Here is a 112,840-nt window from a genome sequence, read left to right as displayed (position 1 = left end):
CTGTATGCCCTGTTTTTCGGCACGGCCGGCACGCCGGGCATGACCCACCCCTTCGAGTTCTCACTCGCTCCGTCGGATGGAGCGGCGAACATCTACCTCGAGGTGGGCGCCGGCGTGACGATGTTCATCCTCGCCGGGCGTTATTTCGAGAAGCGGTCGAAGAAGCAGGCGGGTGCTGCACTGCGCGCGCTGCTCGAGCTCGGCGCGAAGGATGTCGCCGTGCTGCGCGGCGGGGTGGAGACCAAGATCCCGGTCGAAGACCTGCGTGTGGGAGACGAGTTCGTCGTTCGGCCCGGCGAGAAGATCGCGACCGACGGCATCGTCGTCTCGGGCACATCGGCCGTCGACGCGTCGATGCTCACGGGCGAGGCCGTGCCGGTCGAGGTCGCCGAGCGCGACGCGGTCACGGGCGCCACGACGAACGTCGGCGGACGGCTCGTGGTTCGTGCCACCCGTATCGGCTCCGACACGCAGCTGGCGCAGATGGCCCGGCTCGTCGAGGACGCTCAGACGGGGAAGGCGGAGGTGCAGCGCCTCGCCGACAGGATCTCGGGGGTCTTCGTGCCGATCGTGATCGTGATCGCGGTCGTCACCCTGGGCGGTTGGCTCGGCGCGGGATTCCCGGCGACGGCTGCCTTCACCGCGGCGGTCGCCGTGCTCGTGATCGCGTGCCCTTGCGCGCTCGGACTCGCCACTCCCACGGCGCTACTCGTCGGCACCGGTCGAGGTGCGCAGATGGGGGTGCTCATCAAGGGGCCGGAGGTCTTGGAGTCCACGCGCACGGTCGACACCGTCGTGCTCGACAAGACGGGCACCGTGACCACCGGAAAGATGACTCTCGTCGACGTGGTCGTCGAGCCCGGCACCGACCGCGCGGAGCTCCTGCGACTGGCCGGCGCGTTGGAGGATGCCTCGGAACACCCGATCGCCCAGGCCATCGCCACGGGTGCGACGCAGGAGGTCGGGGTGCTCCCGGCGCCCGAGGACTTCGCGAACATCGAAGGCAAGGGCGTGCAGGGCGTGGTCGACGGACACTCCGTCGTCGTCGGCCGGGAATCGCTCCTCGCCGAGTGGGCGCAGAGCCTGAGCCCCGAGCTCGCGTCGACGAAGGTCCGCGCCGAGGGAGAGGGCAAGACTGTCGTCGCGGTGGGCTGGGACGGCCGGGCACGCGGCATCCTCATCGTGGCCGACACGGTGAAGCCCGGCAGCGCCGAGGCGATCGCCCGGTTCCGGCAGGTCGGGCTGACGCCGATCCTGCTCACCGGCGACAACGAGGCCGTCGCCCGGAGGATCGCGGCAGAGGTCGGCATCGACGAGGTCATCGCCGAAGTCCTGCCCAAGGACAAGGTCGACGTCATCGCCCGGCTGCAGGGTGAGGGAAAGACCGTCGCGATGGTCGGCGACGGCGTGAACGACGCCCCCGCGCTGGCTCAGGCCGATCTCGGCCTGGCCATGGGCACCGGAGCGGATGTCGCGATCGAAGCGTCGGACATCACCCTGGTGCGCGGAGATCTGCGCAGCGCGGTCGACGCGATCCGGCTCTCTCGGGCGACCCTCTCGACCATCAAGACGAACCTGTTCTGGGCCTTCGCCTACAACGTCGCGGCCATTCCCGTCGCGGCACTCGGAATGCTCAACCCGATGCTGGCCGGCGCGGCGATGGCCCTGTCGAGCGTGTTCGTCGTCGGCAACAGCCTGCGCCTGCGCGGGTTCCGCAGTGTCGTCGCATCCGCCTGACGAGCGGAGCAGACGCCGGTGCTCGGGTGATCGGGGCGCCGTGCGGTCGACATCCGACCGCACGGCGCACTCTGTCACGGGACGATGACTGCGCGACCGCGGATGCTGTTCGAGGCGAGGTCCTCGTAGGCCTTCGGGCCGTCATCGAGCGAGTACGTCTCGGTCTGGACGTGGATCTTGCCGGCGCGGGCGAGGTCGAGGACCTCGATCAGCTCGGAGCGGGATCCCCAGTAGGGGATGCGCACGGCGGCGTCGAAGGCGATCGTTCCGAAGCCGAGACTCATCATCCCGCCGCCGATGCCGACGATCGTGACGTCGGAATCCAGCGCCGCCACGCTCTGCGCCAGGGCCATGGTCGGGTTCGCGCCGACGAAGTCGAACACGGCGTTCGCGCCGAGGCCGCCGGTGATCTCGCGGATCTTCTCGGCCGCCGAGGCATCGCTGATGAGCGCGTGATCGGCGCCCACCTCGGTGGCCAGTTCGAGCTTCGCGTCGTTGACGTCGAGAGCGATCACCGTGGCGCCTGAGATCGCCTTCAGGATCTGAATGCCGACATGACCGAGGCCGCCGGTGCCGATGACCACGGCGAAGGTGCCGGCGCCGAGCTTCGGAAGCGAGCGCTTGATCGCGTGGTACGGCGTGAGACCCGCGTCGGTGAGCGAGACGTTCTGCACGGGGTCGAGGTCGCCGAGCGGCACGAGGTGGCGGGCGTCGTCGACGATCATGTACTCGGCCATCGAACCCTGGCTGCCGAGCCCGGGAGGGCGGATGCCCTCGGCGGCGGCGTTCGTGCAGTAGTTCTCCGCGCCCTGCGAGCAGTTGTGGCAGCGTCCGCAGCCCCACGGCCCGTAGACCGCCACGGCGTCGCCTACCTTCAGCGTGGAGTCGACGCCCTCGCCGATCTCATGCACGATGCCCGCGCCCTCATGACCGAGCGTCAGCGGCAGCGGATAGCTCTGCTCGAGGTAGTCCTTCTCGGGAAGGCCCATGACGTAGTCGTCGGAGTGGCAGACGCCACCGGCCGTGACCTTGAGCAGCACCTGGCCGGGTCCGGGCTTCGGAATCGGGATGTCGACGACGACGGGCGGCTTGCCGATCTCGACGTAACGGAGAGCTTTCATGTGGATCTTCTTCCTGGCGCCCGAGCGGTCTGCCGCGCGGTGCGGAGGCGTGGGCGCTCGGCGCCGTCTCTTCCATTATCGAGGCGGCGCTGAGGGGCGAGGTCGCTCGCCGGCACGGTGATCGGTCAGGAGGCGCGGATGCGCCCATCCACCAGGGTGACGCTGTGCTCGGCGTCGCCGATCACAGCCGGATCGTGCGAGACGCAGACCACGGCGACACCGCGCGCAGCCTCTTCCCGCAGCGTGGTGCGGATGCGGCGACTGCTGACGGAATCGAGGCCCGTCGTCGGCTCATCCAGCAGCAACAGGTCGGCGTCTCTGGACAGCCCCTGGGCGAGCAGCGCTCGCTGCTGCTGGCCGCCGGAGAGGGAGGCGAACGGGTGCTTGGCCAGCTCTCGGATGTCGAGTCGGTCCATCGACCGCTCGACGAGGACGCGCGCCGCGGCATCCATCCGGCGCCACGGTCCGAGCCGGCCCCACGCTCCGACGCTCACCACGTCTCTCACCGACACGGGAAGCCCCGGAGGGATCGCGGCACGCTGCGGAACGAAGGCGATGGTCCCGGTGACGCTCCGTTCGCCGCCGTGCGCTCGCGTGCCGGCGAGCACCTCCAGCAGCGTCGACTTGCCCGCGCCGTTCGGCCCGGTGATGACGGTCATCGCACCCGAAGAGAACTCGACTCCCACATCGGAGAGGGCCGCCCGACCGTCGAACGCCACAGTGATGCCGCTCAAGCGCGCGGTCGTGACATGGGTCGCCCGGGGGAGGATCATTCCTCGAGTTTATGAGTTTGATAATCATTCTCAAAAACGTCTAAGCTCGCCAAACGTGAGCGTTCATCCGATCGGCATCCTCGACCCGTTCGCCCTCGACTTCCTGCAGCGCGGGATGCTCGGGGGAGCACTGGTGGCGATCCTGTGCGCGATCGTCGGCACGTGGGTCGTCATCCGCGGGATGGCGTTCCTCGGCGAGGCGCTGGCTCACGGCATGCTCCCGGGCGTCGCACTGGCCACCGTTCTCTCCCTGCCGGTCCTGGTCGGCGGTGCGATCAGCGCTGTCGCCATGAGCGTGGGGATCGGTGCACTGCAACGACGAGCCCGACTGTCGTACGACACGAGCATCGGTCTCTTGTTCGTCTCGATGCTGGCGCTGGGCGTCATCGTCATCTCCCACTCAGGCAGCTTCGCCACCGACGCGACCGCGATCCTCTTCGGCGACATCCTCGCGATCACTCAGAGCGACCTCGTGCTGCTCGCCGCCGCCGCCATCGCGGGACTGATCGTCGCGGTGCTCTTCCACCGGTCGTTCGTCGCCCTCTCTCTCGATGCGCGCATCGCCGCCGTGCTCGGGCTGGGTCCGCGGATCGCGCAGGCCGCCCTCGTCGGGCTCGTCACGCTCGCCGTCGTCGCCTCCTATCAGGCGGTCGGATCGATGCTCGTCGTCGGCCTGCTGCTGGCGCCGGCGGTCGCCGCCGGACACTGGACCACGCGCATCCCCACCCGGATGGCGCTCGCCGCGGTCTTCGGCGTGGCCGCGGTCTTCATCGGCCTCCTCGTGTCCTGGTATGCCGCGACGGCCGCGGGTGCGTCCGTCGCGGCATCCGCGATCCTGCTCGCCTGCCTCTCCTGGGTGGCGCGAACAGCCCTCGACTCCCATGGGACGCGGGCGCAACGCGCCTGACCCTGCTGTCGCGAAGACGCGACCTCCCGCACGACACACGACAAGGAAGGACCCCGTGCGCTTTCGCATCGCCCCGCTCGCCCTCATCGGCGCTCTCACCGTCTCTCTCGCCGCCTGCAGCTCCACGCCCGCCGACCTGGCCCCGTCGAGCGAGGCCGACGACGACGGACACGGCGCTGTCGCCGGCGCAGAAGAAGTGGCCGAGCCGCAGCTCGGCCTGACCTGGATCGATCCGGAAGGCGCCGTCACCCACCTGGACCTCCTCGACGAGAGCGTCAGCGACATCGGCGAGATCCCTCCGGTGACCGCCATGAAGACGGACGGACGCTACCTCTTCGCGCAGACCGACGAGGGCGTCGAGATCGTCGACAGCGGCGTGTGGACCTGGGACCACGTCGATCATTTCCACTACTACCGCGCGGAACCCGCCCTGCTCGGTTCCGTGACAGGAGAAGGTGAAGCCGCCATCGCGACGACCAACCTGTCGACGACGGGCGGCACCGGGATCTCGTTCGCCGGCTCGGGCGATGCCGTGCTGCTCGACACGCAGGCGCTGTCTAAGGGTGAGATCAGCGAGCTGTTCCGCATCGAGCGCGAGCCGCACGAGGGGCTCGTCGTGCCGGTCGGCTCATTCGCCCTCATCACCGAGGCGACCGACGGCGTCGGCACGAGCGTCGCCGGATACACGGCCGACGGCGAGGCGACGGGCCTCACAGAGCCGTGCGTCGATCCAGCCGGCACGATCACGACGCGCGTCGGCGCGGTCATCGGGTGCCGAGACGGCGCCCTGCTCGCTCACGTCGACGGCGGCGAGCTGCACGTGGAGCGAATCCCGTATCCCGCCGGCACGACCGCGCTGCCCGCACAGTCATTCGACAACCGCGAAGGGCGACCCACGGTCGCGGGTCTCGCGGGCTCGGAGGGGATCTGGCTGCTGGACACGCGCGAGCGGTCCTGGACGCTGCTCCCCATGCCGACCCCGCTCGTGCAGGTGACGGCGGTCGACGACGAAGACGGCCACCTGCTCGCACTCGCTCAGGACGGACGCGTGCTCGTGCTCGACGACGAGAACGCGGCAGTGGTCTCCGAGACCTCGCCGCTCGCCGCGGAGTCACTCGCCGCCGGCATGGCTCCGGTGCTCATCGCCGATCAGCACCGCGCCTACCTGAGCGCGCCGAGCGAGCACCGCCTCTACGAGATCGACTACGCGGATGCCGCACGCGTCGCCCGCACCTTCGACACGACCACCAGCCCGGCGTTCGTCGCCGAGACAGGACGATGACATGCGTCTCGCACGCCTCCTCGCGACCCTGGCGGCCTCCGCATTCGTCGCGTCCGGCCTCGCTGCATGCTCCGCGACGGACGACGCTCGCCCGACCATCGTGGTCTCGACGAACATCCTCGGCGACGTCGTCGACGAACTCGTCGGCGATCAGGCGCAGGTCGTGACGCTCATGAAGCCCAATGCCGACCCGCACTCGTTCGAGATCTCGGCGCAGGAGGCCGCCACCCTGCGCAGCGCGGACCTGCTGGTGTCGAACGGCCTCGGCCTGGAAGAGAGGCTGCAGCAGCACCTCGACGCGGCCGACGGGGTGGCCGCATTCGTGGCCGGCGACGCGATCGAGGTCCTCGACTACAGCGAGGGCGATGCCGCGGGGATGCCCGACTCGCACTTCTGGACCGACCCCGAGCGCATGGTCGACGTGGTCGACGCCATCGAGCCCGTGCTCGCCGAGGTCGACGGCATCGACGTCGACGCCCTCGGTGAGACGGTCGAGGGATACCGAGCGGAACTCCGGATGCTGGACGCGGAGATGACCGAGGCGTTCGCGACGATTCCGGACGAGAGACGGGCCCTGGTCACCAACCACCATGTGTTCGGCTACCTCGCTCAGCGTTTCGACTTCGAGATCGTCGGCGCGGTGATCCCCGGCGGAACGACGCTCGCGGCGCCCTCGGCATCCGACCTCGCCGACCTCGTCGACGCGATCGAGGAGACCGGTGTTCCTGCGATCTTCGCGGAATCCTCGTCGCCCGACCGGCTGGTGCAGGCGCTGGCGAGCGAGGCGGACGTGCAGGTCGAGGTCATCGAGCTCTTCACCGAATCCCTCACCGGCCCGGACGAGGGTGCACCCGACTACCTGACCATGATGCGCGTCAACACCGAACGCATCACCACCGGTCTCACGCAGTGAGACCTCACCACAGAGAAAGAGGAATGCACATGCGAACCTCCCCCCTTCGACGCGCGCTGATCAGCGTCGCGGCCCTCGGCGCCGTCGTCACGCTGGCGTCATGCGCCGCCGGCGGCTCGGCCGCGCCGGCATCCACCCCCGACGGCAGCGGATCCGACGCCCAGCCCGGCCCCCGCGTGGCGGTCGCCTATGAGGGCGGCATCCTCGTGCTCGACGGCGAGACGCTCGACACGGTCGCCGATTTCGAGTCCGAGCCGTTCACGCGACTCAACGCCGCCGGAGACGACCGGCACGTCATGGTCACGATGAGCGAGGGCTTCCAGGTGCTCGACACGGCGGCCGGAACGACCGACGAGCCCGAGCTCACCGACACGATCTTCGAAACCGACACCCCCGGCCACGTCGTGCGGCACGCCGACAAGACCGTGCTCTACGCCGACGGCACGAGCGATACGACGATCTTCGACACCGCCGACCTGGCGAGCGCCGACGGACTGCCCGAGGTCGAGACCGTCGCGGGGGTCGAGGCGCACCACGGCGTCTCGGTCGTGCTCGAAGACGGCACCTTCCTGACCACCATCGGCAACGCCGACGGGCGCAACGGCATCGTCGCGAAGGATGCCGACGGCACCGAGATCGCCTCGTCGGACCAGTGCCCGGGTGTGCACGGTGAGGGAACCGCCAAGGACGAGGCCGTCGTCTTCGGCTGCGAGAACGGCGCGTTGATCTACCACGACGGCGAGATCACCAAGGTCGACGCCCCCGACCAGCCGTACGGGCGCATGGGCAATGCCTACGTGAGCGAGACCAGCCCCATCATCGTCGGCGACTACAAGAACGACGTCGACGCCGAGGGCTACCTGCTCAGCGCGGTGACCCTGATCGACACCGAGGCCAAGACGCTCGACGTCGTCGACCTGCCCGAGGGCGTCGAGTACACCTTCCGTGACGTCGTGCGCGGACCGGGCGACCTCGCCTACATCCTCAGCAGCGACGGAGCCATCCACGTGCTCGACCCGGAGTCCGGCGAGATCACCGACAGCTTCCCCGTCGTCGAGGCATGGGAGGGCCCGGCCGAGTGGCAGGACGCCCACCCCGCCATCGTCGTCGCCGGAAACGTGGCGTACGTCACCGAGCCCGCTGCCAACAGCGTGCACGCGGTCGACCTGACTGCCGGTGAGGTGCTCGCCAGCACCGAGCTCGACGTGACGCCGAACGAGATCGCCCCCGCAGCAGGCTGATCCTGATCCGTCGATGGTGAACAGAGGCGGGCGAGACGGTCGGAGTTGCCGTCTCGCCCGCCTTTCATTGGTGTCTATGCGGGAACGTAGCTGGGTGACACTGTGTGTCACCAAGTTGAACGTGCCGCACCTCCCCATCGCTCGCCGACGCCTCATCCAGTCTGCGGTCCCGAAGGAACGGCGCTCGACAGATCAGGACCCCGACGAGCGGTGGCGGTGTGCAGTCAGGTACAGCACCGTCGTCCTGATCTTCTAATGAGTGGTGATCGATGGGCTAGATCCGAGCGCGACGGGAGACACTGATATCCGTCGGCACGAGAGGCATCCCTGTACGCTGGAGCCGCTCGCGGCGGACGACATCTGGCCACGGACTGAGCCGATGAACGGTAGGTAACCCTTGGTCAATCTTCGGGTAGAGGTGCGCAAGAAGCTGTGGGGTAACGCCGGAAATCGTTGCGCGTTCGCCATGTGTGGGCAACGTCTCGTGGCAGATGCGGACGACCCCGACAAGTCTTCCGGTGCCGGCACATCAGTGCTCGGCGAAGAGGCGCACATTCGGTCATCCAGGGTCAGCGGCCCTCGCTACGACGCCGCCTACCCCCGCGAGAAGCTCAATGAGTACGAGAACTTGATCCTTCTCTGCCCGACCCATCACACAGCTATCGACAAGAAAAAGGGAAGCGCCTGGCCGATCGAGGAAGTCGTGGCGATGAAGCAAGCGCACGACACATACGTCGACGCAGTCATGGGCTCGAAGGCCAAGAGCGAACTCGAGCTTGATGTCGCGCTCGCGGCGCGCATCGACAAGTGGGAAGGCGATATTGGTCTTGCCGACTGGGAGGAACTGTCGCGTTGTTTGAACGACGTACATCCCTATGTGACTAGTGCGCAGTGGTTCTCGCTCACTTCAACTTCCAGCTGGCTTGCCGGCCTGAAATGGCCCGTCGAGTATCCGAAGCTGACCGTTGCCTTTAAAACGCATGGCAACGTACTCCGAGCGTTGGTTCAGCACCTTTCTGATGCCTTCATTCTCGAAGGCAACAGACACGAAATCAGACGGCGACATAAAGAGAGATGGTTCGGAGGCCCCGACGGAGAGCGGCATTACACCGAAGCGATCTCTCAGTTCGGCGTCGATGACGCTGTCGCTGGAGTGCTTATCACGGAGCTTACTCGCTCCGTAAATCTCGTCATCGAGGCTGTGAACGACGAACTCATCCCGCTGTACAGATTCAACGACGGGGCGGTTCAGATGATCGAGGGGGATGTGTTATGGGGGCTCTGGAGTTCAACGCCACATTTTGCGCCGCTAGATTGGGTCAGCTTCCCGCGAGCCTACGAACTGCGCGACATTGCGCAGCGAGTGAGGGACGCGCTCGACGGAGGTGATCCCCGAAACGGGGTGTCCATGAGCATCGCAGCCTTCGATCCGAGTTTCCGAAGCTGACGCGAACGGAACTCTGGATCTCGGTCCGCCTCCCCACCGCTCTGCGCATGGTCACACCCGCGATCCATCGCGCGCGGTCGATGCAACGAGGCCTCGTGCTCCTCTCACAAGCGATCGACGCGAATCTTGATCCGTTCGGGCAGCGGGGTTCACCCTGCCCGCCAGTCTGGTGCGCCTTCAGTAGTTTGAACAGCATTTCACAGGAGACCTGCAGAGACGTTCCCGACAAAGAATCGTCGGGAACGCAGTGAGATTATACGGAATATCACCGGGCCGCGAGGTTTCGGGTGGTCCAGGTCGACTTTGTCGTGACACTTTCCTGGCGGCTGTCTGAAGAGCTCAGCGCTTGCCGCACATCAGAGCACCCCCACACAACAACTCGGACGGATCGTCCTCTTCGCGCTCGGTAGTCGCGGCTCCTTTGTCGTGGGCGGTCTACGAGGGCATGATCAAGGTCGCGCCAAGGGCGCCTAGGGTAATTGCGGCGCCTGCGATCGCCGCCCAGGCAGCCAACCAGCTACCACGCTTTGCGCTCTGCGCAACCTTCAATGCCTCGTCGCTCGCGGCAGTGGAAGCCGACATGTGATTCTCCTGGGCTTCAAGCTGAGCCCGCAACGTGACGTTCTGGTCGCGCTGCTCCTTGAGTTGGGCGTTGGAATTGTCGAGCAGGGCGGTGAGCAGCCCAGCGCCGACGCTCGGAGCTCTCGCCGCAAACTCTTCGACGGTGATGTCTGGCGCATCGGCTGAATCGAGATCGATTCCCTCGATCACGAGCTCGTTAGTTGGCTCGGGAAGCGAATCTCGGAAGGCCATCCAATACGGCGAATCGACTACGAGATCTGTCACCCATGACTTGTTGATTCCAGGAGTCGAGCCCAGCTCAGAGATTGCGCCCGAGATCGATTTGGCGGCAGATGCGCTCCACCTAGCGACGGCATCCGTGATCGGCGCAAACGCCTGGGCGGCCACGAGGACGGCCTTGTCGTGAAGGGGATGTGTTTCGTCTTCGACGATCGCGTTGAGTTCCTCCAGGCCCGTCTCCCAGAGTTGCTCGATCTCCGAGTCATCTGACGTTGGGCGTGCACTTTCCAGCGGAACCCACACGCCGTTTCGGCGGACTCTCACCTCAGAGAACTTCCCGGGCTCGCTGTCCGTGTGCTCAGTCCATTCTGTTGAAGCCGCACGCCCATCGTCGTCGCGGTCTTGTGCGCCCTTCATCGAGACTCCCCTCACGTGTTGGATGATTCACAGCCCTAGGAATGCCTTGGCAAGTTCGATCAGAGACCCGGCTACGGCTTCAGCGGCCACCCCACCCGCAACGGCGATGGACCCGGTGCGCACCTGCTCCAGAAAGCGTTTCACCTTCGGCTTGTCCATGCTCTTCTCTTCGGAAACAGCTGCGACGAACTGCTGTGCGTGATCGGAGGACAGCCCGAGAGCTTCGACCTCGCGACGGAGCGACTCATCGTCACCCTTGTTGATGCTGCTTCGCTGACGGATGCCAGTGCCAGTTCCGACGTTCGCGCCATCGCCGAATATGTTGTTCGTGACGTGGAAGACAACGCCAGCTAGTTGAGGCTCGCTAGCCACGGTGGGACCTCCGAATGAACCAGCGTCCGGTGCTGCGCTCTGCAGTTCCAGCGCGAAGTCGAGGGCCTTAGAGCGGATCACGTCAAGGACGCCACGAAGGCTCTGAGGTGTGATGAGGTTGCATGCCGTGTATAGGATCTCGTACTCGAAGCGAAACATTTCCGAGTCGTGATACTCCCGCACGGCCGCGGCGGACCACTCACGGGAAGCGTCGTTCTCTGACTCTGACAGTGCCTGCAATTCCATCAGCGGCTGCTTCATTTCGACGTCCCACCAGGGGTCAAGGGAGTTCGGCCGGATCGTGAGCGTGACGTGGCGGAACGACTGCATGGGACCAGCGAAGGTGCCCTGAACGTTGGTGTGGAGGACTCTGTATGGCGGTAGCGGTGCATCATCGGCGTAGCCGTTCAACTCGTGAGCGACCCAAGTTCGAATGTCACTCGCGCCCACTCGATGAGCAGCGATCTTCACCATCCGGAGCAGGTCTGTGACCGGCACCGACGAGTTGGTGCTGGCGTCGATGATGTTGTCGAGGACGGTCACGGTATCAAGCTAGTGGCAAACTCGGCTGGCCGCGGCGTCACTGTCGGGAGCGTGGTGAGCTAACACTGAACGTCACCAGATCGAGACGGTATGGCGCCGTGGAGCCATCTTTCGCCGTGATGCTATCCAGATAGCTGCAGGACAGAACTCAGGGAATCCCCAAATGAACTGATGACTGTCCTGCAACGCTCCAACGGGTTCCGCAACACGCCCCAGTGCGTTGGCGCCTACTGTCGTCTCATTCAGGATCCGGACTGGACCGCATGTCAGAACATTGGAGATGCTGCCTGGTTTCCCGGATTCGAGGGAGTTCTCGCTCCGTCCGTCACGGGTGAGGGCGACGAGCTCGGCGCATTCGAGTCGCGTGCCAGCGCTCATCTTGCTCTCAAGCAGAGTGAGCCTCTGACCTTCGCAGAGCTCAGCCGACGAACTGACGTAGCTACCTGAGGGGGCGGATCCACTGGCGTTTGGCGCCGCGGTCAGGCGCCGCGTACTTCCGATCCTCGATGCTCGACTGAGTTTTGGCTCAGCGCGCTGCCCCGTGGGCGCCGTCGCGCCGGAACGTCCTGCCACATTTCGGAGTACTCACTATCCAGGCGACGCTGGAACCTCAGGACCTCGTTGGGCTCCGCGAATACGGCTCCGCGCAAGATGTATTGGGCTTGATCGAGTTCAGGTAGTCCGAGCCAGTCGAAGCTCGAGGGACGTGCGATCACGTGACGCGTTCCTCGCGGCGCGGCGAGGTAGTACTCGGATCTCCCCCAGCGATCGTGCACTGCGTCCTCCACCCGCGACTCGACGAGCGCTAGACCCAGCGATTCGATTGTTCGCATAGCGTTCTCCGCCTCGCGGAGTGCCTGCTCGATCTGGCCGACGCCTGATGCGGTCTTCCGGTAATGCTGGTGGTCGTTGCGAACTTCGTTCACCTTGCCCCGTTGTAGGGCTTGCGCGACGCTCTTGAGTCCTGAGGTGAGCTTCATCCGACTACCGTCTGTGAGGCACAGGAACGGCGCGGTCGAGGTGAAAGGGAACTTTTTAAGCCGACTCCCCCGGGAGTACGCGGGGAAGTCATCTGCCGGGCGGGTCAAACCTTCGGCCTCGTCGTCCAAGGCCGCGAGGCGCGATGAGAGGAACTCGAACCCCCTCGCCATCGTGTAGATGTCCAGCTTGCCGCTCAGGAAGTCGTACGACTTCAGCGAGTCCCCGCCGTAGCCCACGGACTCTTGAACGAGCTCGAAACCACGCGCGTTGTCCGCTTCGAAGCCGTAGTGGAACGCATGCGGATCGGCTACGTGATCGTGCAGAAGTGCCCACGCTGAGAACGCAAGGGATTCCTGGAGAAATCTCTCCAGCTCGCGGAAATACTTGCTTGCCACTCCGAGGAACTCCTCGGTGTCTCGCATGCCGGGAGCACTCGAGGCTCGGGTTAGCCCGAGTAGCTTCTCGTGGAGGCGCCAAAACTCTGCTCTGGGATCTTGTTCACTGTGTAACGGGAACCCGAGCTTCCACAGGATACGATTGGCGATGCTCTCGTCGCTTTCTTCGAGTCCATGGCCCACGCGCAAGTTCTTCGCCAGGCGCTGGAGTGCGTCGCGCCCGACCAGTCCCAGTCGAGTTACGCAATCCAGGGGCTCAGCAGTGCGGAAGAACGTATCTAGTTGTTCCTCGAGTGAGTCAGCGACGATCCCACGTAGCATCCATTCCAAATCAGCGCGGTCGCGTGATTCCTTCAGGTCATAGATGTTGGTGAGTTCGTCCCGCAGTCGAAGCGCAGCGAACCCGGGGTGGTCCGAGACGAATCTCACTCCAAGTCGTCCGAGCTCCGGGGAGAGGCCGAATGCCCCTGAGCGACGCTCTTTGTTGAGTACCGGGCGGCGGACCTCGCCGGTAGGAACGACTATCTCGGAGTCGTAGACAAGGGAGTCCAGGGCATCCTGGAGCACGGGTTCCTTGACGAGAAGAGCGATCTGCATCAGTTGCGCGCGTTCGAGGCCGGCCACAGTCTTGTTCGCGTCACCGACATCCAGGAAGTCACGCACCAGTTCTCGCAGGGACCCACCAGTGGAGTTGAAGAGATACGCGATAAGCCCGCGAAGCTCCCGCAGGCTCAGAGCGTCGCCGAGCAGCGTCGCGGAAACGCCCACCGCGGTGTCGGAGAACATGATGGCATCAACGTCGCGCACATCGTCCGCCGCACCGAACCAGTCGACCTCTTTGCTGTCGCCGTCGGGGAAGGCGTCCTCAAACTTGTCTCGATGGCTGTTAATCGTGGCGGCAGAGCTCGTTGTTAGGTGTACGCGATGCGCAACGTCACACATCACATCCGAGCAATGGAAAGCTTCCACTCGCCTCCCCGACGCTAGCTGCCTTGTCGATTGAGACTCGAGCAGTCCGTACGGGCCAGTCACATATCTTCCGTACTGCTGAACTCCAACGGGAGTGGCGTCAAGGAACCGCTGAGTCTCTTCGTAGGTCAGAACGGGCTGCCCTTCGTCGAACATATCGGCGTACGCGTCGTAGGATTCGCGTCCGAAAGGGAACGGGAATCGAATCTTCCCGGCAAGGACCTGCGCGGAGATCGCCTTCGCCATCCCGTCGAGGTCGGTGCTGTCGATGTCTACCAGAAGCTTCTCGCGGCCGATAGCGAGAGCACACATCAGCCGCGCTTCTTTCGCGGGGATCTTGTCCGCGCGAGACGTGACGACCTTCGTCAGTGCGGCGTCGCCGTACTCGGTCAGCTTGATCGCGTTCGATAATCCGTCGGGTATCGAGTAGTCGTTAGCGATGATCGAATCGCCAAGCAGCCGCACCAGGTCGACGAATCGAGCGTACTTCTCCTTGAGCGCATGGGTGCCGAGGGTGGCTTCTAGCTCTGGCGGCAACTTCGTCGGCACCGGGTCTCCTAAGTTGAGTGACGTCAGCAGGTCTGTCTAAGGTGAGTGATCTACTTCTATTCGTGAACATACCGAACGTGAGCCATAGTTCGCCAAGTTCGGTCGCGGGAGACACACGCTGTGAGATTGGTGCCCTGCTAAGCGGACGGCCACGTGGTCCCGCGGGTCGGGGCCGTTCAGTAGTGCGTGGTCTACGACCTCCGCGACGCGCTCCGCGAATGTGACGCCGCTGATCGCCAGGCTGGTGAGAGCGGGGGATGTCACCGCGCCCAGGGACAAACCATCGATGCCCACGATGCGCAACGTCGCGGGCATCGATGGTTTGTCCCTCTGAAGCTGCGCCTCTGAGGGCTCCCATGGCCATCAGGTCGCTGAAGGCGATCACTGTGTCGGTCTCAGGGAATCGTGCGAGTAGTTCACGCACTCCGCGTTCGCCCGCATCTACCGACTGGGCCTCGGCGTCGCAGACTATGACGGCGGCCCTCGACTGCGCATCGACCACCTTCTCGTATGCGATGCGCCGTGTGCTCGGTACGTACTGGTCGGTAATCATGTGGCTTTCGAGGAGTCCGAAGCGTATCGAACCGCTGCGCACAGATCTGCCACCAGGTCGCGGAAGCCGCCATCGAAATCGAAGTCTACGGAGTGAGATCGTTGCCACCTCTTGACTTCCGCTCCACTCAGGCATAACGTACAACCAAATGGTTGCACAACGAGAACTGAGCGAAGCGGAGGTCGACCGTGTGTTCCACGCATTGGCGACGTCGACCCGGCGTGACATCCTGCGTCGGACGATCGAGCGGGAGCAGTCCGTCTCGACCCTCGCCTCCGAATATGAGATGTCGTTCGCCGCAGTGCAGAAGCACGTGGCCGTGCTCGAAGCGGCGAACCTCATCGTCAAGCGCGCCGAGGGACGCGAGCGGCTCGTCCGCGCGAACCCCGAGATGATCGCCCGCGCCAGGGCGCTCCTCGCCCGATACGAAGAGCTGTGGCGGTCGCGCATCGCCCGACTCGACGATCTGCTGGCCGAGAAGCCGGCATCCATCACCGACACCACCGATGTTCCACGAACCGAAGAAGGAGACTGACATGCCCGTCACGGATGTCACCACCGATGTCGACAACCTCACCATGACCGTCGTCGCTGATTTCGCGGCGCCGATCGAGCGGGTCTGGGCCGCATACAGCGACCCGCGCCAGCTCGAGCGGTTCTGGGGTCCTCCCGGATGGCCGGCCACCTTCACCGCCTGGGACCACACGGTCGGCGGACGCGCGCAGTACTCGATGAACGGCCCGCGCGGTGAGAAGTCGTCGGGGTCGTGGGAGTTCCTCTCGATCGACGCCCCGCACAGCTTCGAGGTGCTCGACTCGTTCGCCGACGATGAGGGCAACCCCCTCGACGGCTTCCCGGCGCAACGCATGTCGTTCGCCTTCGAGTCCACCGCCGACGGCACCCGCATGGTCACGACCAGTCACTTCGACTCGGTCGAGGCGATCGAGCAGGTCGTCGAGATGGGCCAGGTCGAGGGAATCACGCTCGCGATGAGCCAGCTCGACGCCGTGCTGCAGGATCTCCGCGACTACGCCCAGGGCAAGGGCACCCAGGTCGAGCTGCTCGACGACACCCACGTGCGCATCACGCGACTCGTCGAAGGGCCGCGCGAACTGGTCTGGCGCGCCCACAACGAGCCCGAGCTCATGAAGCAGTGGCTGCTCGGGCCCGACGGGTGGGAGATGACCGAGTGCGTCCTCGCCACCGAAGTCGGGCAGAGCTACCGCACCTCGTGGGCACCCGTGCGCGACACCGAGGGCCAGCCGTTCGGGTTCGAGGGCGAGGCGCTGCTGATCGACGCGCCTCGACGGTCGGTGCAGACCGAGCGGATGATCGGGATGCCGGTCGAGACGCTGAACGACCTGAACCTCTACGAAGAGGACGGCGCGACGCTCATCACGCTCTACATCGAGTACCCCGACAAGGAGACGCGCGACATGATTCTCGCCACCGGCATGGCCGATGGCATGGAGGCCTCGTACGCCCGCCTCGAGAGCGAGCTGCTCGCGGTCTGAGTTCCACGATTCGGGAAGGCCGGTCGCATCCTTCGGGGGCGGCCGGTCTTCCGTGGTTTCGGTGCGGGGATCCGGAGTTACGGAGCGGCGGGGTCGGAGCCCGCGGTGTCACGGCGCGGACGGCGCGTCGACCAGATCGCGAGTGCGATCAGCACCGGCTGGAAGAACAGGCGCACGAAGCGTTTCATGTCGGTGTCGAGCCCGAAGCCATCGCGATGATGCGTCCACTGCGCGATGTTGCCGGGGAACACCGCGATGAAGAACAGCGCGGTGATCACACCGACCAGTCCGCGGTGCTTGCGTGCGACGAGCAGCGCGGTGCCGAGTCCGACCTCGACGACGCCCGAGGCGAGCACGGTCACGTCCGGGTCGAGGGGCACCCACTCGGGCACCTGCGCCTGGAACTCCTCGCGCGCGAAGGTCAGGTGCGAGACGCCCGCGAAGACGAGCGATGAGCCGAGGAAGATCCGGCCGATGGTGCGTGCGACATTCTTCTTCGACATGGTGCGAGTGTACGCGGGGCTCGAACGGGCGGGGTCGTCAGATGAGGCGGCGGAGTGCTTCTTCGAGCGTGACGCCCTGCGCTTCGGCGCGGTCGCGCAGGCGGGCATGCTCGTCGCTCGAGAGCGCGAGCCGCACCTCGATCGGGTCGTCGATCGGCGCGTAGAGGCTGTCGAGCAGGTCGGAGGTTTCGGCCCAGAGGGGCTCGGCGACAGTCGTCGACGCGACGGGGGATGCCGCAGCATCCTTCTCGTCGCGCGCCGCCGCGGCGGCGATCGGAGCGGATGCTGCCGCAGCGGCCCCGGCATCCGTCGCCATCGTGAACCCGGGCCCTCGCCGCGGCTCCTGCCCGGCCTGGTAGGCCTTGGCGGCGGCGTTCGCGCGCTCGTCGGCCGCCTCGTTCAGGGGGTGGCCCGCGTGGCCCTTGACCCACGAGAACTCGACGTCGCGCCCGCGGATGGCCTCGTCGATGCCCTCGAGGAGGTCGCGGTTGAGCACGGCGCCACCGTCGGACTTGCGCCAGCCCTTGCGCTTCCATCCCGGCATCCACTTGGTCACCGAATCGATCACGTAGCGGCTGTCGCACTCGATCATCAGCTTCTCTGAGATACCCGCCGTCGCCTGCAGCAGTTCGAGCACCGCGCGCAGCTCGCCCTGATTGTTCGTGCCGTGGGGGGAGCCGCCCGCGGCCCAGTTGGCGTCGTCGATGTACCAGGCCCAGCCGTTCGGGCCGGGGTTGCCCAGGGCGGAGCCGTCTGCGGCGGCGATGATCGTCATTCCTCAACCGTAGCCGCGCCCGGGGACAGCGCTGGTGCGGGTCGGGCGCTTTCGACTCCGGGCGCCTCGCGACATAGTGTGGATCGATGCCTACCGATATTTCTTGGGATTCCTGGGTCGGCACCGCCGCATCGATCGCCACGCTGATCGTGATCGCTGCCGCCGCGCTCGCAGCGCTGGCGCTGGCCGCCTCGCTGATCAGTCGTCGGGTGCCGTGGGTGCGCGATCTCGCCAGACGGGTGCGCGCGGCGATGGTCGCGACGACGGCCGTGGTCGCTCTGTGGATCGCCGGTGCGATCTCAGAACCCGCGACGCAGGACTGGTGGCCGGTGGTGTCCCGGCTCTTCCTGATCGGCACGGTCCTCACCGGCTCGTGGTTGCTCGGCGCGTCGATCTCGTTCGGGTTCGAGCGACTGATGGCCAAGGAGGAGACTCTGCTCGTCGGTCCGGAGGCCCGCCGCCGCCGGACGCAGCTGCTCGTCATCCACCGACTCGTCCTCGTCGCGATCGCCGTGCTGTCGCTGGGCGCCGTGCTCTTCAGCTTTCCCGAGATGAGAGCCGTCGGCACGAGCCTCCTGGCCTCTGCCGGCATCGTCAGCATCATCGCCGGACTCGCTGCCCAGTCGATCCTCGGCAACCTCATCGCGGGGGTGCAGGTCGCCTTCACCGATGCCATCCGTGTCGGAGACGTCGTGGTCGTCGAGGGCGAATGGGGGCGGATCGGCGAGATCAACCTGTCGTACGTGGTCGTCTACATCTGGGACGAGCGTCGTCTCGTGGTGCCCTGCAACTACTTCACGACGACGCCGATCGAGACCTGGACGCGTCGTTCCGACAAGATCCTCGGCACGGTCTACCTCGATCTCGACTGGCGGGTGCCCATGGACGAGCTGCGCGAGGAGTTCCAGCGCATCGTCGAGGCCTCACCCGCATGGGACGGTCGGTCGTCGAGCGCCGTGGTGACAGACGCGCAGGGTGGATTCGTCACGGTGCGTCTCGTGATGTCGTCGAAGGACTCGGACGATCAGTGGACCCTGCGCTGCGAGGTGCGCGAGAAGATCATGACCTGGCTTCAGCGGGAGCACCCCGAGGCGCTGCCGCGCACCCGTATGGATCTCGAAGCGACGACGGCGAGCATCGCGGGCTGAGTCGGGGTCAGTCGGTCTCGGTCTCGGTCTCGGTCTCGGGGTCGGGTTCGCCGTTCTCGATCGAGGTCGCCTCGGGTGCCGGAGGTGCCACGGGGAAGACGATCGAGCTGACCGCGGGGGAATCGAGGCCGAGGCCCAGCGTCAGCGGATCGACCGCCGTCGCAGCCGAGAGGACGTCGGACTCGGAGCGCTCGAGCGGTTCGGACGGCAGCTTCCACTGATTCTCTTCGTCGTCGGTGCGCTGTTGGAAAAGTCCCATGCGTCCCATTCTCGACCTGCCTCGCGAAGCGGCGGTCGGATTCACACCGGATTGATCGGATGCCGGGGTGCCGGTCGGGCCCCTATCCGAGCGATCCCAGACACGCTCGCGCCGCGCTCGTGCTGCAGCCGTCCGCGTCAGTCGGAAGCCGAGGCTTCGCGAACAGCGTCGACGAGCTCTCGCCACGGCCCGTCGAGCGCCGAATCGGGGAGCTCTCGTTCGCGCTCCTCCGACGGTGTGCGCACGCGGATCAGCCATACGAAGCGGTCTGCGCCTGCGTCGGTGTCGTGGTCGGCATCCCACGGGCAGCTGTCGATCATCGCGATCCAGTGGTGCGTCTCGGTCGGGTCGGGTTCGACCCGCCATTTGCGACGGATGCCGGCGATGCCGCCCGTGCGCACCACCGCGATGACGACCTGCGCGTCACTCGACTCTGGGGACTCGCTCATCCTCATAGACTCCCACGGTCGCCCACGCACGTCGAGCGGCGGCGGCGGCGGCGTCGTCGATGGCAGACGCCGCGGCGAGGGTCGCATTGGCGAACTCGGTGAAGTTCGCGGTGCTCGACAGGCCGCCGGTGAGCGCCCGGTACCAGACGGTGCCGGCCGTCTCCCAGGCGTTGCCGCCGAGGTCGATCGCGAAGAGGGCGAAGGCCCGGTTGGGGATCCCCGAGTTGATGTGCACCCCGCCGTTGTCTTCGGTCGTGCGCACGAATCCGCTCATGTGGTCGGGCTGCGGGTCTTTTCCGAGCTCATCGTCGTCGTACGCGGTGCCGGGGGCGATCATCGAGCGCAGCGCACTGCCCTGCACGGCATCCGTGAAGATCTCGGCTCCGATGAGCCAGGTGGCATCGGCAGCTGCCTGCCCGAGGAGGTACTGCTCGGTGAGGGCGCCGAAGACATCGGCGATCGACTCGTTCAGCGCGCCCGGCTGACCCTGGTACTCGAGGTTGGCGGTGTACTGCACCACACCGTGCGCGAGTTCGTGACCGATCACCGTGGTCGATGAGGTGAAGCCGACGAAGACCTCGCCGTCGCCGTCGCCGAACACCATGCGCTCGCCGTCCCAGAAGGCGTTGTCGTAGTCGATCCCGTAATGCACGGTGGCGTCGAGAGGGGCACCGGCGTCGTCGAGCGAGTTGCGCCCGAAGGCCGAGAGCAGCATCTCGAACGTGGCGCCGAGTCCGTCGAAGGCCTCGTTGACGGATGCGTCGGCCACAGGCTCGTCGTCTTCGGCGCGGACGATCGCCCCGGGGAGGGTCTGCGTGTTGGCGGCGTCGCTGATCGTGCGGTTCGGGGCGTCTGACAGCTGGGCGACCAGGTCGCCGTTCTCGTCGATCGACAGATCGAGGCGCGCTCGGAACGGCGGTCGGCCCGCCGTCAGCGTCTGGCGCGCGGCGGCTGCGGCGCGGGGATAGCGACCCGACTCGGCGAGGCGCGCGAGCAGGTACGAGGGGATGACTCCGGGGACTTCGGTGTGGCTGCTCATGTTCAGACCCTACGCCGGGGGTCCGACGTTCTCGCAAGGGCGGACCGGATCGGATGCCGTCGCCCCGTCGCGCTCCGCTCAGTCGCGCGTGATCTCGAGCACGGTCGTGCGCATGACGCCGTCGCCCACCGGAACCTCGAAGCGCACCGGCATCCCGGGGTGCGCGAGAGAGAACCAGAACGACACGATCGGACCGCCGGGCTCGTCGGCCGTGTCGTACCGCCGGCACTCCACCGAGCCGAAGGGCGTCTCGAGCGTCTCGAGCGTCACGGTCGTGCGGTCGGCCGGGAAAGCGGCATGGGCCTGCAGATCGAGCCAGGTCACGCGACTCGAGACCAGCGACTGCGGATCGTCCGCCGCCCAGCGGTCGAGCGTCGCGCCCTCGGCATCCGTCTGCCGAAAGCGATTGACGCGCTCGCCGATGGTGCCGTCCGGCTGCTCGGTGCGCAGCCGGATGGTCGTGCCCGCCCCGGTCGCGTCACGGATCTCGTCGGCCGTGAACGGGGTGGGCAGCAGGTCGGGGCCGAGGACACGAGGATCGGTGGCAGTCATACGACGATTCTCCGCTCTCAGGAAGACACCCCGGGATCTCGCGTAAAATCGGCTCAATGACCGATGCCCCCTCCGACGCTGCACCCGACCTCGGACCCGGCATCGACCCCCAAGACCTCGCCACCACGCTGCGGGTGCTCTCGGAACTGCACCAGATCGACAACGAGCACCCCGACTTCGTGGCCGTGCGCCACGCGACCGCGGCCATGTTCAAGGCGGTCAAGCGCGTGCGGCGCAAGGAGATCCGCGATGCGATCGCCGAGGCCGACAAGGCCGTCGTCGCGCGCACGGCCACCGGCGCCCCCGACCGCATCGACGACGAGACCCGCGGCAACGATCTCGCGACCAGCGTCGTCGACGCCCCGATCGCCGGCGAGCTGCTCAAGCCCCGCAACTGCTACATCTGCAAGCAGCCCTACACGGTCGTCGACGCCTTCTATCACCAGCTCTGCCCCGACTGCGCGCGCTTCAGTCACGGCAAGCGCAACGCCCGCACCGACCTCACCGGCAAGCGCGCACTTCTCACCGGCGGCCGCGCGAAGATCGGCATGCACATCGCCCTGCGACTGCTGCGCGACGGCGCCCACACGACGATCACCACGCGCTTCCCCCGCGATGCGGTGCGTCGCTTCTCGGCGCTGCCCGACTCGGCCGATTGGCTGCACCGCCTGCGCGTGGTCGGCATCGATCTGCGCGACCCCGCTCAGGTGATCGGTCTCGCCGATTCGGTCGCGGCTCAAGGCCCGCTCGACATCCTCATCAACAACGCCGCGCAGACCGTGCGCCGCTCGCCCGGCTCGTACTCGCTGCTGGCGGATGCTGAGCTGCAGCCGCTTCCCGACGGACCCCTGCCCGAGATGGAGACCTTCGGGCACACGGCCGACCCTCATCCGCAGGCGCTGCAGGCATCCGTCGATGCGCACCCGCTGCTATCCGTCGCGGCGCTGGGCGGCACGGTCGCCGAACAGGGAGGCCAGGCGCTGACCGCCGAAGACCTCGCGCGGCTCGCGATGGCTCCCGGGTCGTCGTCGCTCGAGAAGCACGCCGACGGCACCGCCATCGATGCGGGCGGACTCGTGCCAGACGTCAACCGCACGAACAGCTGGGTGCAGTCGGTCGACCAGGTCGATCCGCTCGAGATGCTCGAGGTGCAGCTCGCGAACACGACGGCGCCGTTCCTGCTGATCAGTCGCCTGCGCGCGTCGATGGCCGCCTCGTCGGCGCACCGCAAGTACGTGGTGAACGTCTCGGCGATGGAGGGGCAGTTCTCGCGCCGCTACAAGGGCCCGGGCCACCCGCACACGAACATGGCCAAGGCTGCGCTGAACATGCTGACGCGCACGAGCGCCGGCGAGATGCTCGAGACCGACGGCATCCTGATGACGGCCGTCGACACCGGGTGGATCACCGACGAGCGCCCGCACTACACGAAGGTGCGCCTGGCGGAGGAGGGCTTCCACGCGCCGCTCGATCTCGTCGACGGAGCAGCCCGCGTGTACGACCCGATCGTGCGCGGCGAGGCCGGCGAGGACATCCAGGGCGTCTTCCTGAAGGACTACGAGCCCAGCCCCTGGTGACCCTCGCCTCCGGGTCCCGGGCCGGGGCCGTTCCGGGGCCGTTCCGGCCTGTCGCCGTCCCCCCCCCCCGAACTTTCGAATCGCGCACTTTGCAGATTCTGGGCCGCGATTTCTGCAAAGTAAGCGATTCGAAAGCATCCGCCGGGGCCGGGGCCGGGGCCGGGGCGCGGGGGGAGCGGATGCCGTCGGCTACCGCGCCCGGATCTCGAGGTTCTCGGACGCCCAGGTGCCGAGCTGGTCGAGGATCGGGAGCAGGCCGCGGCCGCCGTCGGTGAGCGAATAGGACACGGTGACGGGCGGACCGGCGTCGACCGAGCGCGCGACGAGCCCCGCCTCGGCGAGTTCGGCCAGCCGGTCGGAGAGCACGGTGTCGCTGATGCCCGACACGCCTCGGCGCAGGGACACGAAGGTCGACGGGCCTCCGCCGAGTGACGAGACGATCATGCCGTTCCAGCGCTTGCCGAGCACGCTGAAGGCCAGTGTGACGGCGGCGTCGCAGACGTGACGCTCTTCGTCGATCTCGGCCATGGGCCCATCATACCTGTGCTACGTTAACGCGAGTCGCTAAGAAAAACAGAGTGACTACGAAAAACGAAAGGCACTTCTCATGTCCCTGTTCCGCCTCGACGCCAGCATCCTTCCCGCGTCGTCCGCCAGCCGTTCGCTCGCCGACCTCGTCGAAGCAGAGTGGACCGCCTCGCACCCCGACTCCACGGTCACCCGCCGCGACCTCGCCGCCGACCCCGTGCCCGCGACGGCCTGGGCGGATGCCGTGACCGGCGGATTCGTCGACGATGCTCAGCGCACCGACGCTCAGCGCGCGGCGCGCGCCCTCGCCACCACCTTCGCGGACGAGCTGATCGGCGCCGATGCGCTGCTGTTCGCCGTTCCGCTCTACAACTACGGGGTCTCGCAGCACTTCAAGACGTGGTTCGACCTGGCCTACACCGATCCGCGCATCGACCCGCAGGGCACCGCACTGCGCGGCAAGCCCGCGACCCTCGTGACGGTGCTCGGCGGCAACTACGCCCCCTGCACTCCCAAGGAGGGCTGGGACCACTCCACCGGGTGGCTGCGCCGTGTGCTCGAAGACGTCTGGGGCCTCGACCTGCGCGTCGTCGAGCGCCCGTTCACTCTCGTGGGCGTGAACCCGGCACTGGATGCCTTCGCCGACACCGCCCGGGAGCTCAAGGAGAACGCCGAGCAGTCGGCGCGCACCTACGGCCGCGAGCTCGCCGCGCTGCGGGGCGACCAGGTCGCCTGACCTCACGCCACTTGCAGGTCGAGATCACGGATGCATGCCGAGATCAGGGGGTATCGGCATGCATTTGTGATCTGAGCATGCGGGTGTGCGGCCCGGTCCGGGTCGTCCGTGCCGGTCCGTCTGCAGGAGCCGGGCACGGATGCGGGGTGGAACACGGCTTCTGGTCCTGCATCCGTGCCTCCGTCCTGCAAACGGCGCAAGCCCAGAGGTCCGGGCGCCCGCCCCCCGCCCGACACGACCCGAACCCAGACGGGAACTCAGGCCAGTGGCCGGGGGAACGGATGCGGCAGCCACACCGTCACGTTCAGCCCGCCGCTCTCGCGAGCGGTGAGCACGAGCGATCCGTCATGCGCCTGCGCGATGCGCTGCGCGATGGCGAGCCCGAGTCCGATGCCCCCGTGATCGTCGTTTCGGGCCCGCTCAGAGCCCCGCTGGAAGGGCTCGACGAGGGTCGCGACGCGATGCGGGGGCAGTACGGCACCGGTGTTCTCGACGACCAGTGCCACGGCGTGCGGCAGGACATGCGTGCGTACGACGACGGTGCCGTCCGCGGGCAGATTGTGCACGATCGCGTTGTGCATCAGGTTCGTGATCAGCTGCTGCAGCAGGGCCGGCGATCCGAGCACCTGCGCCGTGTCGCCGCCCACGTCGATCGTCACGCCGCGGCGCTCGGCGAGGGGCAGCAGCGTCTCGACCGACTCCTCGGCGAGCAGCGAGAGGTCGATCGGCTCGCGCGTGAAGGTCCGGCGCTCGGCGCGGCTGAGCATCAGCAGCGCCTCGGTCAGCTCGATCGCCCGCGCGTTGACCTCGTGCAGCCGGTCGATCAGCGCATCGACGTCGCGGTCGGGGTCGTTGCGGGCGACCTCCAGCATGGTCTGCGAGATCGCCAGGGGAGTGCGCAGCTCGTGCGAGGCGTTGGCGGCGAACCGCTGCTGCTCGCCGATATGCGCCTCGAGCTGCTCGAGCATCGAGTCGAAGACGTCGGCCAGGTCGCGGAACTCGTCGCGCGGACCCTCGAGGGCGACCCGGTGCGAGAGCGACCCCTGGGCGGCGAGCTGGGCCGCGCGTCCGATGCGGTCGAGCGGCGCGAGCATGCGTCCGGCGATGATCCAGCCCCCGCCGATGCCGATCGCGAGCAGCACGAGCATGACGACGACCGCGGCGGGGATGAACGCGCGGATGAGGTCGGAGCGGTTCGGCACCCACTGACCGAGCTGCGTATAGAGGCCGGTGTCCGGCACGTAGCGCAGCAGCCACAGCGCCACGGCCGCGAGCAGCAGCACCCCTGACACCACCACGACCCCCGCATAGCTGAGGGTGAGCTTCCAGCGGGCGCTCATGCCGCGGCGCCGCTTCGGGCGGGTGAGGTCAGCCATCGGCATCCGTCCCGATGCGGTAGCCGACGCCCGGAACCGTGAGGATGAGCCACGGCTCCCCCAGCCGCTTGCGCAGCGACGAGACCGTGATGCGCACGGCGTTCGTGAACGGGTCGGCGTTCTCGTCCCACGCGCGTTCGAGCAGCTGCTCGGCGCTCACGACTCCGCCGGCGGCCTCGACGAGCACCTCGAGCACGGCGAACTGCTTGCGGGTCAGGGCGACGTACTTCCCGTCGCGGAAGACCTCGCGGCGGAACGGGTCGAGCCGCAGACCCGCCACCTCGAGCACGGGAGGGCGCACGCGCTGGCGGCGACGGTCGAGGGCGCGCAGCCTCAGCACCAGCTCGCGCAGCTCGAACGGCTTGGTCAGATAGTCGTCGGCACCGATCTCGAACCCTGAGGCCTTGTCGTCGAGGCGGTCGGCGGCGGTCAGCATGATGATCGGGATGCCGCTGCCGGACGCCACGATCGAGCGGGCGACGTCATCGCCGGAGGGCCCCGGAATGTCTCGGTCGAGCACGGCGAGGTCGTAGGAGTTGATGCTGAGCAGCTCCAGAGCCGTGTCGCCATCGCCGGCGATGTCGGCGGCGATCGCCTCGAGCCGCAGCCCGTCGCGCACGGCCTCGGCGAGATAGGGCTCGTCCTCGACGATCAGCACGCGCACGACACAGCTCCCATGTGCTCAGAGCTTACGCACCCGGGCATATCGGGAGCATATGCAAAAGCGCATACGTCGTCGCAACAGCGTCCCTTCTTGACTGAGGACATGAACATACGCACTGCCCTCGGGCGCCGCCGGGTCGCCACGGTGATCGGGATCGCCCTGCTCGCCGCCGCCCTCACCGGCGCCGTCGTGCTGATCGGCCAGCAGTCGCTGGCGTCGGCATCCGTCTCTCCGACCGTCTCGCCCTCATCCCTCACCGAGGCGGACGGCGTGATCCGGGAGGAGGGCGCCGTCTCGGTCTTCGACGAGACGCCGGCCGTGAGCAACCTCGACAGCGATCTGCTCGCCGCGGTGCGGGCTGCTGCGACGGCGGCCGAACAGGACGGTGTGAGTATGCACGTGAACAGCGGATGGAGGTCGGCCGCGTACCAGCAGGTGCTGCGGCAGGATGCGGTCATCGAGTACGGATCCGAGGAGGAGGCGGCCCGCTGGGTGGCCACCCCGGAGAACTCCGAGCACGTGTCGGGGGACGCGGTCGACCTCGGCCCACTCGCGGCGCAGGACTGGCTGTCGCGCAAAGGCGCGGACTTCGGCCTCTGCCAGATCTACGCGAACGAGCGCTGGCACTTCGAGCTGCGCCCGGCAGCTGCGGCGAACGGTTGCCCGCTGATGTACGACGACCCGACCGCAGACCCGAGGACGCAGCGATGACCACGGCACTCACCTCTCCACGCCTCACCCTCTCTCGCGTGCACCCGCCGACCCTGCAGACGATTCCCGACGCGATCGCCGCGAACGTCGAGCGGATGCGCTCGGCCACCGATGCTCGCCTCATGGCGGTCGTCAAGGCCGACGGCTACGGCCTCGGCGCGGCCACCGTCGCTCGCGCGGCGATCGGGGCCGGAGCCGAGTGGCTCGGAATCACGGATGCCGAGGATGCCGCTGCGCTGCGTGAGGGCGGCGTCGAGGCGCCGATCCTCGCGTGGCTCAATCCGGCCGGGGTCGACGTCGCGCAGGTCGTCGCGGATCGCGTCGACGTCGCCGTCGGGTCGGTCGAGGAACTGCGCCAGCTGATCGCGGATGCCTCTGCGGTGTCGAGCGGATGCGTGCGGGTGCATCTGCACATGGACACCGGGATGTCGCGGGGTGGCGTGCCGCTGGCTGAGTGGGCGGAGCTGCTGCGGGTGGCGCGCGCGGGTCGCGGTCGCATCGATGTCGTCGGGGTGATGGGGCATCTGCCGGATGCCGACGCCGCCGCGCCCGCGCGTAACGCGCCGGCCGTGCTGCGAATGCGACAGGCGAGGGATGCCGTGCTGCGCGCCGGTTTCGGCCCTGTGCTCGTGCACCTCGCGGCGACGTCGGGCACGCTGACGGATGCCGCCACGCACTTCGACATGGTGCGCGTCGGGGCGGGGCTCGTCGGCATCGACCCGTCGGAGTCCGTCGTGTTGCAGGGGGCTGCGCGGCTGACCGCATCCGTCGTGCACAGCAGCGTCGTGCCGACCGGAACACCCGTCGGCTACGCCGGCGCCTACGTGACGACGCGCAGCACCCACGTGAGCGTGATCGGCGTCGGATATGCCGACGGCATCCCGCGAGAGCTCGATGCGGGCGCAGGGGTGGCGATCGACGGCGTCCGGTGCCCGATCGTCGGTCGCGTGTCGATGGATCAGATCGTCGTCGACACGGGGGAGCGGGCAGTGCCGAGGGGCGCGACAGCCGTGATCCTCGGTCCGGACGGTGGTGCGGTGCCGAGCGTGCAGGAATGGGCGCTCTGGGCGGGGAGCATCCCGCACACGGTCGTCACGGGGATCGGCCCGCGAGTCGAGAGAGCGATCGCATGAGGGTACTGGTGATCGGGGGCGGGCAGAACGCCGAGCACGAGGTGTCACTCGCCTCTGCGGCGGCCGTGGCCGAGGCCCTGCGTCTTGGGGGATACGACGTGAGCACGGTGACGATCTCGCGGCAGGGCGTGTGGGAGGTGGCGGGCGTCTCGGAGGGTGCCACCGCCGCCGAGTCCCTCGCGTCGGTCATGCCGCTTCTCGCCCAGTGCGACGTCGTATTCCCCGCCGTGCATGGATCCCTGGGCGAGGACGGTGCGCTCGCGGCACTGTGCGCGCTCGCGGGGGTGGGCGTGGTCGGATCGGGTCTGCGCGCGGGAGCCCTCGGCATGGACAAGTGGGTCACCAAGCTCATCGCCGAGGCCGCGGGGCTGCGAACGGCGCGCGGACGGGTCGTGCGGGCGGCGGACTGCGGGGATGCCGAGTTCGAGGGCCCCGTGGTCGTGAAACCCGTCTCTGCCGGATCGAGCTACGGCGTCTCGCTCGTGCGGGAGGAGCACGAACTCGGGCCGGCGCTGCGCGACGCAGCACGGTTCGACACCCGCATCCTCATCGAGGAGGTGGTGCAGGGGCGCGAGATCGACGTGGCCGTGCTCCGGGAGGCGGGCGGGGTGCGCTGGGCGGCGCCGCCGCTCGAGATCCATGCCTCCGGGCTCTTCGACACCGCGATGAAGTACGACGGCAGTGCGCGGTTCACCGTGCCCGCGCGGTTGTCGGCCGACGAGACGACCTCTCTCACGCGTGCGGCGCTGACCATGTTCGACGCCCTCGGCTGTGCGGGCGTCGCCCGGATGGACTTCTTCCTCACGGCCGAGGGGCCGGTGCTGAACGAGGTCAACACCATGCCGGGGCTGACCGCGGCCTCGCAGGCACCGCGCATGTTCGCGGCGGCGGATGTGTCGTACGTCGACCTGGTGTCACGGCTCGTGCGTGCCGCCGAGGTGCGGGTGCCCGCGCGCGTCGGCTGACCGGGGTCAGAGGCGGTCGACGCCCGTCACCGTGACGACCGCCGCGCCCTCCTCATCGGAGGCGGCGAGGTCGACCGTGGCCGAGATGCCCCAGTCGTGATCGCCCGCCGGATCGTCGAGGATCTGCCGGACGGTCCACTCGGTCGCGCCCTCGGTGAGGAGCAGCAACTGCGAGCTGCGCGCGTTCGCGCCGGTGAGGATCTCGTCGTGATCGGCGAAGTAGCCGTCGAGCGCATCCGACCAGGCGTCGGCGCCGAACGACGGATCGAGCTCAGCGAGGGCAGCGACGTCTCCGCGGGCGGCGAGCTGCACACGCCGGAACAGCTCGTTGCGCACGAGGGTGCGGAAGGCGCGCACATTCGAGGTCAGCCGCTTCGGCGCCGGCGGCACGATCGGCTCGTCGTCCGGGCCATGCAGCACGCCGTTGACGAGTTCCTCCCACTCGTCGAGCAGGCTCGAGTCGACCTGGCGCACGAGTTCGCCCAGCCACTCGATGAGGTCGCGGAGATCCTCGTCCTTCGCCTCCTCGGGGATCGTCTGCGAGGCCGCCCGGTACGCATCGGAGAGGTAGCGCAGCACGACGCCCTCGGAGCGCGCGATCTTGTAGTACGCGACATATTCCCCGAACGACATGGCTCGCTCGTACATGTCGCGCACGACGGATTTCGGGTGCAGCTCGAAGTCGCGGATCCACGGCTGCGCCGCGCTGAACGTCTCGAACGCGGCGGTCAGCAGCTCGTCGAGCGGCTTCGGGTAGGTGATCTCCTCGAGCAGCTCCATGCGCTCGTCGTATTCGATGCCCTCGCGCTTCATGGAGGCGACCGCCTCGCCCCGCGCCAGGAACTCCTGCTGGCCGAGGATCGCCCGCGGATCGTCGAGCGTGGACTCCACGATCGAGATCATGTCCAAGGCATACGATCCGGTTCCGGTGCCGGCGGCAGGGTCGCGGTCGAGCAGTTCGAACGCCGCGAGGGCGAAGGGCGACAGCGGCTGGTTCAGGGCGAAGTTCGGCTGCAGGTCGACCGTCAGGCGGATCTCGCCGTCGGGGGTCTGCTCGACGACGCCCGATTCGAGCAGCGTGCGGTAGATGCCGATGGCTCGAAGCGCCAGCTCGCGCTGCCTCGCGCGCGGCTCATGGTTGTCGTAGACCAGCGCGCGCATGTTGCCGAACACATCGCCGCCGCGCCCGATCACGTTGAGCATCATGGCGCTGGTGATCTGCATGTGAGAGGTCAGGGTCTCGGGCTCGGCGTCGATGAGCTTGCGGAACGAGGGCTCACCCCACGACACGAAGCCGTCCGGTGCCTTCTTGCGGATGATCTTGCGCTTCTTCTTCGGGTCGTCGCCGGCCTTCTTGATCGCGGCGATGTTCTCGGTCTCGTGCTCGGGCGCCTGTGCCACGACGGTGCCGGCGGTGTCGAAGCCCGCGCGGCCAGCGCGACCGGCGATCTGGTGGAACTCACGGGCGCTGAGCTGCCGCATCCGGGTGCCGTCGAACTTGGTCAGAGCCGTGAGCAGCACGGTGCGGATCGGCACGTTGATGCCGACGCCGAGGGTGTCGGTGCCGCAGATCACGCGCAGCAGCCCGCGTTGAGCGAGCTGTTCGACGAGGCGCCGATACTTCGGCAGCATCCCGGCATGATGCACGCCGATACCGGCGCGAAGGAACCGCGAGAGTGTCTTGCCGAAGGCGGTCGTGAAACGGAAGCCGCCGATCAGGGCGGCGATCTCGTCGCGCTGTTCGCGGGTGGCGACCTTCGTGCTCGACAGCGCCTGGGCCCGCTCCATCGCGGCGGCCTGCGAGAAATGCACGACGTAGATCGGCGCCTGGCCGGTGCCCAGCAGATCGTCGATCGTCTCGTGGATCGGCGTCGTCTCATAGAAGTAGTGCAGCGGAACGGGGCGCTCGACGCCCGTGACGGATGCCGTGTCGCGGCCTGTTCTGCGGGTGAGGTCGCTCGACAGCTGCGAGACGTCGCCGAGGGTGGCCGACATGAGGATGAACTGCGCCTGCGGCAGCTCGAGCAGCGGAACCTGCCACGCCCATCCGCGGTCCGGGTCGGCGTAGAAGTGGAACTCGTCCATGACGACCTGGTGCACCGCGGCATCCGCACCCTGGCGCAGTGCCAGGTTCGCGAGGATCTCGGCGGTGCAGCAGATGATCGGGGCATCCGCGTTCACCGACGAGTCGCCCGTGATCATGCCGACGTTCTCCGCCCCGAAGGTGTCGACGAGGGAGAAGAACTTCTCGCTCACCAGCGCCTTGATCGGTGCCGTGTAGAACGAGCGGCGCCCCTCGACCATCGCGGCGAAGTGCGCGCCGACGGCGACGAGCGACTTGCCGGTGCCGGTGGGCGTCGAGAGGATCAGGTTGTTGCCCGAGACGATCTCGATGACCGCCTCGTCCTGCGCGGGGTAGAGGCTGATGCCGGTCGACTCGGCCCATTCGACGAACGCCGTGTAGACGGCATCCGCATCGGAGCCGTCGGGCAGCGCGGTCGGGTCGAGGGTCATACCCCGATCCTTTCATCCAGCGGACGGACAACCGCGCGCCGGGGTGGAGGGCGGAGTCCCGAGGGGATGCTCAGACCGAGGTTGCGGCGCGCAGCGCGATCCGGATCATGTCGCCGAACGTCTGCTCGCGCTCCTGGGCCGTGGTCTGCTCACCCGTGACGATGTGATCCGACACCGTGCAGATGGCCAGCGCGCGTCGACCGTAGTACGCGGCGAGGGTGTACAGCCCCGCGGCCTCCATCTCGACCCCGAGCGCCCCGTGCTGCACGAAAGGCTCGGTCAGCTCGGGCCGGGTGCTGTAGAACTGGTCGCTCGAGAAGAGCAGCCCCACGTGCACGGCGGAGTCCAGAGGTTCCGATTCGCTCGCCTCGACCGCGGCCCTCAGCAGCCCGAAGTCGGCGACGGGCGCGTAGTCGAGTCCGTGGAAGCGCACGCGGTTGATGCCCGAGTCGGTGCAGGCGCCGTTCGCGATGACGATGTCTCGCACCTGCAGCTTCTCGGTCAGCGCGCCGCACGAGCCGACGCGCACGATGGTCTGCACGTCGTACTCGTCGAACAGCTCGTTGGCGTAGATCGCCATCGACGGCTGGCCCATGCCCGAGCCCTGCACCGAGACGCGGTGCCCCTCCCAGGTGCCGGTGTATCCCAGCATCCCGCGGGTCTCGGAGTAGAGCTCCGCGTCGTAGAGGAAGGTCTCGGCGATCCACTTCGCCCGCAGCGGGTCGCCGGGGAACAGGACGACGGGGGCGATCTGACCGGGCTGTGCGGCGATGTGCGTGCTCATGTCTTCAGCGTAACCAGCGCTCTCTGCGTGGCGCGCCGGGGCTCGGCGCCCGCCTTGAGATCATCGGTACCGAGCGGTGATCGGCACCGCGGAGGGGGACGACGATGTCCGACCAGATCTTCTTGTACGGCGCGCTCGGGCTGTACTTCGCCGGCATGCTGCTCATCGGATACTTCGCCTATAAGCGCACCGACGATCACGAGGATTACATGCTCGGCGGCCGCAACCTGCCCCCGTGGGTCGCGGCGATCAGTGCCGGCGCGGCCGACATGTCGGGATGGCTCGTCATGGGACTCCCCGGCGCGATCTATGCGGCCGGCTTGATCGAGGCGTGGATCGCGATCGGACTGACGATAGGCGCCTACCTCAACTGGCTGCTGGTGGCCCCGCGCCTCCGCGCCTACACCGAGGTGTCGCGCAACTCGATCACGATCCCCAGCTACTTCGAGAACCGCCTGCGCGACAGGAGTCGCTCGCTGCGCATCGCCTCGGGCCTCATCATCCTGGTGTTCTTCACGCTGTACATCTCGTCGGGCATGGTCGCCGCGGGGGTCTTCTTCGAGAGCTCGTTCAACGGGGACTACCTGTTCGGGATGCTGCTGGTCGGCGGCGTCACCCTGCTCTACACGCTCTTCGGCGGGTTCCTCGGAGCCTCGCTCACCGACGTCGTGCAGGGGCTGATGATGGTGATCGCGCTGGTCGTCGTGCCGGTCGCGGCCGTCATCGCGATCGGCGGACTCGGCGAGACGGCGTCGCTGATCACCGAGAACGGCGGAGAGGGCTTCCTTTCGCTGCTCGGCGGCGGAGCCGTCACCGGCGGCACGTTCCTCGCCATCGTCTCGGCGCTGGCATGGGGCCTCGGCTATTTCGGACAGCCGCACATCATCGTCCGCTTCATGGCACTGCGCTCGCCGCAGGAGGCGAAGAGCGCGCGCCGCATCGGCATGTCCTGGATGGTCGTCGCGATGGGCGGCGCCGTGGTGTCGGGTCTCGTCGGCATCGCGTACATGGCGCAACAGGGGGTCACCCTCGACAACCCCGAGACGGTGGTGCTGCTGATGTCTCAGACGCTGCTGCATCCGTTCGTCGCCGGTCTCGTGCTCGCCGCGGTGCTGGCCGCCATCATGAGCACCGTGTCCAGCCAGCTGGTCGTCTGCTCGTCGGCCCTGGTCGAGGATCTCTACAAGGTGGCCCGCAAGACCCCGCCATCCGACAAGCGTCTGGTGCTGATGGGGCGGATGGCGGTGCTGGTGGTCGCGATCATCGCGATCATCCTCGCGATCACGCCGAACGACTCGATCCTCGGCCTGGTGTCCTTCGCGTGGGCCGGTTTCGGCGCCGCGTTCGGGCCGATCATCCTGCTCAGCCTCTTCTGGCGCAAGCTCACGAACTGGGGTGCGCTCGCCGGCATGTTCGTCGGCGCGGTCACGGTGTTCGTGTGGAAGGCGCTCGACACGGGGCTGTACGAGCTCCTGCCCGCGTTCGTGTTCGCGTTCATCGCCGCTGTCGTCGTCAGCCTCGCCACCTATCGGCACAACGAGGAGATCCAACAGGAGTTCACCGACACCGGTGCGATGCTCGCCGTGCCGCGTCCGCACGCGGTCGGCGACACACCCTGATCCGCGCGGGGCTGCGCCGCCGGATGCGGGGCTCAGCCCTCGCGCCGGGGCTCAGCCCTCGCGCCGGGGCTCAGCCCTCGCGCCGGGGCTCAGCCCTCGCGCCGCCGCACGATCTCACCGATCCAGATCGGCGCGAACGGCGAGGTGCACCCCGGGGCGGTGGGATAGTCGGCGAGCACCTGCAGGCGCTCCCCGATCTCGAGGGCCCTGGCCCGCAACTCCGGATGGAAGATCCCGATGTTCGCGAGAGTCTCGTTCATCGCCCATTGCAGTCGCTTCGGGGCGGTCTTGAGGTCCTGCTCGATCAGGTCGAGCAGGTGCTCGAGGTCCACCCCATCGGCATCCTTCGCGACGCGCACGGTCGTGAGCGACCAGGCCGCCGCGGCGACCGTCGGGTCGGCGTCGTCGAACCAGCGCAACCTCAGTTCCTCGGCCAGGGGAGTCTTCTTGGCGACGTAGTTCACGAACCAGTCGTTGACCTTGGGGGCCTGAGTCTGTCGCAGCATCGCATCGAGTTCGTCGGCGGTGAACTGCTTCGGCGCGCAGATCAGCAGAGCAAGCAAGCGGGCGGCGGTGTCGCCCGTCGCCCACAGCTCCTTCGCGAGCGACTGGTCGGTCTTGATGCGCTTGGCGAGCGAGCGCATGCGGCTGAGATTGATGCCGTGATCGTCGCCGCGCTTCTCGTTCGCGGCGCGCATCTTCGGATCCTCCAGAGCGGCGAGTTCTGCCAGGGCCTCGGCGGCGGTCATGTCGGACATGCCACCAGGGTAGGCCCGCGGCACTTGTCAAGGCCCGGGCTTCTGCGGGCAGGCGGCCGTAATCTGCAGGAGATCGAACTCCGACGAAGGGACATGCCATGACTCGCGACAGCGACGACATCAGCACCGACCGCAACGACATCAGCACCGAGCCGTCGCCCGGCGCCGAGGAGAACGACAACCTCGGCACCGAGGACAACAAGGGTGAGCCGCCGACGGTCGTCCCCTCCTCCCCTGCCTCAGACGACGACGGCGACGTGCTCGCCGACGACCCCGAGCGCGACTGACGGGGCGGCGGCGCGCGCCGTGGCCTGAGCCCGGACGCGCGTCGCCGGGATCACGGGCGCGACCGGATCACTCCTCGTCGACGAGCTCCCCGCGGATGCGCCGGAGGTCCTCCATCAGCGACCCGATCAGGATCCAGTGCGTCGACGACGGAGGCCGGATGACGAGGGGTGCCGTGAGCGCCGGGATCGCCGAGGTCAGGGCCTCGGGCTCCGGGGACACGTCGGCGATCTGCACCGCCAGTCGCACATCGTGCCCCGCACGCCGCAGCTGCTCCGCGATGGCCGTGACGGCCGGTTCCTCGCCGATGGAGTCGTCGTAGTGGTCGAAGTAGGCCCGGGTCATGCCGATGGTCTGCGTCACGATGGGCGACAGCCGTTCCAGCAGTGAGCGCATCTCGACGAGCTCTTCGCGGTGGGTCGACCGGCGCGGGTTCAGCGTCAGGGACTCTTCGCCCGCGGCGATCGACGCCTCTGCGGCATCCTTCATCGGACGAAGCAGTCGGGCTTCGAGCATGAGCTCCTGCAGCTTCGCGGCGCTCTGCGGCTCGGGCAGCGCGTCGGCCAAGCGGTCGAGGCTCGAGGCGAGCTCGCTGCCGAGCAGCCCGAGGTCGCGACGAGCCGGGGCGACCAGCACGGGCGGCACGATCAGGGCGTTCACGACGATGCCGATGACCACGCCGATCAGCGTCTCGACGATTCGCGCGATCGCGTACTCCGGCGTCGATCCCAGGGCGAGCACGAGCATCGCCGAGATCGCGACCTGGTTGCCCGTGCCCGGCGTCGCCCGGAGGGCCCACGCCACGAGCATCGCGACGACGATCGCGAGCAGCACGATCCAGCTCGGCGAACCGAGCAGAAGGCCCAGCGCCACCGCGATCACCACGCCGACGATCACGCCTATGCTGCGTTCGAGCGCCTTGGAGAGCGACTGGTTGACGCTGGGCTGCACGACGAGCAGAGCCGCGATCGCGGCGAACACGGGGAGCTGCCCCGGAACGACCCATCCCGCGAGCAGCCACGCGGCGATCGTCGCCGCGGCGGACTTCACCACCTGCAGCAGGGGTGAGCGCTTCGAGGCGCGGATCGCGGCGTGGATGCGCATGATGCAACGCTACTCGGCTAGCGACTGCCGTCATCCGCGATGTCAACCCCGTCGCCAAGACTCGTCGAACGTCGCTGAATGGGATGACACGACCGACGAACAGCGAGGAGCATCACATGGCGCAGATCATCGAGACCATCGACGTACACGTTCCCATCGACGTGGCGTACAACCAGTGGACGCAGTTCGAGAGCTTCCCGCAGTTCCTCGACGAGGTGGAGTCCATCGTCCAGCTCGACGACACCCACACGCGCTGGAAGGTGAACGTCGGCGGCGCGACGCGCGAGTTCGACGCGGAGATCACCGAGCAGCACCCCGACGAGCGGGTCGCGTGGAACAGCATCGGCGGCGAGACGGAGCATGCGGGCGTCGTGACCTTCCACAAGATCGAAGACCTCACGACCCGCGTGACCGTGCAGATCGACTGGGAGCCCGAGGGTCTTCTCGAGAAGGTCGGCTCGCTGGTGGGTGCGGGGTCGCACGCCGTGAAGAAGGATCTTCAGAACTTCAAGGAGTTCATGGAGAAGCGCGGCACCGAGACCGGTGCCTGGCGCGGCGACGTCGACGCCTGATCGACCCCTGAGCCGAGGTCCGAGCGGTGGTGCCCCCATCACCGCTCGGACCTCTTTCGCTGCCTGCTCGGCGAGCGCCTGACGCCCGGCGTCGTCTAGGGACTCTCGAACCGGAAGATAGGGCATCCTCCCGATGCTGTCGGGGTGACTCAGAGCGGATGCTGAGGACATCGCACACCGAGGAGATGTCATGTTCGAGCACCCGTATCTCGCGTACACGTCGACCCATTTCGACCAGGAGCAGCTCGCCCACGCGGCCGAACGTCGCCGCGTCATCGAGGAGCACAGGGACCGGATCGTCCGTCGCCAGCCCGGCCCGGTGCGACGTCTGGCCGGGCGGCTGCTGCACGCGGCCGGCGCCTCGCGCGGCGCGGGGACGGATGCGGCGCGACAGCCCGAGCGGCACGCGCCCGCAGGCTGCGAACCGGCTCCCGCCCGGTGATCGCCGCTCCGCTCCCGGCGGACATCAGCGCCATCCCGGATGTCGGAGGAGAGTGGCACGATGAATCCATGCCCCCGTCCGCTCCCACCGCCGCGATGGTCGGCCGAGAGGCCGAGCTCGCGACCATCCGCGAACTGTTCCGCCGCTCGGTCGACGGTGTGCCCGTCGCCGCGCTGATCGAGGGGGAGGCGGGCATCGGCAAGTCCCGACTGCTGCGGGAGTTCAGCGCCGAGGTGGCGAACCGCGCAGACGTGCACGTCGGGTGGTGCCTCGATCTCGGGGCTTCCCGCACGCCCTTCGGGCCGCTGGCCGGCATCCTTCGATCGATCGTCGCGAGCCTGGGTGCCGATCGCGTGCGGGAAGAGATCGGCGTCGGCGTCGAAGCGCTCGGCATGCTGCTGCCCGAGCTCAACCCCACCGAGCGGTCGCAGACCAGCCCCGATCGCCTCCGCGATGCGATCGCCGCCCTCATCGAGGCGGCGGCCGAGCACGCGCCGCAGGTCCTCGTCGTCGAAGACCTGCACTGGGCTGACGAGTCGACCCTCGCTCTGCTCTCCTTCCTCCTGCGCACCCTCGGTCACGGTCGCGTCCTGCTGATCCTGACCTGCCGGTCCGATGACGTGCGTCGCGGCGATGCAGTGAGCCGCTTCATCGCCGAGTCCACTCGTGCGCGTCTGCTCGAGAGGGTCGTGATCGACCGCCTCGACTCCGCCGCGGTGCGGGCGCTCGTCGAGTCGCTCACCGGGCAGCCCGTCACCGACGCGGCTCTCGACCGCATCCACGACCGTGCCGAAGGCGTGCCCTTCTTCGTCGAAGAACTGGCCGGGTGCTCGACGGGGCCTCTGCCCGGCAGCCTGCGCGACCTGCTGCTCGCGCGTTTCGACCGTCTCAGCGATGACGCCAGGCGGGTGGTGCAGGTCGTCTCGGGGGCCGAGCGTCCGCTGACGCATCCGCTCGTCACCCGCCTGGCGGGCCTGCCTGAGGCGCGCCTCGACGAGGCCATCCGCGAGGCGACGCTCAGCGGCATCCTCGTCGTGGTCGATGACGACTACCGCTTCCGGCACGCGCTGCTGCGCGAAGCCGTGCACGACGATCTGCTGCCGGGCGAGAGGGCGCGGCTGCACCGGGCATATGCCGAGGCCCTCGAAGAGAACTGTGCCGGGTCGGACACGGCCGACCCTGCCGCGCTCGCGTATCACTGGCAGCTCGCGCAAGACGACCGGCGGGCGCTCGCTGCGGCCGTCGCCGCGATGGCCGACGCCAAGTCGCGGTTCGCCTTCGCCAGCGCCGCCCGTTTCGGTGAGCTGGCTCTCGAACTGTGGATCCAGGTGCCCGATGCCGAGGCCGTGGTGAGCATGGAGCGCCTCGAGGTGCTGCGCACCCTCGGCTCCGTGCTGCGCAATGCCGGTGACGGAGAGCGGGCGCTCGCGGTGGCCGAGCTCGCCCTCGACGAACTCGACCCTGCGACGGTCGACCCTCGCATGCACGCGCGACTGCTGCGCGACAAGGCGTATTACACGATGAATCTCGGCCGGGCCGGGTCGATCCCCCTGCTGCAGCAGGCGCTCGACATCCTCGAGTCGAGCGTCGACGACGACCGGCTGCGGGCGTCGGTGCTCAATCAGCTCGCGAGTCGCTACATGATCTCGGGGCGCCTCGAGGAGGCGATCGCCCTGGCGGCGGAGGCGGGTGAGCGCGCGGTGCGCGCCGGGTCGGACGACGAGGCCTCGATCGCCGCGAACGTCCGCGGCGGAGCCCGCGCACACCTCGGCGACCTCGACGCGGCGCACCGCGAATACGCGCTCGCTCTGCAGCTCGCCAAGGGCACGAACGCCGAGATGAGATATCGGGTCAACTACTCGGATCTGCTCGGCCTGCTGGGCCGCTATCGCGACGCCGTCAGGGTGGCCGAAGAGGGGCTCGCTCCGGCACGCGCCTTCGGTGTCGAGCGCACGACGGGTGCTCTGATGACGCAGAACATGGCGGTGCCCCTGCTCGAGATGGGGGAGATCGATCGGGTCGAGGGCATGCTGGCGCGCGAGCTCGCGCAGAGGACGCTGCGCATCTCGCACATGTACTCCACGATGACGCGCGTCCGCGTGCTCTCCTGGCGCGGCAGGCACGAGGAGGCGGCCGAGATCGTGCGCGAGTGGCACCCCGCGTTCGAGGAGACCGGTCGGGTCGAACGTCAGATCTGGTACGACGAGGTCATGATGCGCGTCTCCGTGGCCGAGGGGCGGGGCGATCTCGCTGAGGCGCTCGGTGAGGTCAGGGCAATGCTCGCCGATTCGGGGCCGGTGTCGCTGCACCAGCGTCGGCTGATGCTCGAAGCGGCGTGGTTCATCGCCGAGCTGCGGGCGTCCGGCGTCGAGGTCGAGGGGGCGGTCGTCGACGTGCGCGATGCCTGGCACGCTCAGCCGGCGCAGCTGCGAGGTGGCCGGTGGGAGGGGATCCTCGAGGCATTCCTCTCTCCGTCCGTCCCGGCGCTGCGACGGGCGGTCGAACTCGCTGATGACCGGGACGTCCCCGTGACGTTCGCGGTGACCACGCGTCTGGCTCTCGCTCGCGCACTCGTCGGCGCGGGTGAACGAGGCGAGGCGAGCGCCGTGCTCGCGGACGCGACGCGCGAAGCCGAGCACCTGGGGCACGTTCCGCTGGGTCGAGCTGTCGATGAGTTCCGCGCGGCGGCGGGCCTCGCCGCACCGTTCGGCGCCGGCTCAGCATCCCGGCCCGCTGATGCTGAGTCGGATGTCGATCCGCTCACCGCCCGCGAGCGCCAGGTGCTCGAACTGATCGCCGAGGGTCTGAGCAACCGCCAGATCGGCGACCGGCTCTTCATCAGCGTCAAGACGGTGAGCGTTCACGTGTCGGCCGTGCTGCGCAAACTCGGCGTCAGCACCCGCACGGAGGCTGCTGTCCGTCAGAGGAAGGCAATATTCCGGGACACTGGTCAGGCTGCCGTGATACGTTGAGCACGCGCGTATGACGGACGTTCCGTCACAGCGTGGGCCGCGCAAGCGGCCGTTTGAAAAGAAAGTAGAAAACACATGGCCACTGGCACTGTGAAATGGTTCAACGCGGAAAAGGGCTTCGGCTTCATCGCTCCCGATGACGGCACGGACGACCTTTTCGCCCACTACTCGGCAATCGCCGGCTCCGGTTTCAAGGAGCTCCGCGAGAACCAGAAGGTCGAATTCGACGCTGAGCGTGGCCCCAAGGGCATGCAGGCGGCGAACATCCGCGCTCTCTGAGCGCGCGCTGACTTCCTGAAGCCGGTCGGATCCTCACGGATCCGGCCGGCTTTTCGCATGCCCGGGGTATGCGCAGTGCGGTCGGATGCTGTGCGGGGTCAGTTCGGCATCCGAATCGCTGATTTGCGGTGCGGAAGTGGCCCCGACTGGCCGGTGGGGTGCGCAAGTGGCCCCGGCTGATCTCGACCCGAGATGAGGCTTGCCTAACTTTCTGTTAGATTAGGCCAGGCTTACCAAAGCCGAGGCGCCCATCCGCGCCGAGCCCCCTCATCCCAACCCGAAGGAACGCCCGTGCGCACTTCTCGTCTCATCGCCGCCGGCGTCGCCGCCGCTCTGGCCGTCGGCCTCACGGCCTGCGCGACCTCGTCGACCGACTCGAACTCCGACTCCGCCGGCGGCAACCCCGCCGACGACAGCGCCTTTCCCGTCACGGTCGAGCACGTGTTCGGTGAGACCACGATCGAAGAGAAGCCCGAGCGCGTCGCCACGATCGCCTGGGCGAACCACGAGGTGCCGCTGGCCCTCGGCATCGTGCCCGTCGGCATGAGCAAGGCCTCCTGGGGTGACGACGACGACAACGGCATCCTGCCCTGGGTCGAGGAGAAGCTCGACGAGCTCGGCGGCGAGGAGCCCGTGCTGTTCGACGAGTCCGACGGCATCGACTATGAGGCCGTCGCCGACACGCAGCCCGACGTCATCCTCGCGGCATACTCGGGTCTGACGCAGGAGGAGTACGACCAGCTCTCGAAGATCGCCCCGGTCGTCGCCTACCCCGAGGTCGCCTGGGGCACCCCGGTCGACGAGATGATCGAGCTGAACTCCAAGGCGCTGGGGCTCGAGGAAGAGGGCGACGCCCTCATCGAAGAGCTGCACGCCGACGCCGAGGCCGCGCTCGAAGAGAACAGCGCGCTCAAGGACAAGAAGGTGCTGTTCGCCTACATCGACCCGAGCGACCTGAGCCAGGTCGGCTACTACACGGCGATCGACACGCGCCCCGGCTACCTGCACGACGACCTGGGCCTGCCGCTCCCGTCGATCGTCGAGGAGAACGCCGACAGCGACCAGTTCTACCTCTCGGTCAGCTCCGAAGAAGCAGACGCCTTCGACGACGTCGACGTGTTCGTCACGTACGGCGACGACTCGCTCATCGCCACCCTGCAGGCCGATCCGCTGCTGTCGAAGATCCCGGCCATCGCCGCGGGCAACATCGTGATCCTGCCCGACTCCACCCCGATCGCGGCATCGGCGAACCCGTCGCCGCTGTCGATCCCGTGGGGCCTGTCCGACTACCTGGGCCTGCTGGCAGCACCGCTCGCCGCGAAGTGACCTCGCGCGTCACCTCCGCACACTGAATTCCCGTGACCGCTGTCACCGTTCCCCTGCCGGGCACCGCAGATCTGCGGCGCCCGGCATGGGCGCGCTCGCTCTGGCTGCTCGCCGGTCTCGCAGTGCTGCTCGTTCTCTGCATCCTGTCGATCTGCTTCGGCGTGCGCTCCGTGAGCATCGACGACATCTTCGCCGCGCTGAGCGGGCAGGACGACACCCTCGCACAGGCGTCGATCATCAAGCGCCTCCCGCGCACGGTGCTCGCGATCCTCGTCGGTGCTGCCCTCGCCCTCTCCGGCGCGACGATGCAGGCGGTCACCCGCAACCCGATCGCCGACCCGGGAATCCTCGGCGTCTCGAACGGCGCATCGCTCGCCGTGGTGTTCGGCCTCGCCTTCCTCGGCCTCACCGACGCCTACAGCCAGATGGCTCTCGCGATCATAGGCGCCGCCCTCGCCGCGGCCTTCGTCTACACCGTCGGATCGCTCGGCCGGGGCGGCGCCACGCCCCTCAAGCTCGCCCTCGCGGGGGCCGCGACCTCCGCCGCCTTCGCCTCGCTCATCAGCGCCATCATGCTGCCGCGCGTCGACCTGCTACAGGCGTTCCAGTCGTGGCAGATCGGCGGAGTGGGCGGCGCGGAATGGCCGCGCATCGCCATCACCGCCCCCGTGCTCGCGCTCGGTGCGCTGATCTGCTTCGCCAGCGCCCGGGGCATGAACTCCCTCGCGCTCGGCGACGACATGGCCAAGGGCCTCGGCGAGCACGTGTTCCGCACACGTCTCATGTCGGCCCTCGGCGCCGTGATCCTCGCGGGAGCAGCCACGGCGATCGCCGGACCCATCGGCTTCGTCGGCCTCGTGATCCCGCATGTCTGCCGGATGCTGATCGGCACCGACCACCGCTGGCTGCTGCCGTTCTCGGCCGTGGCCGGTGCAGCGCTGCTGCTGGCGAGCGACATCGTCGGCCGCGTCATCTCGCCGACGTCGGAGGAGATCCAGGTCGGCATCATCACCGCCATCATCGGCGCCCCGTTCTTCATCTGGATCGTCCGTCGTCAGAAGGTGCGTGAACTGTGAGCACCATCGACCGCGCCGCCGCCCAGACTCCGGCAGCATCCGCCCGCACCCGCGACGTCGCCGCCCTCATCGCGGGCCGCCGTTCCCGTCACCGCCGGCACGCCGTGGCCACGATCGTGCTCGGTGCGCTGCTGCTCGTGCTGTTCACCGTGGCGCTGATGATCGGCAACACGTTCTATCCGCTCGACGAGGTGATCCGCGTGATCCTCGGCGAGACCGTGCCGGGGGCGTCGTTCACCGTCGGCGAGCTGCGCCTGCCGCGGGCGGTGCTCGCCATCCTCGCCGGCTTCGCGTTCGGCATCGCCGGCGTCTCGTTCCAGACGCTGCTGCGCAACCCGCTCGCCTCGCCCGACATCATCGGCATCTCGAACGGCGCGGGTGCCGCGGCGGTGTTCGGCATCATCGTGCTGTCGGTCAACGGCCCGATCGTGTCGCTCCTCGCGCTCGCGGGGGCGATCCTCACCGCCGGGATCATCTACCTGCTGTCGATCAAGAACGGCTTCGCGGGCACACGACTGATCCTCATCGGCATCGGTGTCGCGGCGATGCTGCAGAGCATCATCTCGTACATGCTGTCGAGGGCCGCGAACTGGGACATCCAGACGGCGATGCAGTGGCTCACCGGCAGTCTGAACAACGCCTCGTGGGAACGCGTGATGCCACTCGCGATCGCCGCGGTCGTCATCCTGCCGCTCCTGCTCCTGCAGGGACGCGCGCTCGGGGCGATGCAGCTCGGCGACGATTCGGCATCCGGTCTCGGCGTGCGGGTCAACACCACGCGCCTGTTCTTCATCCTCGGCGCCGTGGCACTGCTCGCCTTCGCGACCGCCGCCACCGGCCCCATCGCGTTCGTCGCGTTCATGGCGGGCCCGATCGCGGCCCGCATCACCGGGCCCGGAGCGAACCTGCTCGTGCCCAGCGCGTTCATCGGCGCGGTGCTCGTGCTCGGGGGCGACCTCATCGGTCAGTTCGCGTTCGGCGAGCGCTACCCGGTCGGCGTGATCACCGGCGTGCTGGGCGCTCCGTATCTCATCTACCTGCTCATCCGCACGAACCGCTCGGGAGGCTCCCTGTGACCGAGGCGCACACTCTGACGGCGGAGTCCGTCACCCTCGCCTACGGCGACCGGACGATCATCGACGGCCTCGACCTCGCGATCGCGCCGGGCAAGATCACCACGATCGTCGGAGCGAACGGATGCGGCAAGTCGACGCTGCTGCGCTCGCTCGCGCGCCTGCTCTCGCCGACGGCCGGTCGGATCGTGCTCGACGGCAAGTCCGTGCACGCGCGCCCCACCAAGGAAGTCGCGCGCGTCCTCGGCCTGCTGCCGCAGTCGCCGGTGGCGCCCGAGGGGATCGCGGTCGCCGATCTGGTCGGCAGAGGGCGGCATCCGCATCAGAAGGTGCTGGCTCGCTGGAGCGCCCACGACTACGAGGTCGTCGCGGATGCTCTGGCTGCGACCGGCACCACCGAACTCGCGGACCGCAGCGTCGACGAGCTGTCGGGCGGTCAGCGTCAGCGCGTGTGGATCGCGATGGCGCTCGCGCAGGAGACCGACATCCTGCTGCTCGACGAGCCCACCACGTTCCTCGACGTCGCCCACCAGGTCGAGGTGCTCGATCTGCTCACCGATCTGAGCGTCTCGCGCGGCACCACGATCGTCATGGTGCTGCACGACCTCAATCTCGCCGCGCGATACTCCGACGAGCTCGTCGCGATGAAGGAGGGCAGGGTGCACGCCACCGGTGCTCCGCAGGACGTCGTGACAGCCCAGCTCGTCGAAGAGGTCTTCGACCTCGCGAACCAGATCACCATCGACCCCGTCTCGGGCAAGCCGATGGTCACCCCGATCGGAAGGCATCATGTCCGCTGAGACCACGACCGAACGTCCCACCTACGTGCTCGCCCGCGCCGAGGTGCGCGCAGTCGAACGGGTGTCGCCGAACTTCGTGCGGGTCACGTTCGGCGGCTCCGAGCTCGACGGGTTCGGCACCCCGGGCGACACCTTCGACTCTCGGATCAAGCTCGTCTTCCCGCCGGCATCCGGCATCCTCCCCGACATCGACCGCGACACCGACGACTGGTGGGGGTCGTACCTCGCCGTTCCCGAGGCCGAGCGCGGATCGATGCGCACGTACTCGGTGCGCGACCTGCGGGTGACCGCGCAGGGCACCGAGCTCGACGTCGACTTCGTGCTGCACCTGGCACCGGGGCTGAGTGGTCCGGCCTCGCGCTGGGCGGATGCTGCGGCTGCCGGACAGGAGCTGTTCATCGTCGGCCCGCGTCGCGGAGTGTCGGCCGCCGATCATCACGGTGCCGAATACGAGCCCGGTTCTGCGGCCTCGGTCGTGCTGGCCGGCGATGAGACCGCGGCACCGGCGATCGCGCGCATCCTCGAAGACGCGCCACGCGACCTGCGCGGCTGCGCCTTCATCGAGGTGCCGGTGCCCGCCGATGTCCTCCCCATCGACGCTCCGGCCGGGGTCGAGGTGCACTGGCTGCCTCGCGAGGTCGGAGAGCCGCACGGGGTGCGCCTGATCCCCGCCGTGCTCGAGTACCTCGGTGACGCGGATGCCGGCGAGGAGATATCCGTGGAGGACATCGAGTCCGAGGATCTGCTCTGGGAGACGCCCGACTACTCGGGCCTCGGCGAGGACATCGCGGCGACGGATGCTCCCGCGGAGCGCTACTTCTGGATCGCCGGCGAGAGCGGCGTCGTCACGACACTGCGCCGCCATCTCGTGAAGGATCTCGGCATCGACCGCGGGCAGGTCGCCTTCATGGGCTACTGGCGCCACGGCGTCGCCATGCGCGGCTGACCCCTGCTGGCCCTGATCGACCTGGACCTCATCCCGTTCGGGTGAATCAGCGTGCGATCAGCCAAAACGGGGTGGTGCCTGCGGATGCCGCGCCGTAGCATCCCAGTGGAATCGTTCGACGACGAGGAGGCCACCCGATGACGCAGCACACGCTGGAGCTCCCGGACGTCGACCTGGTCTACGACGTGCATGGGCCGCTTCCGACAGCGGATGGTCGTCCGCCGCTGATGATGATCGGCCAGCCGATGGACGCGAGCGGCTTCCAGGCCCAGGTGGCGCTGTTCGACGACCGCACCGTCGTGACCTACGACCCGCGCGGCCTGGGCCGGAGCGTCCGCAAAGACGGCGGGGTCACGAACGAGCCCGACGTCCAGGCCGAGGACGTCCACGCGATCATCGAGGCGCTCGGCGCAGGACCTGTCGACATGCTCGCGAGCAGCGGCGGGGCCGTGACCGCGCTCGCCCTGGTCACCGCTCACCCGCACGACGTCGCGACCCTGGTCGCTCATGAGCCGCCGATCGACAGTGTGCTGCCGGATGCCGAAGAAGTGCATCGCGCCCGGGTGGCGTACACCCGGGCGTATCAGGACAGGGGCTGGGGTGCCGGAATGGCGGCGTTCGTCGCGATGACCTCGTGGGAGGGCGAGGTCACCGAGGCGTTCCTCGCTCAGCCGGCCCCCGACCCCGCGGCGTTCGGGATGCCGACGGACGACGACGGCACGCGCGACGACCCACTTCTGTCGGAGCTCTCGTGGGCGGTGCCGCTCTACCAGCCGGACCTCGCTGCGCTCACGGCGGCGCCCACCCGGATCGTCGTCGCCGTGGGGGAGGAGTCCCTCACGGTCTACACCGGACGCACCGCTCTCGCACTGGCTGAGAAGCTCGGCCAGCAGGCGACGGTCTTTCCCAGTCACCACGGCGGGTTCATGGGTGGCGAGTTCGGCTATGCCGGTCAGCCCGAGGCCTTCGCCTCGAAGCTCCGCGAGGTGCTCGACCGGCCGTAGGTCACGATCGTCGGCATCCCCCCGCGTCGGGTGTTCAGGTCGCAGTTCGTGTCGCGTCGAGCGGCGCGCGGCGGCACGAACTGCGACCGGAGCGGTAGCGGGCGGCACGAACTGCGACCGGAGCGACCGGAGCATCGCACGACGGCAGGCGCCTACGCGCTGGCGCGCACGACGAGCTCGGTGTCGAGGATGACCGAGCGGGGGGATGCTCCGGCGATGACCTCGAGCAGCACGGCGACCATCTGCGCGCTGATCTGATCCCACGGCTGGCGCATTGTCGTGATGGGCGGCTCGTGCGTGGCGGCGAGGCCGGAGTCGTCGAACCCTGCGATCGCGATGTCCTCGGGCACACGGCGTCCGGCTCGACGGGCGGCGGCGATCGCGCCGGCGGCCATGCGGTCGGATGCCGCGAACACGGCGTCCACATCGTGCTCGAGCATCCGGGTCATGGCGGCGAGTCCCGACTCGTAGGAGTAGTCGCCCTGCTCGACGAGGGTCTCGTCGAAGAGCTCGCCGAGCTCGTCGCGGAAGCCGACCAGGCGGTAGCGCCCACCCGGGGTGTCGTCGGGGCCGGCGATCATGCCGATGCGGCGGTGCCCCTGCGCCACGAGGTGTGCGGCCATCGTGCGGGCGGAGGCGACCTCGTCGACCGAGATGGTCGACAGCTCTCGTTCGTGTCCCAGCGGCACGCCGCAGCACACCGTGGGGATGCCGACCTCGATCAGCTGGTCGAGCAGGGGATCGGACTCATGCGACGAGATGAGCATGACGCCGTCGACGTGTCCGGCGCTGAGGAACTGGGCGACGCTCTCGCGCTCGGCGGGGGTTCCGGCGACGAGCAGCACGAGGGTCATGGCTCGCTGGGCGAGTGCTTCGGCGGCTCCGCGCAGCAGCAGCGCGAACGTCGGGTCGTCGAAGAGCAGCTGCTGCGGCTCGGTGAGCAGGAAGGCGAGTGATCCGGCGCGACCGGTCGCGAGGCTGCGTGCGTGGTGATTGGCGGTGTAGCCGGTGGCGAGGATCGCCTCTTCGACCGCCTGTCTGGCGTCAGGGGACACCCAGTGCCCGCCGTTGATCACTCGCGAGACCGTGCTGCGGGAGACCCCCGCCTGCGCCGCGATCTGGCGGATCGTCGGCTTGCGCTTCGCGCTGACATCACTCATCGCCTGTGACTCTACCCACAGCATCCCGTCCAGCGGTAGTCCAACCTGGGACCGGTCTCAGTTCGGTAACGGCGGTTGTGATCGACCGGTGACGTGAGGTAGAACTGAGACCGGTCCCAGTCACATCCACGTGACAACCTGAGACCGGTCCCAGTCGAATGAGCGACAGCATCTCGGGACCTGCACGACGACCACACCGACCCGATGGAGTGCCGATGACCTCGCCCCACGCCTGGCCCGACCTGCGCGGAATCGCCTATGGCGGCGACTACAACCCCGAGCAGTGGTCGCCCGAGACGTGGCGCGAAGACGTCATCCTCATGCGCGAGGCCGGGGTGAACCTGGTCAGCGTCGGCATCTTCTCGTGGGCGCTCATCGAGGTGGCCGAGGCCGAATTCGACTTCGCCTGGCTCGACGAGCTGCTCGACCTGCTGCACGAGAACGGCATCGCGGTCGACCTCGGCACACCCACCGCATCCCCGCCCGCCTGGTTCTTCGCGAACCACCCCGAGGCGCGCGTGATCGACCGCGAGGGCCGCACGATGGGCTTCGGCTCCCGCGGCATGGCGTCGCACTCGTCGCCCGCGTATCGCGAGGCGATCGTGCGGATCGCGGATGCTCTCGCGGCGCGCTACGCGCAGCATCCTGCCGTCGTGCTCTGGCACGTGCACAACGAGTACGGCGTTCCCGTCGGCGAGGACTACTCGCCCGACGCGGTCGCCGCCTTCCGGCTCTGGCTTCAGGAGAAGTACGGCTCGCTCGAGGCGCTGAACAGCGCATGGGGCACCGCCTTCTGGGGCCAGCACTACTCGGCATGGGAGCACGTCGGTGCCCCGGCCATCGCCCCGAGCGTCGTGAACCCGGCCCAGCGCCTCGACTTCGCGCGCTTCACCGATCACCAGCTGCGCGCGTGCTTCATCGCCGAGCGTGACGCGATCCGCGCGCATGCCTCCCAGCCGGTCACGACCAATTTCATGGCGAACCAGAGCTGGACCACGGACCTCTGGGCCTGGGGTCGCGAGGTCGACATCGTCTCGGACGACCACTACCTGTGGGCCGCCGACGAAGACGCGCATATCGGCCTGGCGATCGCGGCCGACCTCAGCCGCTCGGTGGGCGGCGGCAAGCCGTGGATCCTCATGGAGCACTCGACGTCGGCCGTGAACTGGCAGCCGCGCAACATCGCGAAGCGCCGGGGAGAGATGAAGCGCAACTCGCTCACGCATCTCGGCCGCGGTGCCGACGGCATCCTCTTCTTCCAGTGGCGCGCAGGGCGCTCGGGTGCCGAGAAGTTCCACTCGGCGATGCTGCCGCACGCCGGCACGGAGTCGCGCGTCTTCCGCGAGGTCGTCGACCTGGGCGCCGCGCTCGGCCGCCTCGACGAGGTGCAGGGCAGTGTCGTGAAGGCCGACGTCGCGATCCTCTGGGACTTCGAGTCGTTCTGGGCACAGGACCTCGAATGGCGCCCGTCCGAAGACGTCACGCACGCAGCGCAGGTGCGTCGCTTCTATGAGCAGCTCTGGCGTGACGGCATCACGGTCGACTTCGCCCTCCCCGGTCAGGACCTCTCCGGCTACCGCCTCGTCGTCGCCCCGGCTCAGTACATGCTGAGCGCCGCGGATGCCGCCAACCTCACCGCCTACGTGCACGGCGGCGGCACCCTGCTCGTGTCGTTCTTCTCGGCGATCGTCGACGAGAACGACGCCGTGCACGCGGGCGGCTTCGTCGCTCCGCTGCGCGATGCGCTCGGCCTCACGGTCGAGGAGTTCCTGCCGCTGCGTGAGGGCGAGAGTCACGGCCTCGACTGGGTCGACCACGAGGGCGTCGTCGCCGACGTCTGGCAGGAGGACATCGCGCTCGAAGGAGCCGAGGTCGTCGCGAACTTCTCGGGCGGTCCCGGCGAGGGCGAGCCGGCGATCACGCGGAACGCGCACGGCGCCGGAACCGGCTGGTACGTCGGCACCCGTCTGGATGCGGCGGGCATGCGCGCGCTGCTCCACGAGGTCTACGCGGATGCCGAGGTCACCCCGCCCGCTGTCGCCGACGGACTCGAGGTCATCACGCGCCACGGCGACGACGCGGTCTACCGCATCGCCGTCAACCACCGCGACGACGATGTCGAGCTCGAGGCCTCGGGCGTCGAGCTCCTCAGCGGCACCGAGATCTCGGGTTCCCTGACCGTCGCGGCGGGCGGCGTCGCCGTCATCCGCACCTCCCACTGACCGCACGATCAGCAACGAACAGCTCCACCCTGCACCACCCGCTCCACCCCAGCACCACCCCACCCCGGTCGCGATGACGCGCAGCGCATCGTCGGCCACGACAGATAGGAAAACGCATGCGCAAGCACATCGGAGTCGGCGCACTCGCTCTGGCCGCGGCCGTGGTCCTCGCGGGCTGCTCCGCCGGCGCCCAGGACGGCGGCGACGACACGGCATCCGGAGACGGCGCCGAACTCGTGATCTGGACGGATGCCGAGCGCGAAGCCGCGATCACGGCAGCCGCCGAGGCGTTCGAGGAGGAGACCGGCGCGAAGGTCACCCTCGTGCAGAAGAACTTCGAAGACCTCCGCAACGACTTCATCGCGCAGGTGCCGACCGGAGAGGGCCCCGACATCACGGTGGGCGCCCACGACTGGCTCGGCGCCCTCGTCGCGGCCGGTGTCGTCGACACGATCGACCTCGGCGACAAGGCCTCGGAGTTCGAGCAGGTCGCCCTCGACGCCATGACGTACGACGGCCAGCTCTACGCGATGCCGTACTCGCTCGAGACCATCGCGCTGATCCAGAACACCGACCTGGTCGGCGAAGAGGCTCCCGCGACGTGGGACGACATGATCGCCAAGGGCCTCGCCGCAGGCACCGAGCGTCCGTTCGTGATCAACACCGCGGGCGAGACCGGTGACGGATACACGATGTACGGACTGCAGACGTCGTTCGGCGCCCCCGTGTTCGTGCAGGACGACACCGGCTCGTACACGACCGAGGTCGGCATGGGCGGAGCGCCCGGCGAGGCCTTCGCGACGTGGCTCGGAGCCAACGGCTCGACGGGCACCGGCTACATCTCGACCACGATCGACTACGACATCAACAACGAGCTGTTCGCGTCGGGCAAGGCTCCGTACACGATCCAGGGTCCGTGGGCGATCAGCGCGTTCGATGGCGTCAACGTCGCCGTGAACCCGATCCCCTCGGCGGGTGGCGAGGCCGCTGCCCCGTTCGTGGGCGTGCAGGGCTTCTACCTGTCGAGCAAGAGCAAGAACGCGCTTCTCGCCCAGGAGTTCCTCGTGAACTACCTCGGCACCGAAGACGCGCAGCGCGCGCTGTACGAGGCCGACCCCCGCATCCCCGCGTGGTCGACGCTCGCCGACGAGGTGTCGTCCGACCCGATCACGGCTGGCTTCGTGGCTTCGGCTCAGGGCGGCGTGCCGATGCCGTCGATCCCCGAGATGGGCTCGGTCTGGGACCTGTGGAACGCCGCTCAGGTGCAGATCATCAACGGCGCCGACCCGGTGTCGACGTGGAACACCATGGTCGCCGACCTCGAGACGACTCTCGCCGGCTGACCCTGCAGGGCGGGGAGGCGCCCGAACGCCTCCCCGCCCCGCGATCCGCAGACAGGACGCACACATGACGATCCAGGCACCGCCCACCGAGGCCCCCACCCCCGTGGTGGCACCCTCGCGTGAGTCCCACGCCCGCCGCTTCCGCGGCCTCGGCTGGGGATTCCTCATCAAGCTCGCGCTCATGGCGCTGGTCAACGCCTTCGGCATCATGACGGCGATCTCGGCCTGGAGCGCCGAGTCGTGGATCGTGCTCGGCGTCGTCGTGCTGCTCGTGATCATCGCCGACTGGGTGTACTTCACTCGCAAGGCGCTGCCCCTGAAGTACCTGCTGCCGGGGCTGGTCTTCCTGCTCGTGTTCCAGGTCTTCATCTTCGGCTACACGGCCTACATCGCGTTCACCAACTACGGCACCGGTCATGTCGGCACGCAGGAACAGGCGGTCGAGGCCGCACTGATCCAGGGCGAGCGCCGCGTCGAGGGCTCGTCCGACTACCCGCTGTCGGTCGTGCAGCGCGGCGGCGAGCTCGGCTTCGCGATCGTCGACGACGACGGCGACGTGCAGGTCGGATCTGCGACCGAGCCGCTGGCCACCGCATCCGGAGCGGAGGTCGGCACCACCGGCGCTCCGAGCGAGGTGCCCGGCTGGGAGGTCATCCCACGGGCGACCGTGCTGACCGATCCGGCGCTCGGCGCCACGATCAAGGACCTCCGCGTTCCCGTGTCGGACGACCCGAACGACGGCTCGATCCGCACCCGCGAGGGATCGACCGGCTCGGTCTACGAACCGACGCTGGTGTGGGATGCCGACGCGCAGACCATCACGGACACGCAGTCGGGCACGGTCTACACCGCCACCGGGCTCGGCGCGTTCGTCGCCGAGGACGGCACGGCATTGCCGACCGGGTGGGCGGTCAACGTCGGCTTCGCCAACTTCGTGAAGCTGTTCACGGATGCGAATCTCGCGGGCACCCTGCTGAGCGTCACGGTCTGGACCTTCGCGTTCGCGATCCTCTCGGTCGTCCTCAGCTTCGCCGTCGGACTCGGACTGGCGATCGTCTACAACGACCCACGCGTCAAGGGTCGCCGGTTCCTGCGAGCGCTGTTCATCCTCCCGTACGCCTTCCCCGCCTTCATGGCCGCGCTGCTGTTCCGCGGCATGTTCAACGCCGAGTTCGGCGTGATCAACGACCTGTTCTTCTTCGGGTCGAGCATCAACTGGCTCGGCGATCCGTGGCTCACCCGTGCCGCCGTGATCTTCGTGAACGTATGGCTGAGCTACCCGTACTGGTTCCTGGTGTGCACCGGCGCGCTGCAGTCGCTTCCCGGCGAGACGCTCGAGGCGGCCGAGATCGACGGCGCGAACAAGCTGCAGCGCTTCCGCGCGATCGTGCTGCCGCTGCTGCTGGTCTCGACGGCCCCCCTGCTGATCGCCTCGTTCGCGGTCGCGTTCAACAACTTCACCGTGATCTACACGTTCAACAACGGCGGGCCCTCGATCGCGGGAGCACCGTATGCACTCGGATCGACCGACATCCTCGTCTCGGCCATCTACGACGTCTCGGGCGTCTCGGGCGGTGCGGCCGACTACGGTCTCGCGAGTGCGCTGTCGATCGTCGCCTTCATCGTGGTCGGTCTCATCTCAGCGCTGAGCTTCCGACAGACCCGCAAGCTCGAGGAGTACCAGTGATGAGTGAGACCAGGGTCATCGTGACCGGTTCATCGAAGGATGCGCAGGCCGCCCGTGCGGGTGCACGTCGGCGTCGCTGGTGGAGCGAGGTCGGCTGGAAGTACATCCTGGCCGCGGGCGTGCTGTTCTTCGCCGCGTTCCCCCTCGTCTATGTGCTGTCGGCGTCGCTCAACCCGAACGGCAGCCTCGCGGCATCCAGCGCGCTGTTCAGTGCGTTCGACCCCGCGAACTACATCGCGCTGGGTGAATCGCGCTACTGGGTGTGGTTCGGCAACACGCTGCTCATCGGCGGGGTGACCGCGATCGGGTCGGTGCTCATGGGCGCCTGCGGCGCGTATGCGTTCTCGCGATTCCGCTTCAGCGGTCGTCGTGCGAGTCTCACGACTCTGCTCGTGCTGCAGATGTTCCCCCAGGCGCTCGCGTTCATCGCGATCTTCCTGATGCTGCAGACGATCGGCGAGGTCGTGCCGGCGCTCGGCATCAACTCGAAGATCGCCCTGATCTGCGTGTATCTCGGAGGTGCCCTCGGGGCCAACACCTTCCTGATGTACGGCTTCTTCAACACGATCCCGGTCGAGATCGACGAGTCGGCGAAGATCGACGGAGCCACCCACGCGCAGATCTTCTGGCGGCTCATCATGCCGCTGGTCGTGCCGATCCTCGCGGTCGTCGCGCTGCTCGCATTCCTCGCGGCCTTCGGCGACTTCATCCTGTCGAAGATCATCCTCACCTCTGAGGACAACTGGACCCTCGCCGTCGGCATGTACCAGTGGGTGTCCAACCAGCTGACCTCGCGCTGGGGGCTCTTCGCCGCCGGTGTCGTGGTCGCCGCCGTGCCCGTGCTCGCGCTGTTCTTCTCGCTGCAGAAGTACATCGTGGGCGGGCTCACCCAAGGATCCGTCAAGGGCTGATCCGCACCTCCACGCTCGAAAGGCCGTCATGCACCGTCGCACGCGTTCCCTTCTCTCCACCGCCCTCGCCACGGTGACCGCCGTCGCCCTCATCGGGGTGGGGCTGCCGGCCTCGGCCGCCGCGGCATCCGCACCTGCGGCTGTCGCCGCCGCCGGGCCGGTCGATGCCACCATCACCGTGCCCCGCGTCGAGAACCTGCCCGACGACTTCATCGGCGGCGTGGACGTCTCGTCGGTGCTGTCGCTCGAAGCATCCGGTGTCGTGTTCCGCGACGGCCAGGGCGCACACGGCGATCTGTTCGAGATCCTCGCCGATGCCGGGGTCACCGACGTGCGCGTGCGGGTCTGGAACGACCCGTTCGACGCGAACGGCAACGGCTACGGCGGAGGTGATGTCGATGTGGATCGGGCGATCGAGATCTCGCAGCGCGCGACGGATGCGGGACTCGGTGTGCTCGTCGACTTCCACTACTCCGACTTCTGGGCCGACCCCGCGAAGCAGCAGGTGCCCAAGGCGTGGGAGGGGATGACGGTCGATCAGGTCGCGGCCGAGGTCGGAGACTTCACGCGCGATGCCGTGCGGCGTCTGGTCGATGCGGGCGTCGACCTGCGCATGGTGCAGGTCGGCAACGAGACCAACGGCGGAGTGGCCGGGGTGCGCGGCTGGGATGACATGGCGAAGGTGTTCTCGGCCGGTTCCGCCGCGGTGCGCGCCGAATCGCCCGACACGCTCGTCGCGCTGCACTTCACGAACCCCGAGCGCGCGGGGTTCTACGCCGATGTCGCGGCGCAGCTCGACCGTCGTGATGTCGACTACGACGTGTTCGCGTCGTCGTACTACCCGTTCTGGCATGGGACCCCCGAGAACCTCACGTCCGTGCTCTCGCACGTGGCCGAGACCTACGGCAAGAAGGTCATGGTCGCCGAGACCTCGTGGGCGTTCACGCTCGACGACGCAGACGGCCACGGCAACGTGATCGACCTGCCGTCCGAGGCGACGCAGTATCCGGTGAGTCGCCAGGGGCAGGCGGATGCGGTGCGAGCGGTCGTCCAGGCCGTCGCCGACGTGGGCGAGGCCGGACTCGGGGTCTACTACTGGGAGCCCGCCTGGCTGCCCGTCGGCCCGCCCTCGCAGCTCGAGCAGAACAAGGTGCTGTGGGAGCGTGACGGGTCGGGATGGGCGTCGAGCTTCGCGGGCGAGTACGAGCCGGAGGATGCCGGGCACTGGTTCGGCGGATCCGCATGGGACAACCAGGCGCTGTTCGACGTCGACGGGACGGCATCCGACGCGCTGAACATCTTCTCGTACGTGCGCACCGGCGCTCAGGCTCCGCGAGCGGTCGAATCGGTGCAGCCCGTCGAGCTGCAGTTGACCGAGGGCGACGCGGTCGAGCTTCCGGGCGAAGTCACCGTGCTCTACAACGACGGGTCCTCCGAGCAGCAGTCGGTCACCTGGTCGTCGGCCGCCGACTTCATCGAGGGCGTCGGCGAGTACGCGATCGCGGGGACGACGGATGCCGGCCTCGCGGCGTCAGCCGTCGTGACGGTCTCGGCGCGCAACTTCCTGCGCAACCCCGGCTTCGAGGATGCCGACACGAGCATGTGGACGGTCACCGGGTCGGGTCTGTCTCTGCGTGCGTGGGACGACCCCCGCAGCGGCACACACTCGGCGCACTTCTACTCGGCATCCGCATACTCATTCGACCTCTCGCAGACTGTGACCGGGCTCCCGGCGGGGTCGTATGTCGCACGGGCGTCGCTGCAGGGCGACGGCGAGGGCGCCGACGGGCGTGCGTCGCTGTCGCTGTCTTCTTCTGGCGTCGCCGGATCGCCCGCGCCCTTCGGCCTCGACGGCTGGCGTGTGTGGTCGACGCCCACGACCCAGGCGCTGCAGGTCGGTGCCGACGGCACGGCCGTGGTGCGCGTCTCTGCGGCACTGCCGGTGGGCGCGTGGGGCACGATCGACGACCTGGAGCTCGTGGGCGAACCGGTGCCCGGTGCCGATACTTCCGCGCTGCGGGAGCGCCGGGATGCTGCAGCAGCACTCGATCTCGCAGCGTACGTCGAGTGGTCGACGGGTGCACTGCCCGACGCGATCGATCGGGCTGACATCGTGCTGGCCGCGGCGAGCCCGAGTGCCTCTACGGTCGCGGGCGCGCAGGACGCACTGGACGCTGCCGTCGACGCCCTCGTCCTGAAGGATTCGGCGACAGCAGCTCCGGCCCGTGGTGTGCTGTCGCACGACAACGGCCACGACACGGGCCTGCTCGACGGCGACTTCACGGTGACCATGAACCTGTGGTGGGGGCAGAACGCCACGAAGCTGCGCGTGTTCGAGAACGGCGTGCTGATCGCGACCGTGCCGCTCACGTTCGGGGGCACGTCGGCGCAGGTCGCCCGGGTCGCGGTGACCGGCAAGAAGAACGGGTCGTACGTCTACACCGGCGAGCTCGTGAACTCCCGCGGGGTGACCGCGGTGCAGCCGGTGACGGTGAAGGTGAAGGATGCCGTGCCCGGCACGCCCGTGCTCTCGGCCGACAACGGGGACGGCGACGGCTCGTACACAGTGACCGCCGACATGTGGTGGGGCACGAACGCGACGTCATACCGCCTGTACGAAGACGGCGTGCTGCTGAAGGAGGGAGCGGTGGCGGCGAACAGCCCTGCGGCGCAGCGGGTCTCGGTGGCGGTCGACGGGAGATCGGTCGGCAAGCACACTTACCACGTCGAGTTCGTGAACGCCGCGGGAAGCAGCGAGAGCAAGACGCTCACGGTCAAGGTCACGCGCTGACGGCATCCGCGGGCCGGGTCGAGCTCCGTTGCGGTCGCAGTTTCTGTGCCTGCGGCTCGCGGAGCCCGGCGCAGCGGCAGCGCGCACGTCAGACGGATGCCGCGGCATCCGGTTCGGGTCCGGATGCCGCGGCTGTCGTTCCGATTACTTGCTGAGGAAGTCCTTCAGCGCGGCGTTGACCTCGTCGGCGTGCGTCCAGAGCAGACCGTGGGGTGCGCCCTCGACCTCGACATAGGTCGCCGCGGGAACGGCCTGATGGAAGCGGCGGGCGGTCGCATCGATCGGCAGGATGTTGTCCTTGGTGCCGTGCAGGATGAGGGTCGGCTTCGCGGCGTCGCGCACGGCGTCGACGTCACCACGGAAGTCCTCGATCCACGACGGGACGACGGCGTAGGCGGCGACGGGGGCGCTGCCGATCGCGACGTTCCAGCTGCCGGTGACGGCCTCCTGGCTGATGCGCGAGCCGAGGTTCTCGTCGAGGTTGTAGAAGTCGTTGTAGAACTGCGTGAACCAGGCGAAGCGGTCGCCCTTGGCAGCGGCGGCGATGCCGTCGAAGACGTCCTGCGGGACGCCCTCGGGGTTGTCGTCGCGCTGCACGAGGAACGGCTCGAGCGACGCGAGGAACGCCAGCTTGGCGACCCGGTCGTGGCCGTACTTCGCGACATAGCGGGCCAGCTCTCCGGTGCCCATCGAGAATCCGACCAGCACGACGTCGCGCAGGTCGAGGGTCTCGAGCACGGTGTTGAGGTCGGCGGCGAACGTGTCGTAGTCGTAGCCGGCGTTGACCTTCGACGACTGGCCGAAGCCGCGGCGGTCGTAGGTGATGACGCGGTAGCCCTGAGCGAGCAGCTCGCGGGTCTGGCGCTCCCAGCTGTGGCCGTCGAGGGGGTAGCCGTGGATCAGGACGACGGGCTGACCCGATCCCTGGTCTTCGTAGTAGAGCTCGATCGGGGCGCTGTTCTCGTTTCCGACGGTGATGTAACCCATGATCCTGATCCTTTGCGGTCTGGCGAGAACGGTCGTTCTCGGTGATGCTCCCCACTGTAGAGAACGCTCGTTCTCATGTCAAGTACACTGGAGAGATGACCGACGACACAGCGCGCGAGCAGATCCTCGCGGCGGCCGACGAGCTCTACTACCGCAAGGGCTACGCGGCCGTGGGCATGGATGAGCTGCGGGCTGCGGCCGGCGTGTCGCTGCGCAAGCTGTATGCACTGTTCCCGTCGAAGACCGACATCGTCGCGGCGGTTCTCGCGCGCAAGCATGCGGAGTGGGAGTCCGGGCTGACGGGGGCGGTGGCGGATGCCGGGAGCGATCCGCGCGATCGCCTGCTCGCCGTCTACGGATACCTCGAGGACTGGTTCTGCACCGACGACTTCCGCGGCTGCGCGTTCATCAACGCCTTCGGCGAGCTCGGTGGCACGAACCCGGAGGTCGCGGAGATCGTGCGCGACCACAAGGCGTCGTTCCAGGCATACATGGCGGGCCTCGTCGTGGATGCCGGAGCGCCGGCATCCTTGGCGGCTCAGCTCTCGATCCTCGCCGAGGGCGCGCAGAGCACCGCGGCGATCGCGGCTGACCCCCAGGTCGCCGCGCAGGCGCGCAACGCCGCCGAGGTCTTGATCGACGCTGCCGTCGCTGCCTGATCCCGACTCCGCCGCCCGGCGTCGTATCGCTAGCCTGGCTAGCTGTTCGCCTGGCGAGAGTCAAGGGTCTGTGCGGGAGTCGCGCACGCGCGTACCGTTCGGAGCATGGACTCCCGGACGCAGGACATCATCCGCCAGACGGTCATCATCGCCTCGGCCGTCTTCATGCTGATCGCAGCGGCCGTCGGGTCCGGCGCATTCGGCGGCACCTCGGTCAGCGAGCTGCAGGACGGAGCACTGTCGGCGCAGGGGTCGTACCTCGCGCCCGCCGGCCCCGCGTTCTCGATCTGGTCGCTGATCTACCTCGGTCTCATCGCCTACACGGTGTGGCAGGCGCTCCCGTCGCAGCGGGCAGATGAGCGCCAGCGCGCGGTCGGCGGATGGATCGCCGCGTCGATGATCCTCAACGGGCTCTGGCTCGTGACGGCGCAGTTCCTCTCGCTGCCCCTGACCGTGCTCGTGATCGCCGTGCTGCTCGCGACCCTCGCGCGGGTCATCGTGATCCTCGGACGCAGCCGGGCACGCACGTGGCCCGAGCGCATCGTCGTCGACGGCGCGAACGGGCTGCACTTCGGCTGGGTCACGATCGCGACCGTGGCGAACGCGACGGCCTGGCTGACCCAGATCGCCCCCGAGAGCTGGGCCGATCAGGCGGAGCTCTGGGCGGTCGGCGTGCTTACGGTCGTGCTGGTGATCGGCGTCGCCACCGCACTCGTCACCCGGCGCATCGCTCCGGCGCTCGCGACCGCGTGGGGCCTCGGCTGGCTGGCCGTGGGACGCCTCACCGGAGAGCCCGAGAGCATGGTCACGGCCATTGCGGCGATCGTCGTGGCGGTCGCTCTCGTCGCCGCCGGCGTGTGGGGAGTCCTGCGCCGACCCCGTGCTGACACCCCGCGCGACACCGCGCGCTGAGAGACCCCCGCGCCCGGCCCCGAGACCTCAGAGCACCAGTCGGTAGCCCATGCCCGATTCGGTGAGCAGGTGCACCGGGGCGCTCGGCTCGGCCTCCAGCTTCTTGCGCAGCTGCGACATGTACAACCGCAGGTAGCCCGAGTCGGACACCTGCTCGCTGCCCCAGATCTCCTTGAGCAGATCCTGCCGAGTGACCAGGGCCCCGGGATGCCGCGCGAGGTGCTCGAGCATGCGCCATTCCGTCGGTGTCAGGTGCACGCGCGAGCCCGCCCGCGTGACGGTCTTCGTCGAGAGGTCGACGACCACATCGCCGAACCCGACGGTCGACTCTCCGCCCGCGGGCATCGCCCGACGCGACAGCGCCCTCAGCCGGGCGAGCAGCTCGTCGACCTGGAACGGCTTGGTGACGAAGTCGTCGGCTCCGGCATCCAGTGCCTCGACCTTGTCTGCCGACCCGGTGCGGCCCGAGACGACGATGATCGGCACGGTCGTCCATCCCCGCAGCGCCTGGATGACCTCGATGCCGTCGAGCCGCGGCATCCCGAGGTCGAGCATGATGAGGTCGGGGTGCGTCTGTGCGGCGGCGGCCACGGCTGCGGCGCCATCCGGTGCGACGACCACCTCGTACCCGTGGGCGGCGAGCGTGATGCGCAGCGCGCGCACCATCTGCGGGTCGTCGTCGGCGATGAGGAGCTTCACTCCGTCTCCTCCTGCATGAAATCGGTCTGTGCGGCGAGCGGCAGAGAGATGACCATGGTGAGTCCACCGCCGGGGGTGTCCTCGGGTGTCAGAGTACCGCCCATGCCCTCGGCGAATCCGCGCGACAGAGCGAGGCCGAGGCCGAGGCCGGTGGTGTTGTCGGTGTCGCCGAGGCGCTGGAACGGCTGGAAGATCTGGTCGCGCTTCTCGCGGGGAACCCCGGCACCGCGATCGATGATGCGGATCTCCGCCCGCTCGCCGATGGTGCTCGTCGACACGATCACCCGGCTGTCGGCGGGGGCGTGGCGGTGCGCGTTCGCGATCACATTCACCAGCACCCGCTGCAGCAGCACCGGGTCGGCCGAGACGGCCGGAAGGTCGGCGTCGAGTGCCAGCTCGACATCGCCCGGTCCGAGCCCGAGCTCGTCGACGGCGGCGAGAACGGGACCCGCGACGTCGAGCCGCATGCTCGAGACGGCGAGCACGCCCGCCTGCACTCGGCTGACGTCGAGCAGGTCGGTCACGAGCGACGACAGGGTCGCGAGACTCTCATCGGCGGTCGCGAGCAGCTCTTCCCGATCGGATGCCGACAGACCGTGAGCGCCGCGGAGTCCGCCGATCGCAGCGACGGCCGAGGCGAGCGGGCGACGAAGGTCGTGGCTGACGGCCGAGAGCAGCGCGCTGCGCACCTGATCGGTCTCGGCGAGGGCGGCCACCTCTCGGGCCGTCGCGCGCAGGTCGGTGTGCTCGATCGCGGCCGCCAGCTGCGCGACGATCGCGTCGAGCAGGCGCCGAGCCGGGGTGTCGAGCGGTTCGCCGTGCAGTTCGAGCACGGCGGGTGCCGACCCTCCCGCACCGACCGGGATCGTCGTGGCGCGGCCGTCGGGAACGGGTTCGCCGTCACTGGCGAGCACCTCGCCGTCGGCACTGAGCAGGCGCACGCCGGTGAGCCCGAACGCCTCTCGGGTGCGGCTGACCAGGGCGAGCACCGCGTTGTCGCCGCGCAGCACATTGCCGGCGACGGCGGCGAGCAGTTCCGCCTCTGCGGCTGCGCGTTGAGCGGTGCGTGCTCGTCGCGCCGCCTGGTCGACGATGATGCTGACGAGAATGGCGATCACGACATACAGCGCGAGCGCGAGTACGTGCAGCGGATGCGCGATCGTGATCGTGAAGATCGGCGAGACGAACAGGAAGTCCAGTGTGATGCCCGACAGCACCGCCGCGAAGACGGCAGGTCTCAGCCCGCCCACGAGCGCGACGATGACCACGAGCAGCTGGAACGCGAGCACCTCGACCGTGATCGACTCGGGGCTGCGGTAGGCGAACATCGCCCACGAGAGAAGGGGCCCCACGACCAGCGCGATGACGAAGCCGAGCAGCTGACGCCGCCAGCCCAGAGCGCCGCCCGTGATGCGGGGGAGGGCGACCCGACCGCCGGCGGCGGCGTGCGTGACGATGTGCACGTCGATGTCGCCCGAGCGGCGGATGACTTCGGAGCCGATGCCCGGTCCGGTGAGTGCCGCGGCGAGACGACCGCGGCGGCTGACCCCGATCACGAGCTGCGTGGCGTCCGCGCCATGGGCGAACTCGACGAGAGTGCCGGGGATGTCGTCGCCGATGATCTGATGGAAGCTGCCGCCGAGAGATTCGACGAGCGACCGCTGCGCCGCCAGGGCACCGGGCGTCTCGTCGCGCAGCCCGTCCTGCGCGGCGATGTGCACCGCGAGCAGTTCGCCGCCTGCCGAGCGCGCGGCGATCCGGGCTCCGCGTCGCAGCAGCGTCTCGCCCTCGGGACCGCCGGTGAGGGCGACGACCACGCGCTCGCGGGCCTGCCAGGTGCCCTCGATGCCGTGGTCGGCGCGATAGCTGCGCAGTGCGCTGTCGACCTCGTCGGCGAGCCAGAGCAGGGCGAGTTCGCGGAGCGCCGTGAGGTTGCCGAGTCGGAAGTAGTTCGACAGGGCGGCGTCGATCCGTTCCGCCGGATAGACGAGTCCGGCCGACAGGCGGTCGCGCAGCGTCTGCGGCGCCAGGTCGACGACCTCGATCTCGTCGGCGGCGCGCACCACGGCATCCGGGATCGTCTCCTGCTGCGCGATGCCGGTGATCTTCTCGACCACCGCGTTCAGCGACTCGATGTGCTGCACGTTGACGGTCGTGACGACGTCGATGCCCGCGTCGAGCAGTGCGCCGACGTCCTGCCAGCGCTTCGTGTTGTGCGATCCGGGGGTGTTCGTGTGGGCGAGCTCGTCGACCAGCGCGATCTCGGGTCGCCGCGCGAGCACCGCGTTCAGATCCATCTCGCTCAGCGGCACGCCCCGGTGCAGATCGACGCGCCGGGGAACCTCGGGGATGCCGATGGTCTGCGCGGCCGTGGCGGCCCGGTCATGCGTCTCGACCACCGCGATCACCACATCCCGGCCCTCGTCGAGCAGCCGGCGTCCTTCGACGAGCATCTCGAAGGTCTTGCCGACACCGGGGGCTGCACCCAGCAGCACGCGGAGTCGGCCGCGCTTGCCGTGGCGCTCTGGCGTCATCAGCCCTCCTGCTCGTCGAGCGCGAGATTGAGTTCGGCGACGTTGATGCGTTCTTCGCCGAGGAATCCCAGATCCCGCCCTTGAATCCTAGACTCCACGAGGTCGCGCACCCGCTGCTCGGGCAGGTCCCGTTCGTCGGCGACACGCGCCACCTGCAGCAGCGCGTACGCGACGCTGATGTGCGGGTCGAGGCCCGAGCCCGATGCTGTCACGGCGTCGGCCGGCACGGCATCCGCGCTCACGCCCTCGCGCTCGGCGATGGCGGCCCGGCGCTCGCCGATCGCCGCGACGAGGTCGGGGTTCTCGGGGCCCAGGTTGCTGCCACTGGATGCGGTTCCGTCGTAACCGTCACCGGCGGCCGACGGACGCGACTGGAAGTACTCGGGCAGCGCCTCGCCGTCGGCATCCGTGAAGGACTGCCCGATCAGCGAGCTGCCCTTGTCGTCTGCCAGCGGAGAGCCGTTCGCCTGGAACGGCAGCAGCAGCTGACCGATGCCGGTGACGACGAGCGTGTAGCCGACGCCGAGCACGAGGGTGAGCACGAGCATCGCGCGGATCGCGACGCCGGTGGTGCGGGCGACGGTGCGGGAGGAGGACATGGGGTGCCTTTCGAAGCGAGGTCAGAAGCCGGGGATGAGGGTGATGACGAGGTCGATCAGCTTGATGCCGATGAACGGCGCGATCACACCGCCGAGGCCGTAGACGAGCAGGTTGCGCTGCAGGATCTGCGACGCGCTCGCCGGCCGGTACGTCACTCCGCGCAGTGCGAGCGGGATGAGGAACACGATCACGATCGCGTTGAAGATGATGGCGCTCGTCACTGCGGATGCCGGCGAGTGCAGCTGCATGATGTTCAGCGCGGCGAGCCCGGGGAAGACCCCCATGAACATCGCCGGGATGATGGCGAAGTACTTGGCGATGTCGTTCGCGAGCGAGAACGTGGTGAGGGCGCCGCGGGTGATGAGCAGCTGCTTGCCGATGCGCACGATGTCGATGAGCTTGGTCGGGTCGGAGTCGAGGTCGACCATGTTGCCGGCCTCCTTCGCGGCCGACGTGCCCGTGTTCATCGCCACCCCGACATCGGCCTGGGCCAGTGCCGGAGCGTCGTTCGTGCCGTCGCCGGTCATGGCGACGAGTCGGCCGCCCTCCTGTTCGCGCTTGATCAGCTCGAGCTTCTGCTCGGGTGTGGCCTCTGCGAGGAAGTCGTCGACGCCGGCCTCCTTCGCGATCGCCGCGGCGGTCAGCGGGTTGTCGCCCGTGATCATGACGGTGCGGATGCCCATGCTGCGCAGCTCGTCGAACCGCTCGCGCAGGCCGTCTTTCACGATGTCTTTGAGGTGCACGACGCCGAGCACCCGGCCCTCGCCCGTCTCGTGCTTCACGGCGACGACGAGGGGCGTGCCACCGCTCGACGCGACCCCGTCGACGAGGGCGGTCAGCTCGGCATCCGACTCGCGTCCGAGCCAGGCGCTGATCGCCGAGCCTGCTCCCTTGCGGATCTGCGTCCCGCCGAGCAGGTCGAGTCCCGACATGCGGGTCTGGGCGGTGAACGGCACGATCGTGGCGCCGGTGGGCTCGTCGACCTGGATGCCGCGCGACCGGGCGAGTGCGACGATCGAGGCGCCCTCGGGGGTCGGGTCGGCGAGCGACGACTGCGCGGCGAGGAACAGCAGCTCCTCGGGGTCGACCCCGGCCAGCGGCAGCACCTCGTGAGCCTGGCGATTGCCGTAGGTGATGGTGCCGGTCTTGTCGAGCAGCAGGGTCGTGACGTCACCCGCGGCCTCGACCGCGCGACCCGACATCGCGAGCACGTTGCGCTGCACGAGTCGGTCCATGCCGGCGATGCCGATGGCCGAGAGCAGGGCGCCGATCGTGGTCGGGATCAGGCACACGAGCAGGGCGATCAGCACCGGGATGCTGACGGGCGACGCGGCATACGATGCGATCGGGTTGAGGGCGAGCACCACCACGACGAACACGATCGACAGGCTCGCGAGCAGGATGTTGAGTGCGATCTCGTTGGGGGTGCGCTGACGGCTGGCGCCCTCGACGAGTGCGATCATGCGGTCGACGAACGTCTCGCCGGGCTTCGAGGTGATGCGTACGACGATGCGGTCCGACAGCACGCGGGTGCCTCCGGTGACGGCGCTGCGGTCGCCGCCCGACTCGCGGATGACCGGGGCGCTCTCGCCGGTGATGGCCGATTCGTCGACGGTCGCGATGCCCGCCACGATGTCGCCGTCGCCGGGGATCAGCTCGCCCGCCGTCACGATCACGATGTCCTCGCGCTGCAGCTCGGCCGACGAGACCTCGACGGTCTCCGAGCGCTCGGCCGCGGCATCCGCGCTTGCGTCATAGCGAACGACCCGGCGCGCCATCGTGCTGGTGCGGGTCTTGCGCAGGCTCGCCGCCTGGGCCTTGCCGCGCCCCTCGGCCACCGATTCCGCGACGTTGGCGAACAGCACGGTCAGCCACAGCCAGATCGCGATGCCCCACGTGAACGGCGCAGGAACCGGCGTTCCGCCCGAGTCGGCCGGGCCGCCGAGGAACGGCTCGGCGATCGCGAGCACGGTCGTGAATGCGGCGCCGACCCAGACGAGCAGCATCACGGGGTTGCGCACGAGCGACGCCGGGTTGAGCTTGCGCAACGCCCCGGGCAGGGCCTGCGTCAACGGGGCCCAGCCGAACGAGCGCGCGGGGGCTGCGGGCGCGGAACCGGATGCCGCAGCATCCTGCTGTTCCGACGGTGATTCGGAGGGCGTGGTGATGAGGGTCATGTCAGACGAGTCCTTCAGCGAGGGGTCCCAGTGCGAGCACGGGGAAGTAGGTGAGTGCCGTGATGACGACTGCGACGGCGGTGAGGAGGCCGACGAACTGCGGTCGGTGCGTGGGCAGGGTTCCGGTGTTCTCGGGCACGCGCTGCTGCGAGGCGAACGACCCTGCCAGGGCCAGCACGAGCACGATCGGGATGAACCGGCCGAGCAGCATGGCGACACCCAGCGCGGTGTTGAACCAGGGGGTGTTGGCGGTGAGTCCGGCGAAGGCCGAGCCGTTGTTGTTCGCCGCCGAGGTGAAGGCATAGAGCACCTCGCTCATGCCGTGGACACCCGGGTTGAGGATGCTGGTCGATTCGACATCCGATCGGATGCCGGGGATCGCGAAGCTCAACGCTGTGCCGGCGAGCACCAGTGTGGGCGTCACGAGGATGTAGAGGCTCGCGAGCTTGATCTCCTTCGGGCCGATGCGCTTGCCGAGGTACTCGGGGGTGCGGCCCACGAGCAGACCGCCGACGAACACGGCGATGACAGCGAGCACGAGCATGCCGTAGAGACCGGTGCCGACGCCGCCGGGGGCGACCTCGCCGAGCATCATGTTGAGCATCGGCATCATGCCGCCGAGTGCGGTGTACGAGTCGTGCATCGAGTTGACGGCCCCGGTCGAGGTCAGCGTGCTCGCGCTGCCGAAGAGCGCGGACCCGAGGATGTCGAAGCGCACCTCCTTGCCCTCCATCGCTGCCCCCGCGAGTTCAGGGGCGCTGCCACGGCCGGCGAGTTCGAGGGCCGAGAGGGCGAAGGTCGAGACCAGGAAGATCGTGCCCATCACGGCCGCGATCGCGTAGCCCTGACGGTTGTCGTCGATCATGCGGCCGAACGTGCGGGGCAGCGCGAACGGGATCACGAGGATCAGCAGGATCTGCAGCAGGTTGGTCCAGCCGGTCGGGTTCTCGAATGGATGCGCCGAGTTGGCGTTGAAGAAGCCGCCGCCGTTGGTGCCGAGCAGCTTGATCGCCTCCTGCGAGGCGACCGGTCCGCCGGGGATGCTCTGAGTGCCGCCTGAGATCGTGGTCATATCGGTGAAGCCGGCGAAGTTCTGCACGACACCGCCCGCGATCAGGGCGATGGCGCCGAGCAGGGCGATGGGCAGCAGGATGCGTCCGAGTCCGCGGATCAGGTCGACCCAGAAGTTGCCGATGGTGGTCGAGCCCCGGCGGGCGAAGCCGCGGATCAGAGCGACCGCCACGGCGAGGCCGACGGCTGCCGAGACGAAGTTCTGCACGGTGAGGCCGGCGAGCTGCACGGTGTAGCCCATGGTCTGCTCGGGTGAGTACGACTGCCAGTTGGTGTTCGCGACGAACGACGCGGCGGTGTTGAACGCCAGACCTTCGGGAACCGCGGGGAGCCCGAGCGACTCGGGCAGGAAGCCCTGCAGACGCTGCAGCCCGTAGACCAGCAGCAGGCCGACCACCGAGAATGCGAGCACGCTGCGGGCGTAGGCCCGCCAGGTCTGCTCGGATGCCGGGTCGACCCCGATCAGTCGGTAGATGCCCCTCTCGGCCTTCAGGTCGCGCGGCGTGCTGAAGACGTGCGCCATGTAGTCGCCCACCGGCCGGTACAGCAGCACGAGGGCGACGACGAGCACGGCGGCCTGGAGGATGCCGAACCAGAGGTCGGCGCCCGTCGAAGAACCCGCGCCCATCAGAACTTCTCCGGGGCGACGAGAGCCACCACGAGGTAGACGACGGCGGCCACGCCGAGTGCGGCAGCGATGATCTCGAAGACGATCACAGTCGCTCCACCCCCTTTGCGACGAGAGAGACGAGGGCGAACAGCGCGAGAGTCAGCGCGATGTAGATGATGTCGAGCACGAGACTCGATACAACCCCCGTGCCGACCGGCATATGGCGATCCTCACGCTTTGCCTACGGGGGCGTGCGGGATGCATGCGAGTTGCTCACGTTCCGGGGCGGTGTGGCCGCGCGGCCGAGCGGTGTGGCCGCGCGTTGTGAAGGAGATCTCACGCAAAGAAGGAGCCAATCCGGCATCCGATCCTTCGATCTGGGAGTTCTCCTTCGGTTCGGGTGACCCGCTCGGACGCCGACCCGCTCCGATCGCAGTCATTTTCCGCGCTGTTGTCGTATTCGGTCGGTGCCGTTCGTGGTGCAGGTAGAGGGCGGCCGAATCGGCCGCTGCAGGACGAGAAGCGGCGGCCTCAGGTCAGACAGCAGACCTCGTACTGCTACGACTGGGCTGACCGGTTGCGGTCGACGGCGGTGACGGGGGCAATCCCGGGCGCGTCGAGTGTGGCGGATGGTGTTCCGGCGGCGGAGATCGTCTACGACGCGCGGGGCAACACGACGCGTCTGGGCGACATGCAGTTCACCTACGACGCTGCGAACCGCCATGTCGGGACGACGTATGCGGATGGTTCGACCGTGGTGATAGTGCGGGATTCGACGGGGCGTATCGTGTCGCGGACTACGGATCCGGCGGGGTCTGCTCCTGCGGTGGTGACGCGGTATCTGTTCGCGGCGGCGGGGGATGCGGCGTGGGGCCAGAAGGTCGGCACTGCCCTGACCCGCAGTGTGGGGTTGCCGGGTGGGGTGTCGTGGACGAGTCAGGCGGGCACGGTGACGTGGTCGTTCCCGAATCTTGCCGGTCACGGGTTGATGACCCGGTCGAGTGGGACGAATGGGGCGTTGCTGCTGTGGGATCCGTTCGGGCAGCCGGTGGACCCGGTGACGTTCGCGGTCGGCACGGCGGCGTCGAATGACACCGGTCAGGTCGCGGGAAATACGCTGTGGCATCAGGGCGCCTTGAAGCCAGCGGAGTCGGTGGGATCGACACTCGTGGTCGAGATGGGTGTCCGGTTGTATGTTCCCGCGCTGGGCCGATTCCTGCAGGTCGACCCGGTTGAGGGCGGCGGCGCGAATGACTACGCGTGGCCCACCGACCCCATCAATATGGATGACCTCAGCGGTGAGAAGTGGTCGTTTGCACCAGCTAAGGAACTGGGGGGCCCGACAAACGCTGGTAAGCGCGGGCGGTGGCTTGACACACCCGCCTCCGTCAGGGCCTCAAAGCCAGTGCGCCCCGGGTACATCATCACTTCGACGATCGCCTCTGCGATGAGCATCGCCTCGTTCGCGGCGGGTGTAGCGAGCACGGGTCTTGCCGTCGCTGCCTTTAGCGTCAAGGTCCCCGTGGTCGCAGCCCCTTTGCTTGGCCTAGCAACCGTCGCCGGATGGGCGGCGACAGCTTGGGGAACAGTGGGCGTCCTCGCCGACTGCGTCGCGCACGCCTGGGATCCTCTATGCCTGGTAAGCCTCGGAGGGGCGGCAGCCGGTAACGCCATCGGCGTGCTAGGCGGACCACTCGGTGGAGTGTTGGCAGGTGGAATCTTCAGTACGCTCACGGGGGGCGTGATGTTCATGACTTCCCTCCCTGGAGCAGCGAGGAGACCTGAAATTGCCTGGTGAATCGAACGACTGGCTCAACACGCTACATAGCGCACCGATCGGTCCAGCGACAACACTAACTCGGAGCTTCGCCATGGCAGTGGCGTTGTTTGCTGGGTTAGTATGCATCGCCGCACCCTCTTTACAAGGAGTGCCCTGGCCGAATCGGATCATTGCGGGACTTCTAGGCATCGTACTTGTTGCTGTTTCCTTCCTGGGGTCGGTGAGGTGGAAGCCGCTGCTGTGGGGTATGAAACGGGACGCTGAGAAGGTCGGGGGCACGAGCATATTCGCCTATATGCAGGCTGCGTTTGGAGATCCCGGTCAGAACGACCCGGATTTTTTCGGTAGCGGGTGGGTGATACGTAGAGGCAAGAGCTTGGTGCTATCCCAGCGAACGGTGCCGGTCGGTTCACGACAGATCACTGTGCGTTCCATCCCGTTGCGCGACATTGCTGGAGTGTCGTTCCGAACTGCGGACAGTACCCACTTCAACCGACTAGTCATTGAGCTCAAGACAGGCAAGGAAGCGACGTTTACAGTGGTTCCACCTAGCGGCTCAGCACTGCGCGGCGCGACGGAGGATGAAACGCGAAACGCAATGGGACGCGTTCTGAATGGCATGCGATCGGATGAATCTGACTCCTAACGGTCGCCACCGTTCCGGTAGCAGGTGGCATATCCAAATGGTCGACGCTGAGCCAGGTGGCTCATGTGGACGGCGCCGGGTCAGGCCGCGGTGACGACGCAGACCTCGTACTGCTACGACTGGGCTGACCGGTTGCGGTCGACGGCGGTGACGGGGGCAATCCCGGGCGCGTCGAGTGTGGCGGATGGTGTTCCGGCGGCGGAGATCGTCTACGACGCGCGGGGCAACACGACGCGTCTGGGCGACATGCAGTTCACCTACGACGCTGCGAACCGCCATGTCGGGACGACGTATGCGGATGGTTCGACCGTGGTGATAGTGCGGGATTCGACGGGGCGTATCGTGTCGCGGACTACGGATCCGGCGGGGTCTGCTCCTGCGGTGGTGACGCGGTATCTGTTCGCGGCGGCGGGGGATGCGGCGTGGGGCCAGAAGGTCGGCACTGCCCTGACCCGCAGTGTGGGGTTGCCGGGTGGGGTGTCGTGGACGAGTCAGGCGGGCACGGTGACGTGGTCGTTCCCGAATCTTGCCGGTCACGGGTTGATGACCCGGTCGAGTGGGACGAATGGGGCGTTGCTGCTGTGGGATCCGTTCGGGCAGCCGGTGGACCCGGTGACGTTCGCGGTCGGCACGGCGGCGTCGAATGACACCGGTCAGGTCGCGGGAAATACGCTGTGGCATCAGGGCGCCTTGAAGCCAGCGGAGTCGGTGGGATCGACACTCGTGGTCGAGATGGGTGTCCGGTTGTACGTGCCCGCGCTGGGCCGGTTCCTGCAAGTCGACCCCGTTGAGGGCGGCGGCGCGAATGACTAATCGTGGCCCACCGATCCCATCAACGGGCACGACCTCAGCGGCAGAGCTTGGTGGGATGACGCGGCAAAGTGGATTACGGATAGTCCCGCGGGCAACGCGTTGATGTTCGCATGCGGATTCATCCCGGGCGCTGTTGGCATGGCGTGTGGTGCGATTGAGACAGCTGCCTACGTTGTGCAAGGGCGCCTCGGCGAAGCCGCCGTATCGGCCGTGGCAATGGTGGCAAGCTCTGTCGGAGGGGGTGCGGCCGTTCGGGCCCTGAATGCGGCCTCGGCAGGCGCCATTGCCAATCGAACGCTGCACGTGGGAGTGTCGGCTGCACGGCCGAATCGCGCAACGATCCGCGCAGTGACTCAGCAGGTGCGGTCGAACAATCGATGGCTCGGAAACGGGGTGGCAAACGTTATGGTCGGCTCGGCGAGCTACGCAGCCAAGCCAGTGGCTGCAGTGTGGACTGTCAACTGGGGCAAGCCTTATAGGGCGATGGGACGCTCGTGGGGAAGGTGAGAGGTTCCGGTCGAGGTGCCCGGCTGGGCAGTTTGCTCTGGGGTGCGGCGGCTAGTGGCCTGTTCGTCGTGGTCAGCTGGGGCTCGGAGTACTGGTGGATTGGAGTGCCGGTGTACGGTATCGCCGTGGCCGCACTCCTTCGGTCGTTCTTCCTTGGCGTGTGGGCTGGGCCTGGCGAAGTAGTCGTGGTGTCGTGGTTTCGCCGCTACTCCTTCACTCGCGGGCAGGTCTCGGCCTTCGATGTGACTCGCTACTACGGTGCGGGTGGCGATGGCGTCGGATGGCTCCCGTTCATCGGTTCCCTGCGCATGATCGAGGTGGAGCGCGTGACAGGTCGACGGGTGCCTCTGGCCGTCACCGTCGGGCGTAGCCGCAACGTCGTTCTCCTCGCTCGGCTCATGAGGGAAGCGCTCGAGATGAACCCCCACTAGCGTAGGAGCAGACGCAAGTGAGAAATCCCGGTGAACGCCTTCCGGAGTGCGATCAGATCCTTCGCCCAGTGCGCCGCAAGCATCAGCGGATGGGGCGCGGCGGTCCCGGACACTCACCGGATCACACCCCACCGGCTCTACACTCAGCGAGTGAGTGCGACGCGACGGCGGCTGGGAGCGGGGACGATCATCGTCTTGGCGCTCATCGCCGTGGCCCTGGTCTGCATCGTCACCGGCATTCTGCCGGCCTCGGATGCCGAGGCGCTCGGCGCCCGCATCGCGCCTGTGCTCGGATTCGTCGTCGCGATCACGATCGTCGCCGAGCTTGCGCGAGATGCCGCGGTGTTCGATGTCGTCGCGCAGCGCCTGGCGCGCTGGGGGCGCGGTCGGGTCCTCCTGCTCTGGCTGTCGGTCGTGGTGCTCGCCGTCGTCAGCACGGTGTTCCTGTCGCTCGACACCACGGCCGTGATCGTGACGCCGGTGGTGGTCGTGCTGGCGCAGCGCGTCGGCATCCCTCCGCTGCCGTTCGCGCTGGTCACCGTGTGGCTGGCTAACACGGCATCCCTCGCTCTTCCCGTGTCGAACCTCACGAATCTGCTCGCGGCACCGTCGATCGGTGACGATCCCCTCGCGTTCCTCGCCCTCAGCTGGGCGCCGACACTCGTCGGAGTACTGGTGCCCGTCGTGATCCTCACGCTGCGACACAGGCGCACGCTCTTCGGCCACTACCGGACGCCGACCGGCGGTGACCCATCCGACCGGGTGCTGTTCTGGGCGGCCTCCGGCATCCTGCTTGTGCTCATGCCCCTGCTCGCGCTGACCCACGACGTCTGGATTCCCGCGACGATCGCGGCACTCGCCCTCGTCGTGTTCTTCGGCATCCGTCGCCGTCACGTGCTGCGCCTGTCGCTCGTGCCGTGGCAGGCGATCGGCCTGGCGGCAGCGCTGTTCGTCGTGGTCGAGACGGCACACGCGAACGGGCTTCTCGACTTCCTCTCGGTCCTCGCGACGAGCGGCAACTCGCCCGCTGAGCTGCTGCGTCTCTCGGCGGCCGGCGCGCTCGCGGCGAACGGCGTGAACAACCTGCCCGCCTACCTGATCCTCGAGCCTGCCGCCGGCGACCCTCTCGCCCTCATGGCGCTGCTGATCGGGGTGAACCTCGGCCCGCTGATCACACCGTGGGCGTCGCTCGCCACGCTGTTGTGGCATCACAGGGTGGTGTCGCTGGGTGTCGAGATCCGCTGGGGCAGCCTGATGCTCTGGGGTGCGATCGTCGCGGTGCCGACGGTGCTCGTCGCAACGCTCGTGCTGGCGGTCGTCGGCGGCTGATAACCGCCCGCGCCGGCCGCAGGGTGAGGAAAAGGGCAGCGACTCAGGTCACGGGATCTGGGGGAGGTCCGCGGCACGTCATGGGGAGTGGGTGCCGGGTGAGGGTCGCTGCCCTACGCCAACAACGCTACGCACACCTCGTGCGATCCGGTGAAACTTCAGTGCCTGATGTATGGTGCAGCAGCACGACACCGGCATAGTGTGTGCCCGTGGGCGACAGCAGCGCATCTCTGCCGATCCGGCCGCGGCAGCTGATCCGCGACCAGGTCTTCGCGACGCTCGCCGAAGAGATCATCTCGGGACGCATGCAGCCGCTCGAAGAGATCCGCGACCAGGATCTGCAGGCCGAATACGGCGTCTCCCGCACGCCCATCCGCGAGGCTCTCAACCGCCTCGCCGACCTCGGACTCATCGAGGTCAGCACCAACAGGTTCACGCGCGTCGCGCCGGTCGACCTCGAGGCCCAGGCCGACCGCGTCGAGACCGCTGTCGCGATGATCGGATACTCCGCGATCAAAGCGGTGCCGACTTACACCGACGAACAGGTCGCCTCCCTGCACGCGCGAATCGACGGACTGCTCGCCGCCGATCTCGCAGGAACCTCGAGTCGCGAGGGGTTGAGCCTCTGGTACGCGTTGTGGGGCGAGTTCGTGCTCAACGCCCACAACCAGACGATGATCGACATCCTCGACGGGCAGCTGGTGCTGCACCTCACCAGGACCGTGCCCGCGCAACCGGTGGCCGACGAGCTGATCGACTACATGCGCACGGCTCTCAAGACGCTGCGGACGCTGCTCGACCGACGCAACGGCATGGGGGTGCGAGACCTCATCGAGCCACTTTTCCTGAGGTCGACGATCGAACCGCTGCGCGCGGCGGCGCTCGCGGCATCCGTCTCGGACTCCGGTGGGTCGACACCCGCCAGCCGACCACCCGAGGACTGACATGCCCGACCGGCGGATCGACAGGCTGAACTCCACGCGATTGCTGCGAGGGGCGGAACAGCCCCTCCCCGTCATCAGCTCCCGGTCGGATGCCGTCGTCGACTCGCTCACGCGATCGATCGTGTCGGGTGAACTGGCGCCCGGCGATCCCCTCTCGGTCACCGCCCTCGCGCAGCGGCTCAACGTCGCCGCCGGCACCGTGCGATCAGCTCTCGGAACGCTCGAAGCGATGCACCTGATCGAGCACCGGCTGCACCGGGCATCAGTGGTGGTGACACCGACCCCGGCGTGGTTCGTCGCGGTCGCGGCCGAGTGCTCCGGCCTGTCGGTCGCCGCCGCCGACCTCGGCATCGCGGAGGCGACCGAGGTGCAGATCGACGAGCTCGCCGAGCGGGCGGCGGCGATCCGTGAGCTCTGGGCGACCGATGACAGCGACCAGGTCGTGGGAGCGGAGGGTCTCTGGGAACTGCTCGACATGCTCGCCGAGTTCTCGCGCAACCGCCATCTGAGCGCTCTGCACGCGGCGAAGCGCACGGCGCTGATGCTCGGCATCCGCTCGCTCAGCCGGCCCCGCAACCCGGCGATGCTGCGCTCGGTGGTCGACGCACTGGTCGCCGCGGCGCGCGATCGCGACCGTCTGGAAGCGACGGATCTGGTGCGAGACCTCTACACGTTCGTGGTCGACGGCGTGACCGAGCCATGACCGGTTGATGCCCACTCCTCGGTGAGGATGCCGTAGTTCATGCCGTCGAGCCATTGGCCCGAGCGATGCAGAGCGGTCTTGCGGCTGAATTCCTCGCGGCGCATGCCGAGTCGCTCCATCAGGCGCCAGGAGGGCTCGTTATCGGCGAAGCATCCGGCGTGCACGCGGCGAAGCCCCCACGGGCCGAAGCAGACGTCGATCACCGCGCGGATGGCCTCGGTCGCATAGCCGCGCCCCGTGTGGGCGGGGTCGAGCACCCAGCCGAGCTCGGCCTCGACGCCCTTCGCCTGATCGGCGACCTCGAGCTGCGCCCACCCGTCGCCGAGCCTGATCATGATGTCGCCGACCGGGGTGGCCTCACCGCTCTCCGCGACCAGCTCGACGATGTGCATCGACCCGAGCCGCGCCGGGTCGCGGTACCGCTCGCGGAACTCCTCGATCGTGGCCGGTGCGAGTCCGAGCCACCGGTTCACCTCGGGCAGGCGACGCCACTTCCACATCGCGTCGACATCGACCTCGGTCATCGGCCGGATCAGCAGCCGCTCGGTGCGGAGCGGCCAGACGTCGGCGTGCGGCGAATCGGTCATCGACCCAGCCTATTGACGGGGGCCATAGGCCGGCATCCGTCTCCTCCCCGTTCCGGTCGCAGTTCGTGCCGCCGGAACGGACCTGGAGCGGCACCAACTGCGACCGGAACGCATCCGGAGCGGCACCAACTGCGACTGGAATCAGCGCGACGCGGGCCGAAGCGACGAAGCGACCGACGTCAGTTCTCGGGCGGGCCCTCGGGCCGGTGCGCGCGGCGGCCGCTCACGACGACAGGGCGACCTGCGCGCTCCTGGCCGGGCAACGGGCGCGAGCGCCGGCCGTAGATCAGCTCCGACGAGTCGAGCAGCCACGGCACGAGGGTGATCGACACCCCGTGCACGAGCATCAGCTGGTTGGCCAGGCGGCGCGAACGCCGGTTGTGCAGGAACGTCTCCCACCAGTGCCCCACGATGTACTGCGGCAGGTAGACCGTGACCACCGACGAGCCGTGCTTCTCGCGGTACTGCTTGATGAACTGCGTCACCGGCTGGGCGAACGAGCGGAACGGCGACTCGACGATCACCAGCGGAACGGGCACGAGGTGGTCTGCCCAGTCCTTCTGCAGCTGCGCGGCATCGTCGGATGCGACGGCCACGTGCACCGCCAGCGTCTTGCCGTGCTTGGCCGCGATCGCATAGTCGATGGCCTTGATGACCGGCTTCTGCAGGCGGTTGACGAGCACGATCGCCAGGTCGCCCGTCGCTCCGAACTTGGTCGTATCGTCGATCGCGATCTCATGCTCGACGTCGCGGTAATACCGCTTCACACCCATCATCAGGAACGCCAGCACCGGGATCGCGAAGAACACCAGGTAGGCGCCGTGCGTGAACTTCGTGATCGTCACGATCAGCAGCACCGCGACCGTCATCGCAGCGCCCACGGAGTTGATGACGAGTCCGATCTTCGCCGAGCGGCGGTCGGATGCCGAGGCGCCGTCGATGCCCGACCCGGGCGTCTTCTCCGCCGGTCCCCGGAGCACGCGTCGCCAGTGCCGCACCATGCCGATCTGCCCCAGCGAGAACGACACGAAGACGCCGATGATGTAGAGCTGGATCAGCGTGGTGAGCTTCGCCTGGAACACCACGAGCACCGCGATCGCGGCGATGCCGAGCACGATCATGCCGTTGGAGAACACCAGGCGGTCGCCGCGGGTGTTCAGCGACTTGGGTGCATACCCGTCGCGGGCGAGCACCGATCCCAGCAGCGGGAACCCGTTGAAGGCGGTGTTGGCCGCGAGCAGCAGCACGCAGGCGGTCGCCGCCTGGATGATGAAGAACAGGATGCTGCCCCCGCCGAACGTCGCCGAGGCGATCTGCGCCATGAGGCTCGGCTGCGGGTTCGAGCAGTCGAAGCCGATCAGGTCGCACGGGTTCTCGGCGTAGTGCACTCCGGTGATCAGGGCCAGAGCGGTGAGCCCGGCGAACAGGCACGCGGCGATGGACCCCATCAGCACCAGCGTGGTCTGTGCGTTGCGGACCTTCGGGGTGCGGAACGCGGGCACGCCGTTCGAGACGGCCTCGACGCCCGTGAGGGCCGAGCATCCGCTCGAGAACGCCCGCAGGATGAGGAGGATGACCGCGGCCTGGCCCAGGTCTTCGGAGTGCACGGCGAACTCGGCGCTCGAGGCGACCGGCGCGTCGCCGAGGAACGTGCGGAAGAGTCCGGTGACGATCATGAAGCCGACCGAACCGATGAAGACGTAGGTCGGGATGGCGAAGACGAGCGAGGCCTCGCGCACGCCGCGCAGGTTCACGATGATGATGAGGATCACGAACCCCACCGCCAGCTCGACCCGCAGCGGATCGAGGCCCGGCACGGCCGAGATGATGTTGTCGACGCCCGATGCCACCGACACGGCGACCGTCAGCACATAGTCGACCAGCAGCGCTGAGGCAACGATGACGCCGGGGATCTCGCCGAGGTTCTTCGACGCGACCTCGTAGTCGCCGCCGCCCGAGGGGTAGGCCTTGATGAGCTGTCGGTAGCTGAGCACCACCACGATGAGCAGCACCACGACGGCGATCGCGACGAGAGGCGTGAACGAGAGGAAGGTGAGCCCGCCGATCAGCAGGATCATCACGAGCTCCTGCGGCGCGTAGGCCACCGAGCTGAGTGCGTCCGACGCGAAGATCGGCAGTGCCATCTTCTTCGGGAGCAGCTGATCGTCGACCTGCGCACTCGTCAGCGGGTCGCCGATGAGGATGCGCTTCACGCGAGGAGGAGCGTCGAGGTTGTCCCGGGTTTCATCTGACACGTCGGGCGACATTACGCCCGCGAACGGCTTCCTCACGCGTTCCTCACGGAATCCCTACGGGTGCTCGGTCCTCCCTAACGGAATCCTCACGCTGCCCACGCGGTCACTCGGAATGGGGGCGCGGCATGTACCACTCGGTGAACGCGGTCGCCCGGCCCTCGGCATCCAGTCGGACGATCCAGAGGTTCACGTAGTCGCGCTCGGCCGGGTACTTGGTGCGTCCCTCGATCGCCACGAACTCGTCGTCTTCACGGACGATCCACCACTCGAACGTCCACGTGCCCGGTTCGTCGAGATCCTCCAGCCAGCCGGCGACTATGTCTGCCCGACCGACCCGCGGCTCGGCGTCGGGACTCGTGAGGTAGATCGCGTCTTCACTGAAGAGCGCGGCGATCTGCTGCGGATCGTTCGATCGCCATGCCTCGACGTACGCCTCTGTCCACTTCTCGCCTGGGGTAGCCATGTCGTCCGTTCTAGACCCGGCCTCCGACATCGTCAAGACCGCACCGGGTGGAGATTCTCATCGGCGATGCACAGCCTGCGCCGATCACGAACGCGTAACGTCGGATGCATGACGTCCCTTCAGCTCACCGATGATGCGATCCAGCAGACTCGGGAGCTCCGCGATGAGTTCCAGCGCTTCCTGCGCGAGTACGAATTCGGGATGCGAGAGGTCGAGACGAAGATCTCGATCCTTCGCGACGAGTTCACCCACCACCACGCGTACAACCCGATCGAGCACGTCAAGAGCCGGCTGAAGACCCCCGACAGCATCGTCGAGAAGATCGCCCGCAAGGGCATCGTCGAGCCGGACTTCGAGCGCATCCGCTCCGAGATCACCGATATCGCCGGCGTGCGCGTGACCTGCAGCTTCGTCGCCGACGTGTACCGCCTGTTCGACCTGCTCACGGCACAGGACGACGTGACCGTGCGCACCGTCAAGGACTACATCGCCACTCCGAAGGAGAACGGCTACAAGAGCCTGCACGCGATCATCGAGGTGCCGGTGTTCCTGTCGACCGGGGCGCTCGCGGTGCCCGTCGAGGTGCAGTTCCGGACGATCGCGATGGACTTCTGGGCCAGCCTCGAGCACAAGATCTACTACAAGTTCTCGAACCAGGTGCCCTCGCACCTCGTCGACAGCCTGACCGATGCGGCCGAGGCCGCCGCCGAGCTCGACAGCCGCATGGAGCGTCTGCACCGCGAGGCCCACGGGGTGCCGCAGCGCCAGCTCGCTCCGCCGCCCCCGCCGCACGTCGTGCAGGTCTGACGCGGCGACGATGTTGCGCGCGCCACTCGCCCCTGGGAACATCGGCAGGTGGTGAAAACGCAGCAGCCCCCGGTCGCCGACCTCGAACGGACCCTCGTAGAGGTTCCGGGCCTCGACCGCGGACGCCAGCTCTGCGAGTGCGACCACGGCGACGACGAGGCCTATGCCGCCTGCGGACGCAAGGCCAAGTGGCGGGTCTCGGTCGACTGCGTCTGCGGCGAGAACCACCCGCGTCGCGTCGAGATCCTGTGCTCGCGATGCCTGCGCACCCTGCGCCAGCTGCAGGACCGCGACACGATCACCGCGCGCCGCCTCTGACGCACCCTCGCCCGCGACCATCCGTTCGCGCCTCCGCTCCGAACAACCGCTGACCACACCGTCGGCGGTGCGAAGGAGCAGACCATGGCACAGCGCAGCAAAGCCCCACAGCGCAGCAAGGGCAGACGATTCATCCTCTGGGCAGCGCTCTCGGGCGTGATCAGCGGTGCCGTCTTCCTGGCGACCGCGGAGCTGTTCGCGCTGATCTTCGCGCGCTCAGCGAGCCCCATCCTCGCGGTCGGCGGGTTCGTGATCGACATCGTGCCGCAGCCGTTCAAGGAGTTCGCGATCGCGACCTTCGGCGAGTACGACAAGATCGCTCTGCTGGTCGGCCTCGGTCTCGCGGTGGTGATCGCGTCGGCGATCGCCGGAATCCTTCAGCTGCTCCGCCCCCCGCTCGGCGTGATCGCCCTCGTGGTCGCAGGCGCGCTCTCCACCGCGGCGATCGTGACCAGGGCGGGAGTCACGCCCCTCGCCTTCCTGCCCCCGGTGCTCGGCACCATCGCAGGGTCGATCCTGATCGTCCTGCTGATCCGGCGCCTGAAGGCGTGGAGGGCATCCGCGGTTTCCGCGGGGACGACCGACGGCGAGACAGTGGGCCAGGATGCCGAGCAGACCCCGAAGGCCCTGGGTCGTCGACAGTTCTTCATCCTCGCGGGGATCGCGAGCGTCTCGGCGGTCGTCGTCGGCATCGCGTCGCGCACGGTCAGCATGACGGTCGCCTCCGTCGCGAACATCCGCGAGGCGCTCAAGCTGCCGTCTCCGAAGTCGACCGTCGAGGTGCCGAAGGGCGCCGAGCTCGACATCCCGGGCTTGAGCAAGCTGTTCACCCCCAATGAGGACTTCTACCGCGTCGACACCGCGCTGACCGTGCCCACTATCGACCCCAGCACCTGGCGTCTCGTGATCGACGGCATGGTCGATCAGCGTGTCGAGATGAGCTTCCAGGACATCCTCGACATGGGGCTCGACGAGTACGCGATCACCCTGACCTGCGTGTCGAACGAGGTCGGCGGCGACCTGGTCGGCAACGCGAAGTGGCTCGGTGTTCCCCTGCGCGATGTGCTCAAGAAGGCGGGCGTGAAGTCCGGCGCCGACATGGTGCTGTCGAAGAGCGTCGACGGATACACCGCGAGCACGCCGCTGTCGGCGCTGACCGACGACAACCTCGATGCGATCCTCGCGGTCGGCATGAACGGCGAGCCGCTGCCGCTCGAGCACGGCTTCCCGGTGCGCATGGTCGTGCCGGGTCTCTACGGCTACGTCTCGGCGACGAAGTGGCTGACCGAGCTGAAGGTGACCACGTTCGAGAAGGACGAGGCCTACTGGACGCCCCGCGGCTACAGCGCCGAGGCGCCGATCAAGTTCGCCTCGCGCGTCGACACCCCCAAGGTCGGCCAGGCGGTCGATGCTGGTCGCATTCCGATCGCAGGCGTCGCGTGGGCGCAGACCGTGGGCATCGAGCGCGTCGAGGTGCGCATCGACGAGGGCGACTGGATGCCGGCCACGCTGTCGGCCCCGATCAACGAGAACACGTGGGTGCAGTGGTTCATGGAGTGGGATGCCACCCCGGGCACGCACTATGTGGCCGTGCGGGCGATCAACAAGAACGGCGACATGCAGATCGAGGAGCGGGCGCCGATCGCGCCGAACGGCTCGTCGGGGTGGCAGCGGTCGCTCATTCGCGTCTCGTGAGGCCCGCTCGTCGAGTTCGGCCAGCGCCTAGGGTGGAGCCATGACGTCGCTCCCCGCCTGCGTGATCACTGTCTCGGATCGATCCTTCGCGGGTGAACGCGAAGACAGAGGCGGGCCGATCGCCGTCGCGCTGCTGCGGGATGCCGGGTGGCATTGCCCAGATGCCGAGGTCATCGCCGACGGTGCCACGTCCGTCGCCGACGCGCTGCGCCGGGCGGTCGCGCGCGGCGTGCGGTTGATCGTGACGACCGGGGGGACCGGCGTGAGCCCGCGCGACGAGACGCCGGAGGGAACGCGTCGGGTGATCACCCGAGAGGTTCCCGGCATCGCCGAGGAGCTGCGGCGCAGCGGTCTCGCCGACACTCCGCTGTCGGTGCTCTCTCGCGGCGTGGCCGGCATCGTCGACCCCGCCGGATCGCTCGTGGTGAACCTTCCGGGGTCTCCGCGAGCCGTGGCATCCGGGGTGCCCGTCGTCCTCACCGTCGCCCGACACGTGGTCGACCAGGTCGAGGGCGGTGACCACTCATGAACGAGGTGCGGATCGCCGCGATCTCGGAGCAGCAGCTCGACGTCGACGCGCATCTCGCGGCGGTCGATGACGCCGCCCTGGGCGGGGTGACGACCTTCATCGGGCGCGTGCGCGACAACGACCCCGACGCGACCACCCCGGTGGTCGGACTCGAATACAGCTCTCACCCCGACGCTGAGGCGACCCTGCGACGCATCGCCGAGGAGGCGGCTGCGGATGCGGTGGGCGACGCCCGAGTGGTGGTGGCCGTGAGCCACCGCATCGGCCGCCTCGACGTCGGGGACGCGGCCGTGGTCATCGCGGTGGCCGCCGAGCACCGCGCCGAGGCCTTCGACGTGTGCCGCGCGGTCATCGAAGACATCAAGACCTCGCTGCCCGTGTGGAAGCGTCAGGTCGAGTCCGACGGCACCACGTCATGGAAGGGCATAGGCGGCTGAATCGCCGGGCCCAGGTGTCGGCTCAGCCCCCGGCGAACGGCGGGAGCACGTCGATCAGCTGGGCGTCGTCGAGCGGCACATCGTCGTCGCTGCGGACGCCGTCGACCATGACGGCGCACCGCGGAAGGATGTCGGCGAGGGCCGGGTGTTCGACGATCACGGCCGCGCGCAGCTGCTCGAGCGAGCGTTCGCCGCGGTCCTCGGAATCGGTGCCGGCAGCCTCTGCGGCGGCTGCGAAGTAACGCACTCGCGTGGTCATCGCGACTCTCCCTCGCGCACCCAGTCGCCTGAGCGCCCGCCCGACTTGGCGACGATGCGCACGTCTTCGATGACGACCGAGCGATCGAGGCCCTTGATCATGTCGACGATCGCGAGCGCGCTCACCGAGACGGCCGTCAGCGCTTCCATCTCGACGCCCGTGCGGTCGGCTGTGCCGACGGTGGCCTCGACGTGCACGCCGTCGTCGACGATGTCGAGCTCGACCGACGCGCGGTGCACGCCGATCACGTGGGCGAGGGGCAGTAGAGCGGGTGTCGACTTGGCGGCCTGGATGCCGGCGATGCGGGCGACCGCGAGCACGTCGCCCTTGGGAGCGGTGCCGTCGCGCAGGGCGGCGATGACCTCGGCGCTGCAGCGCACGAAGCCGCGTGCCGTGGCGGAACGGACGGTCGGCTGCTTGCCGGTCACATCGACCATGTGGGCATGGCCGGCCGAATCGAGGTGCGTGAAGCTCATCCGACCAGCATGACATCGATCGCGTCGCCCACGGCGACGGCCTCGACCTCTGCCGGCACGACGGCGAACGCGTGGGCGCGCGCGAGTCCACCGGCCAGGTGCGAGCCCGAGCCGCCCGACGTCGCCGGGCGCACCGTTCTGTTCGCGAGATCGACGACGGCGGGCAGGTACTGGCGACGGCCGGGCGGGGTTGTCCACGCGGCATCCGCGGTGAATGATGCGCGCGGACGGTGGATCGCGGAGCGACCCTGCAGCGCCAGCAGCGCGGGGCGCACGAACACCTCGAACGACACCGCCACGCTCACGGGGTTGCCGGGCAGGCCGAACACGAGGGTGCCGGTGTCGAGCACGCCGAAGGCCTGCGGCTTGCCCGGCTGCATCGCGACACTCGCGAACTCGACCTCGCCACGACCGTCGAACGCGCCACGCACCGGCTCGTACGCACCCGCGCTCACCCCGCCGGTGAACACGATCACGTCGGCGCCGCGCTCGACCGCGGTCGCCGTCACGGCGCGCACGGCCTCGGCGTCATCCCTGACGCGGGCGACGAGCACGACCTCGGCGTCGGCATCCGCGACGAGGAGCTCGAGCAGCGGACCGTTGGAATCGGGGATGCGGCCGCGCGTCGCGGGCTCACCGGGCTCGAGCAGCTCGCTGCCGGTGGAGATGACGGCCACCCGGGGCGCGCGGGTCACCGACACGCTCTCGACTCCGGCGGCGACAGCGGCGGACAGCTGGAACGCTCCTAGACGCTCCCCGGCGAGCCCCACCGGGTCACCGGCGTGCAGGTCGGCACCGCGACGGCGGATGAACGCTCCGGCAGACGCCGGTGCGCGCAGCACCCGCACCTCGCCGAGCGAGTCGGCGAGACCGCCCGCGGTGTCTTCGAACGGCACGATCGCATCCGCCGCAGCCGGGGCCGGAGAGCCGGTCATGATCCGTGCCGCCTCGCCGGGGGCGAGTGCCGGGTCGTCCGACACTCCGGCGGGCAGGTCCGCCACGACACGGAGCACGACAGGGTTCTCCTCGGATGCCGAGGCGACGTCCGCCGCGCGCACGGCGAAGCCGTCCATCGCGGAGTTGTCGAACAGGGGGATGTCGTGGGCTGCCGTCGCCGGCGCGGCCAGGGTGCGCTGCGCCGCATCTCGGATCGCCCGAGTCTCCGCTGGCAGTGGGCGCACGGCATCGAGCACGCGCGCGAGCTGATCCTCGACCGATCGGCGACCGCCGCCCGCGGCGCTCATGCCGACACCGCCGGACGGATCGAGATCTCGTGCTGTCTCGACGTGAGGGAGTCGATCATCGCGAGCCGGCCGAGCAGCGGCTCGCCCGCGCCGGTGATGAGTTTCACGACCTCGCCCGCCAGCATCCCGCCCACCTGCACGCACAGGGCGCCGAGAACGCCGACCTGCGCGCAGCTGGGCGGCTCGCCCTCGGTGCCCAGCGGGAAGAGATCGGCGAGCACGACGGGCGCGTGACCCTCGGGCGGATTCGACCAGAACACGGTGGCCTGCGCGTGCCACTCCTGCACGGCACCCCACACGAGAGGGATGCCGAGCGCGTCGGTCGCGGCGGCGACGTCGCGGCGGGTCGCGAAGGAGTCGCTCGTGTCGACCACGATGTCGGCTCCGGCGAACAGACGCTCGGCGTTCTCGGCGTCGAGTCGCTCGGATGCCGTCACCACCTCTGCTCCCGGCGACAGCGCGCTGATCGCGCGGGCGGCCGAGGTGGTCTTGGGGCGGCCGATGTCTTCGACGCGGTGGGCCAACTGGCGCTGCAGGTTGGTCAGTTCGACAATGTCGTCGTCGATCACGGTGATGCTCCCGATTCCTGCCGCGGCGAGGGCAAGGAGCACGGGGGAGCCGAGGCCGCCCGCGCCGACCACGGTGACGTGGGCCGCCGCCAGCCGGCGCTGCCCGTCCTCTCCGATGCCCGCGAGCACGGCGTGCCGGGCGGTGCGGACGAGTTCGGCCGGGTCGAGGGCGGGCGCGGGAGCGACGAGCGGCTGCATGGCACCAGGCTATGCCCGGGGTGAGCGAATGCGGCCGGTCGGGGGTGATTGTGTCGTACGTGAGGGCCGGCGGATGCCGCAATCGCGGGTTTCTTTCCGCACATGCGGATTTTTTCTCTGTGTGTGTCCGCTTCTGCGGTAACTTGGCAGTCATGCAGAGCTTCCGGATCGCCCGCGCGGCACAGCTGCTCGGAGTGAGCGACGACACGGTGCGGCGCTGGATCGATCAGGGCGTGCTGCCGACGACCGACGCCGTCCCCGCCGAGGTGCCCGGAGACGCACTCGCCGCACGCGCGGTGGAGCTGGCGGAAGAGGCGCACGAGTCGGATCATGCGCTCTCGAGTGCCCGCAACCGCTTCGTCGGCATCGTCACGCGCGTGCAGATCGACGGCGTCATGGCGCAGGTGGACCTGCAGTCCGGACCCCACCGCGTCGTGTCACTCATGTCGGCCGAGGCCGCCCGCGAACTGCACCTCGAGGTGGGCTCGCTCGCCACCGCATCCGTCAAGGCGACGAACGTCGTCGTCGAAGTGCCGAAAGACTGACTCATGAATCGCACTCTCCGTCGCACGGTGACGGCAGCCCTGGTCACCGCAGCGCTCGCCCTCACGGGGTGCGCCGCCGGCACCCCGGCCCCCGCCGACTCCGGTGGCACGCCAGAGAGCACCGTGAGCGGTGAGCTCACGGTCTACGCGGCCGCGTCGCTCTCGGGCGCATTCGACGAGATCGGCGCGGCGTTCACAGAGGCGAATCCCGACGTCGACGTCAGCGCCGTGTACGACGGATCGTCGACTCTGGTCACCCAGCTGGTCGAGGGCGCTCCCGCCGACGTGTTCGCCTCGGCCGACGAGGCCAACATGGACAAACTCGAGGACGCCGCGATCGACCCGGCGCTGTTCGCGTCCAACACACTCGTGATCGCCGTTCCCGCAGGCAACCCCGCGGGCGTCGAGACCCTCGATGACCTCGCCGACGTCACCACGGTGCTGTGCGCTCCCGAGGTGCCGTGCGGTGCCGCATCCGCGACGCTGCTCTCGAATGCCAGTGTCACGGTCGAGGCGGCGAGCCTCGAGCAGAACGTCACTGCCGTGCTCACCAAGGTCGCGGCGGGCGAGGCCGACGCCGGACTCGTGTACGCGACGGACGTCGTCGGCCGCGACGATGTCGAGGCGATCGTCCCCGACGGTGCCGATGACGTCGTGAACCACTACCCGATCGCGGCGCTGTCGGAGGCTCCGAACTCCGCGGCCGCCGAGGCGTTCGTCGCGTTCGTGCTGTCGGACGAGGGGCAGCGCATCCTGGCGGACTTCGGGTTCGGAGCACCGTGAGTGCGGCCGGAGCGCGAGGATACGCGCCGCGTGCGCTGGCGATCCCGGCTCTGATCGGTCTCGCCTTCCTCGTCCTTCCGCTCGCTGCTCTGGTGGCCCGTGTCGAGTGGTCGACGTTCATCGCCGACGTGACGTCGGAGGCCGCGCGCTCGGCGCTGCTGCTCTCGCTCGGCACCGGCCTCGTCGCGACCCTTCTGTGCATCGTGATCGGCGTGCCTCTCGCACTGACGATCGCTCGTTCCGGTCCGCGCCTGGCGGCCGTGCTGCGAGCGGCGGTCACGGTTCCCCTGGTGCTGCCGCCCATGGTCGGCGGCGTCGCACTCCTCTACCTGTTCGGCAGGGCGGGGTGGTTCGGCGCGCTGGGGCTCTCGTTCAGCACCCCGGCCGTCATCCTCGCTCAGACGTTCGTGGCGCTGCCGTTCCTGGTGCTGGCGGTCGAGGGTGCCGTGCGCACGTCGGGTGTCGAGTACGAGCGCACGGCGGCTGCCCTGGGGGCGGGGCGCTGGACGATCCTGCGCCGCATCACCCTGCCGCTCGCGGCGCCGGGGATCGTCGCCGGGGTCGTGCTCTGCTTCGCACGGGCGATCGGCGAGTTCGGGGCCACCGCGCTGTTCGCGGGCAACCGTCCGGGCGTCACGCAGACCATGCCGCTCGCGATCTACACCGCCTTCAACGGGGCCGGCGTCACTCAGGGTGCCGCGGTCGCGCTCGCGCTGCTGCTGCTCGTCACCGCGATCCTCGTGCTGCTGCTCGTACGGGGCTGGCGACCGGGGTCGGCGCGATGAGCGCGGGGGATGGGCTGCGCGCGCATGTGGTCGTGCCGCGCGAGCACTTCGCGGTCGATGTCTCGCTGCAGGTGGGCGCGGGTGAGACGGTCGCGGTGATGGGACCCAGCGGCGCCGGCAAGTCGACGCTGCTGCAGACACTCGCGGGACTCGAACCGCTGCGCGCGGGTGAGATCGCCGTCGAGGGCCGAGTCGTCGATCGGGTCGCGAGGCCCCGGGTGCGCTCCGAGCCGATGCATCGCGGCGTCGTGCTGCTCGGGCAGAAGCCCCGGCTGTTCCCCCATCTCTCGGCGCGCGAGAACGTGGCCTTCGGGCCGCGGTCGGTCGGTGCCGAGATTCGTGCCGCGCGTTCCGGCGCCGACGAATGGCTGGCACGGGTCGGGCTTCCCGGCTCGGGAGAGCGGATGCCGCACGAGCTGTCGGGCGGTGAGCAGCAGCGCGTCGCCGTGGCTCGCGCCCTCGCCGCATCCCCTCGCGTCGTGCTGCTCGACGAACCGCTCGTCGCCCTCGACCCCGAGACGGCCGGCGACATCAGGCGGATGCTGCGCGACCAGCTCGTCTCGACGACGACCGTCGCCGTCACGCACGACGCCGCGGATGCCGTCGCGCTCGCCGACCGGCTGATCGTGGTGGAGGGCGGTCGCGTCACCCAGGAGGGGCCGGTGCGGGAAGTGCTCGCCGCCCCTGCATCCGGTTTCATCGCCTCGGTCGCCGGGCTGAACCGGCTGGTGGGCGTCGCGAGCGGGGGAGGGTGGCGCAGCGGCGAGGTGCTGCTGACCAGTGACGATCCGGCCTCGCGTGCGCTCGCGACGACCGACGGTGTCGCGCTCGCCGCCGTGTTCCGGCCGGGCGACGTGCGGCTCGCCGAGGAGGGTGCGGAGTCGTGGCCGGCGGTGGTGACGCGCATCGAGCCCACCCTCGTCGGCGCGCGCGTGCACACCGATGCGGGCGCGGTCGACCTGTCGCTGGCTGCGGCAGGAGGGCTGGCGGTCGGCGATCGGATCCGGCTGCGGGTCCACCCGACGCTGGTGCGGTTCGTCGCGATGCTCTGAGTTCCAGCCGCGCGCTGAAAGGCGCTCCGCTCGACTGTCCGATTCTTCGTTTCGGAAAAGGGGAACCGAAGCCCGACGCACCTGCTGAGTCTCGTGCTCGAGCACCGAAATCTCTGCCAGCAGCGCTACATACCGGCATACATCGTCGGGTGGTTCGCCTCCATTGAGGGACTGTGCTGATGTGTTCAGTGGCGCGCGAGCCGATGAGGCTGGCTCGCGAGATTCCTGTCCCCCAAATGGCCTACAGACGATCTCGCGGTGGGTGTGGAGGATGAAGGCTCGTTGCCGTCAATGTGTCATTCGGGCGTGGTCAATAAGACCAGAACTCGTCTCCGAACGGCAGCGTTGGGACCTTGGGAGGGTCTTGCACCAGCGTCGGTGCGAGGAAAGGAGATGGTGACGATGTCAGACATTTCGAGAGAGGCGACAGTGGGGGACACCATTGCAGCCCGCGGACTCGTCCGGCACGACGAATACGACTCGTGGTTGATTCCGGTGATCTCGCTGTCCCCTGAGAACCGCATTCCTGTGGACGATTCCAGGATTCGTTTGGAAGCATCTTCAAGTCTAGATCGCTTCACCGACGGCTACGCCGAGGTGCGAGGAGTCTGGACCAGCGAGAGGGCTGTCGCGGTCAGCGACATCGTTCCGATAGCTGAGGATGCCGCAGTCCTCGCGCCTCCACCATCGTTGGGTACGCAGGCTCTCCTCCATCTGCCCTCTGCTGCGGCCAGCCGGGCTGGGATCGATCTCTCCCTCGCTCTGTCGGTCGCTGGAGAGCTGGTCGAGAAAGAAGCAGCATTGCATTTCGTCGTGGTGGACGACGCCGAACATTTCGCAGTCGTTGTCGCGGCCACTGATGTCGATCGCGTCGTGTCTGAGCTGGGGCCGCTTCTGGGCCTTCACCTAGTCGTTGTCCACTCGCAGAACACCCCGGCCTTGCTCCGACGCGCAGACGAAATTCTCGCCAATGAGGAGCGGGACAACAACCTCCTCCTGGCAGGAGAGGCGATGAGCCCGAATGGTGACTACCGCGTCGTCGGCATCGTCAAACTCTGGACATCGGCGCTGAGTACCGCGCCTGCAAGCGCGCTCGAGGTGCGGGCGTGGATCCACCCATATGAATCAAAGGAGATCGCATGAACAAGAAAATGGCAGCGCTTGCGGTGCCAGCAGCCGCAGTGCTGGGAATCGCGCTGCTGGGAAGTCCCAGCTATGCCGACACCGGTGGCGGTACCTCTCCCTCCGAAGCGGTTATCGTCGCGGCCGTCGGAAACACGGACTACGTGTCGTCCATCCAGCCGATGACCCCGTACCCGTGGGGATACTACGCGACGAAGGCGAAGTGCCAAGCGGCCGGCAAAGCGCACATTGCCAACAATCCGGGTGCGTTCTACGGGTACTACTGCGTGATGGGGACGGGTGCGAACCGAGACAAGTGGCAGCTCTACATGGACGAGAAGGATTGCCTCGATCGAGTTGCACCCACTCTGAACCGTGAGCGTCTGGCCGCCGTGTGACGAATCACCAACAAGCGACGCGCCGGTGCACCATCGGCGCGTCGCTTGCCATCGTGCTGTGCACCGCGTCGGCGGGGTGCAGCGCTCCCGATCAGCAGATCGTCCCCGTGACGGTCAACGGAACAGAGTTCACGACGACGTGGAGAGATGTTGCCGAGGGCACCGACCTTCTGGGGGTCGCGGTGTTGTTCAGCGAGGGGATCGGCCCGAGCGATGAGACCGTGAAAGAAGCGCTCCACCGTTCCTCTCTGGCAACAGTCACGGTGAGCGCGAACGACGCTGTTGAACCTGCCGACGTACAGGGAGTGCTCACCGAGATCGAGAGGAAAGCCGTCGATCGGCCTGTGTGCGTCATCGGGGTCGGCGACGCGGGGACTCCGATCTGGAGCGCCCTCTCAAACCGGGATGCTTCGATAATCGCAGCGGTTCTTGTCGCAGCACCACTCCCGAGCTCTGCGGTCGACTACGCGTCATTCAACCGAGTCTCCGTCCGTGGCATCTATGCCCAGGACAGTGACGCATACGACGACGATTTTCAGATCAACCATGAGAGCATGCAGGCGGTCGACACTCCTCACGACTTTCTGGTCTTCGGAGGGGACAGCGGTGATCGATTCTTCGACCCCAGCTCTTCTGACTTTCATGGCCCCACAGTGACAGCAGCGGCAGACGGCATCGCCGACTGGTGCGAGGCGAGAATCACACTGGGACGAGTCGAAACCGCTGATCACCAGCACTGAAGGTCTGGGACCTGGCAATATGCCGGTCGTCCTTCACGCATGATCCTCGGCATCGAGCACGCGGGTAGTCTCGGAACATGTCGGGGAGCGGGAGAGAGCGATGACGGCCGTACCGGTCGTGATCGGGATGCGGGCGCCGAGCGCCGCAGCCCTCGATGCCGCCGCGCCCGCATCGCAGGGACTGGTCGACACCCACGGCCGCGTGCATCGCGATCTGCGCATCTCGCTGACTGACCGCTGCTCGCTGCGCTGCACGTACTGCATGCCCGAGCAGGGCAACGAATGGCTCGCCCGCACCAGCATCCTGTCGACCGACGAGATCGTCGAGGTCGCCCAGGTCGCCGCCTCGCTCGGCATCCGCACCTTCCGCCTCACGGGTGGTGAGCCGCTGCTGCGCGCCGACATCGTCGACGTCGTGCGCCGGGTCGCGGCCATCGAAGGCGACGACGGCCCCGTCGAGGTCGCCATGACGACCAACGGCATCACGCTCGCAAAGCACCTGCCCGACCTGATCGACGCCGGCCTCACGCGCCTGAACATCAGCATCGACACGGTCGACCGTCAGCGCTTCGCCGACCTGACGCGACGGGATCGCATCGACGACGTGTTCGAGGGCATCGCCGCAGCGGCGGCATCCCCGCTGCGCCCGCTCAAGCTCAACACGGTCGCGATGCGCGGCGTGAACGACGACGAACTGCCCGAGCTCGTCGCGTTCGCCATGAGTGTCGGCGCACAGCTGCGCTTCATCGAGCAGATGCCCCTCGACGCCGGACACACGTGGGACCGTGCCTCGATGGTCACCCGTGAGGAGATCCTCGAGAAGCTCGGCGCGCGGTGGGAGCTCGAGCCTGTTCCCGGCCGCGGTGGTGCCCCGGCCGAGAAATGGCGTATCGACGGCGGCCCGCACGAGGTCGGCGTGATCGCCTCGGTCACCGCCCCCTTCTGCGGAGCATGCGACCGGCTGCGGCTGACCGCCGACGGTCAGCTGCGCAACTGCCTGTTCTCGAACGCCGAGTACGACCTGATCGACTCTCTGCGGGGGGATGCGGCATCCGACCCGGCGCAGCGTGCCGCCGCGATCGGAGCCATGCTGCGCTCGTGCGTGCACGGCAAGCTGCCGGGACACGCGATCAACGACCCCTCGTTCCTGCAGCCCGCCCGCGGCATGAACGCGATCGGCGGCTGAGTAGAGTTCCGACGCGGTGAACCCGCACTTATGTTTTCACAAAATGTTTGTTTTTATACAAAATATGAAAGCATCAGTGCCGGTGATCTCGCCTCTGCTGCGATCTGATCTTCAAGGCCGCCTTCTCGCGCTCCTTCTACTGGCGCCCGATCACGAGCGCACTGTGACGGAGATCGCGGCCGACGTCGAGGGATCGATGCCCACGGTGCACCGTGAGATCGAAAGGCTCGTCACGGCGGAGTTCCTGACCCAGCGCAGGTCGGGTCGGAACCGCTACATCCGAGCGAACCGCGAGCATCCGCTCTATCGCCCCGTTCGAGAGATCATCGAGTATGCCTATGGCCCCCGCGTGGTGCTTCCGGAGGTCCTCGCCGATGTCGGTGGGGTCGAGGATGCTTACGTCTATGGTTCTTGGGCTGCGCGCATGAGTGGAGAGGCTGGTGCCGACCCCCGCGACATCGACGTTCTGGTCGTGGGCAGTCCCGATCGAGTCGAGATCCAAGAAGCAGCATCGGCAGCACAGGCGCGGCTCGGTCGAGAGGTCAACATGCGGGTGGTCAGCGCCGAGCGTTGGCAGAACGCAGACGAGCCGTTCCTCCGCACGGTCAGGGATCGACCGCTCGTGAGGCTGCGGGTCGAGAGTGAGTCGGAGGCTCCGTGAGTCGATTACTGAGGTGGGAGACGGGTCGACTTCGCCATCGATGCTCTTCTGGAGAAGCAGCACCTCGAGCAGGTCGCGGCGAATGTCGAGCACGCCGAACTGCTCATCGAGCGTTCCCGGAGGCATGTCGCGTCAGCGGCGACGCTTCGAGACGATGATCCCGACCAGGCTTTCACGTCGGCATACGACGCTGCACCAAGTCGCTCACCGCGTGCCTCGCCGTGCAGGGGCTCAGGCCGACGTCCCGTGGTGGGCACGTGGCGGTCTACGAGGCTGCCATGGCACAGTTCGACCCGCCGCTGGGGGCGAAGATCAAGCCGTTCGACTGGATGCGGCGAATGAGGAACGACAGTGAGTATCCAGATTTCGATACCCCGGAGATCACAGCCGATGACGTCGACGCGGCTGTCGCTGCTGCCAGCCTGATGATCGATCTCGCCGCACGGCTCGTGGATACGCTTCCGCCATACCGACGTTGACCGCCCGCCTCGGGAGGCTGAGCGTCAGCCGAGGAACTCCCGCGCGGCGGCCGACAGCGCGGTGACGCCGACCTCGATGGTCGGGTGGATCACCGGAGCGAAGAACGGCGAGTGGTTCGTCGGGATGTCCTTGTCGAGAGTGCCCGCGGCCGCGGATGCGGCGAAGGTCGCCGCATCGACGCCGCCCCAGAACCAGAACACCAGCGGTGCCCCGGTGTCGCGGGCGAACCACGAGACGTCCTCACTGCCGGTGAACATGCCGGGGTCGACGACGGCCGCCTCCCCGAGCGCGCGCTGCAGGGCGGACGTGACGCGGGCGGTCGCCTCGACGTCGTTGATGGTCGGCGGCAGGGTGTGGTCGGTGCTGATCTCGGGTTCGCGGTCCGCTCCGGATGCCGCAGCCTCGGCGCGCACGATGCGCTCGACGCTCGCGAGCACCCTGTCGCGCATCTCGTCGTTCGGGTAGCGCAGGCTCAGCTCGAGCGTCGCCTCGGCCGGGATGATGTTGTTCTTGAGTCCGGCGTGGATCGAGCCGACCGTCACGACGGCGACGTCGCGCGGATCGACCTCGCGCGACGTGATCGTCTGCAGGCGCATGACGGTCGCCGCCGCCATGACCACGGGATCGATCGTCGAGTGGGGGCGCGAGCCGTGCCCACCCCGGCCGTGCATCACCACGGTGAGGCCGTCGGATGCCGCCATCTGCGTGCCAGGGCGCACGCCGATCGTGCCGGCGGGCAGGGGGGTGACGTGCTGGCCGAGCACGACATCGGGGTGGGGAACGAGGTCGCGGAGCCCGGCGTCGAGCATGGCCCGAGACCCGGCGCCGTACTCCTCGGCGGGCTGGATCAGCACGACGAGGGTTCCCGTCCAGTCGGCCTTCTCGGCGACGAGCTTCTCGACCGCGCCGATCATCGCGGTCACGTGCATGTCGTGCCCGCACGCGTGCATGACGGGCACGGTGGTGCCGGACGGGTCGATGCCGGTCGCGGTGCTCGCATAGGCCAGGCCGGTCTGCTCTCCGACGGGCAGCGCATCCATGTCGGCGCGCGCCCACACGACCGGGCCGTCGCCGTTGCGCAGGATGCCGACCACGCCCGTCACGCCGATGCCCTCGTGCACCTCGAGTCCGAGATCGCGCAGGTGACCGGCGGCGATGCCGGCGGTGCGCGTCTCCTGGAACGAGAGCTCGGGATGCTGGTGCAGGTCGGTGTAGAGCGCTTCGAGGTCGATCGTCATGGCCCCGAGCCTAGTCGTGGCGATACGACTCCAGTGCCGGTCCGGGGTGCAGCACGCCGTTCACGATCGAGCGGATCGCGAACTCGCTCGCCTCGCCCAGGTCGAACACGTCGCGGTGCAGCAGCCACTGCAGCTGCAGGCCGTCCATCACTGCGAGGATGCTCGCGGCTGCGGCGGTGATCGTCGAGGGCTCGGTCACGCCCTCCTGCTCGCACAGGGCCTGGAACGCCTCCGTCACCTCGCGCCGCAGCGTCGTGTACCGCTCTTCGAAGTACTCGCGGCCCGGGTGGTTGTCGGTCACGGACTCTGAGGAGAGCACCGTGTAGGCCTGCACGATCCCCGGGCGCCGTTCGTTCGCGATCGCGGTGCGCACGAGGTGCAGGAAGAGCTCGGGTCCGCCGGGGATGTGCTTCTCGGCGAGCTCGGCCACGTCGGCCTGGTCGCGGTAGGCGAGCACCTCGAGCAGCAGCTTCTGCTTCGACCCGAAGTGGTGCAGGACGCCGGCGTGCGTGATGCCGACCTGCTCAGCGACATCGGCGAGCGTGCCGTTGGTGGACCCTTTGTTGCCGAAGATCTCCACCGCCGCCTTGAGGATCTGCTCGCGCTTCTCGCGGGTGGCAGGCCGGACGGACGTGTGGGCGACAGCATCCTTCGACATGGTCCATCCTCTTCTGCACCGAATCCTGCACTGGATCGTACTTGCCAACTCTACTTACCAACGAGTAACCTCGCACCAGCTTACTTTCTCGCCAGTAAGCAAATGAGTCGGATGCCCGCGCACCGACCGCCACACAGCACAACGACCCGTGCCCAAGGAGAAGCAATGAAGCTCAGAAAGTCCCTGATCGCCGTCGCGGCGATCTCCGCCCTCGGCGTCTCGGCCCTCGCAGGCTGCGCAGCCGGCGGATCGAACGACGGTGATGCAGGATCCGGCGGCGCTGCACTGACGATCGCCAAGCCCGACGGCGCCATCACCACCGAGTCGAACAACCCCTACGTCGGCGACTCGTCGGCGTCGAAGTACGGCTACGGCAAGGTCATCTTCGAGACCCTCGGCCTCGTCAACCAGACCGGCGACCGCGAGGTCACCCCCTGGCTCGCCGAGAGCATCGAGTGGAACGACGACTACACCGCGCTCACGGTCGTGCCCCGCAAGGACGTCACCTGGAGCGACGGCGAGCCCTTCACCGCCGACGACATCGTGTTCACCTACGAGCTCGTCTCGACCCCAGAGCTCGACACCGCCGGCCTGAAGTTCGAGGGAGCGACCGTCGAGGGCGACGCCGTCACCCTGACCTTCGGCGAGTCGAAGTACGTGAACCAGGCGCGCGTGCTGCACGTGCCGATCGTGCCGAAGCATATCTGGGAGAAGTTCGACTCACCCGCGACCGACCCCGTGAAGGGCGACGACCTCGTCGGCACCGGCCCCTACGCGCTGTCGAACTGGTCGACCGAGTCGGTCACGCTCGAGGCCCGCGACGACTACTGGGGCGGCGACCTCGCCGTTCCCGAGCTGCACTACGTGTCGTACGGCGACAACACCGCACTGACCACGGCGCTCGCGCAGGGCGAGGCCGACTGGGCGCAGGCGTTCATTCCGCAGATCCAGGAGCAGTTCCTCGACGCCGACCCCGAGCACAACAAGTACTTCGTGGCTCCGACCACGGGCTCTGCGACGCTGTTCATGAACCTGCAGCAGAAGCCGTTCGACGACGTGACGTTCCGTCAGGCGCTCGCCTGGGTCATCGACCGCGACGCCTACGTCGACATCGCGCGCGAGGGTGCGAGCGAGCCGGTCTGGTCGGTGACCGGACTCTCGTCGATCCTCGAAGACGAGATCCAGCCCGAGTTCCAGGGCGAGGAGTACTCGGTCGACGCCGAGAAGGCGCGCGACCTGCTCGAGAGCGCCGGATACACGTGGAAGGACGACGCGCTGATCGACCCCGACGGCACGCCCGTCTCATTCACGCTCTCGGTTCCCTCGGGCTGGAGCGACTGGAACACCGCGCAGGAGCTCATCGCCGAGGATGTCTCCGAGGCCATCGGCGCCGAGGTCAAGATCGACATGCCCGACTGGGGCGGCTGGGCAGGACCCCGCGACGACGGCTCGTTCTCGGCCATCATCCACTGGCTCGAAGACAGCGGCACGGCCTACGGCCTGTACACGTCGACGATGGACCCGCGCTGGATCTCGCCCGAGGGCATCGCCGGGTTCAACTTCGGACGCTTCGAGGACCCCACTGCGACCGAGGCGCTGAACACCTACGCGAACGCGTCGTCCGATGACGAGCGCACCGCCGCGATCACCACGCTCGAGCAGATCTTCGTCGAGCAGGTCCCGGCGATCCCGCTCGGCGCGCACCCGCTGCTCGGCGAGTACAACACCCGTAACTACGTCGGGTGGCCGTCCGAGGACGACCCGTACGCCTCGGGCGACCCGACGCAGCAGAACATCGTGCAGATCCTCACGAAGCTGAAGCCGGCCGAGTAAGCAGTCCCGGAGGGGCGGGTGCAGGCCGCATCCGCCCCTCCCACCGACCTCCCGACCGACGAAGGACCCCTCATGTCAGAACCCCTGCTCAGCGTGCGTGACTTCTCGGTCGTGTACGACGTCGATCCTCCTGTCGAGGCGGTGAAGAACGTCACGCTCGAACTGCAGAGAGGCGAGATCCTCGGTCTCGCCGGAGAGAGCGGATGCGGCAAGACCACGCTCGCCTACGGTGTGCAGCGCCTGCTGCGGGCCCCTGCCGTGATCGCGGGCGGCAGCGTGATCTTCCACGACGCATCCGGTGTCGACGTCGACATCAACGCGCTCGACGTCGAGGCGATGCAGAAGTTCCGCTGGGACAAGGTCTCGATGGTCTTCCAGGGGGCGATGAACGCGCTCAACCCGGTCGCGACGATCGGCTCGCAGCTCGAGGACGTGTTCGAGATCCATCGTCCCGATATGACGCGACGCCAGCGTCGGGCCGAGGCCGAGGAGCTGCTCGAGATCGTCAAGGTCGGTCGTCAGCGCACCCGGTCGTTCCCTCACGAGCTCTCCGGCGGCATGCGGCAGCGCGTCATGATCGCGATGGCCCTCGCCCTCCGCCCGCAGCTGATGGTCATGGACGAGCCGACCACGGCGCTCGACGTGCTGGTGCAGCGAGAGATCCTCAAGCAGATCTCGCAGCTGAGGCATGAGTTCGGGTTCTCGGTGATCTTCATCACGCACGACCTCCCCCTGCTGCTCGAGATCAGCGATCGCATCGCGATCATGCGCGAAGGCGAGATCGTCGAGCTCGCGCGGGCTGAGCAGATCTGGACCGATCCGCAGAACGACTACACGAAGACGCTGCTGTCGTCGTTCCCCCGTCTCACGGGTGCGAGAGGAGTGCTGACCCGATGACGACTCTCGAATTCACCCATGTCAGCAAGACCTACAACGTGCGCGGAGCCGGCCAGCTCAAGGCTCTCGACGACGTGAGCTTCACGCTGAACTCCGGCCAGACCATCGGTCTCGTCGGCCAGTCGGGCAGCGGCAAGTCGACCATCGCGAAGATCCTCACCCAGCTCGAGACGCCCACCTCGGGCGAGGTGCGGCTCGACGGCAGGCCCATCCCTCGGCGCGGCAAGGGACTGCGAAAGTATCGCCAGCAGCTGCGGATGGTGTTCCAGGACCCCTTCGCCTCCCTCAATCCGTATCACTCGATCCGCTACCACCTCGAGCGTCCGATCCGCCTCGACGACGTCGTGCCCAAGAAGGACACCGAGGCCGAGGTGCGGCGGCTGCTCGAGCGCGTGCGCCTCGATGCGGATGCCGTGATCGACCGCCGCCCGCACGAGCTGTCCGGCGGCCAGCGCCAGCGCGTCGCGATCGCCCGAGCGCTCGCCTCACGGCCGTCGCTGCTCGTCGCCGATGAGCCGGTGTCGATGCTCGACGTCTCGATCCGCCTCGGAGTGCTGAACCTGCTCGCCGATCTGCAGCGCGAGGAGGGTCTGGGCGTGCTCTACATCACACACGATCTCGCCACCGCCCGGCACTTCAGCGACAGGATCATGGTGCTCAACCAGGGCCGCGTCGTCGAGTACGGCGATGCCGACGACGTCATCCTCGATCCCCAGGACCCCTACACGCGCGAGCTGCGGGCGGCGTCTCCCGACCCCGACAAGCACTTCGCGACGACCGGCTCGCACGGAGGTGCACTGTGACCACCGCATTCCCCGACCTCGGTCAGGTCGAGCAGGAGAACCGCGACGCGCTCGAAGTGGGCACCACCGCGACCGTCGCGCAGAAGGGACGGGCCGTCGTGCCCTGGCGGTTCTTCGCCGGACGCGCGGGCTTCTACCTGTTCACCCTGTGGGCGGCCATCACGATCAACTTCTTCCTGCCGCGGTTCATGAAGGGCGATGCGGTCAGCTCCTACCTCGCTCGCAACCGCAACGTCAGCCCGGAGGCCGCCGAGTCGCTGCGCATCCTGCTCGGCATCGACACCGACAAGTCGCTGTGGCAGCAGTACCTCGACTACTGGGCGATGCTGTTCCGCGGCGACCTGGGCATCTCGACGCTGCACGGTCTTCGTCCGGTGAGCGAGGTGCTCAGCGCCGCCCTCCCGTGGACGCTCGGGCTGGTCGGGCTCGCGACCATCATCTCGTTCGCGCTCGGCACGGTCGGCGGTGCGATCGTCGGCTGGAGGCGCGGCAGCAGGCTCGACGCGCTCATCCCGGTCACGACCTTCTTCAACACCATCCCCTACTTCTGGCTCGGTCTCATCGCGATCGCGATCTTCTCGTCGACCCTGAAGTGGTTCCCGTCGTCGCACGCATACGACAAGGGGCAGTCGCCCGAGTGGAGCCTCGACTTCATCGGGCAGGTGATCATGCACGGCACTCTGCCGGCGCTCACGATCATCATCGCCTCGCTGGGCGGATGGATGCTGGGCATGCGCAACATGATGCTCACCGTGCTCGACGAGGACTACATCACGGTGGCCCAGGCCAAGGGCATGCCGAACAGGCGCGTGCTGTGGGGGTATGCCGCGCGCAACGCGGTGCTGCCGCAGATCCAGAGCTTCGCGCTCTCGATCGGATTCATCGTCGGCGGCACGATCGTCATGGAGATGGTCTTCAGCTACCCGGGAGTGGGCAAGCTGCTGCTCGACGCCACGAACGCGAAGGACTTCGCCCTCATGCAGGGAGTGTTCCTCGTGATCACGCTGTCGGTGCTGGTCGCCAACATCCTGGCCGACATCGTCTACGCATACCTCGACCCGCGCACGCGCCAGACGGAGGCCTGACATGAGCGTTCCCACCTCGACCGACACCACCGCGCCCGACGGCAGCGCGATCGCCACCGGGATGCCGGAGACGGCCACGTTCCGCCCCGCGAGCGACGCCACGCCCCCTCGCAAGTCCTTCCGGTCGCAGCTCGCGCAGTCGTTCGCGATGTTCCGCAACCCCAAGTCGATCGCCGGGCTGATCATCCTCGGGGTGTTCGTGCTGATCGCGATCTTCGCGCCGCTGCTCGCGCCCTACGGGGCGACGCAGAAGGACCGCACGGCGCTGCGGCAGCCGCCCTCGCTCGACCACTGGCTCGGCACCACCCACATGGGCGAGGACGTGCTCAGCCAGCTGATCTTCGGCACGCGCGGCGTCGTCGTCGTCGGCTTCCTCTCGGCGCTCATCGCCACCGTCATCGCGATCACGATCGGCGTCATCGCCGGCTACGTGCGCGGCTGGAAGAGCGAGTCGCTGTCGGCGCTGACCAACGTGTTCCTCGTGATCCCCGGCATCCCGCTGATCATCATCGTCGCCTCGCAGTTCGAGAACCCGCCGCTGATCGTGATCGCCGCCGTGCTGGGGTTGACGGGCTGGGCGTGGGGTGCGCGCGTGCTGCGTGCGCAGACGATGTCGCTGCGCAACCGCGACTTCATCCAGGCGGCGAGAGCCAACGGCGAACCGCTGCACCGCATCATCACGGTCGAGATGCTGCCGAACCTGATGGCGCTGATCGCGTCGAGCTTCGTCGGCACCGTCACGGCCGCCATCCTCGGCCTCACGACCCTCGCCTTCATCGGCGTGATCCCGGTGAGCAACCTCAACTGGGGGACGATCCTGTTCTGGGCGCAGCAGAACGGCGCGTTCCCGCGGCTGTGGTGGTGGTACGTGCCCGCCGGTCTCTGCATCGCGATCATCGGCGTCGCCCTGTCGCTCATCAACTTCGGCATCGACGAGTACGTCAACCCGAGGCTGCGGTCGGCCGGCGAGCGTGCCCGCGCGATGAAGAAGAAGGGCCTCGACGTGAACGGCCCGGTGACGGCGGTGCGCAGTGCACCGACGACCGACTCGGGTACCGTGCAGAGCGCGGCGACAGCGACGACGACCCATACGAAGACCGACAAGAAGACACAGAACGCCGAGTGATGACCTCTCAGACCCTGACCGAATCCCTGCCGTACCTCGACCCCGAACTGCCGATCGCCGCACGCGTCGCCGACCTCCTCGATCGCATGACGGTCGAGGAGAAGATCGGGCAGATGCTGCAGCTCGATGCCCGCGACGACCTCGACGACCACGTGCTCGGCAAGCATGTCGGCTCGATCCTGCACACCTCGCCCGAGCGCATCATCCGCGCGAACGAGCTGACCTCCGACACGCGGCTGCGCATCCCGCTGCTGGTGGCCGAGGACTGCATCCACGGCCACTCCTTCTGGCCCGGCGCGACGATCTATCCGACCCAGCTCGGCATGGCCGCGACGTGGGATCCCGAGCTCGTCGAGAAGGTGGCCAGGGCCACCGCGGTCGAGGTCGCGGCGACCGGCATCCATTGGACCTTCTCGCCGGTGCTGTGCATCGCGCGCGACCTGCGCTGGGGGCGCATCGACGAGACGTTCGGCGAAGACCCCTTCCTGATCGGCGAGCTCGCCTCCGCCATGGTGCGCGGCTACCAGGGCGAGGGGCTCGACGACCCGACCGCGATCCTCGCGACGGCCAAGCACTTCGCCGGATACTCCGAGACGCAGGGCGGTCGGGATGCCAGCGAGGCCGACATCTCGCGGCGCAAGCTGCGGTCGTGGTTCCTGCCGCCGTTCGAGCGCGTCGCCCGCGAAGGATGCCGCACCTTCATGCTCGGCTACCAGACCACCGACGGCGTGCCGATCACGGTCAACGACTGGCTGCTCAGCGATGTGCTGCGCGGCGAGTGGGGCTACACCGGCACGCTCATCACCGACTGGGACAACGTCGGCCGCATGGTGTGGGAACAGCACGTGCAGCCCGACTACGCGCACGCCTCTGCGGCCGCCGTGAAGGCGGGCAACGACATGGTGATGAACACCCCGGGGTTCTTCGCCGGGGCGCTCGAGGCGGTGTCGAACGGCCTGCTCGCCGAAGACGCCTTCGACGACGCCGTCGCCCGCATCCTCACACTCAAGTTCGAGCTGGGACTCTTCGAAGACCCGCGGCTTCCGCAGGCCGACCTCGACGCCGTGGTCGGCAGCGCCGCGCACGCGGCGCTCAACCTCGAGACCGCCCGCCGCTCGATCGTGCTGCTCGAGAACGACGGCGTGCTGCCACTCGACGCGTCGGCGCCGCTGACCGTCGCGGTCGTCGGGCCGCTCGCCGACGATGCGCAGACGCAGCTCGGCGACTGGGCCGGTGGCTCGGGTCAGGCCGGATGGCTCGACGGACAGCCGCGCGAGATGATCACGACCGTGCTCGACGGACTGTCGGGAGTCGAGGGCTGGACTGTCACCCATGCCCGCGGTGCCGACATCCTCAGCCTCGAGGACGACCCTCGCGGGGCGAAGTTCCCCGACGGGCAGCCTCGCCCCTCGGTCGTGGTGCCCAGTGCGCCTGACGCCGCGATGATCGCCGAGGCCGTCGCCGCGGCCGAAGCCTCCGATGTCGTCGTCGCGGTGGTGGGCGACCGCATCGAGCTGGTGGGCGAGGGTCGGTCGACCGCCACGCTCGAGCTGATCGGCGGGCAGAACGCGCTGCTCGATGCGCTGATCGCGACAGGGAAGCCCGTCGTCGTGGTTCTTCTGGCGTCGAAGCCGCTGGTGCTGCCGGCATCCGCGTCGAAGGCCGCCGCCGTGATCTGGGCGGCGAACCCGGGAATGCAGGGCGGGCGCGCGCTCGCCGAGATCATCTCGGGCACTGTCGAGCCGACAGGGCGCCTGCCGATCTCGTTCGCCCGTCACGTCGGACAGCAGCCGACGTACTACAACCAGATCCGCGGTCAGCACGGAGACCGCTACGCCGACCTCACGCAGTCCCCGGCGTGGGCGTTCGGCGAGGGCCTGTCGTACTCGGCGGTCTCGTATGGCGAGCTGACGCTCGACTCCGACCAGCTCGGTGTCGACGACACGATCGTCGCCGAGGTGACGGTGACCAACACCGGCGCGCGTCCCGCTCGTGAGACGGTGCAGGCCTACGTCCGCGACTCCGTCACGAGCGTGAGCTGGGCCGACAAGGAGCTCAAGGCCTACCGTCAGGTCGACGTGCTGCCGGGGGAGTCGGCGCGAGTGCGCATCGAGGTGCCGGTGAGCGAGTGCTCGATCGTGGATGCGGCCGGCATCCGCCGAGTCGAATCCGGCGCGTTCGAACTGCTGGTCGGTCCGAGTTCGCGCGATGAAGCCCTGCTGAGCGCTGGGTTCACCGTGGCGTGAGTCCGGTCCGTGGCGAGGGCGCTCAGGTGTCCTCGTCGCGGAGGCGCTGCGGCCCGGCGCCCTGGCTTCCCAGGGCGTCGTCGGGGTTGAGCAGGCCGCACGCCTTCATCGACAGGCAGCCGCAGCCGATGCATCCGGTCAGCTCCCGCTCCAGGCGTTCGATGCCCTCGCGGCGCTTCTCGAGCTCGCGCTTCCACCGGCGCGACGCCCGCTGCCAGTCGTCGTGGCTCGGGGTCTGGGTGAGCGGAACGTCGGCGAACGCGTCCTGCACATCCGACAGTGGGATGCCCAGGCGCTTCGCCACCGTGATGAGCGAGACCCTCCGCAGCATGTGCCGGGCGTAGCGGCGCTGGTTTCCGGCGGTCCGCGTAGAGGCGATGAGTCCGAGACTCTCGTAGAAGTGCAGCGCGGAGGGCGCCACGCCGGTGCGCCGGCTCATCTCGCCGATCGTCAGCGGCTCGTCGGGGCCGTGGACGGCGCGGTCTGCGGCAGCATCCGAGCTCATGCCGACCTCCCTCGATTTGACCTCAAGTGTACTTGAGGTCATACGGTGGCAACCGTGACCCGAACGGAGACCGCCACCCCATGACCTATGTGATCGCGCTTCCGTGCGTCGATGTCAAGGACCGTGCGTGCATCGATGAGTGCCCTGTTGACTGCATCTATGAGGGCGAACGCTCGCTGTACATCCACCCGGACGAATGCGTCGACTGCGGCGCGTGCGAACCCGTCTGCCCCGTCGAGGCGATCTACTACGAAGACGACCTGCCCGACGAGTGGCAGGACTACTACAAGGCCAACGTCGAGTTCTTCGACGAGCTCGGCTCGCCCGGTGGTGCCGCGAAGCTCGGCATCATCGAACGCGACCACCCGATCATCGCAGCCCTTGCGCCCCAGGAGGCACCCGAATGACAACCCAGCCGCATCCCGCCGCGCCCGTCCCCTCGGAGGTCGGTGAGGGGCTCAAGGCCGCGTTCCGCGCGCATCCGGCCGGCGTCGCGATCATCACGGCGATGACCCCCGCAGGCCCAGTCGGGCTCACCGCTTCCAGCGTCGCGTCGGTCGCCGTCGACCCTGCCGCGATCGTGTTCTCGGTGACCAGGGCCACCGGCAGCGCGGGCTCGATCCTCAACGCCGAGTCGTTCGTCGTGCACCTGATCGACGACGAGCACTCGGCATTGGCTCAGAGCTTCGCCGTGAGCGGGGCCGACCGCTTCACCTCCGACCAGGGATGGAGCTCGCTGCCCACCGGCGAGCCGTACCTGGCAGAGGCCCGCGCGGCGATGCGCGGTCACACCATGTCGACGGTCGCCGTCGGGTCGTCGACCGTCGTGGTCGCCGAGATCGACGAGGTGCTTCTCGGACGCCCGGGTCGCCCTCTCGTCTACCTCGACCGCCGATTCCACTCACTCCCCACCGATCAGAACGACTGAAAGGAACAGCATGACCGCTCCGTACACCCTTCCCGAGCTGCCGTACGACTACTCGGCGCTCGCTCCGCACATCTCCGGCAAGATCATGGAGCTGCACCACTCGAAGCACCACCAGGCCTACGTGACCGGTGCCAACACGGCGCTGGAGCAGCTCGGGGCCGCGCGCGAGTCCGGCGACTTCGCCGCGGTGAACAAGCTCGAGAAGGACCTCGCGTTCAACCTCGGCGGCCACATCAACCACTCGGTGTTCTGGGAGAACCTGTCGCCCGACGGCGGCGGCAACCCCGAGGGCGAGCTCGAGGCGGCCCTGACCGACGAGTTCGGCTCAGTCGACGCCTTCCGCGCGCACTTCACGGCGACCGCACTCGGTGTGCAGGGCTCGGGATGGGCCGTGCTCGCATGGGACTCGGTCGGCGCCCGTCCGGTCATCTTCCAGCTGTTCGACCAGCAGGGCAACGCCCCGCTCGGGGTGACGCCGCTGCTGCAGCTCGACGTCTGGGAGCACGCCTACTACCTCGACTACCTCAACGTGCGCGCCGACTACGTCAAGGCGTTCTGGGAGCTCGTCAACTGGCCCGACGTGCAGCGCCGCTTCCAGGCTGTGCAGGAGAAGACCGCCGGGCTCATCGTCGCCCGCTGATCTCGCGCCGGGCGTCGCCCCCGCCTCGACCTTTCGAATCGCGCACTTTGCACTTCTCGACCGCCGAGACCTGCAAGGTGCGCGATTCGAACGGGGTGGGAGGCCGCCTCAGCCCAGCAGCTCGGCCGCGAGCGCCTCGATCCGACGGCGGATGTCGTCGCGTATCGGGCGCACGGCCTCGATGCCCTGACCGGCCGGGTCGTCGAGCGTCCAGTCCTCATAGCGCTTGCCGGGGAAGAACGGGCAGGCGTCGCCGCATCCCATCGTGATCACGACGTCGGATGCCTGCACGGCCTCGGTCGTCAGCACCTTGGGCGCCTCGGCGGTGATGTCGATGCCCAGCTCGGCCATCGCCTCCACCGCGACCGGATTGATCTGGTCGGCGGGCATGGATCCGGCCGAGCGCACCTCGATGCGGTCGCCGGCGACCTCGCGCAGGAAACCCGCGGCCATCTGCGAGCGCCCCGCGTTGTGCACGCACACGAAGAGGACGGAGGGGATGCCGGTGGTCACCTCTCCAGGCTAAGCGAGCGCGGACCGGCACGGGCGCACACGCGCGCCGCTCAGGAGCTCCCGACCGTCGACTTCAGCTTCGCCATCACCTGGGTGATCGTGAACGACGACGATTCCTGTCGCGCGGGGAACTCGGTGAGCGACTGCGCCACCGTCGCGACGTAGGCCTGCGCCGGGATCATCAGGAAGACGTGCTCGAGCACCCAGTCCCAGTAGGTGTTCGAGGTGATGTCGGCGCGTTCGAACGGATCGGTGCGCAGGTTGAACAGCTTGGGGAACCGCAGCTCGACGTAGGGCTCCTGCCACACCTGCAGGGTTCCGACCGCGCGCTGCTCGAGGAACACGAACTTCCAGTTCTCGAAGCGCAGCGCCGTGAGGTCGCCCTCGTCCGAGACGTAGAAGAAGTGCCGTCTCGGGCTGTGCTCGGCCGCGCCCGTGATGTAGTCGAGCTGATTGTGACCGTCGAGGTGCACCCTGTATTCGGTGCCGTGCAGGTTCGTCCCCGACTTCAGTCGGTCGGCGATATCGGTGTCACCCGCCGCAGCGAGCAGCGTCACGAACCAGTCGTTGTGGCTCACGATGCCGTTCAGCGTCGTGCCGGCGGGGATGTGCCCGGGCCAGCGCACCATCGCCGGCACCCGATAGGCGCCCTCCCAGTTCGAGTTCTTCTCGTTGCGGAACGGCGTCATGCCGGCATCCGGCCAGCTGTTCATATGAGGGCCGTTGTCGGTCGAGTACATCACGATGGTGTTCTCTGCGAGGCCGAGCTCGTCGAGCAGATCGAGCAGGCTCCCCACCACGTCGTCGTGGTCGAGCATGGTGTCGTGGTACTCCGACTGCCAGCGCCCGGCACGGCCCTTGCTCTCCTCCTTGGTGTGGGTGCGGAAGTGCATGTGCGTCGAGTTGAACCACACGAAGAATGGGGTGTCGTCGTCGGCCTGGGCGCGGATGAAGTCCGCCGCCGCATCGCGGAACTCCTCATCGACCGTCTCCATGCGCTTCTTCGTCAACGGTCCGGTGTCTTCGATGCGCTGCGTGCCGTCGTCGTTCGCCCATGAGTGCAGCACGCCGCGGGGGCGGAACCTCTCGCTGAACCCGGGGTACTCCTCATCGGTGGGGTAGTCGGGGTTCTCCGGCTCCTCCTCGGCGTTCAGGTGATAGAGATTGCCGAAGAACTCGTCGAATCCGTGCGCCGTCGGCAGGTGCTCGTCCCGGTCGCCGAGATGGTTCTTGCCGAACTGCCCGGTCGCGTAGCCGTGATGCTTCAGCGCTGTGGCGATGGTCGGGTCCTCGGGCTGGAGGCCCAGCCTCGCCCCCGGCATCCCGACCTTGGTGAGTCCGGTGCGGTACGGATTCTGGCCGGTGATGAACGCCGCACGCCCGGCGGTGCAGCTCTGCTCGCCGTAGTAGTCGGTGAACTTCACGCCCTCGTCGGCGATCCGGTCGATGTTCGGAGTCCGATAGCCCATCAGGCCGTCGGTGTAGGTGCTCAGGTTGGCGATGCCGATGTCATCGCCCCAGATGATGAGGATGTTGGGCTTGTCGGACATGGTCGCTCCTCGGTCTGCGGTGAACCCGGGCAGGCGCCCGTGTGCCGCTCAGCCAACCAGGGGTGCCGACCCGGGGACAGGTCCGCCTCACACGGAGCGGGTGAGGCGGAATCCGATGTGCGACATGCCGGTGTCCTCCGCCTGGGGCGATCGCGCGGCCGGGCGGAAGCGCAGGCAGTAGTCGGGGGAGCATAGGTGCGATCCGCCTTTGAGCACCCGGCGCGGGATGCTCGGGAAGCCCTCCTGTGCGCTCGCCGCGGCCAGCAGGTTCGCGCGCTTGCCGGGATCGACGGGCTTGTCCGACAGTTTGAGATGCCGCGGGGTGTAGAAGTCGCTCGTCCACTCCCAGACGTTCGCGATCATGTCGTACAGGCCGTAGCCGTTGGGGGCGTACGACCCGACCGGCGCCGTGCCGCCCACACCCTGGTTGTCATAGGGGAAGCGACCCAGCCAGGAGTTGGCCTGAGCCTCGCCGCCGGGGTAGATCTCCTCGCCCCACGCGAACGCGGCCCCGTCGATGCCGCCACGGGCAGCATACTCGTGCTCTGCCTCGGTGGGCAGCCGCATGCCCGCCCAGTCGGCGTAGGCGACGGCATCCTCGAAGGCGATGTGCACGACCGGATGCTGCAGCCGGTCGCCGATCGACGACTCGGGGCCGAACGGATGCCGCCACGAGGCGCCCGCCTGCCAGCGCCACCAGTTGCGCCAATTGCGCAGGTCTGTCGGGCCGCTGGTCGGCGTGAAGACCATGGAGCCGGGCACGAGATCTCTCGGATCCGCGTCGGAAAAGGCGGAGGGGTCGAGCGGTCGCTCGGCCACCGTGACATAGCCCGTGGCGTCGACGAACTCGGCGTACTGCGCGTTGGTCACCGCATAGCGGTCGATCTCGAACGAGGCGACGTGGCGCTCGTGCACAGGACGCTCGTCGGGATAGAAGTCCTCGGACCCCATCCGAAAGGCCCCGCCGGGGATCAGCACCATGTCGCGATTGTTCGTCACCCGCGTCAGCGTAGCGTCCGGTCGGAGGCGAGTGCGGACACGGTCGCCCGCGCGGGGTTAGCCCACCAGGCGCGCGGTCGTGCCGCGGACGTTCAGCTCGTAGGGGAGCTCTGCCGGGATGCCCGCCGCATCGCCGTCGACGAGCTTCGCGAGCACGGCTTCCGCCGCCCGCTCGCCCTGGCCGAGGGGGAACTGATCGACCGTGCTGAGCCGGAAGAACTCGCCGAGCTCATGGCCGTCGATGCCGACGATCGAGAGGTCGTCGGGCACCGCGAAACCGAGGTCGCGGGCCGCGAGGATCGCGCCGATCGCCATCTCATCGGATGCCGCGAACACGGCGGTGGGCCGCGGGCCGGGGCGTCCCAGCAGCTGCTTCGCCGCGCGGTATCCGCCCTCGACCGTGAAGTCGGCGGGCTCGAGGAAGGCGGGATTCAGGGGGATGCCCGCCTTGGCCAACGCCTTCTCGAAGCCCTGGCGACGGTTCGTCGGGATGTGGAAGTCGATGTCGAACTCGGGGTTCGCGCCGATGTGGGCGATGTCACGGTGTCCGAGACCGATCAGGTGCTCGGTCGCGAGCTGAGCGACGGCGACGTCGTCGACGGTGAGGGTGTCGAGCTTGGGGTTCGGACCGCCGATCGCGATGACCGGCAGACCCAGGTCGAGCAGGTGCTGCGTCTCGTCGTCGTCGAGTTCGATCGACACCGCGATGACGGCATCCACCCGCTGGCGCCGCAGGAACGTGTCGAACACGTGGCGGCGCACGTCCTTGTCGGCGGTGATGTTGTAGAGGGTGATGTCGTATCCCTCGCGCATCAGCGCGGCGGACACTCCCGACAGCACGGTGCTGAAGAACCACCGGTCGAGGAAGGGCACCACGACGCCGATGTTGCGGGTGCGGCCGGATGCCAGGCTCGACGCCCGGGAGGATACGACGTAGCCGAGCGCCGACGCCGCCTCCTGCACGCGCAGACGTGCAGACTCGGACACGTGGCCTCGACCGCTCAACGCGCGGGAGACCGTCGCGGTCGAGACGCCGGCGAGCCGGGCGACCTCATCGATGCTCGCCATGGGATTCCTCTCTGAGCCGTTCCGGTCGCAGTTCATGCCGCCGGGCGGTGCCGTGGGCGGCGCGAACTGCGACCGGAACGTGTGTGCGGCTTACGCCGTGGTGTACCAGACGGCCGTGTCGACGGGCACGGAGCCGCCGTCGAACAGCTGGCTCTGCAGGATCACGAACGCGTCGGCCGGCAGCGGGAGCGGCTCGGTGCCGAGGTTCGCGAGCACGTGCACGTCGCCGCGGCGGAATGCCACCGCGTCGGGGCCTGCGTCCTCCCAGACCAGGGATCCGCTGCCGAAGCCGTACTCGCGGCGTCCGGCGAGCAGGCGCTTGTAGAGAGCGAGCGTCGAGGAGGGGTCCACCTCTTCCACGTCGCGCGCATACGCGGCCCAGTCGCCGGGCTGCGGAAGCCACGACGCCCCGGTCTCGTTGAAGCCGAACGCCGGAGCGTCCGCCTCCCAGGGCAGCGGCACACGGCATCCGTCGCGGCCGTAGCGCTCGCCGTTGGTGCGGAACCACGTCGGGTCCTGACGGAACGCGTCGGGGATCTCCATCGCCTCGGGAAGGCCCAGCTCCTCGCCCTGGTACAGGTAAGCCGAACCGGGGAGTGCGAGCATCACCGTGGTCGCGGCGCGGGCGCGGGCGAGTCCGATGACGGTGTCGGGCTTGTCGGGCGTGTTCGGTCCGATGCCCTCGCCCTGCGGGTTCTCGGCGGTCAGCGCCAGGCGCGAGGCGTGGCGAACGACGTCGTGGTTCGACAGCACCCAGGTGCTGGGGGCGCCGACGGCACCGAACGCGTCGAGGGATTCGCGGATCACGTCACCGAGGGCCTTCGCGTCCCACTCGGTCATGAGGTACGGGAAGTTGAAGGTCTGGTGCATCTCGTCGGGACGCACCCACAGGGCGGTCTGCTTCAGCGTCGGCATCCAGGCCTCGCCGCACAGCGCGCGGTCGCCGTCGTACTCGGCGAGCACCTCGTGCCAGTCGCGGTAGATGTCGTGCACGCCGTCCTGGCCCCAGTAGGGCACGTTCGCCTCGCCGCCGCCCATCGAGTCGGCGTCTGCCGGGGGTGTGTAGTCGGGCAGGCCCTCGGCCTTGATCATGCCGTGAGCCACGTCGACCCGGAAGCCGTCGACACCGCGGTCGAGCCAGAAGCGCAGGATCGAGCGGAACTCCTCACGCACCTCTTCGTTGTTCCAGTCGAAGTCGGGCTGCGTGGGATCGAAGATGTGCAGGTACCACTGGCCCGGCGTGCCGTCGGCCTCGGTGACGCGCTCCCACATGCCGCCGCCGAAGACGGACTCCCAGTTGTTCGGGGGCAGCTCGCCGTTCTCGCCCTTGCCGTCGCGGAAGATGTACCGCGCGCGCTCCGGGCTGCCGGGGGCTGCCTTGAGCGCCTCCTGGAACCACGCGTGCTGAGCGGAGGAGTGGTTCGGAACCAGGTCGACGACCACGCGGATGTCACGGGCGTGCGCCTCGTTCAGCATGGTGTCGAAGTCGTCGAGGGTGCCGAAGAGCGGGTCGACGTCGCGGTAGTCGGCCACGTCGTAGCCGGCATCGCGCTGCGGGCTCGTCATGAAAGGGCTCAGCCAGATCGCGTCGACGCCGAGCTCCTTCAGCGAGTCGAGCCGGCTCGTGATGCCGGGCAGGTCGCCGATGCCGTCGCCCGAGGCGTCGGCGAACGAACGGGGGTAGATCTGGTAGATGACCGCGGTGCGCCACCACTCGGAACCGGGGGCTGCGATCTGCTCAAGCTGTGCCATGGCAACAGGCTAGTGCAAACGCTTACATGATTGCCAGAGCGAGCATCGAATCGATTCGGGAGGTGCGATGTTCTGCGCCGCTCGGGAGTCGCTTGCAGGCCCGGGAGTATGCTTCGGGCATCCGACCACTGGAGGCTGTCATGGTTCCCGAGATCAACTACTGGGCAGTACTGCTGGCGACCGCGTCGAGCATGGTCGTCGGCTCGGTCTGGTACGCGCCGAAGGTGTTCGGCACGCGCTGGTCGAAGCTTGCGAACGTCGACATGGACCGCCCGGGATCGAGCGCGACGATGGCGATCGTCACCACCGTGATCGTGAGCTTCGCGACGGCATGGGTGCTGGCCGGAGCATCCGCGATCGCCTGGCACTTCTACGACGGGTCGTTCTTCTGGGCCGCCGTCGTCACGGGTGTGCTGCTGTGGGCCGGATTCACGGCGGCCCGGTTCATCACGCACGATGCCTTCGAGGGGCGTCCGACGGCCCTGACCACCCTGAACATCGCTCACGAGCTCGTGACGATCGTCGTCATGGCCGTGATCATCGGAGTCTGGCCGCCCGCGCTCGGCTGATAGGTCGATCTGGCGCGACACGCCGTGCGGTCGGGAAAGAGTAGACCTTCGGCCCTTCCGTCAAGACTTACTGGTATGCCAGCATTTTGCATGTGACCTCCTGGTCGCCTGCGGTCCGGAACGAGTCGGCCCGCGGTTCCGACCGAGGGGGTCTTCATGCACGGCTTCGCGCGCCGCCCAGCGAGGCGCACAGTCGCTTTCGTCGTCGCCGCGACGGTCGTACTCGCCGGAGCCGTGACCGCCGCCCTGGGTGCGACCGCCGAGGCCGACTCCGCCCCCGACACGGGTGCCCCCGACCCCACGCTGTCGGTCGCGCGGGCCTACGAGTTCCTCGATGCCCGCACCGACGAGTTCTGCGATGGTGCCGGCCACTGCCTCCCGCGCAGCTATCAGGGCGGTTTCTTCACCGACCTGCCGACGTGGGACTTCACGCCCTCGTTCGTCTACGACGACGCCCTCGTCGTGATCGCCTACACGGCCCGCGGGCTTCCCGACGACATCCGTCGGGCGCGCACCATCGGCGACACGCTGCTCTTCGTGCAGGCGAACGACCCGATCGGCGACGGCCGGGTGCGCACGTCGTACGAGCCCCACGGCATCCGTCAGGGTCGCGTGGAGATCACCGGCCCCGGCACGTTCACGGGCAACCAGGCGTGGACGGGCATGGCGCTCGCGCGTCTCTTCCATGCGACCGGCGAGCAGAAGTACCTCGACGGTGCGCTCGGGATCGCGCAGTGGATCCAGACGAACACGGCCGACATGGCGCGGGCGCCCTACGGGTACACGGGCGGACAGCTCGAGGACGGCTCGTCGCTGGTGTGGAAGTCCACCGAGCACAACAGCGACATCGCCGGCTTCTTCACGCAGCTCGCACAGCTCACCGGCGATTCCGTGTGGGCGGATCGCGCCGCCGTCGCCACGGCGTTCGTCGCCGCGATGCAGAGCGCAGACGGCCATGTCGACACGGGCACCCTGCTGGACGGCTCGACCGTGAACACGTATCCCGTGCCGCTCGACGCTCAGACGTGGACCTCGCTCGCGACTCAGGACGACCGCTACGACACGGCGCTCGACTGGAGCCTCGCGAACCTCATCGCGACCGACGGTCAGTATCAGGGTCCGTCGATCAGTCACGTCGACACGTCGAAGGTGTGGTTCGAGGGCAGCGGCCACCTGGCGCTGGCTCTGAAGCTGCGCGGCGCTGACGGCGACGCCGACCGTGCGGAGGCGCTGCTCGACAGCATCCGCCTCGGTCAGCGCGACGCGGCGAACGGCGACGGCAAGGGCATCGTGGCGACCTCGACCGACGGACTGGATTCCGGCTTCGGCGATCTCTACTACGCCAGCCTGCACACCGGGGCGACGGCGTGGTACCTGCTCGCGGCTGCGGGCGACAACCCCTTCGCGCTGCCGGCGGACTGACCCGCGCCCCCTGCTTTCGAATCGCGCACTTTGCAGATTTCCAGGCCGGGAATCTGCAAAGTGGGCGATTCGAAAGCGGGAGGAGGGGGCCAACGCGTCGGACGCGGCCCGGCGCGCGGTGCTTACGCCGCGACGCGCGCGACCGCGGCGATCGCGCTCGTGAAGAAGTCGACCCCGTCGATGCCGGAGCGCATGGCGGCCGAGGTGTCAGGGCCGAATCCCGCCTCGGTCGCGTGCTCGGGGTGCGGCATGAGCCCGACGACGTTGCCCGCCTCGTTGGTGAGACCGGCGATGTCGCGCAGCGATCCGTTGGGGTTCACGCCCGCGTAGCGGAACGCGACGAGGTTCTCGCCCTCGAGGCGGTCGAGCGTCTCTTCGTCGGCGATGTATCCACCGTCGGCGTTCTTCAGCGGGATGGTGATCTCCTGACCCGTGCGGAACCGGTTGGTCCACGCCGTGTCGGAGTTCTCGACGATGAGCTTCTGATCACGCCGCACGAAGTGCTGGTGGTCGTTGCGGATCAGGCCGCCGGGCAGCAGGTGCGCCTCGACCAGCATCTGGAATCCGTTGCAGATGCCGAGGATCGGCATGCCCTTGGCGGCCGCGTCCTTGACCTCGGCCATGATCGGCGAGAGAGCGGCGATCGCGCCGGCGCGCAGGTAGTCGCCGTAGCTGAATCCGCCGGGCAGCACGAGGGCGTCCACGCCTTCGAGGTCGTGCGATCCGTGCCAGAGGGCGACCGGCTCGGCGCCGGCGATGCGGACGGCGCGCTGCGCGTCGCGGTCGTCGAGCGAGCCGGGGAAGGTGATGACCCCGATGCGCGTGGTCACTCGGCGACCTCGATGCCGACGACGTCCTCGATCACGGAGTTGGAGAGCACCTCGTCGGCGATGCGACGGGCCTCGGCGAGGATCTCGTCGGTGACCTCGCCCTCGACGGTGAGCTCGAAGCGCTTGCCGATGCGGACATCGGAGAAGCCCTCGACGCCCAGGCGGGAGAATGCGCCGGACACGGCCTTCCCCTGCGGGTCGAGCAGTTCGGGCTTGGGCATGACGTCGACGACGATGGTGGGCATGAACGGCTCCGGAAGTCGCGGGCGGACGGGCGTGCTCAGTCTACCGGCTCGACGCCCGCTCGATTCCCGGGGTGACGAGGCTCAGGCGTGGAAGACGGTGTGCAGGTCGCCGATCGCGTCGCGGCCGCCCAGGCCGTCGATCTCGAACAGCACCGAGATGCCGACGACGTGGCTGCCCAGGTGCTCGACCAGCTCGCGTCCGGCGGCGAGCGTGCCCCCGGTGGCGAGCACGTCGTCGATCAGCAGCACGCGGGATCCCGCAGGCAGGTCGTCGTGCATCTCGATCGTCGCGGTGCCGTACTCGAGCGCGTAGTCGACGGACGCCGCGGGGCGGGGCAGCTTGC

At 68.3% G+C, this 112,840-nt stretch carries 109 protein-coding genes (2 of these 109 cut by a window edge); 65 read left to right on the top strand and 44 right to left on the bottom strand.

Annotation, left to right across the window (positions count from 1 at the left end):
- Positions 1-1,737 carry the 3' portion of a heavy metal translocating P-type ATPase gene (locus AB0N61_RS15325; RefSeq protein ID WP_363365209.1) on the top strand. The gene continues 528 nt to the left of window position 1, outside the view, so the window shows 1,737 of its 2,265 coding nt (coding positions 529-2,265); the start codon falls outside the window, past its left edge; it ends in the stop codon at positions 1,735-1,737.
- 74 nt (positions 1,738-1,811) lie between these two features.
- Here AB0N61_RS15325 and AB0N61_RS15320 read toward each other — a convergent pair whose 3' ends face one another.
- A complete protein-coding gene (locus tag AB0N61_RS15320; RefSeq protein ID WP_363365208.1) occupies positions 1,812-2,858 on the bottom strand; it encodes an NAD(P)-dependent alcohol dehydrogenase in 1,047 nt (348 codons plus the stop codon).
- Positions 2,859-2,983: 125 nt separating this feature from the next.
- Positions 2,984-3,631, bottom strand: coding sequence for a zinc ABC transporter ATP-binding protein AztA (gene aztA / locus AB0N61_RS15315; protein WP_363365206.1), 648 nt, complete (start codon positions 3,629-3,631; stop codon positions 2,984-2,986).
- Positions 3,632-3,686: 55 nt separating this feature from the next.
- On the opposite strand from aztA, the gene aztB reads away from it, so the two are divergent.
- From aztB to AB0N61_RS15290, 5 genes are all read left to right on the top strand, one after another.
- The gene (aztB, locus tag AB0N61_RS15310; protein ID WP_363365204.1) at positions 3,687-4,538 is read left to right on the top strand and encodes a zinc ABC transporter permease AztB; all 852 of its coding nucleotides are present in this window, start codon (positions 3,687-3,689) and stop codon (positions 4,536-4,538) included.
- A gap of 55 nt (positions 4,539-4,593) precedes the next feature.
- Positions 4,594-5,820: an ABC transporter gene (locus tag AB0N61_RS15305; protein WP_363365203.1), complete on the top strand. Its 1,227-nt coding sequence runs from the start codon at positions 4,594-4,596 to the stop codon at positions 5,818-5,820.
- Between the two features lies 1 nt (position 5,821).
- The gene (gene aztC, locus AB0N61_RS15300) at positions 5,822-6,733 is read left to right on the top strand and encodes a zinc ABC transporter substrate-binding protein AztC (protein ID WP_363365202.1); all 912 of its coding nucleotides are present in this window, start codon (positions 5,822-5,824) and stop codon (positions 6,731-6,733) included.
- A gap of 29 nt (positions 6,734-6,762) precedes the next feature.
- On the top strand, positions 6,763-7,974 hold the full coding sequence (gene aztD, locus AB0N61_RS15295; RefSeq protein ID WP_363365201.1) for a zinc metallochaperone AztD: 1,212 nt from the start codon (positions 6,763-6,765) through the stop codon (positions 7,972-7,974).
- A 418-nt stretch (positions 7,975-8,392) separates the two neighbouring features.
- Positions 8,393-9,421 (top strand): HNH endonuclease signature motif containing protein, encoded by a 1,029-nt coding sequence (locus AB0N61_RS15290; RefSeq protein WP_363365200.1) that lies wholly within the window; start codon positions 8,393-8,395, stop codon positions 9,419-9,421.
- A 435-nt stretch (positions 9,422-9,856) separates the two neighbouring features.
- Here AB0N61_RS15290 and AB0N61_RS15285 read toward each other — a convergent pair whose 3' ends face one another.
- The 3 genes from AB0N61_RS15285 to AB0N61_RS15275 form a co-directional block, all read right to left on the bottom strand.
- Positions 9,857-10,639 carry a hypothetical protein gene (locus tag AB0N61_RS15285; RefSeq protein ID WP_363365199.1) on the bottom strand — a complete coding sequence of 261 codons (783 nt, stop codon included), beginning with the start codon at positions 10,637-10,639 and terminating at the stop codon, positions 9,857-9,859.
- A gap of 27 nt (positions 10,640-10,666) precedes the next feature.
- Positions 10,667-11,554: a hypothetical protein gene (locus AB0N61_RS15280; protein WP_363365197.1), complete on the bottom strand. Its 888-nt coding sequence runs from the start codon at positions 11,552-11,554 to the stop codon at positions 10,667-10,669.
- A gap of 479 nt (positions 11,555-12,033) precedes the next feature.
- Complete coding sequence (locus tag AB0N61_RS15275) at positions 12,034-14,448, bottom strand: hypothetical protein (protein ID WP_363365196.1); 2,415 nt, start codon at positions 14,446-14,448, stop codon at positions 12,034-12,036.
- A 701-nt stretch (positions 14,449-15,149) separates the two neighbouring features.
- On the opposite strand from AB0N61_RS15275, the gene AB0N61_RS15270 reads away from it, so the two are divergent.
- The gene (locus AB0N61_RS15270) at positions 15,150-15,536 is read left to right on the top strand and encodes a helix-turn-helix domain-containing protein (RefSeq protein WP_363365195.1); all 387 of its coding nucleotides are present in this window, start codon (positions 15,150-15,152) and stop codon (positions 15,534-15,536) included.
- Position 15,537: 1 nt separating this feature from the next.
- Positions 15,538-16,515 (top strand): SRPBCC family protein, encoded by a 978-nt coding sequence (locus AB0N61_RS15265; RefSeq protein WP_363365194.1) that lies wholly within the window; start codon positions 15,538-15,540, stop codon positions 16,513-16,515.
- Between the two features lie 77 nt (positions 16,516-16,592).
- On the opposite strand, the gene AB0N61_RS15260 is transcribed toward AB0N61_RS15265, so the two are convergent.
- Both AB0N61_RS15260 and AB0N61_RS15255 read right to left on the bottom strand, forming a co-directional pair.
- Positions 16,593-17,018: a DoxX family membrane protein gene (locus AB0N61_RS15260; RefSeq protein WP_363365193.1), complete on the bottom strand. Its 426-nt coding sequence runs from the start codon at positions 17,016-17,018 to the stop codon at positions 16,593-16,595.
- Positions 17,019-17,055: 37 nt separating this feature from the next.
- On the bottom strand, positions 17,056-17,793 hold the full coding sequence (locus AB0N61_RS15255) for a ribonuclease H (protein ID WP_363365192.1): 738 nt from the start codon (positions 17,791-17,793) through the stop codon (positions 17,056-17,058).
- Positions 17,794-17,879: 86 nt separating this feature from the next.
- Here AB0N61_RS15255 and AB0N61_RS15250 point away from each other — a divergent pair, with 86 nt between their 5' ends.
- Complete coding sequence (locus tag AB0N61_RS15250) at positions 17,880-18,941, top strand: mechanosensitive ion channel domain-containing protein (RefSeq protein ID WP_363365191.1); 1,062 nt, start codon at positions 17,880-17,882, stop codon at positions 18,939-18,941.
- A 7-nt stretch (positions 18,942-18,948) separates the two neighbouring features.
- Here the strand turns inward: AB0N61_RS15250 and AB0N61_RS15245 are convergent, their stop codons facing one another.
- From AB0N61_RS15245 to AB0N61_RS15230, 4 genes are all read right to left on the bottom strand, one after another.
- On the bottom strand, positions 18,949-19,200 hold the full coding sequence (locus AB0N61_RS15245; RefSeq protein WP_363365189.1) for a hypothetical protein: 252 nt from the start codon (positions 19,198-19,200) through the stop codon (positions 18,949-18,951).
- Positions 19,201-19,337: 137 nt separating this feature from the next.
- Positions 19,338-19,649 carry a protealysin inhibitor emfourin gene (locus tag AB0N61_RS15240; protein ID WP_363365188.1) on the bottom strand — a complete coding sequence of 104 codons (312 nt, stop codon included), beginning with the start codon at positions 19,647-19,649 and terminating at the stop codon, positions 19,338-19,340.
- Positions 19,624-20,688, bottom strand: coding sequence for a M4 family metallopeptidase (locus AB0N61_RS15235; protein WP_363365187.1), 1,065 nt, complete (start codon positions 20,686-20,688; stop codon positions 19,624-19,626). The genes AB0N61_RS15240 and AB0N61_RS15235 overlap by 26 nt, the downstream gene beginning before the upstream one ends.
- Positions 20,689-20,766: 78 nt before the next feature.
- A complete protein-coding gene (locus AB0N61_RS15230; RefSeq protein ID WP_363365186.1) occupies positions 20,767-21,240 on the bottom strand; it encodes a hypothetical protein in 474 nt (157 codons plus the stop codon).
- A gap of 56 nt (positions 21,241-21,296) precedes the next feature.
- Between AB0N61_RS15230 and AB0N61_RS15225 the strand changes: the two genes are divergently transcribed.
- Entirely contained in the window at positions 21,297-22,817 is a 1,521-nt protein-coding gene (locus tag AB0N61_RS15225) for an SDR family NAD(P)-dependent oxidoreductase (protein ID WP_167946990.1), read from the top strand.
- Between the two features lie 189 nt (positions 22,818-23,006).
- Here AB0N61_RS15225 and AB0N61_RS15220 read toward each other — a convergent pair whose 3' ends face one another.
- Positions 23,007-23,345, bottom strand: a complete 339-nt coding sequence (locus tag AB0N61_RS15220; RefSeq protein ID WP_363365185.1) for a helix-turn-helix domain-containing protein — start codon at positions 23,343-23,345, stop codon at positions 23,007-23,009.
- 79 nt (positions 23,346-23,424) lie between these two features.
- Between AB0N61_RS15220 and AB0N61_RS15215 the strand changes: the two genes are divergently transcribed.
- Entirely contained in the window at positions 23,425-24,081 is a 657-nt protein-coding gene (locus tag AB0N61_RS15215) for an NAD(P)H-dependent oxidoreductase (RefSeq protein WP_363365184.1), read from the top strand.
- Between the two features lie 257 nt (positions 24,082-24,338).
- Here AB0N61_RS15215 and AB0N61_RS15210 read toward each other — a convergent pair whose 3' ends face one another.
- Both AB0N61_RS15210 and AB0N61_RS15205 read right to left on the bottom strand, forming a co-directional pair.
- Positions 24,339-25,421: a HAMP domain-containing sensor histidine kinase gene (locus AB0N61_RS15210; RefSeq protein WP_363365397.1), complete on the bottom strand. Its 1,083-nt coding sequence runs from the start codon at positions 25,419-25,421 to the stop codon at positions 24,339-24,341.
- 28 nt (positions 25,422-25,449) lie between these two features.
- Positions 25,450-26,121, bottom strand: a complete 672-nt coding sequence (locus AB0N61_RS15205) for a response regulator transcription factor (RefSeq protein ID WP_363365183.1) — start codon at positions 26,119-26,121, stop codon at positions 25,450-25,452.
- 102 nt (positions 26,122-26,223) lie between these two features.
- Between AB0N61_RS15205 and AB0N61_RS15200 the strand changes: the two genes are divergently transcribed.
- The 3 genes from AB0N61_RS15200 to AB0N61_RS15190 are packed head-to-tail and all read left to right on the top strand — an operon-like array spanning position 26,224 to position 28,930.
- Complete coding sequence (locus tag AB0N61_RS15200; RefSeq protein WP_363365182.1) at positions 26,224-26,832, top strand: M15 family metallopeptidase; 609 nt, start codon at positions 26,224-26,226, stop codon at positions 26,830-26,832.
- Positions 26,829-27,965 (top strand): alanine racemase, encoded by a 1,137-nt coding sequence (gene alr, locus AB0N61_RS15195; RefSeq protein WP_363365181.1) that lies wholly within the window; start codon positions 26,829-26,831, stop codon positions 27,963-27,965. The genes AB0N61_RS15200 and alr overlap by 4 nt, the downstream gene beginning before the upstream one ends.
- Complete coding sequence (locus tag AB0N61_RS15190) at positions 27,962-28,930, top strand: D-alanine--D-alanine ligase (protein WP_363365180.1); 969 nt, start codon at positions 27,962-27,964, stop codon at positions 28,928-28,930. The genes alr and AB0N61_RS15190 overlap by 4 nt, the downstream gene beginning before the upstream one ends.
- Positions 28,931-28,936: 6 nt before the next feature.
- On the opposite strand, the gene AB0N61_RS15185 is transcribed toward AB0N61_RS15190, so the two are convergent.
- Together AB0N61_RS15185 and deoD are read right to left on the bottom strand one after the other, a co-directional pair.
- Positions 28,937-31,444, bottom strand: coding sequence for a DUF3516 domain-containing protein (locus AB0N61_RS15185; RefSeq protein WP_363365179.1), 2,508 nt, complete (start codon positions 31,442-31,444; stop codon positions 28,937-28,939).
- A 70-nt stretch (positions 31,445-31,514) separates the two neighbouring features.
- Entirely contained in the window at positions 31,515-32,228 is a 714-nt protein-coding gene (gene deoD / locus AB0N61_RS15180) for a purine-nucleoside phosphorylase (protein WP_363365178.1), read from the bottom strand.
- 104 nt (positions 32,229-32,332) lie between these two features.
- On the opposite strand from deoD, the gene putP reads away from it, so the two are divergent.
- The gene (putP, locus tag AB0N61_RS15175) at positions 32,333-33,847 is read left to right on the top strand and encodes a sodium/proline symporter PutP (RefSeq protein WP_363365177.1); all 1,515 of its coding nucleotides are present in this window, start codon (positions 32,333-32,335) and stop codon (positions 33,845-33,847) included.
- Positions 33,848-33,936: 89 nt separating this feature from the next.
- On the opposite strand, the gene AB0N61_RS15170 is transcribed toward putP, so the two are convergent.
- Positions 33,937-34,605, bottom strand: a complete 669-nt coding sequence (locus AB0N61_RS15170) for a DNA alkylation repair protein (protein ID WP_363365176.1) — start codon at positions 34,603-34,605, stop codon at positions 33,937-33,939.
- Positions 34,606-34,703: 98 nt separating this feature from the next.
- Here AB0N61_RS15170 and AB0N61_RS15165 point away from each other — a divergent pair, with 98 nt between their 5' ends.
- Positions 34,704-34,892 (top strand): hypothetical protein, encoded by a 189-nt coding sequence (locus AB0N61_RS15165; protein WP_363365175.1) that lies wholly within the window; start codon positions 34,704-34,706, stop codon positions 34,890-34,892.
- Positions 34,893-34,959: 67 nt separating this feature from the next.
- On the opposite strand, the gene AB0N61_RS15160 is transcribed toward AB0N61_RS15165, so the two are convergent.
- Complete coding sequence (locus AB0N61_RS15160) at positions 34,960-35,994, bottom strand: FUSC family protein (protein WP_363365174.1); 1,035 nt, start codon at positions 35,992-35,994, stop codon at positions 34,960-34,962.
- A gap of 116 nt (positions 35,995-36,110) precedes the next feature.
- Between AB0N61_RS15160 and AB0N61_RS15155 the strand changes: the two genes are divergently transcribed.
- From AB0N61_RS15155 to AB0N61_RS15110, 10 genes are all read left to right on the top strand, one after another.
- Positions 36,111-36,566, top strand: coding sequence for an SRPBCC family protein (locus AB0N61_RS15155; RefSeq protein ID WP_363365173.1), 456 nt, complete (start codon positions 36,111-36,113; stop codon positions 36,564-36,566).
- Positions 36,567-36,756: 190 nt separating this feature from the next.
- Positions 36,757-37,008, top strand: coding sequence for a hypothetical protein (locus AB0N61_RS15150; protein ID WP_363365172.1), 252 nt, complete (start codon positions 36,757-36,759; stop codon positions 37,006-37,008).
- A 68-nt stretch (positions 37,009-37,076) separates the two neighbouring features.
- Positions 37,077-39,980: an AAA family ATPase gene (locus AB0N61_RS15145; protein ID WP_363365171.1), complete on the top strand. Its 2,904-nt coding sequence runs from the start codon at positions 37,077-37,079 to the stop codon at positions 39,978-39,980.
- Positions 39,981-40,055: 75 nt separating this feature from the next.
- Entirely contained in the window at positions 40,056-40,259 is a 204-nt protein-coding gene (locus tag AB0N61_RS15140) for a cold-shock protein (protein WP_056310329.1), read from the top strand.
- 291 nt (positions 40,260-40,550) lie between these two features.
- Complete coding sequence (locus tag AB0N61_RS15135) at positions 40,551-41,585, top strand: iron-siderophore ABC transporter substrate-binding protein (RefSeq protein WP_363365170.1); 1,035 nt, start codon at positions 40,551-40,553, stop codon at positions 41,583-41,585.
- A gap of 32 nt (positions 41,586-41,617) precedes the next feature.
- Positions 41,618-42,661: an iron ABC transporter permease gene (locus AB0N61_RS15130; RefSeq protein ID WP_363365169.1), complete on the top strand. Its 1,044-nt coding sequence runs from the start codon at positions 41,618-41,620 to the stop codon at positions 42,659-42,661.
- A 5-nt stretch (positions 42,662-42,666) separates the two neighbouring features.
- Positions 42,667-43,737 (top strand): iron chelate uptake ABC transporter family permease subunit, encoded by a 1,071-nt coding sequence (locus tag AB0N61_RS15125; RefSeq protein WP_363365396.1) that lies wholly within the window; start codon positions 42,667-42,669, stop codon positions 43,735-43,737.
- A complete protein-coding gene (locus tag AB0N61_RS15120; RefSeq protein WP_363365168.1) occupies positions 43,734-44,534 on the top strand; it encodes an ABC transporter ATP-binding protein in 801 nt (266 codons plus the stop codon). Before AB0N61_RS15125 ends, AB0N61_RS15120 begins: the two co-directional genes overlap by 4 nt.
- Entirely contained in the window at positions 44,524-45,480 is a 957-nt protein-coding gene (locus AB0N61_RS15115; RefSeq protein ID WP_363365167.1) for a siderophore-interacting protein, read from the top strand. Before AB0N61_RS15120 ends, AB0N61_RS15115 begins: the two co-directional genes overlap by 11 nt.
- A gap of 137 nt (positions 45,481-45,617) precedes the next feature.
- Positions 45,618-46,484 carry an alpha/beta hydrolase gene (locus AB0N61_RS15110; protein ID WP_363365166.1) on the top strand — a complete coding sequence of 289 codons (867 nt, stop codon included), beginning with the start codon at positions 45,618-45,620 and terminating at the stop codon, positions 46,482-46,484.
- Between the two features lie 152 nt (positions 46,485-46,636).
- Here AB0N61_RS15110 and AB0N61_RS15105 read toward each other — a convergent pair whose 3' ends face one another.
- Positions 46,637-47,644 carry a LacI family DNA-binding transcriptional regulator gene (locus AB0N61_RS15105; RefSeq protein ID WP_363365165.1) on the bottom strand — a complete coding sequence of 336 codons (1,008 nt, stop codon included), beginning with the start codon at positions 47,642-47,644 and terminating at the stop codon, positions 46,637-46,639.
- Positions 47,645-47,859: 215 nt separating this feature from the next.
- Here AB0N61_RS15105 and AB0N61_RS15100 point away from each other — a divergent pair, with 215 nt between their 5' ends.
- The 5 genes from AB0N61_RS15100 (at position 47,860) to AB0N61_RS15080 (ending at position 56,598) form a co-directional block, all read left to right on the top strand.
- Positions 47,860-49,866 (top strand): beta-galactosidase, encoded by a 2,007-nt coding sequence (locus tag AB0N61_RS15100; protein WP_363365164.1) that lies wholly within the window; start codon positions 47,860-47,862, stop codon positions 49,864-49,866.
- Positions 49,867-49,982: 116 nt separating this feature from the next.
- On the top strand, positions 49,983-51,209 hold the full coding sequence (locus tag AB0N61_RS15095) for an extracellular solute-binding protein (RefSeq protein WP_363365163.1): 1,227 nt from the start codon (positions 49,983-49,985) through the stop codon (positions 51,207-51,209).
- Between the two features lie 64 nt (positions 51,210-51,273).
- The gene (locus AB0N61_RS15090; RefSeq protein WP_363365162.1) at positions 51,274-52,896 is read left to right on the top strand and encodes an ABC transporter permease subunit; all 1,623 of its coding nucleotides are present in this window, start codon (positions 51,274-51,276) and stop codon (positions 52,894-52,896) included.
- The gene (locus tag AB0N61_RS15085; RefSeq protein WP_363365161.1) at positions 52,896-53,807 is read left to right on the top strand and encodes an ABC transporter permease subunit; all 912 of its coding nucleotides are present in this window, start codon (positions 52,896-52,898) and stop codon (positions 53,805-53,807) included. The genes AB0N61_RS15090 and AB0N61_RS15085 overlap by 1 nt, the downstream gene beginning before the upstream one ends.
- Positions 53,808-53,835: 28 nt before the next feature.
- Positions 53,836-56,598: a glycosyl hydrolase 53 family protein gene (locus AB0N61_RS15080; protein WP_363365160.1), complete on the top strand. Its 2,763-nt coding sequence runs from the start codon at positions 53,836-53,838 to the stop codon at positions 56,596-56,598.
- Between the two features lie 144 nt (positions 56,599-56,742).
- Here AB0N61_RS15080 and AB0N61_RS15075 read toward each other — a convergent pair whose 3' ends face one another.
- Positions 56,743-57,585 (bottom strand): alpha/beta hydrolase, encoded by an 843-nt coding sequence (locus AB0N61_RS15075; protein ID WP_363365158.1) that lies wholly within the window; start codon positions 57,583-57,585, stop codon positions 56,743-56,745.
- Between the two features lie 95 nt (positions 57,586-57,680).
- Here AB0N61_RS15075 and AB0N61_RS15070 point away from each other — a divergent pair, with 95 nt between their 5' ends.
- Positions 57,681-58,244, top strand: a complete 564-nt coding sequence (locus AB0N61_RS15070) for a TetR/AcrR family transcriptional regulator (RefSeq protein ID WP_363365157.1) — start codon at positions 57,681-57,683, stop codon at positions 58,242-58,244.
- 105 nt (positions 58,245-58,349) lie between these two features.
- Positions 58,350-59,156 (top strand): TspO/MBR family protein, encoded by an 807-nt coding sequence (locus tag AB0N61_RS15065; RefSeq protein WP_363365156.1) that lies wholly within the window; start codon positions 58,350-58,352, stop codon positions 59,154-59,156.
- 27 nt (positions 59,157-59,183) lie between these two features.
- Here AB0N61_RS15065 and AB0N61_RS15060 read toward each other — a convergent pair whose 3' ends face one another.
- Genes AB0N61_RS15060 through AB0N61_RS15035 form a run of 6 tightly spaced genes read right to left on the bottom strand, consistent with a single transcriptional unit; the run spans position 59,184 to position 66,954 of the window.
- Positions 59,184-59,855 carry a response regulator gene (locus AB0N61_RS15060; protein ID WP_363365155.1) on the bottom strand — a complete coding sequence of 224 codons (672 nt, stop codon included), beginning with the start codon at positions 59,853-59,855 and terminating at the stop codon, positions 59,184-59,186.
- Complete coding sequence (locus tag AB0N61_RS15055; protein ID WP_363365154.1) at positions 59,852-62,389, bottom strand: ATP-binding protein; 2,538 nt, start codon at positions 62,387-62,389, stop codon at positions 59,852-59,854. Before AB0N61_RS15055 ends, AB0N61_RS15060 begins: the two co-directional genes overlap by 4 nt.
- The gene (gene kdpC, locus AB0N61_RS15050; protein ID WP_363365153.1) at positions 62,389-62,988 is read right to left on the bottom strand and encodes a potassium-transporting ATPase subunit KdpC; all 600 of its coding nucleotides are present in this window, start codon (positions 62,986-62,988) and stop codon (positions 62,389-62,391) included. The genes AB0N61_RS15055 and kdpC overlap by 1 nt, the downstream gene beginning before the upstream one ends.
- Before the next feature lie 21 nt (positions 62,989-63,009).
- Entirely contained in the window at positions 63,010-65,166 is a 2,157-nt protein-coding gene (gene kdpB / locus AB0N61_RS15045) for a potassium-transporting ATPase subunit KdpB (RefSeq protein ID WP_363365152.1), read from the bottom strand.
- A 1-nt stretch (position 65,167) separates the two neighbouring features.
- On the bottom strand, positions 65,168-66,865 hold the full coding sequence (kdpA, locus tag AB0N61_RS15040) for a potassium-transporting ATPase subunit KdpA (protein ID WP_363365150.1): 1,698 nt from the start codon (positions 66,863-66,865) through the stop codon (positions 65,168-65,170).
- Entirely contained in the window at positions 66,865-66,954 is a 90-nt protein-coding gene (locus AB0N61_RS15035; RefSeq protein WP_363365148.1) for a potassium-transporting ATPase subunit F, read from the bottom strand. The genes kdpA and AB0N61_RS15035 overlap by 1 nt, the downstream gene beginning before the upstream one ends.
- A 293-nt stretch (positions 66,955-67,247) precedes the next feature.
- On the opposite strand from AB0N61_RS15035, the gene AB0N61_RS15030 reads away from it, so the two are divergent.
- The 6 genes from AB0N61_RS15030 (at position 67,248) to AB0N61_RS15005 (ending at position 74,000) form a co-directional block, all read left to right on the top strand.
- Entirely contained in the window at positions 67,248-68,645 is a 1,398-nt protein-coding gene (locus AB0N61_RS15030; protein WP_363365147.1) for an RHS repeat-associated core domain-containing protein, read from the top strand.
- Positions 68,646-69,336: 691 nt separating this feature from the next.
- A complete protein-coding gene (locus tag AB0N61_RS15025; protein ID WP_363365146.1) occupies positions 69,337-70,086 on the top strand; it encodes a hypothetical protein in 750 nt (249 codons plus the stop codon).
- A 632-nt stretch (positions 70,087-70,718) separates the two neighbouring features.
- Positions 70,719-71,024 (top strand): hypothetical protein, encoded by a 306-nt coding sequence (locus AB0N61_RS15020; RefSeq protein ID WP_363365145.1) that lies wholly within the window; start codon positions 70,719-70,721, stop codon positions 71,022-71,024.
- 150 nt (positions 71,025-71,174) lie between these two features.
- Positions 71,175-72,353 carry an SLC13 family permease gene (locus AB0N61_RS15015; RefSeq protein ID WP_363365144.1) on the top strand — a complete coding sequence of 393 codons (1,179 nt, stop codon included), beginning with the start codon at positions 71,175-71,177 and terminating at the stop codon, positions 72,351-72,353.
- Positions 72,354-72,562: 209 nt separating this feature from the next.
- Positions 72,563-73,297: a GntR family transcriptional regulator gene (locus AB0N61_RS15010; protein WP_363365143.1), complete on the top strand. Its 735-nt coding sequence runs from the start codon at positions 72,563-72,565 to the stop codon at positions 73,295-73,297.
- Between the two features lies 1 nt (position 73,298).
- Positions 73,299-74,000, top strand: coding sequence for a GntR family transcriptional regulator (locus tag AB0N61_RS15005; RefSeq protein ID WP_363365142.1), 702 nt, complete (start codon positions 73,299-73,301; stop codon positions 73,998-74,000).
- Here AB0N61_RS15005 and AB0N61_RS15000 read toward each other — a convergent pair.
- The 3 genes from AB0N61_RS15000 to AB0N61_RS14990 all read right to left on the bottom strand — a co-directional run bounded on the left by AB0N61_RS15000 (position 73,964) and on the right by AB0N61_RS14990 (position 77,305).
- A complete protein-coding gene (locus AB0N61_RS15000) occupies positions 73,964-74,587 on the bottom strand; it encodes a GNAT family protein (protein ID WP_363365141.1) in 624 nt (207 codons plus the stop codon). The two genes, AB0N61_RS15005 and AB0N61_RS15000, sit on opposite strands and share 37 nt — an antisense overlap.
- Positions 74,588-74,766: 179 nt before the next feature.
- Positions 74,767-76,854, bottom strand: coding sequence for an APC family permease (locus AB0N61_RS14995; RefSeq protein WP_363365395.1), 2,088 nt, complete (start codon positions 76,852-76,854; stop codon positions 74,767-74,769).
- A 91-nt stretch (positions 76,855-76,945) separates the two neighbouring features.
- Positions 76,946-77,305, bottom strand: a complete 360-nt coding sequence (locus AB0N61_RS14990; RefSeq protein WP_363365140.1) for a nuclear transport factor 2 family protein — start codon at positions 77,303-77,305, stop codon at positions 76,946-76,948.
- A gap of 108 nt (positions 77,306-77,413) precedes the next feature.
- Between AB0N61_RS14990 and AB0N61_RS14985 the strand changes: the two genes are divergently transcribed.
- The 5 genes from AB0N61_RS14985 (at position 77,414) to AB0N61_RS14965 (ending at position 81,091) form a co-directional block, all read left to right on the top strand.
- Positions 77,414-78,112: a GTP pyrophosphokinase family protein gene (locus AB0N61_RS14985; protein ID WP_053098552.1), complete on the top strand. Its 699-nt coding sequence runs from the start codon at positions 77,414-77,416 to the stop codon at positions 78,110-78,112.
- Positions 78,113-78,160: 48 nt separating this feature from the next.
- Positions 78,161-78,430 carry a hypothetical protein gene (locus tag AB0N61_RS14980; RefSeq protein WP_363365139.1) on the top strand — a complete coding sequence of 90 codons (270 nt, stop codon included), beginning with the start codon at positions 78,161-78,163 and terminating at the stop codon, positions 78,428-78,430.
- A gap of 84 nt (positions 78,431-78,514) precedes the next feature.
- On the top strand, positions 78,515-80,125 hold the full coding sequence (locus AB0N61_RS14975; protein ID WP_363365138.1) for a molybdopterin-dependent oxidoreductase: 1,611 nt from the start codon (positions 78,515-78,517) through the stop codon (positions 80,123-80,125).
- Between the two features lie 40 nt (positions 80,126-80,165).
- Positions 80,166-80,654, top strand: coding sequence for a MogA/MoaB family molybdenum cofactor biosynthesis protein (locus tag AB0N61_RS14970; RefSeq protein WP_167946898.1), 489 nt, complete (start codon positions 80,166-80,168; stop codon positions 80,652-80,654).
- On the top strand, positions 80,651-81,091 hold the full coding sequence (locus tag AB0N61_RS14965; RefSeq protein ID WP_363365137.1) for a molybdenum cofactor biosynthesis protein MoaE: 441 nt from the start codon (positions 80,651-80,653) through the stop codon (positions 81,089-81,091). Before AB0N61_RS14970 ends, AB0N61_RS14965 begins: the two co-directional genes overlap by 4 nt.
- A gap of 22 nt (positions 81,092-81,113) precedes the next feature.
- On the opposite strand, the gene AB0N61_RS14960 is transcribed toward AB0N61_RS14965, so the two are convergent.
- The 4 genes from AB0N61_RS14960 to AB0N61_RS14945 are packed head-to-tail and all read right to left on the bottom strand — an operon-like array spanning position 81,114 to position 83,837.
- Positions 81,114-81,350, bottom strand: coding sequence for a MoaD/ThiS family protein (locus tag AB0N61_RS14960; RefSeq protein WP_363365136.1), 237 nt, complete (start codon positions 81,348-81,350; stop codon positions 81,114-81,116).
- A complete protein-coding gene (moaC, locus tag AB0N61_RS14955) occupies positions 81,347-81,826 on the bottom strand; it encodes a cyclic pyranopterin monophosphate synthase MoaC (protein ID WP_363365135.1) in 480 nt (159 codons plus the stop codon). Before moaC ends, AB0N61_RS14960 begins: the two co-directional genes overlap by 4 nt.
- On the bottom strand, positions 81,823-83,070 hold the full coding sequence (gene glp / locus AB0N61_RS14950; protein ID WP_363365134.1) for a gephyrin-like molybdotransferase Glp: 1,248 nt from the start codon (positions 83,068-83,070) through the stop codon (positions 81,823-81,825). The genes moaC and glp overlap by 4 nt, the downstream gene beginning before the upstream one ends.
- Positions 83,067-83,837 carry a HesA/MoeB/ThiF family protein gene (locus AB0N61_RS14945; RefSeq protein WP_363365133.1) on the bottom strand — a complete coding sequence of 257 codons (771 nt, stop codon included), beginning with the start codon at positions 83,835-83,837 and terminating at the stop codon, positions 83,067-83,069. Before AB0N61_RS14945 ends, glp begins: the two co-directional genes overlap by 4 nt.
- A gap of 152 nt (positions 83,838-83,989) precedes the next feature.
- On the opposite strand from AB0N61_RS14945, the gene AB0N61_RS14940 reads away from it, so the two are divergent.
- The 10 genes from AB0N61_RS14940 to AB0N61_RS14895 all read left to right on the top strand — a co-directional run bounded on the left by AB0N61_RS14940 (position 83,990) and on the right by AB0N61_RS14895 (position 91,588).
- A complete protein-coding gene (locus tag AB0N61_RS14940; RefSeq protein ID WP_363365132.1) occupies positions 83,990-84,382 on the top strand; it encodes a TOBE domain-containing protein in 393 nt (130 codons plus the stop codon).
- Between the two features lie 3 nt (positions 84,383-84,385).
- Positions 84,386-85,165, top strand: coding sequence for a molybdate ABC transporter substrate-binding protein (gene modA, locus AB0N61_RS14935; RefSeq protein ID WP_363365131.1), 780 nt, complete (start codon positions 84,386-84,388; stop codon positions 85,163-85,165).
- Positions 85,162-85,950 (top strand): molybdate ABC transporter permease subunit, encoded by a 789-nt coding sequence (gene modB / locus AB0N61_RS14930; protein WP_363365130.1) that lies wholly within the window; start codon positions 85,162-85,164, stop codon positions 85,948-85,950. The genes modA and modB overlap by 4 nt, the downstream gene beginning before the upstream one ends.
- The gene (locus tag AB0N61_RS14925) at positions 85,947-87,002 is read left to right on the top strand and encodes an ABC transporter ATP-binding protein (RefSeq protein ID WP_363365129.1); all 1,056 of its coding nucleotides are present in this window, start codon (positions 85,947-85,949) and stop codon (positions 87,000-87,002) included. The genes modB and AB0N61_RS14925 overlap by 4 nt, the downstream gene beginning before the upstream one ends.
- 402 nt (positions 87,003-87,404) lie before the next feature.
- The gene (locus AB0N61_RS14920) at positions 87,405-88,145 is read left to right on the top strand and encodes a hypothetical protein (protein WP_363365128.1); all 741 of its coding nucleotides are present in this window, start codon (positions 87,405-87,407) and stop codon (positions 88,143-88,145) included.
- Entirely contained in the window at positions 88,142-88,522 is a 381-nt protein-coding gene (locus AB0N61_RS14915) for a hypothetical protein (protein WP_363365126.1), read from the top strand. Before AB0N61_RS14920 ends, AB0N61_RS14915 begins: the two co-directional genes overlap by 4 nt.
- A 107-nt stretch (positions 88,523-88,629) precedes the next feature.
- A complete protein-coding gene (locus AB0N61_RS14910) occupies positions 88,630-89,262 on the top strand; it encodes a hypothetical protein (protein WP_363365124.1) in 633 nt (210 codons plus the stop codon).
- A 100-nt stretch (positions 89,263-89,362) separates the two neighbouring features.
- Complete coding sequence (gene moaA, locus AB0N61_RS14905) at positions 89,363-90,448, top strand: GTP 3',8-cyclase MoaA (RefSeq protein WP_363365122.1); 1,086 nt, start codon at positions 89,363-89,365, stop codon at positions 90,446-90,448.
- A gap of 163 nt (positions 90,449-90,611) precedes the next feature.
- Positions 90,612-91,109: an ArsR family transcriptional regulator gene (locus tag AB0N61_RS14900; RefSeq protein WP_363365120.1), complete on the top strand. Its 498-nt coding sequence runs from the start codon at positions 90,612-90,614 to the stop codon at positions 91,107-91,109.
- Between the two features lie 278 nt (positions 91,110-91,387).
- Positions 91,388-91,588: a hypothetical protein gene (locus AB0N61_RS14895; protein ID WP_363365118.1), complete on the top strand. Its 201-nt coding sequence runs from the start codon at positions 91,388-91,390 to the stop codon at positions 91,586-91,588.
- Between the two features lie 24 nt (positions 91,589-91,612).
- On the opposite strand, the gene AB0N61_RS14890 is transcribed toward AB0N61_RS14895, so the two are convergent.
- Positions 91,613-92,827, bottom strand: coding sequence for an amidohydrolase (locus AB0N61_RS14890; protein ID WP_167946876.1), 1,215 nt, complete (start codon positions 92,825-92,827; stop codon positions 91,613-91,615).
- Positions 92,828-92,837: 10 nt separating this feature from the next.
- Entirely contained in the window at positions 92,838-93,485 is a 648-nt protein-coding gene (locus AB0N61_RS14885; RefSeq protein ID WP_167946874.1) for a TetR/AcrR family transcriptional regulator, read from the bottom strand.
- Between the two features lie 165 nt (positions 93,486-93,650).
- Between AB0N61_RS14885 and AB0N61_RS14880 the strand changes: the two genes are divergently transcribed.
- From AB0N61_RS14880 to AB0N61_RS14855, 6 genes are all read left to right on the top strand, one after another.
- A complete protein-coding gene (locus AB0N61_RS14880; RefSeq protein WP_363365116.1) occupies positions 93,651-95,318 on the top strand; it encodes an ABC transporter substrate-binding protein in 1,668 nt (555 codons plus the stop codon).
- A gap of 72 nt (positions 95,319-95,390) precedes the next feature.
- A complete protein-coding gene (locus AB0N61_RS14875; protein WP_363365114.1) occupies positions 95,391-96,215 on the top strand; it encodes an ABC transporter ATP-binding protein in 825 nt (274 codons plus the stop codon).
- Positions 96,212-97,018, top strand: a complete 807-nt coding sequence (locus AB0N61_RS14870) for an ATP-binding cassette domain-containing protein (protein ID WP_167946868.1) — start codon at positions 96,212-96,214, stop codon at positions 97,016-97,018. Before AB0N61_RS14875 ends, AB0N61_RS14870 begins: the two co-directional genes overlap by 4 nt.
- Positions 97,015-98,103 carry an ABC transporter permease gene (locus AB0N61_RS14865; protein ID WP_363365112.1) on the top strand — a complete coding sequence of 363 codons (1,089 nt, stop codon included), beginning with the start codon at positions 97,015-97,017 and terminating at the stop codon, positions 98,101-98,103. The genes AB0N61_RS14870 and AB0N61_RS14865 overlap by 4 nt, the downstream gene beginning before the upstream one ends.
- Before the next feature lies 1 nt (position 98,104).
- Positions 98,105-99,229 carry an ABC transporter permease gene (locus tag AB0N61_RS14860; protein ID WP_363365110.1) on the top strand — a complete coding sequence of 375 codons (1,125 nt, stop codon included), beginning with the start codon at positions 98,105-98,107 and terminating at the stop codon, positions 99,227-99,229.
- Positions 99,229-101,475, top strand: a complete 2,247-nt coding sequence (locus AB0N61_RS14855; protein ID WP_363365108.1) for a glycoside hydrolase family 3 N-terminal domain-containing protein — start codon at positions 99,229-99,231, stop codon at positions 101,473-101,475. Before AB0N61_RS14860 ends, AB0N61_RS14855 begins: the two co-directional genes overlap by 1 nt.
- Before the next feature lie 22 nt (positions 101,476-101,497).
- Here AB0N61_RS14855 and soxR read toward each other — a convergent pair whose 3' ends face one another.
- A complete protein-coding gene (soxR, locus tag AB0N61_RS14850) occupies positions 101,498-101,980 on the bottom strand; it encodes a redox-sensitive transcriptional activator SoxR (RefSeq protein WP_167946862.1) in 483 nt (160 codons plus the stop codon).
- A gap of 80 nt (positions 101,981-102,060) precedes the next feature.
- Here soxR and fdxA point away from each other — a divergent pair, with 80 nt between their 5' ends.
- The 3 genes from fdxA to AB0N61_RS14835 are packed head-to-tail and all read left to right on the top strand — an operon-like array spanning position 102,061 to position 103,548.
- Positions 102,061-102,387, top strand: coding sequence for a ferredoxin (fdxA, locus tag AB0N61_RS14845; protein ID WP_167946860.1), 327 nt, complete (start codon positions 102,061-102,063; stop codon positions 102,385-102,387).
- Complete coding sequence (locus AB0N61_RS14840; RefSeq protein ID WP_167946858.1) at positions 102,384-102,908, top strand: flavin reductase family protein; 525 nt, start codon at positions 102,384-102,386, stop codon at positions 102,906-102,908. Before fdxA ends, AB0N61_RS14840 begins: the two co-directional genes overlap by 4 nt.
- A 10-nt stretch (positions 102,909-102,918) precedes the next feature.
- Positions 102,919-103,548 (top strand): superoxide dismutase, encoded by a 630-nt coding sequence (locus AB0N61_RS14835; RefSeq protein WP_363365105.1) that lies wholly within the window; start codon positions 102,919-102,921, stop codon positions 103,546-103,548.
- A 108-nt stretch (positions 103,549-103,656) separates the two neighbouring features.
- On the opposite strand, the gene AB0N61_RS14830 is transcribed toward AB0N61_RS14835, so the two are convergent.
- The 5 genes from AB0N61_RS14830 to AB0N61_RS14810 all read right to left on the bottom strand — a co-directional run bounded on the left by AB0N61_RS14830 (position 103,657) and on the right by AB0N61_RS14810 (position 109,430).
- The gene (locus AB0N61_RS14830) at positions 103,657-104,061 is read right to left on the bottom strand and encodes an arsenate reductase ArsC (protein WP_363365103.1); all 405 of its coding nucleotides are present in this window, start codon (positions 104,059-104,061) and stop codon (positions 103,657-103,659) included.
- 50 nt (positions 104,062-104,111) lie between these two features.
- A complete protein-coding gene (locus tag AB0N61_RS14825; RefSeq protein ID WP_363365102.1) occupies positions 104,112-105,611 on the bottom strand; it encodes an arylsulfatase in 1,500 nt (499 codons plus the stop codon).
- 87 nt (positions 105,612-105,698) lie between these two features.
- Positions 105,699-106,592: a formylglycine-generating enzyme family protein gene (locus AB0N61_RS14820; RefSeq protein ID WP_363365394.1), complete on the bottom strand. Its 894-nt coding sequence runs from the start codon at positions 106,590-106,592 to the stop codon at positions 105,699-105,701.
- A gap of 75 nt (positions 106,593-106,667) precedes the next feature.
- Positions 106,668-107,678, bottom strand: a complete 1,011-nt coding sequence (locus tag AB0N61_RS14815; RefSeq protein WP_363365101.1) for a LacI family DNA-binding transcriptional regulator — start codon at positions 107,676-107,678, stop codon at positions 106,668-106,670.
- Between the two features lie 90 nt (positions 107,679-107,768).
- On the bottom strand, positions 107,769-109,430 hold the full coding sequence (locus AB0N61_RS14810) for an alpha-amylase family glycosyl hydrolase (protein ID WP_363365100.1): 1,662 nt from the start codon (positions 109,428-109,430) through the stop codon (positions 107,769-107,771).
- Between the two features lie 140 nt (positions 109,431-109,570).
- On the opposite strand from AB0N61_RS14810, the gene AB0N61_RS14805 reads away from it, so the two are divergent.
- Positions 109,571-109,999, top strand: a complete 429-nt coding sequence (locus AB0N61_RS14805) for a DUF1761 domain-containing protein (protein ID WP_167946846.1) — start codon at positions 109,571-109,573, stop codon at positions 109,997-109,999.
- A gap of 156 nt (positions 110,000-110,155) precedes the next feature.
- Positions 110,156-111,421, top strand: a complete 1,266-nt coding sequence (locus AB0N61_RS14800; RefSeq protein WP_363365099.1) for a hypothetical protein — start codon at positions 110,156-110,158, stop codon at positions 111,419-111,421.
- Between the two features lie 122 nt (positions 111,422-111,543).
- Here the strand turns inward: AB0N61_RS14800 and purQ are convergent, their stop codons facing one another.
- The 3 genes from purQ to AB0N61_RS14785 form a co-directional block, all read right to left on the bottom strand.
- The gene (gene purQ, locus AB0N61_RS14795; protein WP_053098585.1) at positions 111,544-112,251 is read right to left on the bottom strand and encodes a phosphoribosylformylglycinamidine synthase subunit PurQ; all 708 of its coding nucleotides are present in this window, start codon (positions 112,249-112,251) and stop codon (positions 111,544-111,546) included.
- On the bottom strand, positions 112,248-112,496 hold the full coding sequence (gene purS / locus AB0N61_RS14790) for a phosphoribosylformylglycinamidine synthase subunit PurS (protein WP_053098586.1): 249 nt from the start codon (positions 112,494-112,496) through the stop codon (positions 112,248-112,250). The genes purQ and purS overlap by 4 nt, the downstream gene beginning before the upstream one ends.
- Before the next feature lie 81 nt (positions 112,497-112,577).
- Positions 112,578-112,840: the end of an adenine phosphoribosyltransferase gene (locus tag AB0N61_RS14785; protein ID WP_363365098.1), read on the bottom strand. It continues 268 nt past the right edge of the window; the window shows 263 of its 531 coding nt (coding positions 269-531); its start codon lies beyond the right edge, outside the window; its stop codon occupies positions 112,578-112,580.

This window comes from Microbacterium sp. NPDC089320 (genome assembly GCF_040684875.1).
Classification (GTDB): domain Bacteria; phylum Actinomycetota; class Actinomycetes; order Actinomycetales; family Microbacteriaceae; genus Microbacterium.
Note: the sequence above shows the minus strand (reverse complement) of the source record. Positions and strands in the feature narration are given on the sequence as shown.

Coding starts and splice junctions, on each gene's coding strand:
- AB0N61_RS14820 (WP_363365394.1), bottom strand. CDS start 106,592: ATGGTGCTGATCCCCGGCGGGGCCTTTCGGATGGGGTCCGAGGACTTC.
- AB0N61_RS15100 (WP_363365164.1), top strand. CDS start 47,860: ATGACCTCGCCCCACGCCTGGCCCGACCTGCGCGGAATCGCCTATGGC.
- AB0N61_RS14870 (WP_167946868.1), top strand. CDS start 96,212: ATGACGACTCTCGAATTCACCCATGTCAGCAAGACCTACAACGTGCGC.
- soxR (WP_167946862.1), bottom strand. CDS start 101,980: ATGAGCTCGGATGCTGCCGCAGACCGCGCCGTCCACGGCCCCGACGAG.
- AB0N61_RS15210 (WP_363365397.1), bottom strand. CDS start 25,421: ATGAGCGCCCGCTGGAAGCTCACCCTCAGCTATGCGGGGGTCGTGGTG.
- AB0N61_RS15090 (WP_363365162.1), top strand. CDS start 51,274: ATGACGATCCAGGCACCGCCCACCGAGGCCCCCACCCCCGTGGTGGCA.
- AB0N61_RS15065 (WP_363365156.1), top strand. CDS start 58,350: ATGGACTCCCGGACGCAGGACATCATCCGCCAGACGGTCATCATCGCC.
- AB0N61_RS15085 (WP_363365161.1), top strand. CDS start 52,896: ATGAGTGAGACCAGGGTCATCGTGACCGGTTCATCGAAGGATGCGCAG.
- AB0N61_RS15190 (WP_363365180.1), top strand. CDS start 27,962: ATGAGGGTACTGGTGATCGGGGGCGGGCAGAACGCCGAGCACGAGGTG.
- AB0N61_RS15240 (WP_363365188.1), bottom strand. CDS start 19,649: ATGAGCGAGTCCCCAGAGTCGAGTGACGCGCAGGTCGTCATCGCGGTG.
- AB0N61_RS14835 (WP_363365105.1), top strand. CDS start 102,919: ATGACCGCTCCGTACACCCTTCCCGAGCTGCCGTACGACTACTCGGCG.
- AB0N61_RS14945 (WP_363365133.1), bottom strand. CDS start 83,837: ATGCAGCCGCTCGTCGCTCCCGCGCCCGCCCTCGACCCGGCCGAACTC.
- AB0N61_RS15200 (WP_363365182.1), top strand. CDS start 26,224: ATGAACATACGCACTGCCCTCGGGCGCCGCCGGGTCGCCACGGTGATC.
- AB0N61_RS14895 (WP_363365118.1), top strand. CDS start 91,388: ATGGCACAGTTCGACCCGCCGCTGGGGGCGAAGATCAAGCCGTTCGAC.
- AB0N61_RS14815 (WP_363365101.1), bottom strand. CDS start 107,678: ATGGCGAGCATCGATGAGGTCGCCCGGCTCGCCGGCGTCTCGACCGCG.
- AB0N61_RS14925 (WP_363365129.1), top strand. CDS start 85,947: ATGAGCGCGGGGGATGGGCTGCGCGCGCATGTGGTCGTGCCGCGCGAG.
- AB0N61_RS15215 (WP_363365184.1), top strand. CDS start 23,425: ATGTCCCTGTTCCGCCTCGACGCCAGCATCCTTCCCGCGTCGTCCGCC.
- AB0N61_RS14890 (WP_167946876.1), bottom strand. CDS start 92,827: ATGACGATCGACCTCGAAGCGCTCTACACCGACCTGCACCAGCATCCC.
- AB0N61_RS14985 (WP_053098552.1), top strand. CDS start 77,414: ATGACGTCCCTTCAGCTCACCGATGATGCGATCCAGCAGACTCGGGAG.
- AB0N61_RS14975 (WP_363365138.1), top strand. CDS start 78,515: ATGGCACAGCGCAGCAAAGCCCCACAGCGCAGCAAGGGCAGACGATTC.
- kdpB (WP_363365152.1), bottom strand. CDS start 65,166: ATGACCCTCATCACCACGCCCTCCGAATCACCGTCGGAACAGCAGGAT.
- kdpC (WP_363365153.1), bottom strand. CDS start 62,988: ATGTCCTCCTCCCGCACCGTCGCCCGCACCACCGGCGTCGCGATCCGC.
- AB0N61_RS14875 (WP_363365114.1), top strand. CDS start 95,391: ATGTCAGAACCCCTGCTCAGCGTGCGTGACTTCTCGGTCGTGTACGAC.
- deoD (WP_363365178.1), bottom strand. CDS start 32,228: ATGAGCACGCACATCGCCGCACAGCCCGGTCAGATCGCCCCCGTCGTC.
- alr (WP_363365181.1), top strand. CDS start 26,829: ATGACCACGGCACTCACCTCTCCACGCCTCACCCTCTCTCGCGTGCAC.
- fdxA (WP_167946860.1), top strand. CDS start 102,061: ATGACCTATGTGATCGCGCTTCCGTGCGTCGATGTCAAGGACCGTGCG.
- moaC (WP_363365135.1), bottom strand. CDS start 81,826: ATGAGCTTCACGCACCTCGATTCGGCCGGCCATGCCCACATGGTCGAT.
- AB0N61_RS15005 (WP_363365142.1), top strand. CDS start 73,299: ATGCCCGACCGGCGGATCGACAGGCTGAACTCCACGCGATTGCTGCGA.
- AB0N61_RS14840 (WP_167946858.1), top strand. CDS start 102,384: ATGACAACCCAGCCGCATCCCGCCGCGCCCGTCCCCTCGGAGGTCGGT.
- glp (WP_363365134.1), bottom strand. CDS start 83,070: ATGAGCGCCGCGGGCGGCGGTCGCCGATCGGTCGAGGATCAGCTCGCG.
- AB0N61_RS15075 (WP_363365158.1), bottom strand. CDS start 57,585: ATGGGTTACATCACCGTCGGAAACGAGAACAGCGCCCCGATCGAGCTC.
- AB0N61_RS15070 (WP_363365157.1), top strand. CDS start 57,681: ATGACCGACGACACAGCGCGCGAGCAGATCCTCGCGGCGGCCGACGAG.
- AB0N61_RS15165 (WP_363365175.1), top strand. CDS start 34,704: ATGACTCGCGACAGCGACGACATCAGCACCGACCGCAACGACATCAGC.
- AB0N61_RS15230 (WP_363365186.1), bottom strand. CDS start 21,240: ATGACTGCCACCGATCCTCGTGTCCTCGGCCCCGACCTGCTGCCCACC.
- AB0N61_RS15185 (WP_363365179.1), bottom strand. CDS start 31,444: ATGACCCTCGACCCGACCGCGCTGCCCGACGGCTCCGATGCGGATGCC.
- AB0N61_RS14960 (WP_363365136.1), bottom strand. CDS start 81,350: ATGACCACGCGAGTGCGTTACTTCGCAGCCGCCGCAGAGGCTGCCGGC.
- AB0N61_RS14970 (WP_167946898.1), top strand. CDS start 80,166: ATGACGTCGCTCCCCGCCTGCGTGATCACTGTCTCGGATCGATCCTTC.
- AB0N61_RS14915 (WP_363365126.1), top strand. CDS start 88,142: ATGAACAAGAAAATGGCAGCGCTTGCGGTGCCAGCAGCCGCAGTGCTG.
- AB0N61_RS14810 (WP_363365100.1), bottom strand. CDS start 109,430: ATGGCACAGCTTGAGCAGATCGCAGCCCCCGGTTCCGAGTGGTGGCGC.
- AB0N61_RS14825 (WP_363365102.1), bottom strand. CDS start 105,611: ATGTCCGACAAGCCCAACATCCTCATCATCTGGGGCGATGACATCGGC.
- AB0N61_RS15105 (WP_363365165.1), bottom strand. CDS start 47,644: ATGAGTGATGTCAGCGCGAAGCGCAAGCCGACGATCCGCCAGATCGCG.
- purS (WP_053098586.1), bottom strand. CDS start 112,496: ATGCCCACCATCGTCGTCGACGTCATGCCCAAGCCCGAACTGCTCGAC.
- AB0N61_RS14860 (WP_363365110.1), top strand. CDS start 98,105: ATGAGCGTTCCCACCTCGACCGACACCACCGCGCCCGACGGCAGCGCG.
- AB0N61_RS15145 (WP_363365171.1), top strand. CDS start 37,077: ATGCCCCCGTCCGCTCCCACCGCCGCGATGGTCGGCCGAGAGGCCGAG.
- AB0N61_RS14995 (WP_363365395.1), bottom strand. CDS start 76,854: ATGTCGCCCGACGTGTCAGATGAAACCCGGGACAACCTCGACGCTCCT.
- AB0N61_RS15025 (WP_363365146.1), top strand. CDS start 69,337: ATGTGGACGGCGCCGGGTCAGGCCGCGGTGACGACGCAGACCTCGTAC.
- AB0N61_RS14965 (WP_363365137.1), top strand. CDS start 80,651: ATGAACGAGGTGCGGATCGCCGCGATCTCGGAGCAGCAGCTCGACGTC.
- AB0N61_RS15140 (WP_056310329.1), top strand. CDS start 40,056: ATGGCCACTGGCACTGTGAAATGGTTCAACGCGGAAAAGGGCTTCGGC.
- AB0N61_RS15095 (WP_363365163.1), top strand. CDS start 49,983: ATGCGCAAGCACATCGGAGTCGGCGCACTCGCTCTGGCCGCGGCCGTG.
- AB0N61_RS15055 (WP_363365154.1), bottom strand. CDS start 62,389: ATGACGCCAGAGCGCCACGGCAAGCGCGGCCGACTCCGCGTGCTGCTG.
- AB0N61_RS14805 (WP_167946846.1), top strand. CDS start 109,571: ATGGTTCCCGAGATCAACTACTGGGCAGTACTGCTGGCGACCGCGTCG.
- aztA (WP_363365206.1), bottom strand. CDS start 3,631: ATGATCCTCCCCCGGGCGACCCATGTCACGACCGCGCGCTTGAGCGGC.
- AB0N61_RS15245 (WP_363365189.1), bottom strand. CDS start 19,200: ATGGGACTTTTCCAACAGCGCACCGACGACGAAGAGAATCAGTGGAAG.
- AB0N61_RS15080 (WP_363365160.1), top strand. CDS start 53,836: ATGCACCGTCGCACGCGTTCCCTTCTCTCCACCGCCCTCGCCACGGTG.
- AB0N61_RS15270 (WP_363365195.1), top strand. CDS start 15,150: ATGGTTGCACAACGAGAACTGAGCGAAGCGGAGGTCGACCGTGTGTTC.
- modA (WP_363365131.1), top strand. CDS start 84,386: ATGAATCGCACTCTCCGTCGCACGGTGACGGCAGCCCTGGTCACCGCA.
- AB0N61_RS15150 (WP_363365172.1), top strand. CDS start 36,757: ATGTTCGAGCACCCGTATCTCGCGTACACGTCGACCCATTTCGACCAG.
- AB0N61_RS15255 (WP_363365192.1), bottom strand. CDS start 17,793: ATGACGATCATCGCCGCCGCAGACGGCTCCGCCCTGGGCAACCCCGGC.
- AB0N61_RS15160 (WP_363365174.1), bottom strand. CDS start 35,994: ATGCGCATCCACGCCGCGATCCGCGCCTCGAAGCGCTCACCCCTGCTG.
- AB0N61_RS15170 (WP_363365176.1), bottom strand. CDS start 34,605: ATGTCCGACATGACCGCCGCCGAGGCCCTGGCAGAACTCGCCGCTCTG.
- AB0N61_RS15110 (WP_363365166.1), top strand. CDS start 45,618: ATGACGCAGCACACGCTGGAGCTCCCGGACGTCGACCTGGTCTACGAC.
- AB0N61_RS14990 (WP_363365140.1), bottom strand. CDS start 77,305: ATGGCTACCCCAGGCGAGAAGTGGACAGAGGCGTACGTCGAGGCATGG.
- aztD (WP_363365201.1), top strand. CDS start 6,763: ATGCGAACCTCCCCCCTTCGACGCGCGCTGATCAGCGTCGCGGCCCTC.
- AB0N61_RS15155 (WP_363365173.1), top strand. CDS start 36,111: ATGGCGCAGATCATCGAGACCATCGACGTACACGTTCCCATCGACGTG.
- AB0N61_RS15235 (WP_363365187.1), bottom strand. CDS start 20,688: ATGAGCAGCCACACCGAAGTCCCCGGAGTCATCCCCTCGTACCTGCTC.
- aztC (WP_363365202.1), top strand. CDS start 5,822: ATGCGTCTCGCACGCCTCCTCGCGACCCTGGCGGCCTCCGCATTCGTC.
- AB0N61_RS14920 (WP_363365128.1), top strand. CDS start 87,405: ATGTCAGACATTTCGAGAGAGGCGACAGTGGGGGACACCATTGCAGCC.
- moaA (WP_363365122.1), top strand. CDS start 89,363: ATGACGGCCGTACCGGTCGTGATCGGGATGCGGGCGCCGAGCGCCGCA.
- AB0N61_RS15250 (WP_363365191.1), top strand. CDS start 17,880: ATGCCTACCGATATTTCTTGGGATTCCTGGGTCGGCACCGCCGCATCG.
- AB0N61_RS14885 (WP_167946874.1), bottom strand. CDS start 93,485: ATGTCGAAGGATGCTGTCGCCCACACGTCCGTCCGGCCTGCCACCCGC.
- putP (WP_363365177.1), top strand. CDS start 32,333: ATGTCCGACCAGATCTTCTTGTACGGCGCGCTCGGGCTGTACTTCGCC.
- AB0N61_RS15225 (WP_167946990.1), top strand. CDS start 21,297: ATGACCGATGCCCCCTCCGACGCTGCACCCGACCTCGGACCCGGCATC.
- AB0N61_RS15220 (WP_363365185.1), bottom strand. CDS start 23,345: ATGGCCGAGATCGACGAAGAGCGTCACGTCTGCGACGCCGCCGTCACA.
- AB0N61_RS15260 (WP_363365193.1), bottom strand. CDS start 17,018: ATGTCGAAGAAGAATGTCGCACGCACCATCGGCCGGATCTTCCTCGGC.
- kdpA (WP_363365150.1), bottom strand. CDS start 66,865: ATGGGCGCGGGTTCTTCGACGGGCGCCGACCTCTGGTTCGGCATCCTC.
- AB0N61_RS15285 (WP_363365199.1), bottom strand. CDS start 10,639: ATGAAGGGCGCACAAGACCGCGACGACGATGGGCGTGCGGCTTCAACA.
- AB0N61_RS15265 (WP_363365194.1), top strand. CDS start 15,538: ATGCCCGTCACGGATGTCACCACCGATGTCGACAACCTCACCATGACC.
- AB0N61_RS15115 (WP_363365167.1), top strand. CDS start 44,524: ATGTCCGCTGAGACCACGACCGAACGTCCCACCTACGTGCTCGCCCGC.
- AB0N61_RS15000 (WP_363365141.1), bottom strand. CDS start 74,587: ATGACCGATTCGCCGCACGCCGACGTCTGGCCGCTCCGCACCGAGCGG.
- AB0N61_RS14940 (WP_363365132.1), top strand. CDS start 83,990: ATGCAGAGCTTCCGGATCGCCCGCGCGGCACAGCTGCTCGGAGTGAGC.
- AB0N61_RS14855 (WP_363365108.1), top strand. CDS start 99,229: ATGACCTCTCAGACCCTGACCGAATCCCTGCCGTACCTCGACCCCGAA.
- AB0N61_RS15320 (WP_363365208.1), bottom strand. CDS start 2,858: ATGAAAGCTCTCCGTTACGTCGAGATCGGCAAGCCGCCCGTCGTCGTC.
- AB0N61_RS14800 (WP_363365099.1), top strand. CDS start 110,156: ATGCACGGCTTCGCGCGCCGCCCAGCGAGGCGCACAGTCGCTTTCGTC.
- AB0N61_RS14880 (WP_363365116.1), top strand. CDS start 93,651: ATGAAGCTCAGAAAGTCCCTGATCGCCGTCGCGGCGATCTCCGCCCTC.